The organism is Azospirillum brasilense, assembly GCF_022023855.1.
GTDB classification, from domain to species: Bacteria; Pseudomonadota; Alphaproteobacteria; order Azospirillales; family Azospirillaceae; genus Azospirillum; species Azospirillum brasilense_F.
The window spans coordinates 462,765-577,277 of record NZ_CP059452.1; the positions used below are offsets into that span (position 1 = coordinate 462,765).

General features: G+C 68.2%; 95 protein-coding genes and 2 pseudogenes (1 of these 97 cut by a window edge). 48 read left to right on the forward strand and 49 right to left on the reverse strand.

The features are described from left to right. Positions 1-154 precede the first annotated feature (154 nt). From H1Q64_RS28560 to H1Q64_RS28570, 3 genes are read left to right on the forward strand one after another with little or no spacing between them, the layout of a single operon-like run. Positions 155-1,930 carry an N-acetylglutaminylglutamine amidotransferase gene (locus tag H1Q64_RS28560; RefSeq protein ID WP_237907264.1) on the forward strand — a complete coding sequence of 592 codons (1,776 nt, stop codon included), beginning with the start codon at positions 155-157 and terminating at the stop codon, positions 1,928-1,930. 7 nt (positions 1,931-1,937) lie between these two features. Beyond that, the gene (gene ngg / locus H1Q64_RS28565; protein ID WP_237907265.1) at positions 1,938-3,704 is read left to right on the forward strand and encodes an N-acetylglutaminylglutamine synthetase; all 1,767 of its coding nucleotides are present in this window, start codon (positions 1,938-1,940) and stop codon (positions 3,702-3,704) included. A gap of 16 nt (positions 3,705-3,720) precedes the next feature. Beyond that, positions 3,721-4,881 carry an osmoprotectant NAGGN system M42 family peptidase gene (locus H1Q64_RS28570; protein ID WP_237907266.1) on the forward strand — a complete coding sequence of 387 codons (1,161 nt, stop codon included), beginning with the start codon at positions 3,721-3,723 and terminating at the stop codon, positions 4,879-4,881. Positions 4,882-4,888: 7 nt separating this feature from the next. Here H1Q64_RS28570 and H1Q64_RS28575 read toward each other — a convergent pair whose 3' ends face one another. From H1Q64_RS28575 to H1Q64_RS34040, 6 genes are all read right to left on the reverse strand, one after another. Then, positions 4,889-6,142 (reverse strand): MFS transporter, encoded by a 1,254-nt coding sequence (locus H1Q64_RS28575; RefSeq protein ID WP_237907267.1) that lies wholly within the window; start codon positions 6,140-6,142, stop codon positions 4,889-4,891. 229 nt (positions 6,143-6,371) lie between these two features. Then, entirely contained in the window at positions 6,372-8,183 is a 1,812-nt protein-coding gene (locus H1Q64_RS28580) for a carbon starvation protein A (RefSeq protein ID WP_237907268.1), read from the reverse strand. Between the two features lie 388 nt (positions 8,184-8,571). Beyond that, positions 8,572-9,291 carry a two-component system response regulator BtsR gene (gene btsR / locus H1Q64_RS28585; RefSeq protein ID WP_237907269.1) on the reverse strand — a complete coding sequence of 240 codons (720 nt, stop codon included), beginning with the start codon at positions 9,289-9,291 and terminating at the stop codon, positions 8,572-8,574. Further along, positions 9,288-10,997: a sensor histidine kinase gene (locus H1Q64_RS28590; protein ID WP_237907270.1), complete on the reverse strand. Its 1,710-nt coding sequence runs from the start codon at positions 10,995-10,997 to the stop codon at positions 9,288-9,290. The genes btsR and H1Q64_RS28590 overlap by 4 nt, the downstream gene beginning before the upstream one ends. 122 nt (positions 10,998-11,119) lie before the next feature. Then, positions 11,120-11,530, reverse strand: a complete 411-nt coding sequence (locus H1Q64_RS28595; protein ID WP_237907271.1) for a hypothetical protein — start codon at positions 11,528-11,530, stop codon at positions 11,120-11,122. Positions 11,531-11,667: 137 nt separating this feature from the next. Then, positions 11,668-12,171, reverse strand: coding sequence for a septal ring lytic transglycosylase RlpA family protein (locus tag H1Q64_RS34040; protein ID WP_330874628.1), 504 nt, complete (start codon positions 12,169-12,171; stop codon positions 11,668-11,670). A 683-nt stretch (positions 12,172-12,854) separates the two neighbouring features. On the opposite strand from H1Q64_RS34040, the gene H1Q64_RS34045 reads away from it, so the two are divergent. From H1Q64_RS34045 to H1Q64_RS28620, 3 genes are all read left to right on the forward strand, one after another. Next, positions 12,855-14,513: a reprolysin-like metallopeptidase gene (locus tag H1Q64_RS34045; RefSeq protein ID WP_330874630.1), complete on the forward strand. Its 1,659-nt coding sequence runs from the start codon at positions 12,855-12,857 to the stop codon at positions 14,511-14,513. A gap of 109 nt (positions 14,514-14,622) precedes the next feature. Beyond that, positions 14,623-14,979 carry a Lin0512 family protein gene (locus H1Q64_RS28615; protein ID WP_237907272.1) on the forward strand — a complete coding sequence of 119 codons (357 nt, stop codon included), beginning with the start codon at positions 14,623-14,625 and terminating at the stop codon, positions 14,977-14,979. A gap of 75 nt (positions 14,980-15,054) precedes the next feature. Continuing rightward, positions 15,055-15,876 (forward strand): hypothetical protein, encoded by an 822-nt coding sequence (locus H1Q64_RS28620; protein ID WP_237907273.1) that lies wholly within the window; start codon positions 15,055-15,057, stop codon positions 15,874-15,876. A 50-nt stretch (positions 15,877-15,926) separates the two neighbouring features. Here the strand turns inward: H1Q64_RS28620 and H1Q64_RS28625 are convergent, their stop codons facing one another. Next, positions 15,927-16,187 carry a hypothetical protein gene (locus H1Q64_RS28625; RefSeq protein ID WP_237907274.1) on the reverse strand — a complete coding sequence of 87 codons (261 nt, stop codon included), beginning with the start codon at positions 16,185-16,187 and terminating at the stop codon, positions 15,927-15,929. Between the two features lie 154 nt (positions 16,188-16,341). Between H1Q64_RS28625 and exbB the strand changes: the two genes are divergently transcribed. Genes exbB through H1Q64_RS28640 form a run of 3 tightly spaced genes read left to right on the forward strand, consistent with a single transcriptional unit; the run spans position 16,342 to position 18,558 of the window. Next, positions 16,342-17,295, forward strand: coding sequence for a tonB-system energizer ExbB (gene exbB / locus H1Q64_RS28630; protein ID WP_237907275.1), 954 nt, complete (start codon positions 16,342-16,344; stop codon positions 17,293-17,295). Between the two features lie 4 nt (positions 17,296-17,299). Beyond that, a complete protein-coding gene (exbD, locus tag H1Q64_RS28635) occupies positions 17,300-17,722 on the forward strand; it encodes a TonB system transport protein ExbD (protein WP_237907276.1) in 423 nt (140 codons plus the stop codon). Next, the gene (locus tag H1Q64_RS28640) at positions 17,719-18,558 is read left to right on the forward strand and encodes an energy transducer TonB (protein WP_237907277.1); all 840 of its coding nucleotides are present in this window, start codon (positions 17,719-17,721) and stop codon (positions 18,556-18,558) included. The genes exbD and H1Q64_RS28640 overlap by 4 nt, the downstream gene beginning before the upstream one ends. Positions 18,559-18,605: 47 nt before the next feature. Here H1Q64_RS28640 and H1Q64_RS28645 read toward each other — a convergent pair whose 3' ends face one another. The 3 genes from H1Q64_RS28645 to H1Q64_RS28655 all read right to left on the reverse strand — a co-directional run bounded on the left by H1Q64_RS28645 (position 18,606) and on the right by H1Q64_RS28655 (position 22,266). Then, positions 18,606-19,232 carry a response regulator transcription factor gene (locus H1Q64_RS28645; RefSeq protein ID WP_237907278.1) on the reverse strand — a complete coding sequence of 209 codons (627 nt, stop codon included), beginning with the start codon at positions 19,230-19,232 and terminating at the stop codon, positions 18,606-18,608. Beyond that, positions 19,216-20,874 (reverse strand): ATP-binding protein, encoded by a 1,659-nt coding sequence (locus H1Q64_RS28650; RefSeq protein ID WP_237907279.1) that lies wholly within the window; start codon positions 20,872-20,874, stop codon positions 19,216-19,218. Before H1Q64_RS28650 ends, H1Q64_RS28645 begins: the two co-directional genes overlap by 17 nt. Positions 20,875-21,006: 132 nt before the next feature. Beyond that, positions 21,007-22,266: a Glu/Leu/Phe/Val family dehydrogenase gene (locus H1Q64_RS28655; protein ID WP_237907280.1), complete on the reverse strand. Its 1,260-nt coding sequence runs from the start codon at positions 22,264-22,266 to the stop codon at positions 21,007-21,009. Between the two features lie 295 nt (positions 22,267-22,561). Between H1Q64_RS28655 and H1Q64_RS28660 the strand changes: the two genes are divergently transcribed. Both H1Q64_RS28660 and H1Q64_RS28665 read left to right on the forward strand, forming a co-directional pair. Further along, on the forward strand, positions 22,562-22,954 hold the full coding sequence (locus H1Q64_RS28660; RefSeq protein ID WP_237907281.1) for a GreA/GreB family elongation factor: 393 nt from the start codon (positions 22,562-22,564) through the stop codon (positions 22,952-22,954). Between the two features lie 228 nt (positions 22,955-23,182). Continuing rightward, a complete protein-coding gene (locus H1Q64_RS28665; protein ID WP_237907282.1) occupies positions 23,183-24,280 on the forward strand; it encodes a DUF2325 domain-containing protein in 1,098 nt (365 codons plus the stop codon). Between the two features lie 102 nt (positions 24,281-24,382). On the opposite strand, the gene H1Q64_RS28670 is transcribed toward H1Q64_RS28665, so the two are convergent. Beyond that, on the reverse strand, positions 24,383-25,009 hold the full coding sequence (locus H1Q64_RS28670) for a hypothetical protein (RefSeq protein ID WP_237907283.1): 627 nt from the start codon (positions 25,007-25,009) through the stop codon (positions 24,383-24,385). A gap of 152 nt (positions 25,010-25,161) precedes the next feature. Then, positions 25,162-27,183: a methyl-accepting chemotaxis protein gene (locus H1Q64_RS28675; protein ID WP_237907284.1), complete on the reverse strand. Its 2,022-nt coding sequence runs from the start codon at positions 27,181-27,183 to the stop codon at positions 25,162-25,164. A 325-nt stretch (positions 27,184-27,508) separates the two neighbouring features. On the opposite strand from H1Q64_RS28675, the gene H1Q64_RS28680 reads away from it, so the two are divergent. After that, on the forward strand, positions 27,509-28,594 hold the full coding sequence (locus H1Q64_RS28680) for a hypothetical protein (protein WP_237907285.1): 1,086 nt from the start codon (positions 27,509-27,511) through the stop codon (positions 28,592-28,594). Between the two features lie 13 nt (positions 28,595-28,607). Here the strand turns inward: H1Q64_RS28680 and H1Q64_RS28685 are convergent, their stop codons facing one another. Then, positions 28,608-29,009 (reverse strand): DUF1398 family protein, encoded by a 402-nt coding sequence (locus H1Q64_RS28685; protein WP_237907286.1) that lies wholly within the window; start codon positions 29,007-29,009, stop codon positions 28,608-28,610. Positions 29,010-29,041: 32 nt separating this feature from the next. Continuing rightward, positions 29,042-29,503 carry a MarR family winged helix-turn-helix transcriptional regulator gene (locus H1Q64_RS28690; RefSeq protein ID WP_237907287.1) on the reverse strand — a complete coding sequence of 154 codons (462 nt, stop codon included), beginning with the start codon at positions 29,501-29,503 and terminating at the stop codon, positions 29,042-29,044. Positions 29,504-29,756: 253 nt separating this feature from the next. Here H1Q64_RS28690 and H1Q64_RS28695 point away from each other — a divergent pair, with 253 nt between their 5' ends. The 5 genes and pseudogenes from H1Q64_RS28695 to H1Q64_RS28715 form a co-directional block, all read left to right on the forward strand. Further along, positions 29,757-30,176 carry a PAS domain-containing protein gene (locus H1Q64_RS28695; protein WP_237907723.1) on the forward strand — a complete coding sequence of 140 codons (420 nt, stop codon included), beginning with the start codon at positions 29,757-29,759 and terminating at the stop codon, positions 30,174-30,176. A 144-nt stretch (positions 30,177-30,320) separates the two neighbouring features. Continuing rightward, positions 30,321-31,043 (forward strand): substrate-binding periplasmic protein, encoded by a 723-nt coding sequence (locus H1Q64_RS28700; protein ID WP_237907288.1) that lies wholly within the window; start codon positions 30,321-30,323, stop codon positions 31,041-31,043. A gap of 7 nt (positions 31,044-31,050) precedes the next feature. After that, positions 31,051-31,872: a substrate-binding periplasmic protein gene (locus H1Q64_RS28705; protein WP_237907289.1), complete on the forward strand. Its 822-nt coding sequence runs from the start codon at positions 31,051-31,053 to the stop codon at positions 31,870-31,872. Between the two features lie 13 nt (positions 31,873-31,885). Further along, the gene (locus H1Q64_RS28710) at positions 31,886-34,921 is read left to right on the forward strand and encodes a response regulator (protein WP_237907290.1); all 3,036 of its coding nucleotides are present in this window, start codon (positions 31,886-31,888) and stop codon (positions 34,919-34,921) included. Between the two features lie 40 nt (positions 34,922-34,961). Next, a pseudogene (locus H1Q64_RS28715) lies at positions 34,962-35,345 on the forward strand (response regulator); the annotation flags it as partial. A 64-nt stretch (positions 35,346-35,409) separates the two neighbouring features. Here the strand turns inward: H1Q64_RS28715 and H1Q64_RS28720 are convergent. Continuing rightward, complete coding sequence (locus tag H1Q64_RS28720) at positions 35,410-36,639, reverse strand: sensor histidine kinase (protein WP_237907291.1); 1,230 nt, start codon at positions 36,637-36,639, stop codon at positions 35,410-35,412. A gap of 403 nt (positions 36,640-37,042) precedes the next feature. Between H1Q64_RS28720 and H1Q64_RS28725 the strand changes: the two genes are divergently transcribed. Both H1Q64_RS28725 and H1Q64_RS28730 read left to right on the forward strand, forming a co-directional pair. Further along, positions 37,043-37,300, forward strand: a complete 258-nt coding sequence (locus tag H1Q64_RS28725) for a hypothetical protein (RefSeq protein ID WP_237907292.1) — start codon at positions 37,043-37,045, stop codon at positions 37,298-37,300. Beyond that, entirely contained in the window at positions 37,297-37,734 is a 438-nt protein-coding gene (locus tag H1Q64_RS28730) for a hypothetical protein (protein ID WP_109469006.1), read from the forward strand. Before H1Q64_RS28725 ends, H1Q64_RS28730 begins: the two co-directional genes overlap by 4 nt. A 30-nt stretch (positions 37,735-37,764) precedes the next feature. Here the strand turns inward: H1Q64_RS28730 and H1Q64_RS28735 are convergent, their stop codons facing one another. From H1Q64_RS28735 to H1Q64_RS28770, 8 genes are all read right to left on the reverse strand, one after another. Continuing rightward, on the reverse strand, positions 37,765-38,541 hold the full coding sequence (locus H1Q64_RS28735; RefSeq protein WP_237907293.1) for an SDR family NAD(P)-dependent oxidoreductase: 777 nt from the start codon (positions 38,539-38,541) through the stop codon (positions 37,765-37,767). 38 nt (positions 38,542-38,579) lie between these two features. Continuing rightward, positions 38,580-39,506 (reverse strand): SMP-30/gluconolactonase/LRE family protein, encoded by a 927-nt coding sequence (locus H1Q64_RS28740; RefSeq protein ID WP_237907294.1) that lies wholly within the window; start codon positions 39,504-39,506, stop codon positions 38,580-38,582. Continuing rightward, a complete protein-coding gene (locus H1Q64_RS28745; RefSeq protein ID WP_237907295.1) occupies positions 39,503-41,047 on the reverse strand; it encodes a tripartite tricarboxylate transporter permease in 1,545 nt (514 codons plus the stop codon). Before H1Q64_RS28745 ends, H1Q64_RS28740 begins: the two co-directional genes overlap by 4 nt. A gap of 48 nt (positions 41,048-41,095) precedes the next feature. Next, positions 41,096-41,608, reverse strand: coding sequence for a tripartite tricarboxylate transporter TctB family protein (locus tag H1Q64_RS28750; RefSeq protein ID WP_237907296.1), 513 nt, complete (start codon positions 41,606-41,608; stop codon positions 41,096-41,098). 81 nt (positions 41,609-41,689) lie between these two features. Then, positions 41,690-42,655, reverse strand: a complete 966-nt coding sequence (locus H1Q64_RS28755; protein WP_419468870.1) for a Bug family tripartite tricarboxylate transporter substrate binding protein — start codon at positions 42,653-42,655, stop codon at positions 41,690-41,692. Between the two features lie 101 nt (positions 42,656-42,756). Beyond that, positions 42,757-43,407: a 2-dehydro-3-deoxy-6-phosphogalactonate aldolase gene (locus H1Q64_RS28760; RefSeq protein ID WP_237907297.1), complete on the reverse strand. Its 651-nt coding sequence runs from the start codon at positions 43,405-43,407 to the stop codon at positions 42,757-42,759. 5 nt (positions 43,408-43,412) lie between these two features. Further along, positions 43,413-44,405 carry a 2-dehydro-3-deoxygalactonokinase gene (locus H1Q64_RS28765; RefSeq protein WP_237907298.1) on the reverse strand — a complete coding sequence of 331 codons (993 nt, stop codon included), beginning with the start codon at positions 44,403-44,405 and terminating at the stop codon, positions 43,413-43,415. Continuing rightward, positions 44,369-45,208 carry an IclR family transcriptional regulator gene (locus tag H1Q64_RS28770; RefSeq protein ID WP_035679536.1) on the reverse strand — a complete coding sequence of 280 codons (840 nt, stop codon included), beginning with the start codon at positions 45,206-45,208 and terminating at the stop codon, positions 44,369-44,371. Before H1Q64_RS28770 ends, H1Q64_RS28765 begins: the two co-directional genes overlap by 37 nt. Positions 45,209-45,488: 280 nt before the next feature. Between H1Q64_RS28770 and clpB the strand changes: the two genes are divergently transcribed. Next, positions 45,489-48,155, forward strand: coding sequence for an ATP-dependent chaperone ClpB (gene clpB, locus H1Q64_RS28775; RefSeq protein ID WP_237907299.1), 2,667 nt, complete (start codon positions 45,489-45,491; stop codon positions 48,153-48,155). Between the two features lie 51 nt (positions 48,156-48,206). On the opposite strand, the gene H1Q64_RS28780 is transcribed toward clpB, so the two are convergent. The 7 genes and pseudogenes from H1Q64_RS28780 to H1Q64_RS28810 form a co-directional block, all read right to left on the reverse strand. Next, positions 48,207-49,619, reverse strand: coding sequence for an amidase (locus H1Q64_RS28780; protein ID WP_237907300.1), 1,413 nt, complete (start codon positions 49,617-49,619; stop codon positions 48,207-48,209). A 46-nt stretch (positions 49,620-49,665) separates the two neighbouring features. Beyond that, positions 49,666-51,103 (reverse strand): annotated as a pseudogene (hydA, locus tag H1Q64_RS28785) (dihydropyrimidinase). A gap of 124 nt (positions 51,104-51,227) precedes the next feature. Next, positions 51,228-51,959: an aspartate/glutamate racemase family protein gene (locus H1Q64_RS28790; RefSeq protein ID WP_237907301.1), complete on the reverse strand. Its 732-nt coding sequence runs from the start codon at positions 51,957-51,959 to the stop codon at positions 51,228-51,230. A 17-nt stretch (positions 51,960-51,976) separates the two neighbouring features. Next, positions 51,977-53,308: an amidohydrolase family protein gene (locus H1Q64_RS28795; RefSeq protein WP_237907302.1), complete on the reverse strand. Its 1,332-nt coding sequence runs from the start codon at positions 53,306-53,308 to the stop codon at positions 51,977-51,979. After that, a complete protein-coding gene (locus tag H1Q64_RS28800; protein WP_237907303.1) occupies positions 53,305-54,087 on the reverse strand; it encodes an ABC transporter ATP-binding protein in 783 nt (260 codons plus the stop codon). Before H1Q64_RS28800 ends, H1Q64_RS28795 begins: the two co-directional genes overlap by 4 nt. Before the next feature lie 3 nt (positions 54,088-54,090). Further along, positions 54,091-54,897: an ABC transporter permease gene (locus H1Q64_RS28805; RefSeq protein WP_040136228.1), complete on the reverse strand. Its 807-nt coding sequence runs from the start codon at positions 54,895-54,897 to the stop codon at positions 54,091-54,093. A 100-nt stretch (positions 54,898-54,997) separates the two neighbouring features. Beyond that, on the reverse strand, positions 54,998-56,011 hold the full coding sequence (locus H1Q64_RS28810; protein ID WP_237907304.1) for an ABC transporter substrate-binding protein: 1,014 nt from the start codon (positions 56,009-56,011) through the stop codon (positions 54,998-55,000). A gap of 224 nt (positions 56,012-56,235) precedes the next feature. Between H1Q64_RS28810 and H1Q64_RS28815 the strand changes: the two genes are divergently transcribed. From H1Q64_RS28815 to H1Q64_RS28845, 7 genes are all read left to right on the forward strand, one after another. After that, complete coding sequence (locus tag H1Q64_RS28815; protein ID WP_237907305.1) at positions 56,236-56,970, forward strand: GntR family transcriptional regulator; 735 nt, start codon at positions 56,236-56,238, stop codon at positions 56,968-56,970. A 580-nt stretch (positions 56,971-57,550) separates the two neighbouring features. After that, positions 57,551-57,721 (forward strand): hypothetical protein, encoded by a 171-nt coding sequence (locus tag H1Q64_RS28820; RefSeq protein ID WP_237907306.1) that lies wholly within the window; start codon positions 57,551-57,553, stop codon positions 57,719-57,721. A 150-nt stretch (positions 57,722-57,871) separates the two neighbouring features. Continuing rightward, entirely contained in the window at positions 57,872-58,606 is a 735-nt protein-coding gene (locus H1Q64_RS28825) for a proteasome-type protease (RefSeq protein WP_035679665.1), read from the forward strand. A gap of 285 nt (positions 58,607-58,891) precedes the next feature. Next, a complete protein-coding gene (locus H1Q64_RS28830) occupies positions 58,892-60,055 on the forward strand; it encodes an ABC transporter ATP-binding protein (RefSeq protein ID WP_237907307.1) in 1,164 nt (387 codons plus the stop codon). Positions 60,056-60,101: 46 nt separating this feature from the next. Further along, positions 60,102-61,148 carry an ABC transporter substrate-binding protein gene (locus H1Q64_RS28835; protein WP_237907308.1) on the forward strand — a complete coding sequence of 349 codons (1,047 nt, stop codon included), beginning with the start codon at positions 60,102-60,104 and terminating at the stop codon, positions 61,146-61,148. 138 nt (positions 61,149-61,286) lie between these two features. Further along, positions 61,287-62,177, forward strand: coding sequence for an ABC transporter permease (locus H1Q64_RS28840; RefSeq protein ID WP_237907309.1), 891 nt, complete (start codon positions 61,287-61,289; stop codon positions 62,175-62,177). Then, positions 62,170-62,985 (forward strand): ABC transporter permease, encoded by an 816-nt coding sequence (locus tag H1Q64_RS28845; protein WP_237907310.1) that lies wholly within the window; start codon positions 62,170-62,172, stop codon positions 62,983-62,985. Before H1Q64_RS28840 ends, H1Q64_RS28845 begins: the two co-directional genes overlap by 8 nt. A gap of 1 nt (position 62,986) precedes the next feature. Here H1Q64_RS28845 and H1Q64_RS28850 read toward each other — a convergent pair whose 3' ends face one another. Next, entirely contained in the window at positions 62,987-63,343 is a 357-nt protein-coding gene (locus H1Q64_RS28850) for a hydroxyisourate hydrolase (protein WP_237907311.1), read from the reverse strand. Positions 63,344-63,372: 29 nt separating this feature from the next. On the opposite strand from H1Q64_RS28850, the gene H1Q64_RS28855 reads away from it, so the two are divergent. The 5 genes from H1Q64_RS28855 to H1Q64_RS28875 all read left to right on the forward strand — a co-directional run bounded on the left by H1Q64_RS28855 (position 63,373) and on the right by H1Q64_RS28875 (position 70,732). Further along, positions 63,373-64,602, forward strand: a complete 1,230-nt coding sequence (locus H1Q64_RS28855) for an MFS transporter (RefSeq protein WP_237907312.1) — start codon at positions 63,373-63,375, stop codon at positions 64,600-64,602. Next, positions 64,593-65,993 (forward strand): amidase, encoded by a 1,401-nt coding sequence (locus H1Q64_RS28860; protein WP_237907313.1) that lies wholly within the window; start codon positions 64,593-64,595, stop codon positions 65,991-65,993. The genes H1Q64_RS28855 and H1Q64_RS28860 overlap by 10 nt, the downstream gene beginning before the upstream one ends. A 180-nt stretch (positions 65,994-66,173) precedes the next feature. Continuing rightward, on the forward strand, positions 66,174-69,323 hold the full coding sequence (locus tag H1Q64_RS28865; RefSeq protein ID WP_237907314.1) for a PAS domain-containing protein: 3,150 nt from the start codon (positions 66,174-66,176) through the stop codon (positions 69,321-69,323). Positions 69,324-69,469: 146 nt separating this feature from the next. Then, positions 69,470-69,658, forward strand: a complete 189-nt coding sequence (locus H1Q64_RS28870; protein ID WP_237907315.1) for a hypothetical protein — start codon at positions 69,470-69,472, stop codon at positions 69,656-69,658. Between the two features lie 108 nt (positions 69,659-69,766). After that, a complete protein-coding gene (locus H1Q64_RS28875; protein ID WP_237907316.1) occupies positions 69,767-70,732 on the forward strand; it encodes a hypothetical protein in 966 nt (321 codons plus the stop codon). A 26-nt stretch (positions 70,733-70,758) separates the two neighbouring features. Here H1Q64_RS28875 and H1Q64_RS28880 read toward each other — a convergent pair whose 3' ends face one another. Next, complete coding sequence (locus tag H1Q64_RS28880) at positions 70,759-71,373, reverse strand: class I SAM-dependent methyltransferase (protein ID WP_237907317.1); 615 nt, start codon at positions 71,371-71,373, stop codon at positions 70,759-70,761. Between the two features lie 159 nt (positions 71,374-71,532). On the opposite strand from H1Q64_RS28880, the gene H1Q64_RS28885 reads away from it, so the two are divergent. After that, a complete protein-coding gene (locus tag H1Q64_RS28885; protein ID WP_149167250.1) occupies positions 71,533-71,862 on the forward strand; it encodes a hypothetical protein in 330 nt (109 codons plus the stop codon). 27 nt (positions 71,863-71,889) lie between these two features. Here the strand turns inward: H1Q64_RS28885 and H1Q64_RS28890 are convergent, their stop codons facing one another. Both H1Q64_RS28890 and H1Q64_RS28895 read right to left on the reverse strand, forming a co-directional pair. Then, complete coding sequence (locus H1Q64_RS28890; protein WP_237907318.1) at positions 71,890-72,219, reverse strand: hypothetical protein; 330 nt, start codon at positions 72,217-72,219, stop codon at positions 71,890-71,892. Positions 72,220-72,345: 126 nt separating this feature from the next. Further along, positions 72,346-73,956, reverse strand: coding sequence for a ribonuclease J (locus tag H1Q64_RS28895; protein ID WP_237907319.1), 1,611 nt, complete (start codon positions 73,954-73,956; stop codon positions 72,346-72,348). Between the two features lie 545 nt (positions 73,957-74,501). Between H1Q64_RS28895 and H1Q64_RS28900 the strand changes: the two genes are divergently transcribed. Continuing rightward, on the forward strand, positions 74,502-75,779 hold the full coding sequence (locus H1Q64_RS28900; protein WP_237907320.1) for a BON domain-containing protein: 1,278 nt from the start codon (positions 74,502-74,504) through the stop codon (positions 75,777-75,779). Positions 75,780-75,837: 58 nt separating this feature from the next. Here H1Q64_RS28900 and H1Q64_RS28905 read toward each other — a convergent pair whose 3' ends face one another. After that, entirely contained in the window at positions 75,838-77,634 is a 1,797-nt protein-coding gene (locus tag H1Q64_RS28905; RefSeq protein ID WP_237907321.1) for a glycoside hydrolase family 15 protein, read from the reverse strand. A gap of 438 nt (positions 77,635-78,072) precedes the next feature. Between H1Q64_RS28905 and H1Q64_RS28910 the strand changes: the two genes are divergently transcribed. Together H1Q64_RS28910 and H1Q64_RS28915 are read left to right on the forward strand one after the other, a co-directional pair. After that, entirely contained in the window at positions 78,073-79,314 is a 1,242-nt protein-coding gene (locus H1Q64_RS28910; RefSeq protein ID WP_237907322.1) for a right-handed parallel beta-helix repeat-containing protein, read from the forward strand. A 355-nt stretch (positions 79,315-79,669) separates the two neighbouring features. Continuing rightward, on the forward strand, positions 79,670-80,542 hold the full coding sequence (locus H1Q64_RS28915; RefSeq protein WP_237907323.1) for a response regulator transcription factor: 873 nt from the start codon (positions 79,670-79,672) through the stop codon (positions 80,540-80,542). A gap of 60 nt (positions 80,543-80,602) precedes the next feature. Here the strand turns inward: H1Q64_RS28915 and H1Q64_RS28920 are convergent, their stop codons facing one another. Further along, positions 80,603-81,361, reverse strand: a complete 759-nt coding sequence (locus H1Q64_RS28920; protein WP_237907324.1) for a response regulator transcription factor — start codon at positions 81,359-81,361, stop codon at positions 80,603-80,605. A gap of 815 nt (positions 81,362-82,176) precedes the next feature. On the opposite strand from H1Q64_RS28920, the gene H1Q64_RS28925 reads away from it, so the two are divergent. Beyond that, positions 82,177-82,842, forward strand: coding sequence for a response regulator transcription factor (locus tag H1Q64_RS28925; RefSeq protein WP_237907325.1), 666 nt, complete (start codon positions 82,177-82,179; stop codon positions 82,840-82,842). Here H1Q64_RS28925 and H1Q64_RS28930 read toward each other — a convergent pair. The 9 genes from H1Q64_RS28930 to H1Q64_RS28970 all read right to left on the reverse strand — a co-directional run bounded on the left by H1Q64_RS28930 (position 82,811) and on the right by H1Q64_RS28970 (position 93,114). Further along, on the reverse strand, positions 82,811-83,341 hold the full coding sequence (locus tag H1Q64_RS28930) for a DNA-binding response regulator (protein ID WP_237907326.1): 531 nt from the start codon (positions 83,339-83,341) through the stop codon (positions 82,811-82,813). The genes H1Q64_RS28925 and H1Q64_RS28930 overlap by 32 nt on opposite strands. A gap of 123 nt (positions 83,342-83,464) precedes the next feature. Continuing rightward, a complete protein-coding gene (locus H1Q64_RS28935) occupies positions 83,465-84,901 on the reverse strand; it encodes a UDP-glucose dehydrogenase family protein (RefSeq protein WP_237907327.1) in 1,437 nt (478 codons plus the stop codon). Positions 84,902-84,965: 64 nt separating this feature from the next. Next, complete coding sequence (locus H1Q64_RS28940) at positions 84,966-85,949, reverse strand: NAD-dependent epimerase/dehydratase family protein (protein WP_237907328.1); 984 nt, start codon at positions 85,947-85,949, stop codon at positions 84,966-84,968. Between the two features lie 27 nt (positions 85,950-85,976). Then, positions 85,977-87,056, reverse strand: a complete 1,080-nt coding sequence (locus H1Q64_RS28945; RefSeq protein ID WP_237907329.1) for a GDP-mannose 4,6-dehydratase — start codon at positions 87,054-87,056, stop codon at positions 85,977-85,979. A 59-nt stretch (positions 87,057-87,115) separates the two neighbouring features. Continuing rightward, the gene (locus H1Q64_RS28950; protein WP_237907330.1) at positions 87,116-88,360 is read right to left on the reverse strand and encodes a glycosyltransferase family 4 protein; all 1,245 of its coding nucleotides are present in this window, start codon (positions 88,358-88,360) and stop codon (positions 87,116-87,118) included. A 199-nt stretch (positions 88,361-88,559) separates the two neighbouring features. After that, on the reverse strand, positions 88,560-89,366 hold the full coding sequence (locus H1Q64_RS28955) for a WecB/TagA/CpsF family glycosyltransferase (protein ID WP_237907331.1): 807 nt from the start codon (positions 89,364-89,366) through the stop codon (positions 88,560-88,562). Continuing rightward, positions 89,363-90,442 carry an NAD-dependent epimerase/dehydratase family protein gene (locus H1Q64_RS28960; protein ID WP_237907332.1) on the reverse strand — a complete coding sequence of 360 codons (1,080 nt, stop codon included), beginning with the start codon at positions 90,440-90,442 and terminating at the stop codon, positions 89,363-89,365. Before H1Q64_RS28960 ends, H1Q64_RS28955 begins: the two co-directional genes overlap by 4 nt. A gap of 49 nt (positions 90,443-90,491) precedes the next feature. Beyond that, positions 90,492-92,090 (reverse strand): undecaprenyl-phosphate glucose phosphotransferase, encoded by a 1,599-nt coding sequence (locus tag H1Q64_RS28965; protein WP_237907333.1) that lies wholly within the window; start codon positions 92,088-92,090, stop codon positions 90,492-90,494. 76 nt (positions 92,091-92,166) lie between these two features. Next, positions 92,167-93,114 carry a UDP-glucuronic acid decarboxylase family protein gene (locus H1Q64_RS28970; protein WP_237907334.1) on the reverse strand — a complete coding sequence of 316 codons (948 nt, stop codon included), beginning with the start codon at positions 93,112-93,114 and terminating at the stop codon, positions 92,167-92,169. Positions 93,115-93,677: 563 nt separating this feature from the next. Between H1Q64_RS28970 and H1Q64_RS28975 the strand changes: the two genes are divergently transcribed. From H1Q64_RS28975 to H1Q64_RS29000, 6 genes are read left to right on the forward strand one after another with little or no spacing between them, the layout of a single operon-like run. Further along, positions 93,678-96,026 (forward strand): GumC family protein, encoded by a 2,349-nt coding sequence (locus H1Q64_RS28975; RefSeq protein ID WP_237907335.1) that lies wholly within the window; start codon positions 93,678-93,680, stop codon positions 96,024-96,026. A gap of 52 nt (positions 96,027-96,078) precedes the next feature. Next, positions 96,079-98,328, forward strand: coding sequence for an NAD-dependent epimerase/dehydratase family protein (locus H1Q64_RS28980; protein ID WP_237907336.1), 2,250 nt, complete (start codon positions 96,079-96,081; stop codon positions 98,326-98,328). Next, a complete protein-coding gene (locus H1Q64_RS28985; protein WP_237907337.1) occupies positions 98,325-99,590 on the forward strand; it encodes a lipopolysaccharide biosynthesis protein in 1,266 nt (421 codons plus the stop codon). The genes H1Q64_RS28980 and H1Q64_RS28985 overlap by 4 nt, the downstream gene beginning before the upstream one ends. After that, entirely contained in the window at positions 99,577-100,803 is a 1,227-nt protein-coding gene (locus H1Q64_RS28990; RefSeq protein WP_237907338.1) for a glycosyltransferase family 4 protein, read from the forward strand. The genes H1Q64_RS28985 and H1Q64_RS28990 overlap by 14 nt, the downstream gene beginning before the upstream one ends. Then, on the forward strand, positions 100,800-102,137 hold the full coding sequence (locus H1Q64_RS28995) for an O-antigen ligase family protein (RefSeq protein ID WP_237907339.1): 1,338 nt from the start codon (positions 100,800-100,802) through the stop codon (positions 102,135-102,137). Before H1Q64_RS28990 ends, H1Q64_RS28995 begins: the two co-directional genes overlap by 4 nt. Positions 102,138-102,150: 13 nt before the next feature. Continuing rightward, a complete protein-coding gene (locus tag H1Q64_RS29000; RefSeq protein ID WP_237907340.1) occupies positions 102,151-103,416 on the forward strand; it encodes a glycosyltransferase family 4 protein in 1,266 nt (421 codons plus the stop codon). A 16-nt stretch (positions 103,417-103,432) separates the two neighbouring features. Here H1Q64_RS29000 and H1Q64_RS29005 read toward each other — a convergent pair whose 3' ends face one another. The 4 genes from H1Q64_RS29005 to H1Q64_RS29020 all read right to left on the reverse strand — a co-directional run bounded on the left by H1Q64_RS29005 (position 103,433) and on the right by H1Q64_RS29020 (position 108,385). Continuing rightward, positions 103,433-103,816: a type II toxin-antitoxin system RelE/ParE family toxin gene (locus H1Q64_RS29005; RefSeq protein ID WP_237907341.1), complete on the reverse strand. Its 384-nt coding sequence runs from the start codon at positions 103,814-103,816 to the stop codon at positions 103,433-103,435. A gap of 2 nt (positions 103,817-103,818) precedes the next feature. After that, positions 103,819-104,115, reverse strand: coding sequence for a type II toxin-antitoxin system ParD family antitoxin (locus H1Q64_RS29010; RefSeq protein ID WP_237907342.1), 297 nt, complete (start codon positions 104,113-104,115; stop codon positions 103,819-103,821). A gap of 136 nt (positions 104,116-104,251) precedes the next feature. Further along, positions 104,252-107,065, reverse strand: coding sequence for a carbohydrate-binding domain-containing protein (locus tag H1Q64_RS29015; protein WP_237907343.1), 2,814 nt, complete (start codon positions 107,063-107,065; stop codon positions 104,252-104,254). 306 nt (positions 107,066-107,371) lie between these two features. Further along, positions 107,372-108,385: a LysR family transcriptional regulator gene (locus H1Q64_RS29020; protein ID WP_419468871.1), complete on the reverse strand. Its 1,014-nt coding sequence runs from the start codon at positions 108,383-108,385 to the stop codon at positions 107,372-107,374. A 221-nt stretch (positions 108,386-108,606) separates the two neighbouring features. On the opposite strand from H1Q64_RS29020, the gene H1Q64_RS29025 reads away from it, so the two are divergent. From H1Q64_RS29025 to H1Q64_RS29045, 5 genes are all read left to right on the forward strand, one after another. Next, complete coding sequence (locus tag H1Q64_RS29025) at positions 108,607-109,920, forward strand: M20 family metallopeptidase (protein WP_237907344.1); 1,314 nt, start codon at positions 108,607-108,609, stop codon at positions 109,918-109,920. Positions 109,921-109,960: 40 nt separating this feature from the next. Continuing rightward, positions 109,961-111,571, forward strand: a complete 1,611-nt coding sequence (locus tag H1Q64_RS29030; protein ID WP_237907345.1) for an ABC transporter substrate-binding protein — start codon at positions 109,961-109,963, stop codon at positions 111,569-111,571. A 126-nt stretch (positions 111,572-111,697) separates the two neighbouring features. Further along, a complete protein-coding gene (locus tag H1Q64_RS29035; protein ID WP_237907346.1) occupies positions 111,698-112,678 on the forward strand; it encodes an ABC transporter permease in 981 nt (326 codons plus the stop codon). Then, positions 112,675-113,547 (forward strand): ABC transporter permease, encoded by an 873-nt coding sequence (locus tag H1Q64_RS29040; RefSeq protein WP_237907347.1) that lies wholly within the window; start codon positions 112,675-112,677, stop codon positions 113,545-113,547. Before H1Q64_RS29035 ends, H1Q64_RS29040 begins: the two co-directional genes overlap by 4 nt. Beyond that, positions 113,547-114,513 carry the 5' portion of an ABC transporter ATP-binding protein gene (locus H1Q64_RS29045; protein ID WP_237907348.1) on the forward strand. Its footprint extends 698 nt past the window's final position, so the window shows 967 of its 1,665 coding nt (coding positions 1-967); the start codon lies at positions 113,547-113,549; its stop codon lies beyond the right edge, outside the window. Before H1Q64_RS29040 ends, H1Q64_RS29045 begins: the two co-directional genes overlap by 1 nt.

Genomic DNA, 114,513 nt, shown 5'->3' on the forward strand with positions numbered 1-114,513 from the left:
CGGCGCTCCCTACCCCCGATACCCTGTGCAAGGCATGCCCCAACCTTGCGACGATCAAGCTGCACGCCTGTTGAGGGGTGGCGCCGGTCCTTCGCCGTTTCCAGGCGTTTTTTGCCGGCGTCCAGTCCATTCGAATACGGAGATATTTCTTACAATGTGCGGCATCAGCGGGGAAATCCGCTTCGATTCTCGCCCGGCCTCCGCGTCCGCGGTCGGCTCGATGACCGAAGCCCTGGCGTTGCGCGGCCCCGATGGGCAAGGCGTCTTCGCCCATGGCCGGATGGCCTTCGGCCACCGGCGGCTGAGCATCATCGACCTGTCCGAGGCGGCGCAGCAGCCGATGACCGACCCCGAGTTGGGCCTCGGCATCGTCTTCAACGGCTGCATCTACAATTATCCGGAGCTGCGGACGGAGCTGGAGGCCAAGGGCTACCGCTTCTTCTCGCACGGCGACACCGAAGTCCTGCTGAAAGCCTATCACGCCTGGGGCCGCCGCTTCGTCGAGCGGCTCTACGGCATGTTCGCCTTCGCCATCTGGGAGCGCGACAGCGGGCGCGTCACGCTGGGCCGCGACCGGCTGGGCATCAAGCCGCTCTACCTGTCCGAGACGGCCGGACGGCTGCGCTTCGCCTCCACCCTGCCCGCCCTGCTGGCCGGCGGCGACATCGACACCGCGATCGACCCGGTGGGGCTCTACCAATACATGAGCTTCCACGCCGTCGTCCCGGCGCCGGGGACCATCCTGAAGGGCGTGCGCAAGCTGCCGCCGGCCACCCTGCTGACGCTGGAGCCGGACGGGCGCCGCATTGAGGAAACCTATTGGGAGCCGGTCTTCGGCCCGCGGCCCGGCGACGAGCGGATGTCGGAAGGTGACTGGCAGGACGCCGTGCTGTCCACGCTGCGCAAGGCGGTGGAACGGCGTCTGGTCGCCGACGTGCCGGTCGGCGTGCTGCTCTCGGGCGGGCTGGACAGCTCGGTCATCGTCGCCCTGCTGGCGGAGGCCGGGCAGACCGGCCTGCAGACCTTCTCCATCGGGTTCGAGACGGTGGGACAGGAGAAGGGCGACGAGTTCCAGTACTCCGACCTGATCGCCCAGCGCTTCCAGACCGACCACCACAAGCTGTTCATCGACAGCAGCCGCGCCCTGCCCGCCTTGCAGGACTGCGTGCGGGCGATGTCGGAGCCGATGGTCAGCCACGACGCCATCGGCTTCTTCCTGCTGTCGCAGGAGGTGTCCAAGCATGTGAAGGTGGTGCAGAGCGGCCAGGGCGCCGACGAGATCTTCGCGGGCTACCACTGGTACCCGCCGATGATGGAGGCGACCGACCCGCTGTCCACCTATGCCAAGGTCTTCTTCGACCGCAACCGCGCGGAGATGGCCGAGGCACTGAACCCGCAATACCTTGCCGACGAGGACGTGGCGAGCGCCTTCGTCGCCGCCCATTTCGCCCGGCCCGGCGCCGACCGCCCGGTGGACAAGGCGCTGCGCCTCGACACCACGGTCATGCTGGTCGACGACCCGGTGAAGCGGGTTGACAACATGACCATGGCCTGGGGGCTGGAGGGGCGCGTGCCCTTCCTCGACCACGATCTGGTCGAGCTGGCCGCCCGCGTCCCGCCGGAGCTGAAGCTGCGCGACGGCGGCAAATACGTGCTGAAGGAGGCGGCGCGCAAGGTCGTCCCCTCCGAGGTCATCGACCGGCCCAAGGGCTACTTCCCCGTTCCGGCGCTGAAGTACCTGCGCGGCCCCTATCTGGAGCTGGTGCGCGACGTGCTGAACCAGCCCGCCGCGCGGCAGCGCGCGCTGTTCCAGCCGGCCTATCTCGACCGTCTGTTCAGCGATCCGGAAACCCACATCACGCCGCTTCGCGGTTCGAAGCTCTGGCAGGCTGCCCTGCTGGAGTTCTGGCTGCAAACCCACGGGATCTGAACACCGCATGATGACGATGCAGAATCGCACCCAGACGCCTTTCCGGATCGAACGCGCCCTGGTCTCCGCCCTGATGGACGAGGACTCGCCGCGCCCGAACCGCCGGACGGGGGCCGGGCTTGGGCCGACGCCGCGCGCGGTGGTGAATTGCGGCTGGGGCCGCCTGCTGTTCGCCAACACCTTTCCCGACGTCGGCGAGCTGATCGCGGCGATGCGGCAGGAGGGGCCGGGGCGGCGCGACATCGCGCTGTACTTGGAGGATCCCCATGTGGCGCTGTCCCAGGCGCCGACCGAGCTGTTCCTCGACCCCTCCCACACCTACCGCCTGCGGCTGGCCGGCTTTCGGCCCGGCGGCGAGACGCGCGGCTTCACCATCGAAACGCTGCGCGGCCGCCAAGACGTCGATGCCGTGAACCGCATCTACGGCGCCCGCGGCATGGTCACCATGGACCCGGAATTCTGCTGGTTGGAGCGCGACAGCCGCGTGTTGACCCATCTGATCGCGACCGATCCGGTCAGCGGGGCGGTCATCGGCTCGGTCACCGGGGTGGATCATGTCCGCGCCTTCAAGGACCCGCAGAACGGTTCCTCCCTGTGGTGTCTGGCGGTCGATCCGCAGGCGGCCTATCCCGGCATCGGCGAGGCGCTGGTCCGTGCGCTGGCGGAGCATTTCAAGGAACGTGGGCGCAGCTTCATGGACCTGTCGGTCCTGCACGACAACGCGAACGCCATCGCGCTGTATGAGAAGCTGGGGTTCCGGCGGGTGCCGGTCTTCGCGCTGAAGACCAAGAACCCGATCAACGAGAAGCTGTTCGCCGGCCCGGCCGTGGAGGCCAGCCTCAACCCCTACGCCATGATCATCATCAACGAGGCCCGGCGCCGCGGCATCGGGGTGGAGGTGGTGGACGCGGAGTCCAACCTGTTCCGCCTCAGCTTCGGCGGGCGCAGCATCCTGTGCCGCGAAAGCCTCAGCGAGCTGACCTCGGCGGTGGCCCTGTTCCGCTGCGACGACAAGGCGGTGACCCGGCGCACGCTGCTGCGGACCGGTCTGTCGGTGCCCGACCAGATGACCGCCGCCGGCATGGACGACAACGCCGCCTTCCTGGAGCGCCACGGCAGCGTCGTGGTCAAGCCCGCCCGCGGCGAGCAGGGCCAGGGCATCACCGTGGACGTGCGCGACGCGGAGACGCTGGCCTGGGCGGTCGGCAAGGCGAAGAAGATCTGCGACACGGTCCTGCTGGAGCAGTTCGTGCAGGGCCAGGACGTGCGCATCCTGGTCATCGACTACCGCGTCGTCGCCGCTGCGGTGCGCCGCCCGGCGGAAATCGTCGGCACCGGCGACCGCACGATCTCACAGCTGATCGAGGCGCAGAGCCGCCGCCGCGCCGCCGCCACCGGCGGCGAAAGCCGCATTCCGATGGACGAGGAGACGGAACGTTGCGTGCGCGACGCCGGTTTCTCCATGGACTCGGTCCTTCCGGAGGGGCAGACGCTGGCCGTGCGCAAGACGGCCAACCTGCACACGGGCGGCACGCTGCACGACATCACCGACCGCCTGCACCACCGCGTGGTGGAGGCGGCGGTGGAGGCGGCGCGCGCGCTCGACATTCCGGTGGTCGGCCTGGATCTGCTGATCCCCGACCTGCTGGGGTCCGACTACGCGATCATCGAGGCGAACGAGCGGCCCGGTCTTGCCAACCACGAACCGCAGCCGACCGCCGAACGCTTCCTCGATCTTCTCTTCCCCTACTCCGCGGTCGATCCGCGGGCGTGACCGTTCAGGAGGTGGTATGGAGCAGGCAGCCTTGACGCGGACCGGAATCGTCCGGCCCGTCATCGACATGGACTATCTGACGGGCCTTCTCCGCCGCCTGCTGGAGATCCCGAGCCCGACCGGATACACCGACCAGATCGTGCATTTCTGCGGCGACGAGCTGCACCGTCTGGGCATCCCCTTCGAGCTGACCCGGCGCGGCGCCATCCGCGCCGATCTGGCCGGGCGGCAGTACAGCCCCGACCGCGCCGTGGTCGCCCATCTCGACACGCTGGGCGCCCAGGTGAAGATGCTGAAAGCCAACGGCCGGCTGGAGGTCGTGCCCATCGGCACCTGGTCGGCGCGCTTCGCCGAAGGGGCGCGCTGCACCGTCTTCACCGACAAGGGCAGCTACCGCGGCACCATCCTGCCGCTGAAGGCGTCCGGCCACACCTTCAACGAAGAGATCGACACCCAGCCGGTGGCCTGGACCAATCTGGAGATCCGGGTGGACGCCCGCTGCGAAACCCTGGCGGAATTGCAGTTCCACGGCTTCAACGTCGGCGACTTCGTGGCCATCGACCCGCAGGCGGAATTCGACGCCAGCGGCTTCATCAACTCCCGCCATCTCGACGACAAGGCCGGGGTGGCGGTGATCTTCGCCGCCGCCAAGGCGGTCCTGGACGCCAAGCTGCCGCTGCCGGTGGACTGCCACCTGCTGCTGACCATCTCCGAGGAGGTCGGCTCCGGCGCCTCGTCGGTCCTGCACAAGGACGTGGCGGAGATGGTGACCATCGACAACGGCACCACCGCCATGGGGCAGAACAGCCGCGAATTCGGCGTCACCGTCGCCATGGCCGACAGCACCGGTCCCTTCGACTATCACCTGACGCACAAGCTGCTGTCGCTGTGCCAGCAGCACGAGATCGAACACCAGCGCGACGTCTTCCGCTATTACCGCTGCGACAGCGCCGCCGCCATCGAGGCCGGCAACGACATCCGCACGGCGCTGGTCTGCTTCGGCATCGACAGCTCCCACGGCTACGAGCGCATCCACGCCGACTCCCTGCGCTCTCTGGCCGAGCTGATCGCGCTCTACATGCAGAGCGACGTGGCCATCCCGCGCGACCGCGTCGGCATGGGCCCGATGGGCGCGTTCCCCTGGCAGCCCACCGCACCGGCGAAAGTCGAGGAGTAAAGCCGCCTCAATCCCCAGCCGCCAATTCCGGCCGCGGCGGCCCCACCGGGTCGAGCGGGGTGACGGTCGGCGTGGTCTGGGGCAGCGGACGGAAGCTGGCCTGCGCCTCGGCGGGCGGCGGCGGACGCATCCGCGTGCGCCACAGGCCGTAGAGCGTCGCCGAGCCCGCCCCCGCCGCGATGAAGCCGAACAGCGCCTCCGGCCCGGCGAAGCCCATGGCCGCCGAGGCCAGCGGCGGCCCGATGATCGCCCCCACCGAATTGGCGAGGATCAGGCCGCCGCTGACCGACACCACATTGTCCGGCCCGGCGTGGTCGTTGGTGTGGGCGGCGCAGACCGGGTAGAGCGTGAAGGCCAGCCCGCCGAACAGCGGCGCCACCAGCAGCAGCGTCTCCTGCCGCCCGCTGCCCTCCGCCAGGATCATGCCGACGCTGACCAGCGCCAGCGCCGCCGACAGGCCGATGATGACGGCGCGCCGGTCGAAGCGGTCGGACAGCCGCCCGAGCGGCCACTGCAGCGCCACCCCGCCCAAAATCAAGGTGCTCATGAACAGCGCCGTCCCCGACACCCCGAAGCCCGAGGCCGCGCCAAACACCGGGGCGAGGCCGTAGATGGAGCCGGTGACCGTTCCGCTGATGAAGACGCCGACGACGCCCAGCGGCGACGCCTCGTACAGCCGCCGCAGGCCGTAGGATTCGACGTTGGGCAGGGTCGGCGGCGTGGTCCGGGTCAGCGCCACCGGCACCAGGGCGAGCGTCAGCAGGATGGCGATCAGCATGAAGATGCGCACGCCCGCCGCGTCGTCCAACTGCAACAGCTGTTGGCCCACCGCCGAGGCGGCGTAGAGCGTGACCATGTAGAGCGACAGGATCTGCCCGCGCGTCTCGTTGTTGGCGGTGCCGTTCAGCCAGCTTTCGATGCAGATGTAGAGGCCGGCCATGCAGAAGCCCTCGGCCAGCCGCAGCACCGTCCACAGCGGCACCGCGGCGAACAGGGCGTGCGACAGCGCCGCCGCCGACAGGACGGAGGCGAAGGCGGCGAAGGCGCGGATGTGGCCGACCCGCGTGATGACGCGGTGGGCGAACAGCGAGCCGCCGGTCAGCCCGGTGTAGAAGGCCGCGGTGATCAGGCCGACCGCGACCGCGCCGGACTCCGTGCCGGCCAGCCGCAGGCCGATGAGCGTGCTGAGCGCGCCGTTGCCCAGCATCAGGAATGCGACCCCGAGCAGGAGCGAGAGTACCGACCGTGCAACCTGCGGCATGTGTCCGACCACCTGTTCCTTTCACGGAAAAACCGGCGCCGCAGCCCGGAGGCCACGGCGCCGGCCCTTGGATGGCACCCGCCGGATGGCGAATCAACCCTTGTAATTCGCGGATTCGGTGGCGTCCCAGCCATTCCACAGAAATGCAGAAGAGGTACCGCTGGGGGAGCAGCGATACCTCTTCCGGTTGAGCGCTTGATCGTCTCCGGGCGGCTTGCCCGGTGTCCGGCTATTCCGCCGGGGTGGCGATCAGCGTCTCAGGCAGGGTGTCCTTGCGGATGCGCAGGAGTTCCTTCCACTTCTTGAGGGCGGCGATCAGGATCACGAAGCCCAGCGACAGCATGATGATCGAGATGCTGGCGTTGAAGACGTTGTAGCCCTTGGCCAGCGGGTTCAGATAGACGTTGGTGATCATCCAGTAACCGGCGTAGTTCACCGTCACGAACAGGTAGGCCAGCGGGACGAGGCAGGTCAGCATGTAGACCCGTTTCTGGCCCAGGCGCAGGATGATCGTGGCGCCGATGATCAGGCCGACCGAGGCCATGAGCTGGTTCGACACCCCGAACAGCGCCCACACCGAGTTGATGTCGCCCGACGTCAGCAGGTAGCCCCAGGCCACGCAGGCCAGCACGCTCGCGGCGATCGAACCGGGGACCCAGTCAAGACGCTTCAGCGGGGCATAGAGGTCGCCGCCCAGGTCTTGGATCAGGTAGCGGGCCACGCGGGTGCCGCTGTCCACGGCGGTCAGGATGAAGACCGCCTCGAACATCACGACGAACTGGAAGAAGTAGGAAGCCAGCGTGCCGAACCACGGGATGCGGGTGAAGATTTCCGTCATGCCGACGGCCAGGGTCACAGCACCGCCGGTGCGGCCGTAGAGGTCGAGGCCGATTTCCTGGCTGAGCCGCGGCAGATCGACGACCTGCATGTTCAGGGCCTGGAAGGCGGCGGGCGAGGAGTTGATGGCGAAATAGTCGGCCGGGTGCAGGGAGGTGGCGGCGATCAGCGCCATGACGCCGACCACGCATTCGGCCAGCATGCCGCCGAAGGCCACGGTGCGGATATCGCTCCATTTGTCGATCAGCTTCGGCGTGGTGCCCGAGCCGATGAAGGCGTGGAAGCCGGAGATGGCGCCGCAGGCGATGGTGATCGAGATGAACGGCCACACCGGGCCGGCCAGCACCGGGCCGCCGCCATGGATGAAATCGGTGAGCGCGGGGAAGCGGATTTCCGGGTTGATGAAGACGACGCCGACGACGAGCGCGCCGAACACGCCGATCTTCATGAAGCTCGACAGGTAGCCGCGCGGGGTCAGCAGCATCCACACCGGCAGCGCCGTGGCGAAGAAGGCGTAGATCGGCAGGATCAGCGCGACCGTCTCGGCGTGCAGCGTCAGCCAGTTGCCCAGCACCGTGCCCTGGATGTAGGGGCCGGCGAAGACGGAGGCGGCGATGGCGGCGATGCCGACCTGGGTGGCGCCCTTGGACGAGCCGGTGATCTTCTCGTAGAGGCCGAGCGCCACGGCGATCGGGATCGTCATGAAGACCGCGAAGGCGCCCCAGGCGTTGCGCTCCAGCGCATGGACGACGACCATCGACAGGCCGGCCATGGTGATGGTGATGATGAACAGCATCGCCAGACCGGTGCACCAGCCGGCGACCGGGCCGAGTTCGGCCTTCGCGACCTCCGACAGGGACTGGCCCTTGTGCTTCATCGAGGCGAACAGCACGACCGTGTCGTGCACCGCGCCGCCGATGACGCAGCCGATCAGCAGCCACAGGAAGCTCGGCAGATAGCCGAACTGCGCGGCCAGCACGGGGCCGACCAGCGGGCCGGCGGCGGCGATCGCCGCGAAATGCTGGCCGGCGTTCACCCACTTCTTGGTGGGAACATAGTTTCGCCCGTCGGCCAGGATGTGGGACGGCGTCACCTCGGAATCATCGGCACGGAGCACCTTGCGCACAAAGAACACGCCGTAGAAGCGGTAGCAGAGGGCGAGGATGCAGAGTGTCGCGATCACAAATGTTAGGGCGTGATCCATGACAGCTCTCCTTGGAAGGAACTGCCGTCACGGTAGGCCGGGTTTCATCCTCCGTGTGGTGCTCTCCCCGGAGCGGCGCCATGGCGTGGCGAGCGGTCGGAAAGCGGGGGTGAGCGGTGGGAGGATTTTATAAACCCTCTCTCCTCCGCTCACGCGCAAACGAAGTTTGCGCTGACGCGACAGGCGGACCTTCGGTCCGCCGATAGCGGGGAGAGGGTGGCCCGCAGGGCCTCTCGCGCTGGCCAAAGGCCAGCGCTGACGGCGGCAGGCGGATGCCTCTGGCATCCGCTGAGAGCCGGTGAGAGGGTTGCGCTTTTGCCGGACGCACCGCCACGCGCACCCCCCTCACCCTAACCCTCTCCCCAGAGGGGAGAGGGAACAAGGACATTCATCCGATGCCCAGCCGCTCCTTCAGCGGGCCGAGGAAGCGGCGGCTGACCGGGATGCTCTGGCCACCCAGCGTCTGGATTTCCGCCAGCCCGTTGTCGATCAGGCGGATTTCCCGGATGCGGTCGGGGTTGACCAGATATTGACGGTGGCAGCGCACCAGCGGGGTGCGCTCCTGCAAAGTCAGCAGGGTCAGCTCGGTGAAGCGCTCCTCGCCGTCGGCGTCGACGACGAAGACGCCGCTCGCCTTGGAGGCCACGCATTCCACCTCGTCGAGCTTCAACAGGGAGATGCGGTTGTGGCCGGTGCAGGGGATCAGCCGCAGCGGGGCGGCGTCCTTCAGTACGGCGAGATCCTGCGGCGCCCGCTCGCGGCGCAGCCGTTGCAGCGTCTTGGCCAGCCGGGCCGGGTCCGCCGGCTTCAGCAGATAGTCGAAGGCGTGCTCCTCGAAGGCCTGGACGGCGTATTCGTCGTGGGCGGTCAGGAAAACGATGCGGGGCATCCGCTCCGGGTCGAGCATGCTCAGCATCTCCAGCCCGCTGACGCGCGGCATCTGGATGTCGAGGAAGACCACGTCGGGCGGCTGGCGGTTGATCGCGCCGATGGCCTCGATGGCGTTGGCGCATTCCCCGGCGACCTGGAGGTCGGGGAACTCCTCCAGAAGGCGCCGCAATTCCTCGCGGGCCAGCGGCTCGTCGTCCACGATCAGGACGGTCATCATGGCGCGGTCTCCGCAACGGCAGGGATGTCCAGGGGAAGGCGCAGGGTGATGCGGGTGAAGACGTCGGCCTCGCAGACGACATCCACCCCGTAGCCATTGCCGAAGCGGTTGCGGACGCGGCGGTCCACGATGGACATGCCGAGCCCGTCGCCGCCCGGCTTTTCCTCGTAGAGTCCGGCGTTGTCCTCCACCGCGAGCAGCAGGTCGCCGCCCTCCCGCCGCGCCGCGATGCGGACATGGCCGGGGCCGAGAAGCTGCGAGGTGCCGTGCTTGATGGCGTTCTCGACGAGCGGCTGGAGCAGGAAGGCCGGCAGCCGGGCGTGGCGCAGCGCGTCGGGCACGTCGATCTCCACCGACAGGCGCCCGGTGAAGCGCGCCAGCTCGATCTGGAGATAGGCGCTGACATGCTCCACCTCGTCGGCGACCGTGGCCTCCTGGCTGGGGCGCTTCAGGTTCTTGCGGAAGAAGACCGACAGGCTCTGCACGAGCTGGCGCGCCCGCTCCGGGTCGTTGCGGATGACCGCGGAGATGGTGTTGAGCGCGTTGAACAGGAAATGCGGGTTCACCTGCGCGTGCAGCAGCTTGATCTCCGATTGGGCGAGCAGCGCCTTCTGCTGTTCGTAGCGCCCGGCGAGGATCTGGCTGGACAGCAGCCGGGCGATGCCCTCCCCCAGCGTGCGGTTGATGGTGGAGAACAGCTTGGTCTTCGGCTCGTACAGCTTCACGGTGCCGATCACTCGGTCATCCTCCCCGACCAACGGGATCACCAGCGAGGCGCCCAGCCGGCAGTTCGGGTGGATCGAGCATTTGTAGGAGACCAGATTGCCGTCGGCGTAGAGCACCTGGTTGTTGGCGATCGCCTGATAGGTCTGGGGCGAGGTGATCGGCGTGCCCGGCAGATGGTGGTCGTCGCCGACGCCGATGAAGGCCAGCAGCTTCTCGCGGTCGGTGATGGCGACGGCGCCGACGCCCGTCTCCTCGTAGATGATGCGGGCGACCCGCATGCTGTTCTCTTCGTTGAAGCCCTGGCGCAGCACGCCGTCGGCCCGCGCGGCGATCTTCAGCGCCTTGGCGGAGAAGGCGCTCGACTGCTTGTCGATCAGGGCGCGGCGGTCCATCAGGATGCGCATGAACAGCCCCGCCCCCAGCGTGTTGGCGACGATCATCGGTAGCGCCACCACCTCGACCAGATGGACCGCCGCCGGGAAGGGCTTGGCCACCAGCAGGATGATCAGCATCTGCGCGACCTCCGCCACCAGGGTGACGGCGCCGACCCGCAGCGGGTCGAACAGCGGCTCGATCCGGCCCTGGCGGACGAAGTGGCGGTGCACCAGACCGCCGATCAGCCCCTCCGTCACCGTGGAAATGGCGCAGGCCACCGCCGACATACCGCCCAGCGAGTAGCGGTGCAGCCCGCCCGTGAAGCCGACCGCCAGCCCCACCGACGGCCCGCCCAGGATGCCGCTCAGCACGGCCCCGATGGCGCGGGTGTTGGCGATGGAATCGTCGATCTGCAACCCGAAATAGGTCCCCATGACGCAGAACATGGAGAAGATGACGTAGCAGGCCAGCTTATGCGGCCAGCGCACGGTGAGGTGCATCACCGGCAGGAACAGCGGCGTCCGGCTCAGCATGTACGCGATGACCAGATACACGCACATCTGCTGGAGCAGCAGGAAGACGAGGCTGAGATGCTCGACGGTCATGGGGGCGGACGGCGGGTGGCGGGCGGCGGGATTGCCGGCCCGCAGGCTACCCCCACCCGCCCTGCCGCGGTATGATTCCAATCAATGGATGCGGCCGGAGCCCCCGGGCCGCTTCGATGGCCTCAGGCAGCCAGCGCGGGGGCCTGCTGCACCGTTGCCGGCACGGTGCCGGTGTTGGCGGGCGGCAGGCGCAGGCGGCTCGCCAGCCCCTCCAGGGAATCGTGCAGGCGCCGGCAGGGGGTGCCGTCCTCCCCCGGCTCGTAGATGCCGACGAAGGGCGCGCCCGGCTGGTTGGGGTCGAGGTGGAGCTCGACGATGTGGGTGCGCGACGTGCAGCCGCGGATCAGCGGATCGGCGGGAATCACCGTCCAGCCGCGCCGCAGGCAACGTTCGGCCAGCCCTTCCAGATAAAGCGAGGCGGACGGAACGCGCTTCAGCGCCTTCAACTCGGCGATGAGCTGGCGGACGTTGTCCACCTGCTCCAGGAACAGGCCGGCGGCGTGATGCGTGTCGCGGATCACGAGTTTCAGCATGGGTTGGAACCTCCTCTGCGCGCACGGCTCCGTCACCCGCGGGGACGCATCGGCGGCCCTCGTGGCGCCACGCCCGTTGGGCGGAAGCCTGCGCGTTGTACGTTTGGGTGGGAAGCGTCGGACGGGACGCGGTTCCGCTATTCGGCCGTGCCCAGGTCCGTGCCGGTCAAATCCGGTTCGGGCCGTTCGGCCACCGTCACAGGCGGTTCGGACGCCGGTTTGCGGTCGGGGTAAAGCGCGGCCACCATCTGCTCCAATCGGTGCCGCAGCGAGCGGTTCGGCTGGTCGGAGGGCCGGGCTTCAACGCGCACGTTCACCACGCCGTCCTCGATCATGCCCAGTTCGCTGGCCGCCTTCCGCGACAGATCGATCACCCGTCCCTTCACGTAGGGGCCGCGGTCGTTGATCACGACCTCGACGCTGCGTCCGTTATCGGCGTTGGTCACCGTCACCCGGCTGCCCAGGGGAAGCCGGCGGGACGCGGCGGTCAGCCGGTTCTGGCTGAATCGTTCCCCCGACGCCGTGGTCCGGCCATGGAAGAAATCGGCGTAGTAGGACGCCTTCCCCTTGTGAACATAAACCGGTTCGATATCCGAAACGACCGGCGCCGCGTTTTCCTCAAACTCGACGTCCTGCAGCATTGAGTCCTGCGGCACTGGCGGGACGGAGGCAATCTGTGCACCAGTCGAACATGCCCCAACAGAAACAGCACAGATAGCGAGCGCAACACAGCCATACCGCACTCTTTTTCTCCCCTGTTGTTGTTCTGCGGCAACGGTTGCGGAATCTCTCCATCCTGTCAATCCGCGAATCCACACCTATGCTGTGACAGGATTGCGCCTTAATATTCTTTAACGATTTTACTTTGACCTTATCATGACGGGCGCGAGCCGGTTTGTGTGTTTCATTTGCGGCGATTGAATTTTTGTCCATCCTGGAAATCCCACCAGTCATCCTCAGCGTATAACCCGGCGTGACCGCAGGCCCGCGAGTGCGTGGAAGGAATTTCCCGGAACCCCCACAAGATACTGAAAATCCGTTGGAAATTTTCCATCGCCCAATGCTGATGATGCCGTCTGTTCCATTGAACACGGACAAACGTCTTGTCATAAATACTGACTGATTGAAAGACGACTCCGATCGTTTTCGCCAAACATCATCGAAATTCCGAACGAATTTAGCGAAACACCGGTCCACCCAAACGGAGTGCGCGGACATGAGTGAGTTTCGGATTCCCGGCCCTGGCGAAATTGGGGACGGGCTCGGCGATGATCGATCAACCCTCAATGACGTTTCGGGCTTCGATGACGTTTCAGGCCCGGCGATGGAAACGGCCGGCCGGACGACGGGCGGCGTCGGCGACCCGCTGTTCGTCCGAGCGTTCGACAGCGGGCGCCGCTGGGGCGTACCGCCGGACATTGCCGCGACGGCGCCCTACAGCTTGACCTACGGCTGGGTTGTGGATGCCGGCATCCGCTACGTGCCCGGCTTCCGTCCCCTCAACGACAGCCAGAAGGCCATGGCGTTGCAGGCGATGGGGGAGTGGAGCGCCGTCGCCAACCTCGCCTTCGTGGAAACGGCGGCGCCGATGACCGCCAACCTGCAATTCCACATGAGCCAGCTCGACGCCTTCGGCGCCTCCGGCATGGCCTACTACCCCAACCCGGCGGGCTCCTACATCTACCTCGACCCCGAATCGGCCGGCTACCGCACCTATGTGCACGAGATCGGCCATGCTTTGGGCCTGAAGCATCCCGGCGACTACAACGGCACGGGCAGCGGCACCCCGCCCTTCCTGCCTCCGTCCGAGGACAACCGGACCAACACGATCATGTCCTATTACGGCGTCTGGCCCGGCGGGCTGGGCGTCTATGACGTCGCCGCGATCCAGCGCCTCTACGGTCCCAACCCCGCCGTGCGCTCGGGCGACGACCTGTATCTCCTGACACCGGGGGCGTCGGGACGCTACCTCTGGGACGGCGGGGGCAACGACACCCTGTCCGCTGCGGGTGCGGACGTTCCTGTCACTGTCGACCTGACGGGCGGCTGGGGATGGTTCTCGGCGCAGGCCTCCTCGATTCTCGCCCAGAACCAGTTTTTCGTCGGCTACGGAACCCGCATCGAGACCGTCATCGGGGGATCGGCTGGCGACCGCTTGACCGGCTCGGCCTTTGCCGACACGCTGATGGGTGCCGCGGGGGACGACACGCTGGCCGGTGGAGGCGGCGACGATCTTCTCGACGGCGGAACCGGCACCAACACGGCCTTCTACAACTTCCCCTCCGCCAACGCGTTCGTGACCAGCGATCCGTTGGGGAGCGGAGCGGAGCTGACGGTCACCGGGGCCGGCGGCACCGACCGGCTGCGCGACATCGAACGGCTGGTCTTTGCCGACCGCACGGTCACCCGGCAGGAGGCTGCGGCCGCCCTGCCCCGCGCCGCGTCGGACCAGCGCGCCATCGTTCAGGATGGCGCCATGAGCTACGAGGTGCGGATGGCCGCCTATTCCGGCCCGGTCGCCGGCCTGAAAAACCAGTTCCTGGGAACGGCCGCCGCGGAAGCGGTGGTCGGCAGCGACCAGGGCGATTTCATGAATCTGCTCGGCGGGAACGACGCCGCGCAGGGCGGAGGCGGAAACGACGTGCTGGACGGCGGCACGGGCTCCAACTTCCTGACCGGCGGAGCCGGCACGGACACCTTCAACGTCGATGGGCGGGGCGAAGGCGTCACGTGGTCCACCATCACCGACCTGCAATCGGCGGAATGGGTCGTCGCCTGGGGCTGGACGGACACCCTCTCCAAACTGACTTGGGAGGATCTGGCGGGCGCCACCGGCTATCAGGGGGTCACCGCGCGAATCGACCTGGACGGCAATGGCGGCACCGACCTCAGCCTGACCTTCAACGGACAGACCCCCGGCGGGTTGCTCTCCATGCCCGGACAGGTGGGGACCGACAGCTATCTTGCCTTCCGGATCGGCTGACCGCATTCCGCCGTTCGAAAAAACGGCCGGATCGACTGCCGCGCCGCGCCGATCCTGGCGCATCCTCAGCGCAATCGCCGAAACATCGAATGAGGAGGGACCCACGACCATGAAGCAGGTGATGTTCGTCGAACTCGGCATGGGCGCCGATCTGCACGGTCAGGACGTGACCAAGGCCGCGGTGCGCGCGGTGCGCAACGCCATCGAGCGCAACTCCATGCCCGGCATGCGCGCGCTGGTCGATGGCGACACCAGCCGGATGCAGGTCCGCGTCCATCTCGCCGTTCCGGCGGACGCCGACCGGCTGGACCTGGAGGCCGTCCGGGCCGTCTTCCCCTATGGACAAGTCTCCTTCAACGTGGTGTCCGGCGGCATGCTGGCGCCCAGCGGCATCTTCCTCGCCGACAAGAACGACCGCAACGAGTTGATCTACATCGTCAACGCCGCGGTGGAGGTCGGTATTTGAAGTCTGGGGACTGAGGTTTGGCGCTTGAGTGCGGAGCGGTTGCCCCCGCCCCCCGTTTCGTGCCAGCGTCGGGGCATGAAGCGCGCGCTCCGAACCGCCCTGATCGCCGTCGGCATCCTCGCCGGCGGCCTCGTCACCCTGACCGTGGGGGTGGTGGCCGCCCTGCCGGTGATCGCCGACCACATCCCGCTGGAACTGTCCCGAGTCGTGATGAGCGACGGGCGACGGCAGGTGGAGATGCAGGGCATGGTCCATGTCGCCAAGCCGGAGTTCTACGGCGCGATCGCCCGCCACATCGCGCAGCGGCGCCAGGAAGGCTGGCTGGTCTTCTACGAGGAGGTCCGTCCCGACGGTTCCTCCAACCCCGCCGGGGTGGCCGACGTGCTGCGCCGCCTGGGGGCGGACTGGAACCCGGACAGCAAGCAGCATCCCTACGAGATGATGGCGAGCCTGCTCGGCGACGGGCTGGTGCTTCAGGACAACCGCGCCCTGATCGGCCCGCCGGGACCGGACGCCCGCAACGTCGACGTCACCCTGTCGCAATTGCTGGCCGCCCTGCCCCCCGACGATCCGGACGAGGCCGATCCGGAAACCATCGATCTGGCGCAGCTCCGGGACGAGTACGACACGCTGCCGGGCTGGGTGCAGCGGCGCGTCCAGGCCGCCATCCGCATCATGCTGGCCGCCACGGCGTCGGGCTCCATGGTGCGCGAGGCCCTGTCGCCCGCGCTGACCACCCTTCGCGAGGACAAGGTGGTGGCGGCGATCAAGGCAGAACCGGACCGCAACATCCTGATCCTCTACGGTCAGGTCCACATCGGCCACATCCAGACCATGCTGGAGGACGCCGACGCGCGGTGGCGGACGGTCTCCTCAAAGGCGATCCAGGCGTTCTGAACCGCACTGGTCAACCGCACTGGTCACCCGCACTGGTCACCCGATGCGGATCACCAGATTTTGCGGGCCAGTTCCTCGCCGCGGGCGGTGAGCTCCTCGAAGCGGCGGCGAGCCTCATCCTCGGCGTTCCAGTCGCCGGGGGCGACGACGGCTTCGGCGGCGTCCGGATGGTCCGGCGCGCTGGGGCGGTCCCCCGCCTCCCCGTGGAGACCGTAGATCTGGCCGTCACGCGCCTCGATCACGGCGTAGCGGCCGTCCCGCTCGACGAGCCGGAAGCTGCCATGTTCCGATACGGTCCGGACCTTGGGCATCGCAATCTTCCCTTGCGGTTCACATGTCACGCCGTGAACAACCGGCGTGCTGCCCATTTGTCGCATAGCAGCAATATAGCACTTTATGGGTGCAAATGAGAGTCGTTCGCACTATACAGGAAGGAAGTCAGCCGCAAAGAAGTTCGAACCGCCAATGTTCACAGCGCTTCACACCCGTTCCATCGCTGCGATGGCCGCCGCCGGCACCTTCCTGTCGAGCGGAGTTGGCTGGGCGCAAGGCACCCCCGCAACCAACGGCGGCGCTCCCGCGGCACCGGCTTCCACGGCAGCGCCCATGACGGCGCCTGTAACGGCGCCCGCCGCCGACGCGCTGGCCGCCCCGCTGGCGGCGCCGGACGCTGCGGCGGGAGCGGCCGCCGGACTGGAGCATGTGACCGCCGCGACGGCGACGCTGCCGCACGACCTGTCCCCCTGGGGCATGTTCATGGCGGCGAGCCCGGTGGTGCAGGCGGTGATGATCGGGCTGGCGTTGGCCTCGGTGGCCACCTGGACCATCTTCCTCGCCAAGTCGGTGGAGCTGTCGAAGGCCAAGCGCAAGGCGCGGGCCTCTCTGGCGGCGCTGGAGCAGGCGCGTTCGCTGACCCAGGCGGCCGAGAGCATCGGCTTCGAGAAGACTCCGGCCACCGCCTTCCTGCGCGCCGTGATCGCCGAGGCCCACCAGTCCGCCGACGCCCCCTCGCAGGAGGGTCTGAAGGAGCGCGCGGCCTCCCGCCTGGAGCGGATCGAGGCGGCGGAGGGGCGGCGCATGATGCGCGGCACCGGCATCCTCGCCAGCATCGGTTCCACGGCCCCCTTCGTCGGGCTGTTCGGCACGGTGTGGGGCATCATGGTCAGCTTCATCGGCATCGCCAAGTCGCAGACAACCAACCTCGCCGTGGTGGCGCCGGGCATCGCCGAAGCGCTGCTGGCGACGGCCATCGGCCTCGTTGCGGCCATCCCGGCGGTGGTGATCTACAACGGCTTCGCCCGCTCCATCGGCGGCTATCGTGCCCAACTCGGCGACTCGTCGGCAGCGGTGCTGCGGCTGCTGAGCCGCGACATGGACCGCCGCGCCCTGCCGCGCACCGTGTCCAAGGCGGCGGAGTAAGACCATGGCGGCGCGTCTGGACGACGGCGACGATCTCACCGAGTCGCACGACATCAACGTCACGCCCTTCATCGACGTGATGCTCGTTCTGCTCATCATCTTCATGGTGGCGGCCCCGCTGGCGACGGTGGACGTGCCGGTGGACCTGCCGGCCTCGACCGCCCAGCCGCAGCCGCGGCCTGACAAGCCTCTGTTCCTGACCATCCAGGCTGACAAAAGCCTGTCGGTGGGCGACACGCCGGTGGCGCGGGAGTCCCTGGCGGCGGCGCTGGACGGGGTGACGAGCGGCGACAAGGGCGCCCGCGTCTTTCTGCGCGCCGACCGCAGCGTGGATTACGGCGCGCTGACCGAGGTGATGAACGCGCTGCGCGCCGCCGGCTATCTGAAGATCGCCCTGGTCGGGCTGGAAGGCGCGGCCGCGAAATGAGCGTGGCGACGTTCGATCCCAACGATCTGCCGGACGGCGAGGAGCGCACGGCACCCGCCCTGGCGCGCTGGGGCGGCAGTCTAGTGGTCGTGCTGGGCGCCCACGCCCTTCTGGCACTCGCCGCTCTGTCCTGGCACGTCGCGATGGAAGAGGCGCCGGCTGCGCCGCCCGCGGTGATGCTCGACCTGCCGCCGATGCCGGAAACACCGGCCGCGGAGCCGCCGCCGACGCTGGAATCGATGCTCCCCGAACCGGAGCTGCCGCCCGAGCCGGTGATCGAGCCCGAACCGGAACCCGAGCCCATCCCCGAGATCGCCCCGGAGCCGCCCCCGCCCGTGCCGGCGGAAGTCGCCCTGCCGGAGCCGCCGCCGAAGCCCAAGCCCAAGCCCAAGGAAGAGCCCAAGCCGAAGCCCAAGGCCGAACCGCCGAAGCCGCGCCCGCAGACTCCCCCGAAGCCGGTGACGGAAGCCCCGGCCAACGCCGCCCCCGCCGCCGCCCCGCCCGCGGGCGCGCCGGCCCAGGCGGCGCCAGTAATGCGCAACAGCAACGCGCTGCCGACGTGGCATGGCGCCGTCCTCGGCCATCTGGAGCGCTACAAGCGCTACCCCCGCATCGCCCAGATGCGGCGCCAGCAGGGCGTTCCGCAGGTCCACATTACGCTCGACCGGCAAGGGCGGGTGCTGGCGGTGCGGCTGCACAAGGGTTCCGGCTTCGAGGCGCTGGACGAGGAGACGATCGCTCTGGTCGAACGCGCCTCCCCGCTCCCGGCCCCACCGCCGGACGTGGCGCAGGACCGCATGGAACTGGTGGTGCCGGTGCAGTATTTCCTGCGCTGAGCCGGTGCACGCTTCAACCGCTCAAGCGTGCATAACCTGGATGCGCATCACGGTATGTGCATCCACAGGCGCATGAGTTCCGGAACCGTGCGGATGTCGAGTTTGCTGAGAATGTTCGCCCGGTGGGTTTCCACCGTGCGGACGCCGATCCCGAGGCGGATCGCGATGGCCTTGTTGGCGCAGCCCTCCACCATCAGCGCCGCGACATCCCGTTCGCGGGGGCTGAGAAGGGCCAGCTTCGCCAAGGCGGACTCCGCGGCGGAGCGGTCCCGGCGCTGGTGGGCGTCGCGCTGCAAGGCCTCGTGGATGCGGCGCAGGAAGACGCCGTCGTCGAACGGCTTTTCCAGAAAATCGACGGCTCCGGACCGGAAGGCGGTGACGGCGGAACTCACCTCGCCATGGGCGGTGATGATGATGACCGGCAGGCCGCAGCCGCGCCGGGACAGTTCCTCCTGAAGCTCCAGCCCGTCCATGAAGGGCATGCGGAGGTCGGCCACCACGCAGCCCGGCTGCTCCGGGCTGTAGCGGTGCAGGAATTCCAGCGCGTTGACGAAGGTGCGCACGGACAGGCCGGCCACCTCGACAAGGACGGAGAGCGCGTCGCGGACCGCCTCGTCGTCGTCGATGATGAAGACGGTCGGTTCGCCGGTGAGGGGATTACTGGTCTGGGTCATGGGACGGCCGGGTGTCGGAACGGGCTGCGGGCAGAAAGACCTGGAAAACGGAGCCGGTCGGACCGGTGCGGCCGAGCCACAGCCTGCCTCCGTGGCTTTCGACGATCGAGCGGCAGATGGGCAAGCCGAGCCCCATACCCGCCGGTTTCGTGGTGGCGAACGGCGAGTACAGATGGTCGACCATACCCGCCGACACGCCGGGACCGCTGTCCTCGACCTCGAAGGTCAGGCCGTCCGGCGGCGTGGCCCTGACACGCAGGATGACCTCGCGCACCGGGCTGTCGGCCGCGGCGATGGCCTCGATGCTGTTGTGCACGAGGTTGAGAAGAACCTGCTCGATCTGGATGCGGTCGCACAGCACGAGGGGAAGCGGCTCCACCATGTCCACCCGAAGCTGGACCCGGTTGTAGGCCGCGTCCCCCCGCACCAGCGTCAGCGTCTCTCGCAGGATCTCGCTGGCCGATTCCGGCGCCAGTTGAAGCGACCCCTTGCTCAGGAAGGTGCGCAGCCCGCGAATGACCTCGCCCGCGCGTTCCGCCTGGATCACCGCCTTGTCGATGAGTTCGTGGGCGCGCGGCGGCGTGTCGTCGCCTTCCAGCAGGCGCTGGGCGGCGCGCGCGTAGCTGATGGCGGCCAGCAGCGGCTGATTCAGTTCGTGGGCCAGGGCGGAAGCCATCTCCCCGGTCACCGTGAGGCGGGAGAGATGGGCCAACTCGGTCTGGTGTTCGCGCAGCCGGACCTCGACCTCGCGCCGCTCGCTGACCAGAGCGCCGAGGAACAGGGCCGTGATGGCCAGGGCCAGCATCAGCGTCTGATGATAGATCACCGCCCCCAGGGGAAGACCGATCGCCTGCAGCCCGGCGATCAGGCCGCTTTGGATGGCCAGGGCCGCCAGCACCGCGCCCGGCAGGCCGTGCGACACCGCCACCCAGACGAGGGGCAGGAACAAGACGTAGAACAGGTTGAACTGACCGTCGCCGATGGGCAGGAAGACCAGCAGGAGAGCTGCGGCGATGGCGGCCGTCTGGGCGGCGGTGGGCGTCTTCGGCACGCTCCAGGCGGGCGTCTGGTCCGGTCGGTGCAGGAGGAGGACGAAGGGCGTGACCACGGCGATGCCGATGGCGTCGCCCAACCAGTATTGGAACGCCAGCGTCGGCAGGTCGGCCGCGGGCAAGGCCCCGTCCAGGACGAACACGCCGACGAAGACGGGGGCAACAACGGCGGCGCTCAGGAAGGTGACGCCGACCAGCCAGCCGACATCGCGCACCCGGTTCAACGCCAGACCGATCGCCACCCGGTGGCGCAGCACATGGGCGGCCGCCCCGTACCCGGCAACGATGGCGAGGTTCGAGAGCAGCAGCGAGGAGACCGAGGCCGGATGCCCCCGCACCACCAGATCGGCCAGGATCAGCGTGGCGTAGACCATCGGCAGGCCGCGCGCGCCGGTCCACAGCAGAAGGGCCATGTAGAGCCCCGCCGGCGGGTTCCACGGCGTGATGTTGAGGCTCGGGCGGGGGTGGATGAAGGTCAGCCAGTCGATGGGCAGATAGGCCGCCAGGAAGGCGAGCGACAGCACGACCATGTCCCGGCCGGTCAGGATGGCTGGCGCTCCCGTCGCACGGCTGGCGGGCGGAAATGGCATCTCAAAGCGGTCTTTCAGGCTGCACGGGCGGAACGGAACGGGTGGACGAGGCACGGACTATACGTCCACCCGGCGTGTTCGCCTATGCGATGGGTGGGAGCCCGGCGGGCTCCCGTCCCCGCGACGCACGGATCAGCCGACGAAGAACGGCTGCGTTCCATGCGCGGCGATGGCCTTCGACAGCCGTTCCAGCGCGTGGGCGTAGGCCGCCGTGCGCATCGGAATGTCCTTGGTCGTGCCCATGTTCCAAACCCGGCGACCCTCGGTCTCCATGATCACGCGAAGGCGCTCGTGAATCTCGTCGAGGCCCCAATAGTAGCCCTGGCGGTTCTGCACCCACTCGAAGTAGGACACCGTCACGCCGCCGGCGTTCGCCAGAATGTCGGGGAGGACGATGACACCGGACTCGTTCAGGATGCGGTCGGCGTCCGGCGTGACCGGGCCGTTGGCGAGTTCCAGGACGACCCGCGCCTTGATGAGCCCGGCGTTGCCCCTGTGGATCTGATCCTCCAGCGCCGCGGGGACCAGGATCTCGCACGCGGTGCCCAGCAGTTCGTCGCCGGTCACCGCGCGGGCGCCGTTCTCGGTATAGGCGGTCACCGAACCGCCGCGCTCCTTGGCCGTCTGCACGGCCTGCGGGTCCAGCCCCTCCTCGCAGACGATGGCGCCACGGGAGTCGGACAGGCCGACGATGCGGTAGCCGTCCGCGTGCAGCAGACGGGCGATGTGGAAGCCGGCGTTGCCGTAGCCCTGGATCACCACCCGGCGGGCCGATCCGGACAGGCGCAGATCCTCTTCCAGATGCTTGATCAGGTAATAGCCGCCGCGCGCGGTCGCGTCGTCGCGCCCGAGCGAACCGCCGAGCGGCAGCGGCTTGCCGGTGATGACCGCCGGGCTCGGCTGGCGGACGATGGAGCTGTACTCGTCGGCCATCCACCCCATGATCATGGAGTTGGTGTAGACGTCCGGCGCCGGGATGTCGCGGTCGGGTCCGATCATGCCGGCGAAGGCCTGGACATAGGCCCGCGACAGGCGCTCCAGCTCCGACTTGGACAGGCTGTGCGGATCGACCTTCACCGCGCCCTTGCCCCCGCCGTAGGGCAGGTTCATCACCGCGCACTTGAAGGTCATCCAGAAGGCCAGCGTGGTCACTTCCTCCACGTTGGAACTCGGGTGGAAGCGGATGCCGCCCTTGGTCGGGCCGCGCGTGTCGTCGTAGCGGCACCGCCACGCCGGGAAGGAGCGCCGCGAACCGTCGTCCATGCGCACGGACAGGCGGACGCTCAACGTCTCCTTGGCGTATTTCAGTTTCTCGAGAACCTCGGAATCCACCTCGACGTGCTTGGCGGCTTCATCCAGGCGGCTCAGCGCCCCCGAAAGCAGATCGTCCATTCCTTTTCCCCATGGTTTCGGTCAGGAGCACCGAAGGTTGGCCGCATCTCCTTCCTGGAAGGTTCTGCTCACTTCCCCTAAGGCATATGACGGCTTTTCTACTGGGGAATAACCCGGATCAAAATATCCGTATTACTACGGAAATAGCGTAACATACTGCGAAACAACGATAAATTTTTTACAGGCCGATCTGCGCCTTGCGCTCCGTAATCATACGGATGGCCGCGGACAATGCCCGTGGGCGAGAGTTCATCCGGGCTTGCATTACCGCCGCCGCGCAGTCGAGGACGCATCGATGACCGAGGGAACCGACCGGCCGCTGATCTGGATCGGACGCATGGATTACGGCCGCCTGCTGCGGGCCATGGACCGGCTGGCCGTGCAGGCCCCGGAGGTCTCGGCGTTCCTGTCGCGGGAGTTGGAGCGGGCGATCGTACGCCCGGAAGGCGACCTCCCCCGGACGATCGTGCGCATGGGCAGCCGGGTGCTGTTCCGCCGCGACAACGGCATGCCGCCCGAATGGGGTGAGTTGGTCTACCCGGACCAATCGCCCAAGGACGACCAGATCACCGTCGCCTCGCCGCTGGGGGTGGCCCTGCTCGGTCTCAGGGAGGGAGCTCACATGCCGTACAGTGACGCGGACGGCGTCACGCGCCGGCTGATGATCGAGCGTATTCTCCCTGCCTGAACCGCCCCCACGGGAGCGAACCCGCTTCGCTCTTCATTTGCAAATGCGAATGAATCTCATTATTAGTGGAGCATGTTCCGCTCCACGGCCCCGCTTGGCTCCGGACGGAACCGGAGACCCAACAGCCGAAACCAATCGGGGGCGGAGACGATGTGTGAGCGTTGTCGGAAGACCGTGCCATCCTGCGTACTGGGACAGGCCAAGCGCCGGAAGCTGTGGACGATTCCCATGGAGTATCATTGCTCGATCGTGGGCACCTGCCTGTCGTCGGAAGACGTGGCGTGGCTGTGCCGGCGGCTGAAGCTGGTCCCCACGGCGGACGCCCGCCCCTACGACATCCACCGCTATTTCGTGGAGAAGGCCGCGGAGGACGGGCCGGAAGCCCGGCTGATGCACAAGCGGCTGGACGAGACCTTCGCCGTCGCGGTGAAGCGCTTCGCCCGCGAGACGACCGAAGAGGGCTGGATGGCGCTGTGGACCGCCGCGGTGGCCTCGGGCGACGTCGCCGCCGCCTACTGGGGCGTGCTGAGCCACGGCGCCATGCCCGACGCGGTGCGGGTGCGCGCCTTCGCCGACGTGCACATGCTCTCCCACATCATGGGTGGCGAGAACCGACGCCAATTGCGGGAGAACCGAGACTTGGCCCGGCGCTGCGAGGAGCTGACCGCCCGGCTGGCGAAGCAGGAACGCGCCGCCGCCGAACGCGTCGCCGAGAAGGACGCCCGCATCCGGGAGCTGGAGGCGCAGCTCGCCACCCAGCGGGCCGCGCCCGCGGTTCCGGAAACGCCCAACGTCCCGAAAGCCCCATCGGTCCGGGCGCCGGGCCAGGCGCGTCTGCTGCGCACCATGGACGCCCTGCACCGCCGCGTCGCCAGCGAGCGCATGCGCGCCCGCCACGCCGAGGCGGAATTGGAACGGCTGCGCCGCCTGCTCGACCCGCCGGCCGCGCAGCTCCGCCGCACCGCCGCCGCCGAGACGAACGCCCCGACCGACCTCGGCGGGCGGGCCATCCTCTATGTGGGCGGGCGGACCAAGAGCCTGCCCCATCTGCGGGCGGCGGTGGAGACGCGCAACGGCTGCCTGCTGCACCATGACGGCGGGTTCGAGCAGACGACCCGCTGCCTGGAAGGGCTGGTGGAGCGTGCCGACGTGGTGGTCTGTCCGGTCGATTGCGTCAGCCACGACGCCTGCCTGCGGGTGAAGGGCCTGTGCCGCCGCATGGGCAAGCCCTTCGTTCCCATGCGCAGTGCAGGCGCGACCAGCTTCGCCCGCATCCTGCACAGCTTCGGCCAGGACGGCTCCGGGGAGGACGCAGCCCATCATTGAAAGCCCGCGTCGGAATTGCGAATTGCCGCATGGCGGTGGAGAGCGAATCCGCCCGGGCCGTTGGACTGCACCGTTGCACCCCAGCGGCTCGCCGCCCGCGCGTCACGCCACCAAGCGCCAACGGGCCATGCGGGCGGCGTTGGCGGCGATGATCTGCTGGGGTAGGGCCTCAGGAGCCCCGGCGTAGGGCAGCGTGCCCTGGACGGCGTTGGGATTGGCGAACGCCTGGAGAAAGGTGTTCTGCCGCTGATTCAGTTCATTGATCCGGTCTTGGTCATTCCCCGCGTTCTGCAGCAGCTGCTGGAAGTACGCGTTCGCCGTCGCCAGCACGGGAAACCCGACGGCATCGTAAAAGCCCGCTGCCGTCGGCGCCATCGTGCCCACCTGGATGGTGGCCGCGGTGAGCAGGACGTTCGCGGCGAAGATGTACACCACCAGAGCGCCCAACCCGGGGACGCGGCCATCGATGTTGTCCGTCTGCAGATGTTCCAGCGACGCAAGAATGAGGTTCTGCTGATTGCCCTGCAGCAGACGACCGGTGGCGACGCCTCGGTAGAGCGTACCCGCGGGGTTGCGCACGTCGATGGCGACCGTGTTCGCCGGCGTGTTCCGAACGGTGATCTCGAACGTACGCCCTTCGTCGACGTGGGTGAGCCGGTACACTCCGGCCGGATAGTTCTGCCCGACGGGGTGAAATTGCGTGAGTTCGATCCCCTGAATGCCTGCCATGTCGCTTCTCCATCGTTGCCGGGCGGGTGGCGCCGACCCCGGTGCTGTCCACCGCGGCAAGTCGCTTCTGAGATCCAGACGCTGCAGGCCGCGAAGTGTGAACGGTTGTCCGACGGCTTCCGGTGATGGTCCGATGCTCCTCCCCGGCGCGGTCAGGTGCTGCGGATGCCGTCGAGGAAGTCGTCGACCTCGCCGGTCAGCCGTTCCGCCTGCTGCGACAACTCCTGCGCCGCGCTCAGCACATGGGTCGCCGCCGCCCCGGTGTCGTTGGCCGCCTGCCGCACACCGGCGATGTTGGACGCGACCTCCTGCGTGCCGATGGCCGCCTGTTGGACGTTGCGCGTGATTTCCTGGGTGGCCGCACCCTGCTCCTCCACAGCGGCAGCGATGGCCGTGGCGATCTCGTTCACCTCGCCGATCACGGCGCCGATGGCCTCGATCGCCGAGACGGCATCGCTCGTGACGGTCTGCACCCGGGCGATCTGGACCGCGATGTCGTCGGTCGCCTGGGCCGTCTGGCTCGCCAGCATTTTCACCTCGTGCGCCACGACGGCGAATCCCTTGCCAGCGTCGCCGGCGCGGGCGGCCTCGATGGTGGCGTTGAGCGCCAGCAGGTTGGTCTGGCTGGAGATCGCCTGGATCAGCCCGACCACTTCGCCGATGCGCTGGGCGCAGCCGGCCATCAACCGCACCGTCTCGTCCGTCCGCCGGGCGTCCGCGACGGCGCGCGTGGTGATCGCCTGCGACTGGGCAGCGCGGTTGCCGATCTCCCGAATGGACGCGGTGAGCTGTTCGGTCGCCGCCGCCACGGTCTGCACGTTCGTGGAGGCCTGTTCCGACGCGGCTGCCACGGCGAAGGATTGCTGGTTGGTCTGCTGGGCCGCCGTGGACATGGAGCCGGCGGTCGCTTCCATCTCCGTCGCGGCGGACGACAGGGTGCCGACCAGCCCGCTCACCTTGGCTTCGAAGCCGCGGGTCAACCGGTCCAGCGCAGCCGCCCGCCGCTCGCGCAAATCCTGCTCACGCGCCCGTTCCGCCTCCAGCCGCTCACGCGCAACGGCGTGCTCCTGGAAAACCTCCACGGCTTGCGCCATGGCGCCGATCTCGTCGCGACGTCCGGTGCCGGGAATGGCGACCGCCAGATCGCCATCGGCCAGTTGCCGCATGGCCCCGGTCATCGCCGTGAGCGGGCGGACGATCCGGCGCATCACGAGCAGCGATCCCCCGACCCCCAGAATCAGGCTGAGCGAGAAGACGGCGAGGCCGACGAGCAGATCGAAGCGAGCCTCCTCTGCGGCCTCTGCAACCGCTGCGTCGATGGCGGTGCCCGTCGTGCCGGCCAATGTGAGGATGGAATCGATGCCCGCGGTCGCCCGGCTCATCCATTCGTCGGAGGTCAAGGGGTACCGTCCATCCGCACCACCCTTCAGCACCGCCTGCCGGGTCTCGGCGAAGCCTTGGAAGTACGCGGCCTCGACCCCATCGATGGCTCGCGCCAGATCGGGCGTGATGTCCGGCCGGTTGCGCAGCGCGCCGATGCCCTCCCACGCCTGCTCCAGCCGTCCGCGGGATTTCGCCAGGGCGTCGGCCTGTCCGGGAGCGAGCGGCCGGCGGCCGGCGACGAGAGCGCTGAACAGCGCGCGCTCGCGGCCAGCGTGTTCGGCCATATCCGCCGCGTAGCCGCGCAACTGGACGAGCTGGAACGTCGCCGTGCTCGGCGGTGGAGCCACCGCTTCCAACAGCCGGCGCAGAGAACCGATTCGCTCGATGTGCACCGTGATCGTGCCGGCGAAGCCCGACACCACGTCTGGCGACCTTTCGCCGGCGCTGCGGGCCAGAGCCTCGTCCACCCCGCGCCGGACGTCCTGGAAGGCGGTCGACGATGCCGCGACCTCACCGAGCCGTGGAGCGTGCGGAACCATTGCGGGCATGGCGCGCAAATCCACCAGCGCAGCGCGCAGCGCAGCGTCGGCGGCACCGCGGCGCTTCTGCAACCGGACGAGCCTTTCGCCGGAAAGCGGGTCCGCGCCGTTTAGAGCACCGTTGGTGGCACCTCGCTCAAGGGCGAACTCGCCGGCGGCGGCGACCAGACCGCCAGCCACCTGATTGACTTTCCGATAGTCCGAAGCCGTTTCGACGCCGCGAAGCGCCACGAACGCGGCGTCACCCGCCATGAAGATTCCCAGAAGGGCAAGCCCACCGACAATCACCGGTAGAATGACTTTGATGGACAATAATCGCATGGAATTATCCTCGAAAGCGCACAGCATTCATCGACTCAAACCCGCTGTGCGATGCCTTTCCTTGATTTTGGTCAAAGGACCTCCGAGGACCGGCGGGAGGACATGATCTGATAAAAATTCAGCGTTCCACTCTATCTATTACACGTTTTCTTTCAGAAAATTTCCAATCGGCTTTTCAGAATGAACGGTGGGCAGGCGGCTAAAGTTGCGAAGCACCGCTCCGCCATGTGATACAACATCGCTGGAAGGAGCCGCCATGCCGTCTGAACACCCGTCACCCGAAGCCTCGCCGGTCAGCCAGGAGAGCCCCGGCCCCCTGTTGAAACTGGGGGATACGCCACGCCCGGCCGCTATGCCCGATGGTCTCGCCACTGAGGTCGCCGGCTGGCGCTTCGTTCTGCGCAGCCCGGTGGCTCCCAGCTTCTACTCCAAACCCGGAACGCCGTGGCAGTCGCCGCCGGAAGGTTGCCTGCGGGCCAGCGACCGTTGGAATCTGGACGGCGCCTTCCCCACCGACCAACCCGTCGAGAACGGCGCGCAATGGGCTGTCGCGCGGTTCGAGGGCGGGGTGTGGCGTGTGGAACGCTGCGTTCCGGCCGCCGCCCGCCCGGCGGTGCGCGACCTTCTGCGCCTGCGGGTGGAGCGGCTGACCGCCGCCCGCCGTTGGACGCACGGCGACCTGGAGCTTCTGCAGAGCCTGCTCGACGGCGGGATGCTGGCGGAATCCGTTCTGCTGGCCGGTGACGAGGGGCGGGCGCGGTCGCTGCGGTCGTTGAAGGCGCTGGGCCTTGCCGGAATGGCGACCGCGGACGACCCGGAGCTTCCCGACGAGGCGAAGGCGGTGCTCGCGGAGGGGGCGGAGAGCGTTGTCTGGCTCGACACCGATGCGCGCGAGATCGCGGACGGCATTCTGTCCTGGCATGCCAAGAAGCAGGCCCGCGCCGTCGCGCGGCTGAGCCGGGGCGCCGAAGCGAAGCAGCGCGGCGACGACATGAAAGACGCGCTGACCAAGGCGGTGCAGCGGGCCTTTCCCCGAATGCCCAAGGAGGCTGCCGCCGCCGCCGCCGCCCGGCTGGCGCCCGGCGTGAAGAAGCTGGGCCGCATGCCGGCGCTCCAATCCATCGTTGACGCGGTCGCGGAGGTGCGGCTGGAGCGCTGGCGCCAAGCCGTGGCGTCGGAGCCGGAAGTGGCCAAGCGGCTGGCCGCCATGGAAGCGCGCGGCGATGCCAACCGCGCGCTCAAGCGCTACCGCGACCAGCGCGCGGTCGAGCGGACGGAGGCCGAATTGAAGGAATGGCGCGGCGACCTCGGCCCCGTGCTGTCCCGACGCTTGGGCTGGTGACGGCGGGAAGGCGTCAGCGGGCGCCGGGGAACCACTCAGTGTGGCTGTCGCCGCTGCGGCCGTAATAGACGACCCGCCGACCCAGGATGCTGACCGTCCAGCCGGCGCAGCCCGCCCGCAGCACCCGCTCGCAGAAACCGCCGTAGCGGATCGTTCCGGCCTGGATGGCGCGGACGGCGGACTCCACGCCCTCCGCCGAAAAGTCCACGGACGGCGGCAGAGGAGAAGGCCGGGCCTCCACCCGCTCCGTCGTCCCGTCCGGGAAGTAATAGGTCGTCTCCGCGCGCACGAGATCGGTGTGGTAGCGTTCCACCCCCGCGACGGCCAGCGCCGCGACGACCTCGGGGAAGGTGATCCGCTCCTCCTGCGAAGCCCGGCTGCACTCCCGCAGGATGGCTGTGATTTTGGCGTCCATGAGCAATTCTCCGTGCAGTGCGCGCTTCGCGGTCAGTCGATGGGAATGGAGCGCAGCCCCATCCGGCGGACGATGCCCTTCAGTGCCTCTTCGATCCGCTCCCGCTCGGCGGGGTCCAGGTGCCCGAAGAATTCGAGATCGTTGCGGTCCGCCAAGGCGGACAGTTCCGGCACCAGCGCCCGGCCTTCCGGGGTGAGCGCCAGCGCTTGGTAACGCCGATCGTCCGGGTCGGCGGTCTGGGTGAGCATCCCTTTGGCGGCGAGCCGGTCGGCCAGTTTCGAGATCGTTCCCCGCGTCATGCCGAGCCGGTCGGCCAGCAGGCTGGGCGCTACGCCGTCGCGGCCATGAAGATCGCGCAGCACGACCCACTCGGCGACGGTCACCCCCCGCCCCGCCAGCTTTGCGGCGAAGGCATGGGACACATGATTCGACACGAAGCGCAGCCAGTAGCCGAGATGCTGCGCGTCGAGCGGGCTGATGTTCGATTTGGCCAACACGCCTCCTTGAGTTTCCTAGGAAACTAATTGAAAACAGTTTCCTTGTCAACCATTTGGTCAAGACGGGGCGGGATTCGCGAGTCCAGGCGGTCGTCACCCCGATTCGGGACCATAGCGGGCGGATCGTGACGATCGTCACCTATGCCATGGACATCACGGTGGACAAGCGCCGGTCCGCTGACCAGGAGGGACAGATCGCAGGGGTCAACAAATACAGGCGGTCATCGAAGTCGACATCAACGGGAACGTCCTGACGGCGAACGCCAACTTCCTCACCACCATGGGCTACCGGTTGGATGAGATCGCCGGCCGGCACCACGCCATATTCATGGCGCCGGAGGAACGCAACGGCGACTGTTACCGTCGCTTTTGGGACGCGCTCCGTCGCGGCGAGCACCGGACGGCGGAGTTCCGGCGCCTGCGCAAGGATGGCGGCGACGTTTGGATTCAGGCCAGCTACAAACCCCGTCTTCGACGCGCAAGGCCGCTTGGTCAAGGTCGTCAAATCGGCAACGCCGGACAGCCCGGAGAAGTGGAAGAATTTGAACCATACTCCACAGGTTCACGCACATTTCCCCGCCATTTGACAACCCTAAGATTTATTAGTTGTGTTGACCGTGCTGAATATAATGGTATTATCTTGGCCGTGCTGGAAATCAATCCGGCGTGAGCGCTGAAGAACAACCGGAATGCGGCATCGTCCAGGGCGCCGCAGCGCCGGATGACCGTTGCGCTCCATTCTTCCGCTTTGCCGAGGCAGCCCGTGATCCGCCTGACGCCGTTTCGTCCTTTCGCGACCGTGTGGCTTGCCCTTTTGCTCAGCATCTCGGCCCTGCCCGCCCGTGCGGACGAGGTCTACCGCGTGCTGACCTGGAAGATGGCTCCATACGCGATGGTCGACGAACAGGGCAGGCTGACCGGCTTCGAGGTGGAGATCGCCCGCGCGCTTTGCGACACCATGGGCGTCCGCTGCGAAATCACCGCCCTGCAGTTTCCGGAAGTCCTCGACCTGCTCGACCGCAACGCCGCCGACTTCGCCGTCGCCAGCATCCTGAAGACGCCGGAGCGGATGAGGAAATACCTCTTCACCGACCGCCACAAGCGGTCCAGCTCCAGCTACATCGGACGGGCCGGCGATTGGTCCCCGGGCGTGGCGCCCGATCTGACGGGGAAGCGCATCTCCGTCACCCGCGGGTCGAAGCAGTACGACTATCTGACCGCGAAGAACATCGGCGGGACGGTCGTGATCTACGACGATCAGGCTGAGGCGTTGCGCGCCGTTCTGGACGGGCGGGTCGATCTGGCGCTGGCCCCGACCGCCGTCACCGTCCATCTGCTGACCAGCGCGGAGGGGGAGGCACTGGAGGTCGTGGGCGACCCGCTGACCGAAAGCGGGCTGGGCGGCGAGTCCGCCATCGCCCTGCCGCTGGGGCGCGAGGAATTGCGCGACCGCGTCAACATGGCCCTGCGAGCGATCCTCGCGGATGGGCGGTACGACGCCATCAGTTCCCGCTTCCTGCCCTTCCGGATGTACTGAGGCAGCGATGGGTTTCCAGATGCGCTCCGTCACCGCACACGCCCTGTTGGCCGTCATGGCCCTGCTGGCCGGTCTCGCACTGCCGCAGCCGGTCCGGGCGGACGCGCCGCCCCCGACCGACCGGCCGTTCCTGCGCATTGTGGTCATCGACCACTCCCCGCCTTTCAGCGATCGCGACGCCGCCGGCGTCCTGTTCGGCTTCAACATCGATTTCGGCCGCGAACTGTGCCGCTCGTTGGGTGCGGTGTGCAGCTTCGATGCGGCCCCCTTCAAGCAGATCATCGACGACGTCGCCGCGGGCCGCTACGACATCGGTTTCGGCAACGTGCTGCGCACGCCGGACCGGGAGCAGCGGCTTCTGTTCTCGATTCCCTATTGGCGGTCCAGCACCAGTCTGGTCGGGCGCCGGGGGACGCCGGAACTGGGTCTGGAGGAGGCCATCCGCAGCCGGCGCATCGCCGCCATCCGCGGCTCGCGGCAGCACGCGGCCCTGGTCCGTCTGGCCGACGCCGCCCCGACGCTGCACGCCAACCTGGTGCCCGTCTCCACGCTCGACGACCTGTGGGACGCCATGCGCAGCGGCCAAAGCGACGTGGCCATCGGACCGACGCTGAACGTGGTGCATTTCCTGCTGTCCGACGACGGGGACGGATTCGAGACCATCGGCACCCCGATGTCCGACGACGGGTTGGGCGGGACCGTGCACATCGTCTTCCCGCCCGGCCAGCATGCGTTGAAGGCGGCGGTGGACCGGGCGCTGACGGCGTTGCGCAACGACGGCACCTACCAGCGGATCAACCGTCAATACTTCCCCTTCGACATCTACTGAACCGGAACCAGCCATGGCGTCCGCCCGTGACCGCAGGCATCCCCGCGTACGGCTGCAGCCGGCGATTCTCACCGGCGGCGCGATCCTGCTGGCGCTGATCGGCCTGCTCTTCCTCGGCATCGTCGCGGAGCAGGGCAAGATGGAACGGCTGGCCGCCGACAGCCAGGACCGCATGGTGCCTCTGATCCTGGAGCGCCAGCGCGCCGTCGTGAATCTGGAGCGGCTGAAGCAGTCGGGGGCGATCGTCCTCTCCGCCGACGACCCCCGCCGCCGCCGCGAGGCCCTGCTGGCCGCCCAGGCGCTGGCCTTCCACCCGACCTTCCAGTTCGATCCCGTGCTGAAACGGCAGGTGACCGACGCCTATTCGGTCATCCGGCAGGTCTCTTCGGCTAAGGCGCGGCGGTTGGAGAGCGCCCCGGCCGGCGACGCGGCCGCGCCCGCCGAGGAGGAGCACCTCGCCGAGAAATGGGCGCAGACGCTCGTTGAACTGAACACGGTCGGCGACCGGCTTCTGGTCGACGTGACCGAACTGACGGCCGGCCGTCTCGGCCAGATCCAGGAGCGCACCCGCCTGGTGTCGCAGGTCATCCAGTTCGCTTTCGTCGCGGTGCTGGCCATCTTCATCGCCGCCGGGCTGCTGATCCGCCGCCATGTGGTGCGGCCGCTGCTCTTCGCCGCCGACGGCCTGCGCCGCATCGGCGAGGGCGAGCGCGACATCCGGCTTCCCGGTGCCCGCACGGAGGAGCTGGACAGCATCCTGGACGCCGTCGTCCGGCTGGGCACCCAGGCCGAGGAACTGCGCCTGACCCGTGACCGGGCGGAGGCGGCATCCCAGGCGAAGGCCAGCTTCCTCGCCAACATGAGCCACGAGATCCGCACCCCGATGAACGCGGTGATCGGCCTGTCGCATCTGGCGCTGAAGACCGACCTGACGCCGCGCCAGCGGGACTACGTCCTCAAGATCAGCCAGTCCGGCCAGCATCTGCTGGGCATCATCAACGATATCCTTGACTTCTCCAAGATCGAGGCCGGGAAGCTGAGCGTCGAGCGCACCGGCTTCCACCTCGACAAGGTGCTGGGCACGCTCGCCGACCTGATCGCCGAGAAGGCCGCCGCCAAGGGGCTGGAGCTGATCTTCGACGTCGCACAGAACGTGCCGAGCGACCTGATCGGCGATCCGTTGCGCATCGGGCAGATCCTGGTCAACTACGCCAACAACGCGGTCAAATTCACCGAGCGTGGCGAGATCGCCATCATCGTCCGGCTGGAAGAAGAGGCCGGGAGCGACCTGCTGATCCGCTTCGAGGTGCGCGACACCGGCATCGGCTTGAATGATGACCAGAAAAATCAGCTTTTCCAGAGCTTCCAGCAGGCCGACGCGTCGACCACCCGCAAGTATGGCGGAACCGGCCTTGGTTTGGCGATCTCCAAGCGGCTGGCCGAGCTGATGGGCGGCGCGGTCGGGGTGGACAGCGCACCGGGCCGCGGCTCCAGCTTCTGGTTCACCGCCCGGCTGGGCCGCGACAGGCCGCGCCGCGTTCTGCTGCCGCGGCCCGACCTGCGCGGCCTGCGCTGTCTGGTGGTGGACGACAACGAGAACGCCCGCGTGGTGCTGACCGACATGCTGTCGGCCATGTCCTTCACCGCCGAAGCCGTGGAGTCCGGCCCCGCGGCCATCCAGGCGGCGCGGTTCGCGGCGCGCGAAGGGCGGCCGTTCCGCGTCGTTCTTCTGGATTGGCAGATGCCGGGAATGGACGGGCTGGAGACTTCCGCCGGACTCGCCGCGCTGGAGCTGGATCAGGCGCCCCACCACATCATGGTCACCTCCTACGGCCGGGAAGAGGTGCTGAAAGGCGCCGAGAACACGGCCATCGAAGAGGTGCTGTTCAAGCCCGTCAACCCGTCGGCGCTGTTCGACGGCATCATGCGGGTTCTGGGCGCCGATGAGCAGACCACGGACGCCCCTCCGGCGACAACCGCCGCCGCCGACCTGTCGCGTCTGCGTGGCGCCCGCATCCTGCTGGCCGAAGACAACGATCTGAACCAGCAGGTGGCCTGCGAACTGCTGGGCGATGCTGGGCTGGCGGTGGAGGTTGCGGAGAACGGCGCCATCGCCGTCGACATGGTGCAGGCGGCCCGCTACGACCTCGTGCTGATGGACATGCAGATGCCGGTCATGGACGGCGTCGCCGCGACCTTGGAGATCCGCCGGCTGGGATTCGCCGATTTGCCCATCGTCGCGATGACCGCAAATGCCATGCAGGCCGACCGCGAGCGTTGCCTGGACGCTGGCATGAACGATTATCTGGCCAAGCCCATCGACCCGGATGCGCTGTGGGCCACCCTGCTCACCTGGATCGCGCCCCGCCCGGGCCTCGGCGCCGAGGCACCCGTTTCCCCGCCGGCTCCGGCCGTGGAGGATGTGGGCGATCTGCCCGCCAGTGTTCCAGGGTTGGACACCGTCACCGGGCTGTCGCGGGTGCTGGGCAAGAAACGTCTCTACCTCGACCTTCTGCGCAAGTTCGCCGCCGGTCAGCGCGCGGTGGTGACCGCCATCCGCGACGCGTTGGACTCCGGCGACCTCGCCGCAGCGGAGCGTTACGCCCACACCCTGAAGGGAACCGCCGGCAACATCGGCGCCCACCCCGTCCAGGATGCCGCCACCGATCTGGAGGCGGTCATCCGCGACGCCCGGCCACGCCCGGAGATCGACGCGCGGCTGGCCGCGTTGGAACCGCCGCTGGGCGCCTTGCTCGCCCATCTTGAGGCGGCGCTGACACCGACGGGCGCCGCCGCGCCGTCCGCTGCCCCGCCTAGCGTGGTGGATGCGGACGCGCTTCTCGCCGTGTGCGGGCAACTCCGCCAGCTTCTGCACGACAGCGACCCCGACGCCGAGGAGGTGCTGGCCGCGAACGCCGACCTTCTGCGCGCCGCCTTCCCCGACCGGTTCGAGGCCATCGCTGGCCAGATCCGCAATTTCGACTTCGACGAGGCCGCCGCGGCCCTGGACGCGGCCCTGACCGACCGCGGCATGACCGCCAAAGCCTGAACCGACGCCGGCCCTGCCGCCCCCCAATCGGACTGATTTCATGGACATCGCATCGCCCGCACCGGCTCCCGCTGCGCCGAAGCCCACGATCCTCATAGTGGACGACACGCCGGACAACCTGAAGCTGCTGAGTGGTCTGCTGAAGGAAAGCTACAAGGTGAAGGTCGCCAACAATGGGCGCAAGGCGTTGGAGATCGCCGCAGCGATCCCGACGCCCGACCTGATCCTGCTGGACGTGGTGATGCCGGAAATGGATGGCTATGAGGTCTGCGCCACCTTGAAGGAAGCACCGGGGACCCGGAACATCCCGGTGATCTTCCTGACGGGCCGGGCCGACGAGGCCGACCGGGAGCGCGGCCTCGCCATGGGGGCGGTGGATTACATCGCCAAGCCGGTCGATCCTCCGGCGGTGCTGCAACGGGTTGCCGCGCTCATTCCGGTGTCCTGACCACGGTCATCCGTGCGGGCCACGCCCTGGCGAGCCGGCCTCACGCCGACGCTTCGGCCAGGGCGGACACGCGCCGCGGCATGCGGACGACGAAGCTGGCGCCGCCGCCCGACAGGCTTTCCACCTCGATGGTCCCCTGAAGAACCTGATGGACGAGGTTGAAGGCGATGTAGAGCCCCAGCCCCGGAAACTCGATGCCCCGGCGGGTGGTGAAGAAGGGATCGAACAGTTTGGGCAGATGCTCCGGATCGATCCCCCTGCCATCGTCGGACAGGCGGAGTTCCACCCAATCCTCCTCCCGCAGCATGACCGACAGGATCACGCGCCCACTCTGCCCCGGCCGGAAGGCGTGGGCTACGGCGTTGCGGATCAGGATGGACAGCACCTCCGACAGCGGGCCGGGATGGCTGTCGATGGTCAATCCGGCGGGGCAGGACACGGTAAGGCTGTGCCCGGCCTCGCGTAAATGCGGGTCCAGCCCGAACAGGGCATCGGAGAGATAGTCCTTGAGATCGAACACCCGCCGTTCCGATCCGGCGCGGTCCACCACCACCTGCTTGAAGCTCTGGATCAGATTGGCGGTGCGAACGATGTTGGTGGTGACCAGCAGCGTCCCTTCCCGTGCGTTTTCCAGGAAGCGGGCAAGGTCGGATTTGCGGATCGCCCCATTCTGGAATTGCGAGGCCAGCGATTCGACCAGCCCGGAAAGATGGGAGACCGCGGTCAGGGCCACGCCGATCGGCGTGTTGATCTCGTGTGCGACGCCGGACACCAGCAGGCCCAGGGCCGCCATCTTCTCCGTCTGGATCAGGTGCTGCTGCGTCTCCTCCAGCCGGCTGTGGGCGGCGCGCACCTCCTCGACGGTCGCCCGCAGCGAGTCGGCGGTGGCCTTCAAGGACAGGTGGTTCTTCACCCGCGCCAGCACGATGGGGGGGCTGATCGGCTTGCTGATGTAATCGACGGCGCCCAGGTCCAGCCCGAACTTCTCGTCCTCGACCGACGTGCGGGCGGTGAGGAAGATCACCGGAACGTCGCGGGTCCGCGGATCAGCCTTCAGGCGGCGGCACACCTCGTATCCGTCCATGCTCGGCATCATGACGTCGAGCAGGATCAGATCCGGCGGCTGGTCGGAAAAGGCGATGCGCAGCGCGGCATCGCCGTTGTTCACGGTCTTGACCGTGTAAATGGATTTCAGGTGGCTGCTCAGCAGCGACAGGTTGTCGGCGGTGTCATCCACGATGAGAATCGTCGCCTTCGTCGGTGCTCCCATATCCGCCCCTTCCTCTTGCGGCGGAAAGGGACGATCCGGCACTGCCCCCGATCAGGGCGCTGGCCACAACCAGTGCATCACCGGTCCGCAGAAACACCCTCGTCCGCCAAAGGGACATTACAACGCGATTTTTTATCGTCAAAGACAATTTATCGGTGCCATTCACTCCGACAACGACCGTTTCAAATTATGTTCTGCCGGAAAAACAACTGCATTTTAAGCATCGCCCGAAACTACCAAACGCCACGTCCTGTCATGGGAACCGGCCGGTGCTCGATGGCGTTTCCGTGTCCGCGAGTGGCGGCCGGGACGCGAAAAAGTGGTAGCCCGCCCCCACCCGTCAAACTGTCACAGACCACCCGTATAGTCCGTCCAACTTTGGAAATGCTTCGTGAATCCAGCCATGCCGACGCCGACACACGCCCGTACGACACCACCTCATCCCACGCCCAAGCTGCATTGCGCCTGCTGCGGGCGTCCGTTCACCCGCGCATCCGGCCGCGGCCCCGCCCCGCTCTACTGCTCGGCCGACTGCCGGACGCAGATCCGCATCCGCCAGCGGGTGTGGTCGAGCCGGCCCGGCTACGCCGCGAGCGGCCCGACAAACCACCGGACGGTCAACCACCGGGACGCCCGGTTCGAGACGGCCTGCGCATCATGATGAAGCTGGTGATCCACGACCGCCATTCCGCCGCCGGGCTGATCCTGCCGGAGGTCGGCCATATGCGCGACGTCGTGCGCGCCCTGCGCGGGCTGGAGACGGTGGACAGCGCGTCGGTGCTTCTGGAGGCCTTCGCCCGGCGCTGTCTGGAGGCCGGCGTGGCCTTCGATTCGACGGACCCGCTGACCGCCTGCTCCTTCTGCACCCATCTGGTGGAGGTGGAGGTCCATGCGGAGGACGGGGCGGCGCCCGTCCAGTTCGTCCGACTCTACGACCGCGACGCCGACGGCATCCTCTGCCGCCGCCATCACGGTACCCTGCACGCGGTGGCCCGACAACTGCGGTGCGAGGACGGTGTGCCCTTTCCCACCCTGCCGGCCATCGCCGCCAAAACGGCGGCTTTCACCGCCGCGATCCCGCCGCGCCCGCTCTGACCGGGCGGACGCGGACGGAACCACCAATCGTTACGGCATGTATTGGCCGCCGTTGACGTCGAGAACCTGCCCGGTGATGTAGCCGCTGCAGGCGTGCGACGCGAAGAACAGGAAGGTCGGCGCGCATTCCTCGGGACGGCCGAAGCGGCCCATCGGGAAGCCGGAGCCGATGCGGGCCTTGGTGTCCTCGTCCTTGTCAGCGTGGAAGGCTGTGTCGAAGGTGCCCGGCGACACCATGTTGAAGCGGATGCCGTCCTTCGTGTGGAAGGCCACCCAGTTCTTCTGGATGTTGTGCAGCCACGCCTTGGCCGCGCCGTACAGGCCGGCGCCCGGACCGCCGCCGGTGTAGCCGGCGACCGAACCGACCGAGATCACCGAAGAGGTGGTGCCGTTCTGCGCCGCCGCAGCCTTCAGGTGCGGCAGCGCGTGCTTGGTCACCATCAGTGCGGAGCGGGAATTCAGGTCGGTCACCGCGTCGAAGAACGCGTCGTCGATCTCCGGCAGAGGCTTGCGCGCGACCAGACCGCCCGCGTTGTTGATGAGCACGTCGATGCCGCCGAAGCGCTCGACGAAGGCCTCGACGAGCGTCCCGCACGCCGCGCTGTCCGACACGTCGGCCGGGAGGAAGACGACCTCGCCGCCCAGCCCGTTCAGACGGGCCAGCGTGGCCTCCAGGTCCGCCGGGGTGCGGCGGCCGTTCATGGCGACCTTGGCGCCGGCGCGGGCGAACGCCTCCACCGCCGCCAGGCCGATGCCCTGCGTGGAGCCGGTGATCAGAACGCGCTTGCCCTTCAGATCGTCAAACATTCCTTGCCTCTCGTGTCTTGGTGTCGTTTTGGCTTGGCTCAATCGGCCAAGCGGGGTTCCGGCAGGCCCTGGGCGCCGGGATCGAACATCAGGACGCGCCCGCCATGCGGGTCCTCGGCGAGGTCCGCCGGCCCGCGGCTGAGCGAGGTGACCAGCATCGTCCGCAGGTCCGGCCCGCCGAATGCGCACATGGTCGGCTTGCGCATCGGCACGTCGATGCGGCGGTCGAGTTCACCATTCGGGGTGAAGCGCTTGATGCAGCCCTCGTCCAGGCAGCAGATCCAGTAGCAACCGTCGACGTCCACCGCGGCGCCGTCGGGGCGCCCGATCATCGCCCGCATGTCGACGAAGGGGCGGCGGTTGCCGGCGGTGCCGGTGTCCGTGTCGTAGTCCCAGGCCCAGACCATCCGCACGTCGCGGTGGCTGTCGGACACGTAGAGGGTGCGCCCGTCCGGGCTGAAGGCCGAACCGTTGGGGATGATGTAGCCGCCGGTTCCGGTTTCCGTCAGACCGTCGGCCCGCGTGAAGCGGTGCCACAGGCCGGAGGTGTCGCCCTTGCTGATGTCCATGACCATGCTGGACAGCCAGAACCTCCCCTGCCGGTCGCAGCGCCCGTCGTTGAAGCGCATGCCCTCCTTGGGGAAGCGGTGGGTGGCGAGGGTAGTGACCACCGCCTCCCCCCCTTCCCCCGGCAGATCCACATCGAACACGCCGGTTTCGCAGGCGCAGACCACGCCGCCGTCCGGACGCAGGACGAGGCTGCCGATCATTTCCGGCAGGGTCCAGAGGCGGTGGGCGCCGCTGGAGGGGTCGAGCCGGTGGATGGTCCGCGCCGGAATGTCGATCCAGGTCCACGAGCCCCGCTCGGCGTCCCAGACCGGGTTCTCGCCGGTGCCGTTGCGCAGATCGGGATCGAAGACGGCCTCAAGGCCAACACTGGTGACGGCAACTCCTTGGGCGGTCATTCCGGGGTCCCCATGCGGCTGCTCCCGGCGGCCGGGTTGATCGTCGACGGGCCGCCGGCCGACCGTTGCGCCCACAGGCGGCGCAGCAGCGGAAGCATCAGCGTCAGGATCGCGATGGTCAGTAGGACCGCGGTGATCGGACGGGTGTAGAGGAAGTCGTAGCTGCCGTTGGACAGCGACAGCGCGCGGCGGAAGTTCGCCTCCGCCATCGGCCCCATGATGAGGGCGAGCACGACGGGCGAGGCCGGGAAGTCCCACTTCTGCATGAAGTAGCCGACGACGCCGGCGGCCAGCATGATCCAGATGTCGAACATGCTGTTGTTGATGGCGTAGGTGCCGACGATGCACAGCGCCAGGATGCACGGCGTCAGCACCGACTTCGGCATCTGCAGGATGCGTCCCATGAAGCGCAGCGAGCCGAGGCCGACCACCAGCATGAAGACGTAGCAGACCAGCATGCCGGCAAACAGCGTGAAGACCAGATCGGCGTGGTCCTTGAACAGCAGCGGACCGGGCTGCAGCCCCTGGAGCGTCAGGGCGCCCAGCATCACCGCGGTCACCGCGTCGCCGGGAATGCCCAGAGTCAGCATGGTCAGCAGCGCGCCGCCGGTGCAGCCGTTGGCGCCGGATTCGCAGGCGGCGACAGCGCCCAGCTCGCCCTTGCCGTAATTCTCCGGCGTCTTGCTGAACCGCTTGGCCTCGTTGTAGGCGACGAAGGCGGCGATGTCGGCGCCGGCGCCGGGAATCATGCCGATGACGATGCCGAGTCCTGATGAGCGCGCGATGTTGCCCAACTGGCGGCGGAACATGTGCCAGGGCGGGATGATGCGGTCCAGCGCCGCGGCCATGCCGGCGCGGACCTGTGGGTCCTCCAGCGACTTGAAGGCCTCGGCGGCGGCGAACAGACCGATCATCACCGGGATGAAGGGCACGTTGAACAGTTCGGTGTAGCCGCCGGTGTAGCGCGGGAAGCCGCCCATCGGGTCGAGCCCGACGGTTGCCAGCAGCAGGCCCAGAAAGCCGGAGATCAGGCCCTTGATGACCGACACGCCGGAAATGCTGGCGATGATCGACAGGCCGAAGACGGCGAGCGCGAAGGACTCCGACGCGCTGAACTCCAGGGCGAAACGGGCCAGCACCGGTGCCAGGAAGATCAGCACGAAGACGCTGGCCGTTCCGCCCAGGAAGGACGAGAAGGTGGCGGTGCCGAGCGCGATGCCGGCCTGCCCCTTCTTGGTCAACTCGTACCCGTCGATGGCGGTGGCGGCGGCGGCCGGGGTGCCGGGGATCTTCAGCAGGATGGCCGTGACCGACCCGCCGTAGATGCCGCCGAAGAAGACGCCGGAAATCATCAACAGGCCCGACAGCGGGTCCATGCCGAAGGTGAAGGGCAGCAGGATGGCCACGCCCATCGTCGCCGTCAGGCCGGGCAGCGCGCCGATGATGATGCCCAGCGTGACGCCGAACAGGGCGAGCAACAGCGCCATGGGCTGGTTGAGCAGCGCCTGCGCGCCGTGAAGAAGCATATCGAGTTCGTACATCTCACCCCTCCGTCAGCGGAGCGTTGCGGCCGGTCGGATCGGTTCGGGTCATTCGAAAAGACTCCCGACCGGAAGCGGCACGCTGAGCGCGATGGCGAAAGCGGCGTAGATGAGCGCGGTCAGCACGGCGGCGATGGCGGCGTTCGCGAGCAGGTTGCGCCGTCCCATCAGCCACATCAGGCCGAACAGGTAGATCGGAGTCGCGATGGCGTAGCCGACGAACTCCATGGCGTACAGGCAGACGGCGGTCGCGACGATGCCGATGGCCACGGTGCCGTAGCTGGCCTTGGGTTCGGCCTCCGCTGGATCGTCCGGGGGAGCGGCGGGCGCACGCAGCGTGTTGAAGACCAGGATCGCGCACAGCACCAGCAGGGCTACGGCGAAGATGATCGGGAAACGGGCGGGGCCGACGTCGGTTTCCAGCATGGTCGGCGGGAAGTCACCCGCGACGATGATGGCGGCGACAGCGACGGCCATGACCAGGACGGCGATGACCAGCGTGGCAAGGCGGTCCTGCGGGCGCAGGCCAGCCTTGCCGCCCGGAGCGGGAGCGTTGCTCATGAGTGAATCTCCTTCGGACGCCCGGCGGCCCGAAGGCCGCCGGGGACACGCCGGGGATGCGGCTTGCGTGAACGGCAAACCTTACTTGGACAGGCCGATCTGCTTCATCAGCGCCTTGAACATCTCGGCGTCCTTCTCCATGGCCACCTTGTACTCCGGGCCGTCGAGATAGGCGTAGCTGAGGTTCATCTTGGTGAGCTGGTCGCGGAAGCCCTGCTCCTCGACCGCCTTCTTGGAGGCGGCGCGCAGCGTCTCGACGACGTTCGCCGGGGTCTTCTTCGGAACGACGATGCCGCGCCAGGTGGCGACCGTCACGTCGATGCCCTTCTCCTTCAGCGTCGGGGCGTCCGGGAACGCCTTGGAGCGCTGGTCGTCCATCACGGCCAGGATGCGCAGCGTGCCGGCGGCGACGTGGCTGGACACCTCGGCCGGGCTGACGCTGACCGCCTCGATGTGGTTGCCGAGAAGTGCCGTGACCGCCGGGTTGGCGCCGTCATAGGGGATGTGGCTGAACTTCAGGCCGGACTTGGTCGCCAGGGCCTCGGCGGCGAGGTGCCAGATGGCGCCGGTGCCGGAGTTGCCGATGCGGACCTTGCCCGGGTTCTCCTTGGCGTAGGCCAGGAACTCCTCGATAGTCTTCCACGGCGCGTTGGCGTTGACCGTGATGGCGCTCGGCTCCGCGTTCAGGCGGGCGATCGGCGTGAAGTCATCGGCCGTGAAGCGGGCGACGCCGAGGTTCGGCAGGGTGGTGATCTCCACGGTGCCCATGCCGATGCGGTAGCCGTCCGGACGGGCGGCCATGATCTCCGACAGGCCGACGGCGCCGCCGCCGCCGGTCTTGTTCACCACGCCGACCGACTGCGGCAGGTGGCGGTTCACGGCGTCCGCGTAGGCGCGGGCCACCAGATCGGTGCCGCCGCCGGCCGCGTAGGGAACGATCAGCTCGATCGCCTTGGTCGGGTACTCGGCGGCCTGCACGGCGACCATCATCGTGGCGGAGGTCAGCGCGCCGACGACGGCGCCGGTGACGAAACGATAGCCCTTCATGAACGTTCTCCCTGGAAAATTGCTTGTGATGGTGAGGGGGAGGAAAGCCCGCGGCGCGTTCTGCGACCGGCCGCGGGTGGTGTACTGTTGTCCTGATTCGGTCAGCGCGGGTTGAGGCGCCGCCACGCGGCGACGAAGGCGTCCGCCCGCTCCCCGACCTCGGCGGCGGACAGGCCCGGCGCGTAGAGTGCGGAACCCAGCCCGAAGCCGGCCACGCCGGCCTCCAGGAACGGCGCCATGGTGTCCGGGGCGATGCCGCCCACGGGCAGCAGGCGGGTGCCGGCGGGCAGGATGGCGCGCATCGCCTTGATGACACGCGGGCCGACCAGCTCCGCCGGGAAGATCTTCAGGGCGTCGGCCCCGGCTGACAGCGCTGCGAAAGCTTCCGTCGGCGTGGCGATTCCGGGCAGGCTGACCAATCCCGCGGCCTTGGCGGCGCGGATCACCGCGGTGTCGGCGTGCGGCATGACGACCAGATCGGCGCCGATCTCCTTCAGCCGGGCCACCTGCTCCACCGCCAGGACCGTGCCGGCGCCGACCAGCGCGTCGCGCGGCAGCAGCCGGCGGACGGCGGCGATGCTGTCGAACGGATCGGGCGAGTTCAGCGGCACCTCGATCATGCGGAAGCCGCTGTCGTAGAGCGTCTGCGCGACGCCCTCCGCCTCCGCGGGGGTCAGGCCGCGCAGGATGGCGACCAGCGGCAGGGCGGAAAAGGCGGCGTCGAAGCGGGCCTTCAGGGAATCATCCGACATGATCGTCACTCCCCCGCCGGCGCGATCAGGCCGGCGGCAACGGCAAACTGGAAAAGCCCACGCGGGGCGGTGTTCTCAAGCCGGTCGGTGGGCTCGACGCCCAGCAGCTCCAGGCCGCGCACGTAGCGGCGGCAGAGCGCGCCCTCGCCGATCAGCAGCAGCGGACGGCCCTCGTGCAGCTCGTTGCGCATGTGGCCGAGACCGGAGACCAGCTCGTGCCCGATCAGCAGGCCGGACAGATAGTCCTTGAGCAGTTCCGCCGACATGCGACGGGTGATGCCGAGCGTGCGCGCGGCAAAGATCTGGTGCGTGAAGTCGCCCGGCCCGCTGGCCTGCGCCGCCTGCACGCCCTCGGCGAAGGCGGCGTCGGACTCGGCCTCTGCCGGTGCGGCGTCCGCCGGCATCAGCCGGCCGAGGATCGAGTGCTTGCACAGCACGGCGAAGGTCTCGCCGGTCATGTAGGTGGAGAAGCGGATCATGCGCCCGCCGACGATCTCCACCCATTTGGAATGGGTGCCGGGCAGGACCATGCAGGCGTCGCGGCCCCAGTCGGAACGGTCGGCCAGCACGCCGGCAATCTGGATCTCCTCGCCGCGCAGGATGTCCGGCGGGCCGCTCGGCGGGTCGTAGAGGACACCCGGCGCGATCAGGATGCGGGACCCCGACGCGCTTTCCACCGGGATGGCCTGCGAGGCCAGCGTCGTCGTGTCGGCGGGGCAGCGGACATAGGGAGCCTCGCGCCAGCCCTGGGCGCTGCCGACCATACCGCCGGCCACGACCGGCAAGCCCGGATATGCTGCCAGCCAATCGCCGCACAGGTCGGTGAAGGCCTGCTCGAAACCGGTGATGCCCGGCATCGGCAGGTTCTGGATGCCGTGCGCATTGGCGCGCTGGTCCAGCACCCGCCCGTCGCGGCCCATCAGGAAGCCGCGCAGGCTCGACGTTCCCCAGTCGAGGGCGATCAGCGATGCCCCGACGCCCGTTCGTCCCGTTTCCATCCCAAATCCTTTGAAATCGCGTCGGCGACCGCCCGGACCACGGGTCCAAGCTCCTCCATCCGTTCGTCCGGCATGTACGGCACGGCGCTCGCCACGCTGATGGCGGCGACGACCTGGTTGCGGACGTCACGGATCGGCGCGCCGACGCAGCGGATGCCGATTTCGTTTTCTTCAAGGTCGAAGGACCAGCCGCGATCCACATAGGCAGCCAGCCGGGATTCGAACTCCGGCCAGGGCGCCAGCGGGGGCCGTTCCGGCGCCGCCGCGGTCAGGCGGAGCGCTTGATCGTAAAGCGCCGGCCAGCGCTCGCGCGGCAGGCCGAGGAGAAGCGCCTTGCCCAGCCCCGTGGAGGCCAGCGGCATGCGCAGGCCGATGCGGGATCGCATCTCCAGCCCGCGCGTGTTCGGAATCTTGTCGAGGTAGAAGACCTCCGCCCCTTCGACGACGCCAAGATGGACGGTGTCGCCGGTCTGGCGGGCCAGCTCCTCGATGTGCGGGCGGGCGATGGCGACCAGCGGGCGCTGCTCCAGCGCGCGCATGCCGAGCGCGATCAGCTTCGGCCCCAGCAGATAGCCCTTGTAGGGCACATGATGCAGATAGCCGTCCTGGGTCAGGCTGTTGAGCATCCGGTGCGTGGTGCTGCGCGGCGTGCCCAGCCGGGCGGCGATGCCCTTCACGTCACCGATGCCCGCCGCCACGCATTCCAGGAGGGCGAGGCCGCGCATCAGCGTCTGGGTTCCGGAGGCCTGCGGCTTCTCCGGCGACGCTTGTGCATCGAGCGGATTTGCTCCGATGCCGGCCATATCCTCCCTCCCGCGTTGTTGTCCGATATCTGGCATATCAGTTTCCACCACTTTATGAAGGCGTACGGAGTGTGTCAAATAAATAAATTGCTGTCCATATAGTGAGATATTGTTGGTGCAGAACAGCCTTGCCCCACCGTCTGGGCGGCCGCCTTGATCGGGGCGACGCCTCTGCCCATCTGTTCCCTTGAGGCGACCGGGGCCGCGCATGGTGCGGGCCACACAGGCCGTCTTCCCGCGCCTTCGCAAAGGGCGGGAACCATAACGAACGGAGTGCCTGATGGACTTCGGTCTGTTCACCGACCGTGCGCGCGGCGTCATCCAGGCTGCGCAACTGGCGGCTCTCGCCGGACGCCACCAACAGCTCGTCCCCGAACATCTCGTGAAGGCCCTGGTCGAGGACGCCGACGGCGTGCCCGCCAAGCTGATCCGCGATGCCGGCGGCGACCCCGAGCTTTTGAAGACCGCCGCCGAGGAAACCCTCAACCGCCAGACCCGCGTGGAAGGCGAAGGGCCGCACCCGATCTTCATGTCCCCGGCGCTCGCCGGCGTGCTCCAGAACGCCGTCGAAACGGCGCGGGGTGCCGGCGACAAGTTCGTCTCCCCCGAACGGCTTCTCGAATCGCTGGCCGCGCAGGGCGGCAGCACCCGCGCGCTGTTCCACCGCGCCGGTGTCGATCCCGCAGTGCTGGTCGAGGGCGTCGAGTCGCTGAGCAGGAACCGCCCCGCCGACCGGCAGGAGGATGCCCAGATGGGCGAGGCGCTCGCCAAGTACGCCCGCGATCTGACGGAAGAGGCGCGGCAGGGCCGTCTCGACCCGGTGATCGGCCGCGACGACGAGATCCGGCGGACCATCCAGGTCCTGGCCCGGCGCACCAAGAACAACCCCGTCCTGATCGGCGAGCCCGGCGTGGGCAAGACCGCCGTCGTGGAAGGGCTGGCCCAGCGGCTGGCCTCCGGCGACGTACCGGAGGGGCTGAAGGACCGGCGTGTGCTCGCGCTCGACCTCACCGCCCTGCTGGCCGGCGCCAAGTTTCGCGGCGACTTCGAGGAGCGGCTGAAGGCCGTCCTGTCGGAGGTGCAGCAGGCGGCGGGACGCATCATCCTGTTCATCGACGAGCTGCACTCACTGATCGGCGCCGGCCGCACGGACGGCGCGATGGACGCCGCCAACATGCTGAAGCCCGCGCTGGCGCGCGGCGAGTTGCGCTGCGTCGGCGCCACCACGCCGGACGAGTACCGCAAATACATCGAGAAGGATGCCGCACTCGCCCGCCGCTTCCAGCCGGTGAACGTCGACGAGCCGTCCGATGAGGACGCCGTATCGATCCTGCGCGGCATCAAGGGCAAATACGAGGTGCACCATGGCGTGCGCATCGCCGACGCGGCGGTGGTCGCGGCGGTGCAGCTCTCCGCCCGCTACATCGCCGACCGCCGCCTGCCCGACAAGGCCATCGACCTCGTGGACGAAGCGGCCAGCCGCCTGCGCATGGCCATCGACAGCAAGCCGGAGGCTCTGGACGCCGTCGGCCGCCGCGTCGCCCAGCTGAAGATCGAGCGCGAGGCCCTGAAGTCCGAGCCGGACGCCGCCTCCCAGGAACGGCTGCACAAGCTGGAGTCCGAACTCGCGGTGGACGAGGCGAAGCTGACCGCCATGGAAGAGGAATGGCGCGTCGGCCAGTCCCGCCGCACCGAGGGACGCCGCCTGAAGGAGGAGCTGGACCAGGCCCGGACCAAGCTGGAGCACGCGCAACGCGACGGCGACTGGGCGAAGGCCGGCGAGCTGGCCTACGGCGTCGTTCCCGATCTGGAGAAGCGTCTGGCCGAGGCCGAGTCCCGTGCCAACGCGGAGCGGGAGGAGGTCACGGCGAAGGACATCGCCGCCGTGGTCACCCGCTGGACCGGCATCCCGGTGGACCGCATGCTGGACAGCGAGCGGCAGCGGCTGAAGGGCATGGAGGACCGGCTGGCCGAGCGCGTCGTCGGTCAGGCGGAGGCGGTGCGCGCCGTGTCCAAGGCGGTGCGCCGGGCGCGGGCCGGGTTGAAAGACCCGAACCGCCCGACCGGCTCCTTCCTGTTCCTCGGCCCGACCGGCGTCGGCAAGACGGAGCTGGCCAAGGCGCTGGCCGCCTTCCTGTTCGACGACGAGACCGCGGTCACCCGTGTCGACATGTCGGAGTACATGGAGAAGCACTCCGTCGCCCGCATGATCGGTTCGCCCCCGGGCTATGTCGGCTATGACGACGGCGGCACGCTGGCCGAGAAGATCCGGCGCCGGCCCTATCAGGTCGTCCTGCTGGACGAGGTGGAGAAGGCCCATCCGGACGTGCTGAACGTGCTGCTCCAGGCGCTCGACGATGGGCGGCTGACCGATGGCCAGGGCCGCACGGCGGACTTCCGCCACGCGATCCTGATCATGACGTCGAACCTGGGGGCGGACGCCCTGACCGCGCTCGGCGAGGACGACAGCCTGGAGGGCGCGCGGGTCGAGGTGATGGACGCGGTGCGCCGCGCCTTCCGGCCGGAGTTCCTGAACCGGCTGGACGATGTGCTGATCTTCCGCCGGCTGGGGCGCGAGCAGATGGCCCACATCGTGGACATCCAGCTTGCCCGCGTCGCCGACCGTCTGGCGGAGCGCGGCCTGTCCCTGACCGCCGACGACGCGGCCCGCGCCCGGCTGGCCGACCTCGGCTGGGACCCGGCCTTCGGCGCCCGTCCGCTGAAGCGGGCGGTGCAGAATCTGGTGGAGGACCCCATCGCCGAGCGGCTGCTCGACGGCGAGGTGGACGAGCGCTCGACCCTGCACCTGTCGGCCCGGGACGGCCGCCTGACCCTGGACGGCGTTCCCGTCGAGGAGGACCGCGCCACCGGCTTCAAGGCTCCGGAACGTCCGCCGCTGGGCTTCGCCCTGACGGGCAGCGGCGGACGCAGCGCCGCGGTCCACTGACCGGCAACGCCGGTCCCCTTCCCGGCCCTCCCCCGCGAACGCAGGGGAGGGTTAGGGAGAGGGCCAGCGGTGGCGGAATTCCAACTCCCGCTCCAGGAAGCGGGCACAGCGCAGCAGCCGGTCCTCCTCATAGGGGCGGGCGATCAGTTGCAGACCGATGGGCAGCCCGTCGGCCGCCCACCCGCAGGGGATCGACAGGCAGGGGAAACCGATCAGCGACACCGTGTAGGTGATCGCCAGATAGTCGATGATGGTGGACAGGCGGAAACCGTTGATCTCCGTCACGTCGCCCTGGGCGTTGGGAAAGGGCGGCACACTGGCGCTCAGCGTCATCAGGATGTCGTGGTCGCGGAAGAAGGCGGCGAAGCGGCGGTAGAGCGCGCTGCGCTGAGCCTCCGCCCGCAGATAGTCGGCGGCGCTCAGCCCCTTGCCCCGCGCGATGTTCCAGGCGACCGACGGGCTCAGCCGGTCGCCGTCCTGCTCCAGCGTCCGGCCGTAGGTGTGGAAGATGTGCGCGGCGCGCAGCGTGCCGAAGGCGGCGCTGGCCTCCCGGCAGTCGGGCGTGGCCTCCACGAAGTCCCCGAAGCGGCCCTCCAGCCCGCGCATCACCGCCTCGAACCGCTCGGCCAGCCCAAGATCGATCAGGGCGGAGCCGAGGTCCGTGCTCCAGGCCACCCGCAGCGACATCGGGTCGAGGGCGTCGAGGTCCGGCACTGTCCATTCCGGCACGGAAAGGGAGGTCGGGTCGCGCGGGTCCGGCCCGCTGACCGCGGCCAGCGCCAGCGCGGCGTCGGCCACGTCGCGGGCGAGGAAGCCCTGCGTCGCCAGCCCGTCCCAGGCCAGCGCGCGGCCCGGACTGGGGATGCGTCCCGGCGTCGGGCGCAACCCCACCACCCCGCAGAAGCTGGCCGGGGTGCGCACCGAGCCGCCGAAGTCCGTCCCCTGGGCCAGCGGCACCAGCCCGGCGGCCACCGCGGCAGCACTCCCGCCGCTCGACCCGCCGCTGGTCTTGTCGAGATCGTAGGGGTTGGCGGTCGGCCCGCACAACTCGTTGCCGGTGATGGCGCCGAAGCCGAACTCCGGCGTGTTGGTCTTGCCCACGATGATGGCGCCCGCCGCCTTCAGCCGGGCGACGCTGAGGTCGTCGGTGTCGGGGATCAGGTCGGCGTAGAGGGCGGAGCCGTAGGTTGTGCGCAACCCCGCCGTCAGCGTCAGGTCCTTGACGCCCACCGGCACGCCGTGCAGCGGGCCGAGCGGCGCCCCCGCCTCGACCCGCCGGTCGGCCTCCTCCGCGGCGGCGAGCGCGGCGTCGGGGGCCACGGTGATGAAGGACTTCAGCCCGCCGTCCAGCGCCGCGATGCGCTCCAGGCTCGCCGCCACGAGGTCGCGCGCCCGGAAGCGGCGGTTGCGCACGCCCTCCGCCATCGCGGCGGCGCTGAGGCGGAACAGGTCGAGTGTGCTCACGGGCAGGGTCTCCGGTTGCGGCGGGCGGAGTTTAGAACAGCAGGGTTTAGAACGGCAGGACCGGTGCGGGCGAGCCCTTGGGGCGCGCCGGGGCGGGCAGGCCGCAGGGCAGGAATTCGCCGCGCCCCGGCTCGGCCAGCAATTCGCCATCGCGGCAGATCACCTCGCCACGGGACAGCGTGACGACCGGCCAGCCGGTGACCTCGATCCCCTCATAGGGCGTATAGTCCACATTGTGGTGCAGGATGCCGTTGGTGATGGTCACCGTGCGCGACGGGTCCCACAGGGCGATGTCGGCGTCCGCCCCCACGGCGATGGTGCCCTTGCGCGGGTGCAGGCCGTACATGCGGGCGGGGTTGGCGGCGGTCAGCTCGACGAACTTGGTCAGCTCCATCCGGCCCTTCATCACGCCCTCGGAGAACAGCAGCGGCAGGCGTGTCTCGACGCCGGGGATTCCGTTGGGGACGCAGCGGAAGGGCGCCTGTTCGCCACGCACTTTCTTGCCGCCCGGCCCGTCGAAGCGGAAGGGCGCGTGGTCGGAGGAGAAGACCTGGAAGGCGCCGCCGGTCAGCCCGTCCCAGATCACCTTCTGGTTCGCGGCGTCGCGCGGTGGCGGCGAGCAGATGCACTTGGCGCCCTCGAACCCCTCACCACCGAGGTCGTCAGCGGTCAGGAACAGGTACTGCGGGCAGGTCTCGGCATAGATGCGCAGGCCGCGTCCCTGCGCCCAGCGGATCTGCTCGACCGCGTCGGCGCCGGAGACGTGGACGATCAGGATCGGCACGTCCACCAGCTCCGCCAGGGAGATCGCCCGGTGGGTAGCCTCGCGCTCCGCCACGCGGGGGCGGGAGACGCCGTGGAAATAGGGGGCGGTCTGGCCCGCGCGCTCCAGCTTCTCGGTCAGCCAGGCGATGCAGTCGGCGTTCTCCGCGTGCATCATGACCATGGCGCCCTCGGCGCGGGCGATGTCCAGCACCTCCAGGATCTGGCGGTCGTTCAGCTTCAGCGCGTCGTAGGTCATGTAGATCTTGAAGGACGTGTAGCCCTCGCGGATCAGCGCCGGAAGCTCCTGGCCGAGCACCTGCTCGGTGGGGTCGGTGACGATGAGATGGAAAGCATAGTCAATCAGCGGCTTCCCGGCGGGCGCGGCGGTGATAGTCGTCCACCGCGGCGCGCAGCGTCTTGCCCTTCTCCTGGCAGGCGAAGGGCAGCACCGTCGTGGTGCCGCCGAAGGCCGCGGAGCGGGTGCCGGTCAGGAAATCGTCGGCCATAACGGATTCGTCGCCGGTCGGCTGGTCGAAATGGACATGGCCGTCCACCCCGCCCGGCAGGACGAGCAGGCCGGCGGCGTCGATCTCCTCCCGCCCGGCAGCCAGCCCCTCGCCGAGCGCGGCGATCCGCCCGCCGCGCACGCCGACGTCGGCCTTGAACACGTCCGACGCGGTGGCGACCGTGCCGTTGCGGATGACCAGATCGAAGTTCATCGTCGTTTCTCCCATCGTGACGTTCTTGCCCCCACCCCGGCCCTCCCCCGCTTCGCAGGGGAGGGAGAACAGTTCCCTCCCCTGCGTTAGCGGGGGAGGGTTAGGGTGGGGGCAACACTCCCCCTCAGCCATGCAACTCGCGGAACAGGCTGCCCCAGCTCTCGACGCGGCGGGTGTCCACGCCGGTCATGCGCAGCGCCTTCCACACCACCGTGGACACCGTGTCGTAGACGGGGATGCCCAGCGCCTTCTCCATGCGCTCCGCCACCGGGGCGCCGCGCATGTTGGTGCAGATGATGGCGATGGCCTCCGGCTTGGACTCCGCAGCCTCCATGCACATCCGCTCAATGGTTTCTTCGGTCACTTCGGAGAAGGAAAAGTTGCCGCGGTCATTCAGGTGCCGCTCCGCTACCACCTCGAAGCCGGCGGCGTTGTAGTTGGCGACCATCTTCTCCTGGATCTCGTCCAGATAGGGGCTGACGATGGCGAAGCGCTTGCGCCCGGTCGTTTCCAGGATCTCATTCAGCGCGAGCATGGAGGTGCAGGCGGGAATGCCCGTCTCCGCTTCGATGGAGGCGCACAGCTTCTCGTCGGCCGCGAAGCCCAGCCAGCCGGCCGAGGTGCCGTTCCAGCCGATCACGTTCAGCCGGGCGTCGGCCAGCAGCCGGGCGGCGTCCAGGAACGGCGCGTTGGTGAACTGGTCCAGCGCCGCGGCGCGCAGCGAGATCTCCTTCACCGTGAAGCGCCCGAAATGGGCGGTCACCTCCGGCAGGCCGCTCAGCATCGCGGAGGTGATGGGCTCCAGCACCGTGTTGGAGGAGGGGGTCAGCATGCCCAGAAGGACGCGGTTGCTCATGGTCGTGATTCTTTCGGTCAGGCGCGCGCCCACAGCGCGCGGGCGGCCTTGTCGGCCTCGGTGCAGATCTCGTTCAGGTCGGCGCGGACGGGGCGCCCGTCCTCGACCAGCGTTTCGCCGTCCACCAGCACCATCTCCACGTCGCGCCCCTGCGCGGTGTGGACGAGCGTGCCGAGCGGGTTCATCAGCGGGCGCAGATGCGGGCGTCGGGCGTCGAAGACCACGAGGTCGGCCAGCTTCCCCACGGCCAGCGTGCCGATCTCCTCGGCCATGCCCACCGCCTGCGCGCCGCCCAGCGTCGCCATGCGGAACACGTCGGCGGGCTGCCAGGCGGCGGTGACCCCGCCCTGCTGGATGCGCGCGGTGGCGAGCGCCCAGCGCATCGCCTCCACCATGTCGCCGTGCTGCGTGTCGGTGCACAGCGCAAGGTTCACGCCGGCCTCCTTCAGCTTCGGCGTCGGCGCGAGCCGGCCCGAGGCGGCGTTGCATTTCGGCACATGCACCGCATGCGCTCCGGCTCGGGCGAGGCGGGCGATGTCGGCGTCCTCCACATAGAGGCAGTGGGTGGCGAGCAGCCGGTCGTTCATCAGCCCGCACTCGTCCAGCAGTTCCGCCGGGGTCAGGCCGGTGGAGGCCTTCACCCGCTCCACCTCCACCCGGCTCTGCGCCAGATGGGTGTTGACGCGCATGGAGCGCGCCGCAGCCTCTTCCGCCAAGGTGCGCAGGAAGGCGGGGGAGCAGGTGTCCGGCGCGTGGGCGGCCATCTGCACGCGGATGCGCCCGCCGTTGGCGCCGTTCCAGCGGGCGTGCAGATCCAGCGTGCGCAACAGCAGATCGCTGCCGATGGCCAGGTCGAAGCGCCATTCGCCCTGGGCCACGCCGGCAAAGTCCACGTCATGGACGCGCCAGCTCGCATGGACGCGCAGCCCGAGGTCGGCAATGGCGTCCAGCGTCGCGTCGGCGTGGACGAAATGGTCGCAGATCAGCGTCGAGCCGGCGAGCAGGGCCTCCACCGCGCCCAGCCGGGCCAACGCGCGGGCCTCCTCCGGCGTGGCGTCGGTGCCCTTGGGCACGCCCGGCGTGTAGGAGGGGGCGAAGCCGAGATCGGCGGCGACGCCGCGCACCATCACCAGGACGGCGTGCAGGTGCGCGTTGACGAACCCCGGCGTGACCACCCGTCCTGGCAGATGCCGGATCTCGGCGGCGGCGGGAAGCCCCTGCGATGCCGGAGCGAGATGGACAATGCGCCCGTCGCGGATGCCGATGGCGGCGTCGTCCACGACGCTGCCGACGGCCTCCCCGGTCAGGGCGGTGACGCCGGTCAGCAGCAGATCGAGCCGGCCGGTCACGCGACGGCGGCCTGCCGTTGCTGCATGCCCTCCTCACGGATCAGGTTGAGGATGTGACGCTTGTGGTCGTTGAAGCGCGGGCCGGTGGTGTCGCGCGGGCGCGGCAGGTCGAGCGCGATCAGCTCGCGGATGCGGCCCGGACGGCTGGTCATCACAGCCACGCGGGTGCCCAACACCAGCGCCTCGTCCACGCTGTGGGTGACGAAGACGACGGTGCAGCGCTGCTTCTGCCAGATGGCGACCAGTTCCTCCTGCATGTCCATCTTGGTCTGGGCGTCGAGCGCTGCGAAGGGCTCGTCCATCAGGATGACCTGCGGGTTCAGCAGCAGGGCGCGGGCGATACCGACGCGCTGGCTCATGCCGCCGGACAGCTCCGCCGGGAAATGGTTCTCGAAGCCGCGCAGGCCGACCATGTCGATGTATTCCTGGGCGGCGTCGCGCCGGTCGGCCTTGCGCCAGCCCTTCAGGCGCAGGTGGAAGGCGACGTTCTCCCACACCGGCAGCCAGGGCATCAGGTTGGCCTGCTGGAAGACCATGCCGCGGTCGGCGCCGGGGCCGTCCACCGGCTTGCCACCCACCGTCACGGTGCCCCCGGTCGGCTTCTCGAAGCCGGCGATCATGTTCAGCAGCGTGGACTTGCCGCAGCCCGACGAGCCGAGCAGGCAAAGGAACTCGTTCTTCTCCACCGACAGGCTGACATCGTCGATGGCCAGCAGGTCGCGCTTGCGCTTGGCGTCGCGGAAGATCTTGGTGATGTTCTGAAGGTCGATGGAAGCCATCGCTCAGCCCTCCCGGCTCTGAAGCGTGGAGCCGTGCTGCCAGTGCAGTGCGGCGGACATCAGGACTTTGATGAGCGCGTCGGTCGCGTAGCCGAGCAGGCCGATGCTGGCCATGGCCGCGAGCACGAGGTCGTAGCGCAGGAAGTAGTAGCTGTCCCACAGCACGTAGCCGAGGCCGCTCTTCACCGCGACCATCTCGGCCGTGACGGTGAGCATCCAGGCGGCACCGATGCCGATGCGCAGGCCGGCGAAGATGCTGGGCAGGGCTGCGGGGAACACGACGTGGCGCAGAAGCTGCTGTTCCGTAGCGCCCATCATCGAGGCGGCGCGGATCAGGTTGCGGTCGGCGGTCTTCACCCCGTGGATGGTGTTCATCAGGATCGGGAAGAAGGCGCCGAGGAAGACCAGGAAGATGGCCGGCTTGTTGGCGATGCCGAACCAGATGATCGCCAGCGGGATCCACGACACCGGCGGCACCGGACGGAGCATCTGGATGGTCGGCTCCACCGTCCGCTCGACCCAGCGCCACCAGCCGATGGCGATGCCCAGCAGCACGCCGCTGACCACCGCGATGCCATAGCCGGCGGCGACGCGCGTGGCGCTGGACAGGGCGTCGGCGAACCAGCGGCCGGTGTTGCCCTGCGAGGTCTCGTCGAAGCCGAAGATCCAGTCGCCCCAGGTGTGCAGAACCACCGACGGTGCCGGCAGCAGCGCCGCCGGCAGGAAGCCGGACCGGGAGAACACCTCCCAGGCGGCAAGGATGAAAAGGGGAACGACGGCGCGCTCCCAGGATTTCGACAATGCCGTCATGGCCCGGTTTTCCCTATCCCGTCGAAAAGCAGTGGTAGGTCTCGCCCTTCCCCTCTCCCCAGAGGGGAGAGGGGAAGGGCGGTGACGTGGCGAAGTGCTCTTAGAAGCCCAGTTCACTCTTCGGCTTCTTGGTGACGGCTTCGAGGAACGTGTAATCCAGGTTCTTCTCCGCGGCGGCGGTGACGTCGTTGGAGATGTATTTCAGCTCGCGCATCATCGTAGCGATGGCCAGCGTGCTGTCCTTGTGGATGGCGTAATCGGGGGAGGCGTTCTTGAGCGCCTCGGTGGCGACGGCCTTGTCCATGCCGGTGTATTTGTTGATGACGTCGACCCACACGGTCTGGTCGGACTTCAGCTTGTCGACCAGGGCGACGACCGAGCCGACGGTGGCCTCGACCGCCTTCGGGTGGTCCTTGATGACGTCGGAGCGGGTGACGATCAGGTTGGTCAGATTGCCGGCAGCCTGATCATAGGGCAGCGCGAAATGCGTGCCGACGCCGGTCTGGCGGATCTGGGAGGCGAAGGGTTCCACCGTGCAAATCACATCCACCTCGCCGCGCTGGAGGGCGGCGGCGTGGTCGGACGGGTTCGGGATGTTGATGAACTGCACGTCCTTGTTGACGTTGATGCCGTGCTTCTGGAGGGCGCCGCGCATGTGGATGTCCTGCGCGTTGCCGCGCGACGCCGCGACGCGCAGCGGCTCGCCCTTCTCCTTGCGCTCGGCGATCAGCTTTTTCAGCCCGTCCCAATCATCGGCCTTCAGGGCGATGCCCTTGCCAACGACGATCTCCGACCCACCGTTCACCTGACCGGACACGGCCACCACATCGAAGCCCTTATCGAGCGCCGTGATGTAGTGCAGGTAGGTGACCTGGGCCATGTCGATGCTCTTCGACACCAGCGCGGTCAGCACGTCGTTGCCGGAGTTGAAGTTGATCGCCTCGATCTCCACACCCTTGGCGAGTTCCGGGGTCAGCGCCATCGGCAGGCAATGGGCGCATTTGGCGAAGCCCAGCTTCAGCGTCTCCGCGTCGGCGGCCGGGGCGGTGGCAGCGGCGGAGAGGGCGAGGAAGGCGGCGGTGACGGTCGTCAGGGTGAGGGACCGGAACGTCATGAAAGGAGTGCTCCCGATGCGGTTGCGTCCCTCATCCTTTCGCAAGGCCCGTGCCAAATTGTATACAATATTATATTCGCCAATTTATTGGCTGTTTTCAGCCGTTTAGAGCATAGTGGGGGAGGCTGGCCACGCGCAAGCGCGCTTGCCTAAATTTTGTGCATAGCGCATCATTTCGGCATGCATGCCCAAGTATGCAGCACTTTCGGGGGTGGTGGGTCAGGATGGACAGGATCAAGACCATGAAGGCGCCGGCCCGGCCGATCCGCCGCGCGACGCTGCATCATTCCGCGGTGGAGGAGCTGCGGGCGATGATCCTGGACGGAGAGCTGCCGCCGGGCGTCCGCGTGCCGGAGGTGCAACTGTGCGAGCAGTTGGGAATCTCCCGCACGCCGCTGCGCGAGGCCTTGCGGGTCCTGTCGTCGGAAGGGCTGGTGGAGCTTCGCCCGCACCGCGGCGCCATCGTCGCCCCGGTGGACCCCGGCGAGATCGGGGCGATCTTCGAGGTGATGGACGCGCTGGAACGGCTGGCCGGGACGCTCGCCTGCCGCAACGGCTCCGACGCGGAGTTCGCGAAGCTCGACCGGATGCACGACCAGCTCGTCACCCAGCACGAGGCGGGGGAACGTGCGGCCTATTTCCTGACCAACCGCCAGATCCACACCCAGATCGTCGCCATGGCCCGCAACCCGGCGCTGGAGGCGACCTACGCCGGCTTCGCCGCCAAGATCCTGCGCGCCCGCTCGCTCGCCAACTACGACACGGGCCGCTGGCAGGAGTCGGTGGACGAGCATGAGGGGTTCATGAAGGCGTTCCGCCGCCGCGACGCCGAAGAGGCCGGCGCCCTGCTGGCCGATCACAGCCGCCGCACCGCGGTGGCAGTCATCCAAGCTCTGCGCCCTGCGGCGGTTCAGGGGGAAAAGGCAGCGGCCGGAGCCGAGCCGATGGACGCGGGATGATTCGTTCGATTAAGGCTTGAATTATGCTGCGGTGCGGAATATATTAGTTTCACTGACGCCTTTTTGGGCGTTTCCTCCCTAGACTCAGGCCGCCGGAGCAATCCTGGCGGCCTTTTTCTTTGCTCGGCGTATCTATGGTTTTGTGCGTCGCAGCAAGAAAAAGCCGCAATGTCTGGTGGAAAGCGAACCCCCGAAAGTGAAACACGCTGCTGCCGTCAAAGCCCTGCGGGGGTGCGAGGGCTTGAGGCATGCAGCGTGTCGCATTGTGTGCGCGCCTTTGTTTTTGTGCGGCGCGCCCTTGCTTTCACGGACTACCGAGTCCTCCCTAGACTCCGGCCTGACGCTGTTCGCAGCGCTACGAAAGATAGACCATACGTACCCGCATGATGTCAATGGGCACGGCGGCCGGAGGAGTATGTTTTTTCGCCTATGACCTTGCGCCGCCCCCCGTAAGTTCCAAGCGAATCGGAACATCACCGCCTGCCATCGTAGGGACCGGCCGATCGCCGCGCGTACCATCGCCGTCTTGGTTCACGTCATGCCCGCCGGGCATCGGAACCGACATAGCGGAGGAAACACTATGGCCGACGAACGGAACCCGAACCAGATGGGCAGCCAGAACGAGCGGAAGCAGGGGCAGCAGACCCAGGACAATCCGAAGAACCGGCAGCAGGGGCAGGACCAGGCGAACCGGCAGCAGCAGCAGGACATGGACCGCGACCAGGACGAGAAGGGCGGGCAGCAGCGCTGACCGCGCATCGCGGGAGGCGGGACATGATGTCCCGCCTCCCGCGATGGGTTTGCGGCGTGCTGGTTTTTTCGGCATACACTGGGGCGGCCGGCCGGCCGTCCCTTTTCACGTGGGCGGTCCGGATTCCGCTGGGAGGAGAGAGGACGGACCATGACCTACTGCGTCGCCCTGTATCTGGAGGACGGCTTGGTGATGCTGTCGGACACGCGCACCAACGCGGGGGTCGACCACATCTCCATCTTCAGCAAGATGCATGTCTTCGAGGAACCGGGCGACCGCATGATCGCCCTGATGACCGCCGGCAACCTTTCGCTCACCCAGTCGGTGATCGCGCTGATCCAGGAAGGGGTGGAACTGGACGGCGAGATCCGCACCATCGGCAGCGTGAACGGCATGTTCCAGGCCGCCCAGCTCGTCGGCGCCGCCGTCCGTCAGGTGTGGAAGCGGGACGGCCATGCGTTGAAGGAGCAGCGGGTGGATTTCGACCTGTCCATCATCCTGGGAGGCCAGATCCGCGGGGATCGGGTGCGGCTGTTCCACGTCTACGCCGCCGGCAATTTCATCGAGGCGACCGCCGACAACGCCTTCTTCCAGATCGGCGAGCACAAGTATGGCAAACCGATCCTTGACCGGGCGCTGAATCACAACACGCCGATCGAGGAAGGGATGAAGCTGGTGCTGATTTCCATGGACAGCACGCTGCGCTCCAACCTGACGGTCGGGCTGCCGCTCGACCTGATCGCCTACCGCCGCGATTCCCTGAAGCTGGAGACGAAGCGGCGGATCGGCGAGGACGATCCCTGCTTTAAGGAGATCAGCGACGGCTGGTCCCAGGCGCTCCGCGAGGCGTTCCGCTCCCTGCCGCCGCCGCGCTGGGCCGACTGAGGGAAGCCGGCCCGACATCGGGTGAGTGATGCACGGGCCACTGCCCACCCATCGGGCAGCATGGTCAAGGCCAAGGCGGAGATTAATTTTTAGGCATATTCAGCGGGCAATCTGCCCAGCTTCGCGCCGCGCCCGAACGATGACCATGGGGTGAACACCAGAGTATGCGGGGGTTCGGGGCTGGGGCGCCCTTGAACCCATGGGAGTGGCACGCAGGTTGCTCTCCCTCTGTCCTGCGACGCGCCACCGGGGGTTTCCACCGGTGCGCCCTACCAGGATAGCCCCATGGCCGCACTCCAATCCGCCCGTTCGCACCATCACCCGACCCTGCCGCCCGTCGCGAAGGACTCCGCCGCGCCGGCGGGCGTCGCGGTGACGCTGGACGGCATCACCCACCGCTTCGGCGCCTCGACCGCCGTGGACAACGTGACGCTGGAGATCAAGGCGGGCGAGCTGGTGGCCCTGCTGGGGCCGTCCGGCTGCGGCAAGACCACGCTGCTGCGCATCCTTGCCGGTTTCCAGGCGCAGACGTTGGGCCGCGTCGTCATCGGCGACCGGGTGGTCGACAGCCTGCCGCCCGCCGGGCGTGGCGTCGGCATCGTGTTCCAGAACTACGCGCTGTTCCCGCACATGACCGTGGCGCAGAACGTCGCCTACGGGCTGGAGGCGCGAGGTGCCGCCCGCGACGCCGTGCGGGCGCGGGTGGAGGCGATGCTGGGTCTGGTGAAGCTGGACGCCATGCGCGACCGCTTCCCCAAGCAGTTGTCCGGCGGACAGCAGCAGCGCGTGGCGCTGGCCCGCGCCCTGGCGATCCAGCCGAGCATCCTGCTGCTCGACGAGCCCTTCGCGGCGCTCGACAAGAATCTGCGGCTGGACATGCAGATCGAGATCAAGCAACTCCAGCGCCGTTTCGGCATCACCACCATCATGGTTACCCACGACCAGGAGGAGGCGCTGAGCATGGCAGACCGCATCGCCGTGCTGAGCCGGGGCAAGCTGGAGCAGTTCGGCACGCCGGAAGACGTCTACGACCGTCCCGGAACGCTGTTCGTCAACGGCTTCGTCGGCAGCGCCAACCAGTTGCGGGGCCGCGTCGTCCGCGCCTCCGGCAGCGTCGCCGAGGTGGCGCTGGAGGCCGGCACCGTTCTAACCGCCGTCACGCCCGACGCCGCGCTGGCCGCCGGAGACCCGGCCATCCTCTGCGTGCGCCCGGAGAATCTGCGACTCGCCACCGAGGCGGCGCCCCAGCAGATCGCCGGCACCGTGGACCTCGCCCTGCCGCTCGGCCCGGTGGTCGTCTACGAGGTGCGCACCGCCGACGGCGGGCAGGTGAAGGTGACCGAGCCGCGCGTGGCCGGCGCCGCGCTGCGCGCGCCCGGCACGCCGGTCCGGCTGCAACCCGTCTCCCCCCAGACCTGCCGCGCCTTCGCCGTTCCCGCGGGCGCCTGATCCACTCCCTCCCCCTTCTCTCCTCCTCCCCCTGGAGTGCCTGCCGATGACCCTCGACCGCCGCCAGATCCTCGCCGCCGGCCTCACGCTCGGCGCCATGTCCCTGTTCCCCGGCATGAGCTGGGCGCAGGCGCGCAAGCTGGTGTTCGCCACCTTCACCGGAAGCTGGGAGGAAGCCCACCGCGACGTGATCGTCCCGCATTTCCGCAAGGCCACGGGCAACGCCGACATCGCGCTGGACCCGATGCTGTCGGTGGACATGATCGCCAAGGTCTCCGCCGCCAAGGCGAACCCGCCGATCGACGTGATGCTGATGGACCCCGGCCCGCGCCTGTCGGTGATCGGCCAGGATCTGGCCGCGCCCTTCCCTGTCGCGGACAGCAAGAACTACCAGGACCTGCTGCCGGTGGCCCAGCTTCCCGAAGGGCCGGGCATCTTCTTCCAGGCGGTCGGCATCACCTACAACCCGGAGAAGGTCAAGACCCCGCCGACGAGCTGGGACGACCTGTGGAAGCCGGAATACAAGGGCCGCGTCGGCATCACCAACATGAACTCGACGCTCGGCACCGCCTTCATGGTCGAGCTGGCGAAGACCCGCGGCGGCGGCGAGAACGACATCGAGCCGGCCTTCGCCGCTCTCAAGGAGCTTCAGCCGAATCTCGGCGCCGTAGCGCCCAACCCCGGTGCGCTCGCCACCCTGTTCCAGCAGGGCCAGATCGACATCTCGCCGGGCAACTTCAACGCCATCCAGATCCTGCGCGCCCGCGGCGTGCCGGTGGAGTTCGCCAAGCCGAAGACCGGCACCATCGCCTTCCTGACCACCGCCCACATCACCAAGAATTCGCCCAACGCCAAGCTGGCGGCGGCGCTGATCGAATCCGCCATGGCGCCGGAGGTCCAGACCAAGCTGATGCAGGCGCCCTTCTACGTCATCCCGACGAATTCCAAGGTGCGGATGGACGGCGACATCGCCCGCATGATCGCCAAGGACCAGGAGGAGCTGAAGGCGTCCTTCGTGTTCCACGACTGGTCGGTGATCAACCAGAACCGCGCCGGCTGGATCGAGCGGTTCAACAAGGAGATCAAGGTGTAAGGCGTCGAAACGAGCCCCCACCCAACCCTCCCCCGCTGACGCAGGGGAGGGCTAAATCCCCTCCCCCTGCGAAGCGGGGGCAGGCTGGGAGGGGGGCCCGGCGCGGCCACTCCCTACTCCCCCACAGGACCCCACCCCATGACCGCCATCACCGCCCCCGGCCTCGCCGGACCCGCGACCGCCGCACGGCCCCGCATCGGGCGGGAATGGACGCTGGCGCTGCCGCTGGCCGCCTTCTTCGCGGTGTTCTTCGTGACGCCGCTGCTCCTTCTGGTCGCCGTGAGCCTCTACGCCGACGCGGAGATGACGCGGTTCGGGCTGGACCAGTACATCCGCTTCTTCGGCGACACCTTCAATCTGGCCGTGCTCGGCAGCACGCTGCTGCTGGGGGTGAAGGTCACGGCGCTGACGCTGCTGTTCGGCTATCCGCTGGCCTGGCTCTACACCCGCAGCGGGCCGCGGATGCAATCGGCGCTGATCCTGGTCATCATCCTGCCGCTGCTGACCTCGGTCGTGGTGCGCACCTTCGCCTGGATCGTCATCCTGGGGCGCGACGGCATCGTCAACAACCTGCTGCTGTCGCTGGGTCTGGCGGAGACGCCGCTGCGTCTGCTCTACACCGAGGGTGGCCTGGTCGCCGCCCTGGTGCAGGTGCAGATGCCACTGATGGTGCTGCCGCTGATCACCACCCTGTCGCGCCTCGACCCGAACCTGCTCGACGCCTCGGCGGCGCTGGGCGCCGGGCCGTGGCGGGGCTTCCTCAAGGTGACGCTGCCGCTGAGCCTGCCGGGGATCGTCGCGGGATGCCTGCTGACCTACGCCGCCTCGGTCACCGCCTTCATCACCCAGTCGCTGGTCGGCGGCGGACAGATGCTGTTCATGCCGCAATACATCTATCAACAGACCATCACGCTCCACAACTGGCCCTTCGCCGCCGCCATCTCGATCGTCTTCATGGTGTCGGTGATGGGTGTCGTGATGCTGTTCAATCTGCTGGGCCGCGCCAGCAAGGGGTACGTCCATGCCTGACATGCAGCGCCCGACCCTGGGAAGCGCCTCCTTCGGCCTCGTCATGGGCACGCTCGCCGGTGCGGCGCTGCTGCTGCTGGCGGCGCCGACGCTGGTGGTGCTCGTCACCTCCTTCACCGACGGCTATTCGCTGAAGTTCCCGCCGCCGTCCTACAGCCTGCGCTGGTACGCCTCGCTGATCGACGCATGGCAGCTCCAGGACGCCGCGCTGGTCAGCCTGAAGCTGGGCGCCGTGGTCACCGCCGTGTCGGTGGTGCTGGGCACCACCGCAGCACTGGCCATCGGACGCAGCCAACGCGCCTGGGCGCGCGGGCTGGACGCCCTGTTCATGTCGCCTCTGGTCCTGCCGGCTTTGGCCTTCGGCCTTGCCTCGTTGGTGTTCTTCAGCACGGCGGGGGTGGAGCTGTCCTTCCTGACGCTGGCCATCGGCCACATCGTCGTCAGCGTGCCCTACGTCCTGCGCACCACGCTGGCAAGCCTCGCCCAGCTCGACCCCGCGCTGTTGGAAAGCTCCGAGAGCCTGGGCGCCGGGCGCCTCTACACCTTCCGCCGGGTGACGCTGCCGACCATCCGCAACGGCATCGGCGCCGGGGCCTTCATCGCCTTCATGTCGAGCTTCGACAACATTCCGGTGTCGCTGTTCATGGCCGACGCCCGCAACGAGGTGCTGCCGATCCGCATGTGGCAGATCCTGGAGAACAGCCTGGACGTCCGCGCCGCGGCGGTGTCCGGCGTGCTGATCGCCGTCACCGTCCTGGCGATGGTGGTGATGGAGCGGGTCGCCGGCCTGTCGCGCCAGCTCCGCTAACTTATGCCCCGCGGAACAGGGAATAGCCCCAGGGGGTGAACTTCAGCGGCAGATGGTAGTGTTGCGCCACGTCGGTGACGGTGAAGCGGAACGGCGCCTCCTCCAGGAAGGCCGGTTCCGCCGTCCCTGCGCCTTGCGCGCGCAGCCAGGGGCCGATGTGGAACACCGCCTCGTAGACGCCCGCCGTCACGCCCGCGCCGCCGACCACCGGATGGTCGAGCGCGCCATTGGCACACAAACGGCTTTCCGCTAGCCTGTCCCGCTGTCCGTCCCGCAAAGCATAGAGTTCCACCCGCATCCCCTCGGCGGGCACCCCGCGCGCCACATCCACCGCATGCAACGAAATCCCGCCGGCCATCGGCCCGTCCCTTTCCCTGTGGAGTCCCCATGAACGTCTGGTTGCTGCCTCTGATCGCCATGGCGGCGGTTCAGGCGTTCGTCGGGCTGTGTCTCTTCGCCATTCCGGTGATCGCGCCGCAGGCGGCGCCCGACCTGGGGGTCGATCCGGGGCTTCTCGGCCTTTATACCGCGGTCGTCTTCACCGCCGCCATCCCCGCGTCGCTGGGGGCGGGCGGGCTGATCGCGCGTTGGGGGGCGATCCGCACCTGCCAGGCCTGCCTGCTCGCCGCCGCAGGAGCCGCGCTGCTGTCGGCCAGCGCCCTTCCCATCGCCTTCCTGCTGGGGGCGCTGGCGCTGGGCTTCGCCTTCGGGCCGGAAACGCCGGCCAGCACGCAGCTGCTGTCTCGGCTGACCCCGCCGGAGAAGCGCCCGCTGGTCTTCTCGCTGCGCCAGACCGGCAACCAGTTCGGCGGCATGGCCGCGGGATTTGCCGTGCCGCTGCTGGTCCTGTCCGTCGGCTGGCAGGCCAGCCTGCTGGTCGTGGCGGGCGCCACCGCCGTCCTGGCGCTCGTCCTGGAGCCGCTGGCCCGCCGTCACGACGGCGACGACCGCGCCGCCCCCCGCCCCGCCGGGCGCGGCACGTTGAAGCGCGCGCTCGATCTGGTCGCCGGGGAACCGGCGCTGCGCCGGCTGGCCATGGCGGTCTGCGCCTTCTCGGCCATGCAGCTTTGCCTAAACGGCTTCCTGGTCAGCTTCGCGGTGACCGGCCTGGGCTGGAGCCTGCCGCTGGCAGGCACGGCGCTGGCGGTGGCGCAGGGCGCCGGGCTGGTGGGGCGCGTCGGCTGGGGCCTCGTGGCGACGCGCTGGGCGCCGCCCCGCGTCATCCTTGCCGGGCTGGGCGTCGCCATGAGCGTGGCCGCCGCCCTCGTCGCCATCGCCTCCCCCGGCTGGCCGGTGCCCGCCTTCCTGGGCGTCTGCGCCGCCTTCGGCCTGTCGGCGAGCGGCTGGAACGGCCTGTTCGTTTCGGAAGTCGCCCGTCTCGCCCCGACGGGCCGGGCGGGCGAGGCGACGGGCGGCATGCTCGCCATCGCCTACGCCGGGCTGGTCATCGGGCCGGCGCTGTTCAGCCTGCTGGTCGCCGGGGGCTTCGGCTATTCCGCCGGCTATCTGGCCGCCGCCGCCGCCGCGCTGGCCGGCGCCGCGGCGCTGGTCATTCCCCTGCCGCCGGCCCCCACCCCGGACCTTTCAACCGCTGCCAAGGACACCCCATGCGCATGATAAGCGCCCGCCGGATCGCCGAACAGGTCGCCGCCCGCGCGGTCAGCGCCGTCGCCCTCTACGACAATTTGCTGGAGCGGATCGCGACTGAGAATCCGCGGCTGAACGCCATCGTCCATCTCGACCCGGAGGCCGGGCGGGCGGAGGCGCGGGCCGCCGACGAACGTGCCACGCGGGGCGAGGCGCTGCCCCTGCTCGGCGTGCCCTTCACGGTGAAGGACAACATCTGGGTGCGCGGACAGCCGGTCCGCCAGGGATCGCGGCTGTTCGAGGACTTCGTAGCGCCGGAGGACGCGGTAGCGGTGGCCCGGCTGCGCGCCGCGGGCGCCGTCTTCGCGGGAATCACCAACTGCTCGGAATTCGCCTGCAAGGGGGTCACGACCAATCGCCTGCACGGCCCGACCCGGAATCCCTGGGACGTGGCGCTGACGCCCGGCGGCTCCTCCGGCGGGGCGGCCAGCGCGGTTGCGGCGGGCTTGGCGCCGCTGGCGCTCTGCACGGACGGTGGCGGCTCCACCCGCCGGCCGGCGGCTCATGTCGGGGTGGTCGGCATGAAGCCGTCGGCCGGAGTAGTCCCCCACCCGGTCGGCTTTGCCGAGCCGGTGTTCGGCAACTCGGTGATCGGCCAGATGGCCCGCTCGGTCGCCGACGTGGCGCTGATGCTCGACACGCTGACCGGGCCGGACCCGCGCGACCCACAATCGGTGGCGGTGTCCGGCTCCTTCGCCCGCGCCGCCGCCAACCCCGAGCCGGCGGGCCTGCGCATCGCCTACAGCCGGCGGCTGGGGCTGGACGCCCCGGTCGATCCGGAGGTCGCCGCCTGCGTGGAGCGCGCCGTCCACCGCCTCGCCGACGCCGGGGCCATCGTGGAGGAGGCCGACCCGGTCTGGCCCGAGGGAGCCGGGGAAAGCGGCCTGATGCCCCTCCAGTTCGCCGGCCTCGCCGCGCTCTACGGCGAACGCTTCCGCGCCGCACCGGCGCTGTTCGACCCTGACATCGGACAGCAGATCGACGCCGGGCTGCGCACCAGCGGCGCGGAGGTCGCCCGCGCCCTGCATCTGCGGGAGGAGGCCTACCGCGCACTGGCCGCCCTCTTCACACGATACGACCTGCTGGTCTGCCCGACGACTCCGGTCACCGCATGGCCGTTCGACCGGCTCGGCCCCGCCACCATCGACGGGCGTCCGGTGACGCCGCGCGGCCACGCGGTCTTCACGCCTCTGTTCAATCACTGCTACGCGCCGGCCTGCTCGGTCCCCTGCGGGCTGACGGAGAGCGGCGGGCTTCCGGTTGGGCTGCAGATCGCCGGCCCGCGCCTGTCCGACGCGGCGGTGCTGCGGCTGGCCGCCGTGGTGGAAGCCACCTGCGGTTACACTGGCCTTGTAGCGTGACAGCCTTTTGAAGAAAAAGAGAATTGGCGATGGGGATAGAACGGACAGCCTGTATCAATCACCATCGTATTCTGGCAATCTTCACCCGAAGAGGGGTGGAGTAGGGAGATACGGGTGAAGACCAGCGAGCCGGACCAGCGGCCTGGATGGTCGGCGCGTCGGTTGTCGATTCTTTTCCTTATGGTTGCATTACCGCTGATCGCCTTTGAAGTGCACAACATCCTGGAATTGCGCAAGTCCAGGGAAACGGAAATCCGCCTGGAGTCGATGCAGCTTCTGGATCAGGTCGAATCCGAACAGCAGCGCATCGCCGACGATATCGAACACGTTTTGGTTGCCCTTACGGAGATGGGCATAGGGCAATTGTCCCCAGCGGCCTGTCAGGACACACTTCTTCGGATCAAGGCGAAGTTTCCTCCCTATCTGGCGGTGAGCATCAGCAACCGGTCTGGGACCATCTGGTGTTCCACCCAACCGCAGGCGCGCGGTCTCTCGGTCGCCGATCGCAGCTATTGGCAGGAGGCGTTGACCAGCGGGGAGCAAACCAACGGGGCTACCCTGACCTCCCGCACCACGGGCCGCCCCTCCATCCCCTTCGCCCTGGCCTACAAGGACGGGAACGGCGTTCCGGCAGGCGTGGTGACCGTGCTCCTCGACACCACGTGGCTGAACCTGTTCCTTCGCGAGAAGAGTCTGCCGGACGACGCGGAGGTGGTGATCGCCGACCGCTCCGGCATCGTCCTGGCGCACCAGCCCGAAACGCCGGACACCGTCGGCAGGCCGCTGCACGCGCCCTATCAGGCTCTGCTGGACCGGGGCGAGCGGCGTGTGGTCGAAGCGCCCGGTCCGGATGGCCGGATGCGGATCACCGCGGTGTCGCCGCTGGCCGCCGGCGTTCCCAACCTCTACGTCCATGTCAGCCTGGACAAGGACGAATCCATGCGGCCGGTCAACGCGGCCGCCCGGCGCACGCTCATCATTTTCATCGGGCTTTTCCTGTTCGCCGGGATCACCGCGGGCTGGAGCCTGTGGCGCTTCCTGCGCGCGCATGAGCTGGCGCGCAGCAACGCGCTCCGCATGGCGGCGGTGCTCGGCAGCACGGTGGACGGCGTGATCGAATTGGATCGCGATTGGCGCTTCACCTATCTGAACGACAAGGCGGTCGCTCTGGTCGCCCAGGGCCGCGACCTGCGCGGGCGGTCGCTGTGGGACGCCTTTCCGGAACTGGTCGACACGCCGCTGTGGCGCAAGGCCCATCAGGCGATGGCCGGGCAGACGCCGATCGACGATGAATTCCAAGGGATGCGCACCGGACGCTGGTTCTGGATGCGGGCCTTTCCCAACGCGAACGGGATGTCGGTCTATCTCCTCGACATCACCCGGCGGCGACAGGCCGAGGACGATCTGCGCAAGAGCAAGGACCGGCTGAGCCTTGCCCTTGAATCCGCCTTGGCCGGCACCTTCGACTGGGATCTCACCTCCGGCCAGGGGCACTGGTCGGAAGAAACCCACCGCATCTTCGGTCTCGACCCAGCCGTGCACGAGGCGACCAGCGCCATGTGGCGGTCGGTGGTACATCCCGACGATTTCGACATCGCGACGCTGAAGGCCCAGACGGAAATGCTCGTCGAGCGGCGTTCCTACGTCCGGCTGGAGTACCGCATCGTCCAGCCCGGCGGCGCCGTCCGCTGGGTCTCGTCGATCGGGCGGGTCAGTTACGGCCCCGACGGAACGCCGCTGCATTTCAGCGGCCTGAACCTCGACATCACCGAACGCAAGGCCCTGGAGGAGGCACTGCGCCGCAGCGAGGAGCGGTTGACCATTGCGCTGGCCGTGGCGGAGGCCGGCATTTGGGATTTCGACCTGCGGGACCGCACGCTGGCCTGGTCGGACGGCATGTACCGCCTGTATGGCGTCAGCCCGGACACCTTCACCCCCAGGGAGGAGAGCTTCTACAACCTGATCCACCCGATGGACCGGGAGGCGGTGCGCCGCTTCACCGAGGATGTGCTGGAGGCCCGGCGCTCCGACTACCGTGGCGAGTTCCGCATCCTGCATCCGCGCGACGGCGAGCGCTGGATCATGGTCATCGGGCGGCCGATCTACGACAACGGACGTCCGGTCCGGCTGAGCGGACTGAACATCGACATCACCGGGCGCAAGATGATGGAGCAGGCCCTGCGCGACGCCAAGGCCAAGGCCGACGAGGCCAACGTCTCCAAGTCGAAGTTCCTGGCCGCGGCCAGCCACGACCTGCGCCAGCCGCTGCAATCCGCCCTGCTGTTCGCCGGGGTCCTGCACCACCACGTCGATCCCGTCAAGGGGCGCGGCTCGCTGGCCTCGCTGGAGCGTGCACTGGAAACGCTGAAGAATCTTCTCGACAGCCTGCTGGACGTGTCGCGCCTGGACGCCGGTGTCATCAACCCGCAAATCGACACGGTGCCCCTGCGCCCGATGCTGGACGAGATCGAGGCGGCCTATGTCCCGATCGCCTCCAGCAAGGGGCTGGAGTTCACCGTCGTCCAGCCCGCGCCGGATCTGGCGGTGCGCAGCGACCGGCTGCTGCTCGGCCGGATGCTCCGCAATCTGGTGGAGAACGCCATCCGTTACACCGAGGCGGGCTATGTCCGCGTGTCCTGCGAGGCGGCGAACGGCACCGTCCGCATCATGGTGCAGGACAGCGGCATCGGCATCTCGGCGGAGCAGCAGACCAAGGTCTTCGAGGAGTTCCATCAGGTCGCCAATCCGGAACGCGACCGCAGCCAGGGGCTCGGCCTGGGGCTTGCCATCGTGAAGCGGCTGTCCCGGCTGCTGAACCATCCGGTGTCGGTGCGCTCCGAACCGGCCCATGGGTCGGTCTTCTCCATCGAAGCGCCGCGCGCCACCCCGGCCGTCCCCCTCCCCGCCCCCGAAGCGGAGGCTACCCCGTCCGGCGACGGGCGGTTGGCCGTTCTGGTCGAGGACGACGTGATCGTCCTGATGGGGCTGCGGACCATCTTCCAGGAATGGGGGTACGAGGTGGCCGTCGCCGGTTCCGCCGAGCAGGCGCTGGAGCGGCTGCGCGGACTGAACCGCCGCCCAGACCTGATCATCGCCGACTATCGGCTGCGCAACGGCCGGATCGGAACGGAAGCCATCGTGCAAATCCGCGGGCTGGTCGGGTCACCGGTTCCGGCGATCATCCTGACCGGCGAGATCGGCACCGAGTGCGACCGCGACGCGGCGGCGCTCGGGCTGGCCGTGGTGCGCAAACCGGTCACCCCGCGGCAGCTTCAAAGCGCCATCCAAGATCTTCTGAACCACAATCCGGTGAGACAGACCGGCGATTGATCGTCCTCCCCGACCGGAGAGCGGTGGACAAAAAGCGGACCAGCCTTGACGGGGCAGCGCCACTGCCCCATATTGTGCACTGCAACATAACGATAAGCCCTTTCCCGAGGGGGAGACGCCTTCTCAATCCTTTGAGGAGGTCCCTTATGAACACGCCTTCGACTTTCGCCTCGGCCCGTCCCTCCGAACGCGACCTGCAGCTCATCCGCCGCAAGGCCGTCCGGATGCGCGCCGACCATCTCCGGTCCCTGCTGGGCCGGCTGGCCGCGTTTCTGAAAGGACGGCCGGCCGACCTGAACCCCCACCGCCTGAATGGCGGCCGGGCCGCCGGTTGACCACGGACAGCCCTCATTTTTCCCTGATACAGCGACAGTAGCGCCCCGCAGGCGGTCCGCGACAGCGGCGCCTCGCGGGACGGTTGGTCTTTGGTTGGAGTTTTTCACATGCAGAAACGAGCGGTCGCCCTGGGCGGCTTCGGTGGGTTCAACCTGCACGGCGCGGGCGTGCTGACGGCGCTCGACCGCCTGGAGCGGATGCCCGACCTGTTCACGGTGACCTCCGGGCAGATCGTCGTGCTGGCCGCCTGGCTGCGCGGCGAGGACGTGCGCCGCCTGCTTCTTGAACACAGGGGGGCGTCCGGCGGGCTGCTCCAGGCCTGGCAGACCGCCCTGTTCGGGCACAAGGGCGTGTTCCGCCCGGTGCTGGGCGAGAACGCGCGACGCTGGCTGGATGTCCCGCTGTCGCCCTCGGCGGTGCTGGAGCGGCTGATGCCGGCCCGCCAATACGCCCCGGTGCGCGACCGCGACACCGTGGCCGAGATCGCCCGCACCCTGAACGAGGCCGAGGTCGGCGTCGTCTTCAACACCTACGACTTCCGCTCCGGAAACGGGCTGCTGCACGGCAACGCCGCCGCCCGCCGCCTGATGGCCGGGGAGGTCGGGCTTGAAGACATCACCGCGGACGCGGTGGAAAGCGCCCTCTGGCTCTATCTCTACGGCTTCGAGGAGGCCCCCGGCGGGCTGATCGACGGCGCCTATCACCGCAGCATCATCCTGTCGGAACTGCACGGCTTCGACGAGGTGACGGTGGCCGCGCCCTTCCCCGTCTCCTGGATCGGGCCGGTGCCGCGCAACCAACTGGAGGTGGAGAACTGGAAGATCCGCCAGTGGTTCGCCAACTCCTACAAGGCGGAGGTCGCGCGGCTGCGCCGGGTGATCGAACTGATGGAGCGCGGCACGCTCAACGACCCGGCCTACCGCATCCGCTCGCTGACCGAGTTGCCGCTGCGCCGCCATTACGGCTACTTCGACTATTTCACGGAGAAGGCGGAGGTGTTCGACGACGCGCTCGCCCAGGCGCTCGGCCATTTCGGCGGCGGCCCGGCCCACGAGCAGCGGCGCGCCGGCTGACCGGCTGACACGGAGGGCCCGGCGGCTCAGGCCGCGCGGGCCTCCACCAGCTTCACGCAATCGCCCATTACGAAGCGGCTGTCCACCGCTCCCATGCCGGCCTGCGGCAGATGCCCCTCGTAGCCGGCGGTGTAGCGGGCACCGAAGGCGAAGCTCAGCCAGGGCGACACCACGCGCATCCACAACCGGGCCGCCGAGCGCTCCGACTGGGTGTAGTCGAGGATGCGCAGCGTCCCCTCCGGCTTCAGGATACGTCGCATCTCGCGCAGCACCGGCACCTGAAGATCCTCCGGCAGGACGCAGAAGACGAAGGTCGCCACCACATGGTCGAAATGGCCGTCGGGGAATCCGGTGGCGGCCAGATCCATCACCTGGAACTCCACCGCCCGCCTCAGCCTGTCCGCCCGCTTGGCGGCGCGGGCCAGCATGGCCGGGCTGGCGTCCACCGCGGTTATCCGGGCGCCCTCGGGATAGAAGGGGATGTTGCAGCCGGTGCCAGCCCCAGCGTCCAGGATGCGGCCGGACAGGCCGCGGAACGTGCCCCGGCGCAGGCGCCGCTTCCACATCACCTCGTAACCGAGGTCCAGCGCGTCGTAGAGCGGGGCGATGCGTTCGTAGGTGCGCACATAACCGGTCTGCATGGTTCGAGACTCCCCCGAAGCGGCCCGTTCACACCGTGAGCGTCAAGGGCCGGAAGCGCGTTTTGCCTGTTCTTCCTTTCATAGCAGGCGAATGTGACGGATCATCGCGCCTGGGGTTCGAAGCCCGACAAACGGCCCGACAAACGGAATGGAGATGGCATGGATGCGCTGAACCCGGCGGCGGAGGCCCGCCGTCAGGCCGGACTGGAAATCCAGGCGCTGGCCGAGGATTTCGAACAGAGCGACGAGGCCGCTTTCCTGCGGATGCGCATCATCGGCGGGGTGGTCGCGGGGGTGGTGACGCTGGTCCTGCTGGTCCTGCTGACCGCGGGGGCGGACTGGCGCTATCTGTTCGGCTTCTGGGTGGTGATCGTCGGCTTCATCGGGATCGGCTACGCCGTGTCCGTCTACCGCCAGCGGCAGCAGACCGCGCGGCTGCGCGCCCTGGCGACCCGCTGGCTGAGCGGCGGAACCGTCCCGCCAGTCTGAGGGGGCCGGTCTGAGGAAAGGGCCGGGTCAGGAGGCGCGCGAACCGCGGTGCTTGCGGCGGCGCTGGAAATTCTGGATGCGCTCGATCACCTCGCCCATGTCCGCCGCCTCCTCCACCTCGCCGAGATGCAGGAGGACGCGGATGTAGGTGTCGATCAGGCCGAGAACGGCCTCCTCGTCGGTCACGCCGTAGGCCGCCTGGCCCAGGGCATCGACGATCAGGGTCCCGCTGTCGGCCAGCGCCTCGGCCACCTCGTTGATGGCGCGATCGAGGGCGGTGTCGTCCCCGTCCGGCGCTTCCAGCACCGGGTCGAGGATGTCGGGAAAGGAAAGCCGGTCGGCGGGATAGCCAGCCATTGGCAACTCTCCAAGAAAAAAACAGGGCCGTGAACCGGCCCCTGGTGCGCGCGAACGGAGGGCGGGTGTCCCCCTTCTGGTGATTCGTGGCCCTATGAAACGTGACGGTGAAGGAGGATGGCCGCGTCAGGCGGCCATCGATTCCATAGCTTCGGCCAGGGCGTCCGCGTCCTCCGCGACGGGCAGACCCGTCCAGGGGATCAACTCGCGCCCGGTGTTGGCGAGGCGCTTGGCCTCCATATGGCCGATCACCGCGGTGCCTTCCCGTGCGATCCGCAGGATGTCGCCGTCCTCCGGAACCAGCGCCCGTTCCACGCCGCAGGCGCGGGCAAGGCGGGCGTGGGCCTCCAGATGCTCGATGGTGCCGTGCACCGGCACGGAGAAGCGCGGGCGGATCAGGTCGTACATGCGGATCAGGTCGTCCCGCTTCGGGTGGCCCGACACATGCACCGGCGCATCGGCGGGGGTCACCACCGTCACGCCCTTGGCCTTCAGATGGTCCTGCACGTCGGCCAGCACCACCTCGTTGCCGGGAATGGCGCGGGCGGAGAAGATCACCGTGTCGCCGCTTTCCAGCCATAGCTCACGGTGGCCATCGCGGGCCAGCCGGCTGAGCGCCGCCCGCTCCTCGCCCTGGCTGCCGGTGCACAGGAACACGAGGTTCCGGCGCGGAGTCCAGGAGGCTTCCATGATGGAGATAAACTCCGGAGCCTTCTCCAGATAGCCGCTGGCGCGGGCCGCCTTCTCCATGCGCAGCATCGACCGGCCAACCAGCACCACCTTGCGGTCGTGGGCCGCCGCGGCCTCCGCCACCGCCTGCATGCGGGCGACGTTGGACGCGAAGCCGGTCACCGCGATGGCGCCCTTGCGCCCGGCGAAGGCCTCGATCAGGCCGGCGCGGGCGTCCGCCTCCGACCCCGTGGTGCCGTCGACGTTGGCGTTGGTGCTGTCGCACATCATCGCCAGCACGCCGCGGTCGCCCAGACGCTTCAGCGCGTCCAGGTCCATGGTCGGGCCGACCAGCGGGTGCGGGTCGAACTTCCAGTCGCCGGTGTGCAGGACCGTGCCGGCCTTGGTGTGGATCGCCACCGACACCGGCTCGGGGATCGAGTGGGTGACGGTGATGGTCTCGATGCCGAAGGGGCCGATCTCGAAGGCCGCACCCGGTTCGAACACCCGGATGCGGGCGTGGCGCAGGCCGCCGGACTCCTTCAGCCGTTCACGGATCACGTGGGCGGCGAAGGGGGTCGCGTAGATCGGGCATTCCAGCCCCGGCCACAAATGGTGGATGGCACCGATGTGATCTTCGTGGGCGTGGGTGACGACCAGCCCGACCACCTCGTCCATCCGCTCCTCAATAAAGGAGGGATCGGCCATCAGGCTGTCGACGCCCGGCGCCTCGTCGCCCATGAAGGCGACGCCGGCGTCCACGATCAGCCACTTCCCGGCATGGCCGTAGAGCGCCATGTTCATACCGATGCGCGAGCAGCCGCCGAGCGGGATGAACAGGATCTCGTCGTTGCCCGGAACCGGGCCGGGAACCGGCGCGCCCGGCGGGCGGGTCGCCTTGGGGCGCTCGTAGGGCTTGGGGTTCTGGTTCTTCTGGAAACGCGGGCCGCCGGACTTGCCGCTGCGCACATCGCCAACAATCGTGTTCGGGCGGTTGCCGCCAAAATTCGAGTTCGGGCGGTTGCCGCCCTTGGGCGCCGCGCGGCGGCGCTTGTTATCAAACGTCATACGTCCTTCTTGCTTCACGACATCTCAGCCGGCATTCAACGCTGCCGGACGGGCGTGCATCGCGTGTCGATGCGGATCTCGGGGGGTCTCCCCGGCCATCGGCGGCGCCAGGACCGTGGGGATGGGTCAAGGCAGCCGGCCGCACCGGCCAGGGAGAGCGGTGTTCGAGCCAGTAATCCAGATGACGACGCCGGTCAACCGCTGAATCACGACCCGGAAAAGGGTTCGCCGGTCGGTCACCCGAAGGTTACGGCCATCCGCCGGCGATGTTGCACATATGTTTCCTTCGCCGCGGCGTTCAAGGGGGCGCCATCGCCTGATTTTTTGCGGCCTTCGCGCGTCGCGCCGGCGGGGGGCGCGGATGGTGGAATTGCGGGCGTTCGCGGGCTCCCGAGGGCGCCTCGGTTGGCTGGCCTGTGTGGAGCGCATGGCAAAGACACCACCAAAGACATGGCAAAGCCACCGCCGGTCCGCGATCCTTCGCCGCCTCTCCTGTTGTTTGCGGACGCCCGGCGAACGGGCACTGTCCAAATGGGGAGCATCCCATGTCCGACTATGAATCCAGGTGGAGGAACGACCCGGGCACCCGCCGCGACGACGATCGGTGGGAGCGCGACCGCCAACGCGGCGAAAGCCGCGAGTGGAGCGCCGGTTCGTATCAGAACCGTGGCCGTGACGAGTTCGGTCAATCGAATTGGGGCCAGTCCGGATCGGGCCAGTCCGGCCGTTCCGGCATGATGGGTGGCGGTGGCCGCCAGCCCGGCTACGGCTACGAGGGCCAGGGTCGCGAAGGATTCGACTACGGCCGCGACTATTGGCGCCAGCAGGAAGGCCGGGGCGATTACGGTCAAGGCTCCTATGGTCAAAGCTACGGCCAGGGCACCTATGGTCAAGGCTCCGGCAATCGCGACTACGGCCGCGATTATGGGTCCCGGGGTTCCTTCGGCCAGGGCCAGCGCGACTGGCGCTCCCGCGAGGATCGTCAGAGCTACGAGGACCGTGGCGACTACGGCCAGGACTTCGGCTACCGTGGCGGCTTCGGACGTTCCGATTACGGCAGCGGAGCCTATGGCGGCCGTGATTACGGCAGCCGCGACTATGGCGGCATGGATTACGGGTCGCGCGGCACCGGAAACCGCGACTACAGCAGCCGTGACTACGGGAACCGCGACTATGGCCGGATGGGCTACGGTGGCGGCAGCGGCTACGGCCGCAACGAGGAGCGCGGTTTCTTCGAACGGGCGGGCGACGAGATGGCCTCCTGGTTCGGCGACGAAGACGCGGAACGCCGCCGCCGCATGGATGCCCGCAACGACGATCCCGGCGCCCAGCACCACCGAGGCCGCGGGCCGCGCGGCTACACCCGCTCCGACGATCGCATCCGCGAGGATGTGAACGATCGCCTGACCGACGACCCCTACATCGACGCGTCGGAAATCGACGTGACCGTCAGCAATTGCGAGGTCACGCTGAGCGGCACGGTGGGCGACCGCCGGACCAAGCGCCGCGCCGAGGACATGGCCGAGACCATTTCCGGCGTCCGCCATGTGCAGAACAATCTGCGCGTCCGCGAGCGGACCTTCGGCGGCACCGGCACCACCGCCGGGGCGTCGGCGATGGCCGGGCTCGGCGGCACCGGGTCTTCCGGCACCGGCATGAGTGGCTCGGGGATGGGCAGCACCGGCATGAGCGGGTCCACAACGGGCACGTCCGGAACCTCCAGCACCTCCGGGACCGGCATGAGTGGTACCGGTATGGGCGGGACTTCCGGAACCACGGACAGCACCAGCCGCTCCAGCACCTCCGGCAGCACCAACCGCTGACCGTGCCCAACGCGCCCCTCCCGCCGTTACCGGTGGGAGGGGCTTTTCCTGTCCGCCGTCAATCTCCATCCTTCCGCTGCTCCGCCGGCTTCTCCGCGCGGGTCAGGTTGAAGGCGGTGTTGATCAGCGCGATGTGCGAGAAGGCCTGCGGGAAGTTGCCGACCAGCCGCTTCGCCGTCGTGTCGTACTCCTCCGACAGCAGACCCAGATCGTTGCGCAGGGCGAGCAACCTGTTGAACAGCGCCTCGGCCTCGGCCTGACGCCCCTGGAGCACATAGACGTCGGCCAGCCAGAAGGAGCAGGCGAGAAACACCCCCTCCCCGTCGGGAAGCCCGTCGTCGGTTCTCTCCATCCGGTAGCGCATGACAAGGCCGTCCTGAAGCAGTTCCCGCTCGATGGCGGCGACGGTGCCCTGGATGCGGGGATCGTCCACCGGCAGGAAGCCGAGCATCGGCAGCATCAGCAGCGCCGCGTCGACGTGGCTGGCGCCGTAATGCTGGATGAAGCTGTTCCGCTCCTTCGAATAGCCTTTGGCACAGACATCGTCGAAAATGGCTTGGCGCAACGCTTTCCAGCGGTCCAAAGGCGCGTCCAGGCCGAACCTCTCCGCACTCTTCACCATACGGTCCACGGCGACCCAGGCCATCACCTTGGAATGGGTGAAATGCCGTGCGCCGCCGCGCACCTCCCAGATGCCTTCGTCGGGCTGGTCCCACACCGATTCCATATGGTCGAGCAAGGCGCACTGGACCTGCCAGGCTTCCGGCCTGATCTCGATGCCGCGCATCCGCGCCTGATGCGCCGCGTCCATCATCTCGCCATAGACGTCGAGCTGGAGCTGGGGGGCCGCGGCGTTGCCGACGCGGACCGGGCTTGCCCCCTCGTAGCCCGGCAGCCAGGGCACCTCCCATTCCAGCAGGCGCCGTTCGCCGGCGATGCCGTACATGATCTGGATCTGCTGGGGGCTGCCGGCGATGGTGCGCAGGCCCCAGTCGCGCCAGTCCAGCGCCTCCTGGAGATAGCCGGCGTTCATCAGCGCCAGCAGGGTCAGGGTGGCGTCGCGCAGCCAGCAATAGCGGTAGTCCCAGTTCCGCACCCCGCCGAGCTGTTCGGGAAGGGACGTGGTCGGCGCCGCGACGATGCCGCCGGTCGGGCGGTAGGTCAGCGCCTTCAGCGTGACCAGCGAGCGCACCACCGCGTCCCGCCAGAGGCCGCTGTAGGCGCAACGCCCGCTCCACTCCGCCCAGAAGCGCTCGGTCTCCATCAGCGCCTGCTCGGCATCGACCGGCTCCGGCAGCGGCAAGTGCGAGGGGGAATAGATCATCACGAAGCTGATGCTCTCGCCCTCCGCCACGGTGAAATCCGCAACGGTGCTCATGTCCTCGCCGTGGATCGGGGCGCTGGTGTGGAGGACGACCATGTCCGGTCCGGCGATGGCGCGCAGGGTGTGCGGGCCGATCCGCGTCACCCATGGCACGACGTGCCCGTAGCCGAAGCGGAGCGTCAGGTCCATCCGCATGGCGACGCACCCGCGCTTCCCACGCAGAATACGCACCACGTCCGACGCCTCGCCGCGCGGCGGCATGAAGTCGATCATGGTGACGGCACCCTCCGCCGTCTCGAACTCCGTCTCCAGTATCAGGCTGTCGCCGCGGTAGCGCCGGCTCGTGCGGGCGTCGGGATCGCTCGGGCGCAGCAGCCAGCGCCCGTTCTCCGGCGTGCCCAGCAGTGCTGCGAAGCAGGCGTCGGAATCGAAGCGGGGCCAGCACAGCCAGTCGATGGAACCTTCGGCGGACAACAGGGCTGCGGTCTCGCAGTCTCCCAAAAGGGCGTAATCCTCAATGCGGGAGGCCATGGCACGCTCTCGAACGATTGGGGGTGCCTTTGGGCAACGGCCTGTGACCGCTCCGGTTCCCTCCGAACGAGAACCGGAAGCGACGAAGGTCGATCGTCCGGTTTGACGATTCTGGCTGCCGGACCCGCGTGTTAGCGTTTTCGCCCATCGTTGCAGGACGACGCATCGAGGCCACCATGGATACCGGACGCGCCCCGCCCCGGCGGCATGCCCGCCACCCTGCCCGCCTTGCGGCGGCATTCCTGCTCGCCGGTCTCCCGATGATGGCGACGGGAGCGGAGCCCCCCACCGTCTCGCTGCGGCCCGGCGCCGACATCCAGACGGCGGTGGACCGCCATCCCCCCGGCACGCGCTTCCGGCTGGAGGCCGGCATCCATCGTTTGCAGTCCATCGTTCCCCAAGAACGGCAACCGGTTCGAGGGCGCCCCTGGCGCGGTGTTGAGCGGAGCGCGCCGGCTCACCGCCTTCGTCCACCGCGGCTCCATCTGGGTCGCTCGCGGGCAGACGCAGGAGGGCCGGGTCAACGCGGCGGAGTTCTGTCGCTCCGGCTTTCCCCGCTGCGCCCGCCCGGAGGACCTGTTCATCGACGACACGCCGATGCTGCATGTCGACAGCCGGTCCGCCGTCGGGCCGGGGCGCTGGTTCTTCGACTACGACGCCGACGAGATCGTGATCGGCGACGATCCCACCGGGCGGCGGGTGGAAACCAGCGTCACCGCCCGCGCCTTCGGCGGAACCGCGTCGGGCGTCGTCATCCAGAATCTGACCATCGAGAAATACGCCGCCCCCATCCAGGCCGCCGCCGTGGACGCGGAGTTCGGCCCCGGCTGGACCGTCCGCAGCAGCGTCCTGCGCCTGAACCACGGCGTCGGAGTCAACGCCGGCAACGGCAGCCGTATCCTCGACAACCGCATCCTCGACAATGGCCACGCCGGCTTTTCCGGATCGGGAACGGACTTTCTGATCGCCGGCAACGAGATCGCCCGCAACGGCTATGCCGGCGTCGATTTCCATTGGGAGGGCGGCGGCGGCAAGATCACCGAATCCGGCGGCGGCGGACTCATCCGCGGCAATTGCGTCCACGACAATGTGGGTGCCGGAATCTGGGCCGACATCGATGTGCACCGGTTGGTGATCGAGGACAATCTGGTCTTCGGCAACGCCGACAACGGCATCACCTACGAGATCAGCTACGACGGGGTGATCCGCAACAACCGGGTCGCCGACAACGGGCAGCGCGGCCAGGGCTGGTTCTGGGGCGCCCAGATCCTGATCTCCAGCGCGCGGGGCGTGAGGGTCTACGGCAACGACATCGACGTGCCGAACGGCTACGGCAATGCGGTGACGGTGGTGTCCCAGGACCGCGCCCCCTACACCCCCGCCGTCGGCAACGAGATCTTCGACAACCGCATCGTCATCCGCAACGCCGACGCGCGGGTCGGCGCCGTCACCGACGTGGACGCCGACAACGCCGTGGTCGCCGCCGGGAACCGGCTTTACGGCAACCGCTACCATCTGGCGGACCTGAAGGAGCGAATCTGGTTCTGGAACGACGCGGAGGCCGACTGGAACGCCATCCGCGCCCAAGGTCAGGAAGTGGGCGGTGTCGTCAACGCCGGCATTCCACAGAAGACGCCGCTGGGCTGCCCTTCCATGGCCCCAACGGACAATGTTCGATGATCTTTCCTTCCCCCAACTCTTCCATAAAGAGAAAGAGCCAACCAAGTCATCACGCGGAGGTTCCTCTGCCACTGTTACAGTTTTGAAAAAGTTACTAATTTGGGGGTACTTTGCGGATATCCGCGCACAGTATTATGATCTTGTTTGCGATTGACGGTCAAAAGCGGCTGCGATGTTATTGGATCGAAGCGGTCGTCCAGACCTCTTGCAGCATCGCCTCCGCGCTCGATCCGTTTCCATTGATCGAATAGGGCCAAAGTCTTCGCGCCGGTGATGTCGGCGGCGACGTTGGCGACGATCCTGGGCGGTTCCCTGCGGCGGCGTGTCCATGGCGTGTGGCTGAGGGAGATTTTGTATGTTGCCGTGCAAAGACGGAACGCGCCTGCCCAACGCCTTCCGCCGCGCCCCATCGGTCACGTCCTTCGCATCCAACCACATCCTGGCCGCCACGCGCCTGACCGCCGCCCCGATGAACGACTCCGGCTCGTTCGGGTCCTATTACCGAATGTCCGGGGGAGCGCGGCCGCTGGGGGAGGAGCAGAGCGTCACCGCCATCCTGCACGACGAAACGCCGCTGACGCGGGAAAGCCTGTCCACCAGCCTCAACCTGTGCGGACGGGGAGTGCGGGTGCTGACGGCGGCATCCCTTGCCGACCTGGAAAGCGTGGTGCGGCGGGACGGAGCGCCGGATGTGGCTCTGGCCAATTTCAGCGGGCGGCTCGCTTCCGATCCGGATTTCCGGCCGAGGCTGGCCGAACTGCTCGCCGTCCTGGACGGCATCCCGCTCATCATGCTGTCGGATTCCGACGAGACCTCGACGGCGCTGGAGGCTATCCGCCAGGGTGCGCACGGCTACATTTCCACCACCGTCGGCCTGACCATGGCGTTGGAGGCGATCCGTCTGGTCGCGGCGGGTGGCATCTTCGTTCCGGCACCCATCCTGCACCGGTTGATCATCGACCAAGCCGGGTTGACGGACCCGATGCTTCACGCCGCCTTATCCGTCCCGGAGCCCACAGCCAACGGCAAGCCTCATCTGACGCAACTGACACCGCGTCAACTCTCCGTCCTGGAATGCCTTCAGGAGGGCAAGCCGAACAAGGTCATCGCCCACGAATTGGGAATGCGGGAAAGCACCGTGAAAGTGCATGTCCGGAACATCCTGCGGCGGCTCGGCGCCACCAACCGGACGGAAGCGGTCTGCCGCGTCATGCGCGAAGACAACTGAGCGCAACACAAAAGAACGGCGCGGCGGGATCCCGCACCGTTCCATCACGGGACCGACCGATCAGGGCTGGTTCGATTCCAGGACCGTGCCGCGGGACAGATGGGCGTGCGCCATGAAGGCGGCCTCCGTCCGGTTGGTGGCGCCCAGCTTCTTCAGCACGTTGCGCACATGGGCCTTGGCGGTGTTCTCGCACATGCCCAGCATGTAGGCGATCAGCTTGTTCGACTTGCCCTCCCGCATGCAGGTCAGCACGGCCATTTCCCGCGGCGTCAGCCCGCCGATCCGGTCCGTCGCCGGCAGGGAAGCGCCCGGCGGCGGGGTCTGCGGAACGGCGATGCCGCCCGGCACCGGCGCGATCAGCGATTGCAGGGAGGTGGCCGGCACGAAGGTTCCCCCCGCGGCGACCAGCCGGATCGCCTCCAGCATGACTCCCAGCCCGAGGTTGGGCACGATGTAGCCGCGTACGCCGAGGCGCAGGCTTTCCAGGATCATCCCGCCGTCGTCGCGGTCCGAAATGAGCACCAGCGGCACCGGCAGGCAGGCCGACACCGCGTCACGGATAGCCGCGCACAGACCGTCGTTCAGGCCCATCTGCGCACCGATGTTGCACAACACGACCTCCGTCCGTCCGTCCCGCGCCAGGACTCCCGCGGCGTCCCTCAGCGAGGCCACCGATCGCACGGTCATGTCCTGGCACAGCGTGCCGAGGCCGAGCGAAAAGCAATCCCGAGTGAGGCTGTTCGGGTCCGCCAGGACCACCGAAATCCCTGGGGCGATCCCTGGAGCGATCCCCGATTGCTGCTTGATGTCCGTCGTCATCCGCTCCCCCTTTTGGTTAAACGCCATTTTTCGCACCCTTCAAACCGGGGCAGCAGGCCTCAGCCCACCCTCGTCGGCAAAAGGGCTTCAATTTTCGGGTGAGCGCGTCCGCTCGCGGATACTCGGAAAGATTTTACTTTCTTCATTTTCAGCGCCTTTCCCTGCCGACCAGATGGATTGTTTGTGTTGGAAGATCATCAGGAATGCTTGCGCGGTTTGCATTTGATGCTTTCAACGTTACCAGAACATCCGGTCCGGTAAATACGCACTTCGATGAAGGGTTGTGACCGGTCGACGTTTTATTCCGTACCTATTCCGGCGCCCATGGCGCCTCTCCTCGCAGGGCGCGTACGCCTTTGTGAGGATGGGAGCGGCGTGGCGTGCTTATGCGACCCTATCCCGCAGCCGGGACGAGGCAAGCCACCATCCACCTCCTTCTGCTTTGCGACCAAAAGAACAGGCCCGAATGGCACAAGTCGGGGAACAGCGCCCTCTGACCAATGGAAAGGCCACAAGGACCAGACGGTGCGCTTCCGGATGGTGATCATCGAAACCTCTCCTGAAGACACAGGATTCAAACGAAAATACTTCAAATAGGAGGTAAAGGCGAAGTCCGACGTAGTTATTCCTGCGCGGGATTGACGTTGACGATTGCTTGGGTGCAGCGCAGCATAAGGCCAGGAAAACGGGGTCGGGAGATAGGCTTCATGGGATCGAGCGGGAAGGCGGTTTCATCGCCCCGCGCCGCCGCGCGCGGCCCGGGTCCGATGAACGGACGCCGGGCCATAGCGGCCCTTCTTCTGGACGAAACGCCGTTGACCCGTGAAAGCCTGTCCACTGGCCTCAGCCTGCGTGACCCGAGCCTGCAAATGCGGACCGCGGCATCGCTGGGTGAGGCGAAGGCGATGCTCGCCGCCGGAACGCCACCCGCCGTCGTGCTGTGCAACGTCGTCAGCCTGACTCCGCCGAACGGCAGCGTCCTGGCGACGTTGCGCAACGTTGCCGGCGCCTTCGGCGGCACGCCGCTGGTCGTTCTGTCCGACGGGGAAGAAGCGGACCTGCCGTTGGAAGCCAGCCGACTGGGCGTGCGGGGGTGTCTGCCGACCAGCGTCGGCCTCGCCGTCGCACAGGAGGCTCTGCGTCTGGTCGCGGGCGGCGGCACCTTCTTCCCCTCCCCCTTCCTCCACCGCCTGATGCAGCATTGCGAGGCGGCGGCGGACGAACCGCCCGCGCCGCCCGGCGGAGCGGCGCTGACCGCGCGTCAGCGTGGCGTTCTGCAACGGCTGCGCGAGGGGAAATCGAACCGCGTCATCGCGCAGGAGTTGGGGATCAGCGAGAACACGGCGAAGGTTCATGTGCGCGGAATCCTGCGGGCGCTGGGCGCCTCCAACCGCGCCGAGGCCGTGCGCAAGGCGTGGCAACCCGCCGAGCCTGCTGTTCCGCAACCGCTCAGCCAGGATCGGCGCCGGGATCGGGACTGACCGTACCGCCGCCGTGGATCAGCCGCAGGGCGGCGATCACCTCGGCCAGCGGCATCCGTCCGCTCAGCACCCCACGCAGACCGAGGCGCGCCGCCGCCGCTGTCACCGCCGCGCCGGGCCGGTCGGCCAGAACAGCCACGGGGGGATGGGGCCCGCCTCCCGACAGCGCATCCAGAAGTTGGCCGACGCCGCCCTTGGCCGGATCGGCGCGCCCGATGCTCACCAGAACCACGTCGGCGCCGCGCAGGACGGCGGGAAGGTCGGCCAGCGCCGCGGTGCTGCGCCGGTGGCTGACCGCCACGTCCGGCGCGAAGGCGTTGATGGCGGCGGCGAGGCTTTCACCGAATAGAGAGCGGTCGTCGATCAGCAACACGGCAATCGGTGTCCGCCCGCCGGTCCGCCCGTCCGGTTGCGGAGGAACGGCGCCGCCCCGCGCGCCGGAGGGCGCACGGGGCATGAACTCTTGACGGATGCCGGCCAGCGCGTCCAAGCCAATCATGGCTGTGTCTTTCGGAATCGGGAGATCCCAGCCGGCCCCCGCGCGGGGCCGCCGCCGCCGGGGCGGGGACGGCCCGTTCAAGGCGCCGGTGCGTGACCGGAGTCGGCGGGCGTCGCGCCCGCGTCAATCAGCCAGGTCGGAGGCGGCTGCAGCAAGCTGCCCGGAGAAGGGAAGGACACAGGAGTCCGCCGCGAAGCCATTGCTGAGGAGCATGGCCTCCGCCGCCTTGCGCCGCTTCGCCGCGTCGGGCCGCGCGTCGCGCCGCCCAACGGAGCAATAGTGGAAACCCGCCGCCGCCATGGCCGCCGGGGCATAGACGTTGCGCAGATCGACCATCACCGGGCGGCGCATCAGGCTGCGGACGCGGCCCAGATCCAGCGCGCGGAACTCGTTCCATTCCGTCAGAATGGCGACGCAGTCGGCCTCGGCGAGCGGGGCGTAGGCGTCGTCATGCCAGACCACGCCGGGCAGCAGATGGCGCCCCTCCTCCATGCCGGCGGGGTCGTAGACGTGAACCGTGGCGCCTGCCTCCTGAAGCAGCGGGATGATCTCCAGGCTCGCCGCCTCGCGCATGTCGTTGGTGTCGGGCTTGAAGGTGATGCCCAGCACGGCGATCCGCTTGCCCGCCGCGTCCGGCCCGCAGGCCTGGAGGATCCGCCCGGCCATCAACCGCTTGCGCGCCCGGTTCACGTCCACCACCGTTTCGATCAGCCGCACCGGCGCACCGTGCTGCCGCCCGGTGCGCACCAGCGCCTCGGTGTCCTTGGGGAAGCAGGACCCGCCGAAGCCCGGCCCGGCGTTCAGGAAGGGCCGCCCGATGCGCGCGTCCATCCCCATGCCCGCCGCCACGTCCTGCACGTCGGCCCCCACCCGCTCGCACAGGTCGGCCACCTCGTTGATGAAGGTGATCTTGAAGGCGAGGAAGGCGTTGGCCGAGTATTTCGTCAGTTCCGCCGTCTCGATGCCGGTGCGCACGAAGGGCGTCCCGGCCCGGATCAGCGGCTGGTAGAGGGCGTCCATCACCGCCCGCGCCCGGTCGGAGTCCGCGCCGATCACCACCCGGTCGGGCTGCATGAAGTCGCCGATGGCCGAGCCTTCGCGCAGGAATTCCGGGTTGGACACCACGTCGAACTCGGCGCGCGGGTTGATGTCCCTCACGATGGCGGCGACTTGGCGCCCGGTGCCGACCGGCACGGTCGATTTGGTGACGATGACGGTGTAGCGGGACATGGTCCGCGCGATCTCCGCCGCCGCGGCGTGGACGTAGGTCAGGTCGGCCCCGCCGTCGCCGGGGCGGGAGGGCGTGCCGACCGCGATCAGCACCACGTCCGCCCCCTCCATGGCGACCGCGAGGTCGGAGGTGAAGGACAGACGGTCCGCCGCCATGTTGCGCGCCACGAGGACGTCGAGACCGGGCTCGTAGATGGGAATCTCGCCGCCCCTCAGGCGCCGGATTTTCGTTTCGTCCTTGTCCACACAGCACACGTCGATGCCGAATTCGGCAAAGCAGGCGCCGGACACGAGACCGACATAGCCGGTCCCCACAACAGCGATCCGCATCATTCCACTCCTGTTGCTTGATGGCGTTGCCGAAGCCATCCCTGGCCGGCTCGAAAGTTGGCCGTCAGGCCACGGCGCGCTCCGCCATGCCGTTCGCTTGCCCGCTCTCGCGCAGCGCCCAGCGCACGGTTTCCGCCAGCCCCTGCTCCAGCCGCGTGCGCGGCGTCCAGCCGAGCACCGACCCGGCGTAGGTCACGTCCGCCTGCACGCTGCGCTGCTCGCCCGGACGTTCGGGGTGGTAGAGCACGGGATGGTCCGCCCGCGTCCGGCCGAGCGCTCCCAGCGCGAGGTCGGCCAGTTCGCTGATGCTGGTCTGCCGCCCGCTGCCGAGGTTGAAGATCTTCCCATGGCTGGTCGGGTTGTCGAGCGCGCCGACCCAGGCGTCCACCACGTCGTCGATGAAGACGAAATCGCGGGTCTGTTTGCCGTCGCCGTAGATGCGGATCGGCTCGCCGCGGATGATGTTGCCCAGGAAGATGCCCAGCACCCCCTGGTAGGGGTTGTCCACCGCCTGCCGCGGCCCGTAGACGTTGTACATGCGGAAGGAGGTGACGGCCAGACCGCCCGGCAGGTCGGGCCGGGCCGCGGTCAGATGCACGTAGCGTTCGCCCGCGTATTTCGTCACCCCGTAATAGGACACCGGGGAGCAGGGCGTATCCTCCGGCGTCGGCACCACATCGGCGTTGCCGTAGGCGCTCATCGAACTGGCGTAGAGAAGGCGCTTCACCCCGCGCTCCACGCACTGCTGGAGAACGTTCACCGTCCCCTCCACGTTGGTGCGCAGGTCGCCGACCGGGTTGCTGAAGGCGCGGATGATCGACACCTGCCCGGCGATGTGGATCACCGCGTCGGGCACCGCCTCGAACGCCTTGTCGAGGTCAGCGGGGTTGGTGACGTCGCCGCGGATGTAGCGCACCTCCGGCGGCACGTTGGAGCGCAGCCCGGTGGACTCGTTGTCGATCACCGTCACCCGGTGGCCGAGCGACACGAGGCGGTGCGTGATGTGGGAGCCGATGAATCCGGCCCCGCCCGTTACAAGCACGTTCATTGGTTCCTCCACCGCACAGGGATCGGGTTACGCGCTGAGGGCGATGCGGCCCGGTTCCAACTGGGTCTGGTCCGTCGGCAGGCCGTTCTGAGCGAGATAGCGTTCCGCCCAGTCCCACAGGCGGCGGATGCCGGTGTCGCGGTCCACCTGCGGGCGCCAGCCGAGGACCTGCTCGGCCTTGCGGATGTCGCTGACGTAGCAGGGCTGGTCGCCGGGCCGCCAGTCGGAGAAGTCGGCCTCCACCGGCGCGCCGCGCAGGGTGGACAGCATCTCCCCGAACTCGCGCCAGACCGAGATGGTGTTCTCCGGCCCACCGCCGATGTTGAAGACCTGCCCGCGGCTGACCTCGATCTTCTCGGTGGCGAGGCGGAAGGCGCGCACGAGGTCCTCGACGAACAGCACGTCGCGCACCTGCATGCCGTCGCCGTAGATGTGGATGGGCCGCCCGCTCAGCGCCGAGATGATGAAATGCGCGACCCAGCCCTGGTCCTCGTTGCCGAACTGGCGTGGGCCGTAGATGCAGCTCATCCGGAAGACGACGGTCGGCAGGTCGTAGATGCGGGCGTAGTCGCGCACATACTGGTCCGCCGCTCCCTTGGAGCAGCCGTAGGGTGAATGGAAGTCCAGCGGCTCCGCCTCCGAGACGCCGAGCGGGCGGTCGACGAAGCGGTAGCGGCTGCCGGTCTGCTCCACCGCCACATGCTCCAGCCCGCCATAGACCTTGTTGGTCGAGGTGAAGACCACCTTCGGCGGAGTCTTCATGCGGCGGGCCGCCTCCAGCACGTTGAAGGTGCCGAGTGCGTTGATGTCGAAGTCGGTGCGCGGGTCGTCCAGCGACGAGGTCACCGCGACCTGCCCGGCGAGGTGGTAGACCTCCTCCGCCCCGGCCATGCAGGATTTGACGGCGGCGAAGTCGCGCACGTCGGCCTTCATGAAGGTCAGGCGGGAGCCGGCGTTGAGGGTTTGCAGCCACGCCGCGTTCCGCTCGCTGCCCGGCCGCAGCAGGGCGTCCAGGACGACGACGTCGCGCCCGTCATCCAGCAGGTTCTTGACCAGATTGCAGCCGACGAAGCCGGCCCCGCCGGTCACGAGCGTCTTGCCTTCCATAGGTGTCTTCTCCATTGCTGCGGCTTTTACCGGTTGGGCAGGGGATGTTGGGCAGGGGTTCAGGCGGCCTTGAGGACGGCGGCGCCCGCCGGGCGGCGGACCACCGCCTCGTAGAGCCGGTGGGTGTCGGCGGCGGCGGCGGCCCAGTCGAAGCGCTGGGTGGCGCGCAGGCGGCCGTGGCGGCCCATCCGCGCCCGCCGCTCGGGGTCAACGGCCAGCTGCTCGACGGCAGCGCGCAGGGCCAGCGGGTCGCCCGGCTCCACGATCACCGCGCAGCCGTCGTCGACCTGATGCGGGATGCCGCCGACCCGGGTCGTCACAACCGGAACACCGAAGGCCATCGCCTCCAGGATCACGTTGGGGAAGGTGTCGGCCAGGGTCGGGAAGACGAACAGGTCGGAGCGGCGGAACATGGCGGCGACCTCCGTCTCGGCCAGATTGCCGGTGAGGTGGATGGTCTGGCCCGGCCCGCAGCGGCGCTGGTAGGCTTCGTAATCGACGAAGTCCCGCTTCTCGCCGCCGACGATCAGGCGGAACGGCATCGACAGCCCTACGAAGGCGTCGAGCAGCACGCCCAGCCCCTTGTTGGCCGTGTGGTTGGCCAGGAAGAAGGCGGTGACGGGGCCGCCATCCTCCTCCCGCTCCGGGATGCCGAACCTCTGGTGGATGTCCTGGTCAGCCGGGGTCGGGGCGCCCCAGTCGTTCGGGCGATCGACGCCGTAGGGAATGACGGCGATGTCGTCCCCCGTGAAGCCGAAGCCGCGGACGATCGGCAGGTCGACCGGCGAGATCGCGCAGATCGCCGCGGCGTTGCGGACGACGTAGCGGACGGGGCGGTCGATCAGCAGGTCCCAGGCCAGCCGCCGCGCCGCGTCCATGCGCCGGAAAGCCGCCGGGTTGCCGATCTCCACGAAGCCGTGGGTGGACACCACGTAGGGCACGCCCTTCGCCACGCAGGCGCGGGCCACCCGCATCATCTCCAGCGCCGGGATCGGGTTGTGGATGTGCACCAGATCGTAGGAGCCGTGGCGGATCAGCGCCGGGATGCTCGACTGGTAGAACAGGGTCTTCGCGCGGTTGGGCAGGACGGAGTCGAGCCCGGCGAAGGGGCTGGAGGTCCGCACCGCGATCCGTTCGCCCGGCTTGGTGAGGTCCATCGGGACCCGGCTCGCCATGCCCATGTTCGCGATGTCGATGCGGTCATGCGCCTGCAGCGCAACGCTCAGCTTCTCCGCCGCCTTGCTGGCGCCGCTGACCGCCAGATGCGGCGGCACGACGATCGCCGACAGGATCTTCAGGCTCATCGCAGGAATCCTCGACTGTCATGGAAGCGCGGACCGCATCGGTCGCGGTTCATGGCGCTGTCCCCAGGTCGCTCAAGAAAATCTGCCGATGCATGGCCGTTTCATTTTAAAACCGGCGCTACACAATCACAGCATCGGAAGACGTTTCATTTTTAATAACGGCTCTTTTATTTGGCAACCGCCAAACAACCATCACCGTCTAACCAAATCGAAGCTCTCCTTTCGGACGCCGTGCCTGGCCGCTGCGGACCAGCGGCATCTGCACCGCCTGACAGGCCAGAAGGAACAGGAAAGCCGGGTTCAGCATGACGTAGCGCCGCCACAGCCGCCGCGGTTCGGTGGACAGCCGGAACAGCCATTCCAGGCCGGAATTCTGCATCCACATCGGCGCCTGAGGCTGTTTCCCGGCGATGAAGTCGAAGGCCGCGCCCACCGCGATCAGCGGCATCGACAGCGCGGCCTTGTGCTCGTAGACCCAGGTTTCCTGGCGCGGGCAGCCCAGCCCGACGAAGACGATGCGGGCGCCGGACTCGATGATCTCGCGGTCGACCGCCGCGCGCTCCTCGGCGCTCAGCGTGCGGAAGGCGGAGGGGCGGGCGCCGGCGATGATCAGGCCGGGGAAGCGCTCCATCAGCGCCGTGGTCAGCGTGTCGAGCAGCCCCGCCGTGGCGCCGTAGAGGTAGATGGGAAGCCCCCGCGCCGCGGCCGCCGCACAGGTGCGCAGCATCAGGTTCGGGCCGTAGACGCGGTCCGGCAGGGCGGCGCCGTGCAGCCGGTTCAGCGCCCAGCGCACCGGCTGGCCGTCCGGAGTCACGAGGTCGATGGCGTTCAGGCGGTAGCGGTGCTCGGGGTCGAGCGCGCCCGTCATTACCCCGTGAACGGCGAGCGCGCTGACCGCGAAGGGCTTTTGCTGTTCCGCCGCGTCGATGATGGCGCGCACGCCGGCCTCGTAATCGACGGCGTTGACGTAGACGCCGAGCACTTCCTTTTTCCCATGGTCGATCATGCCACGGCCTCCACGCGCCAGCGGCGCCGATTGCTGTCGTGAATGTCGGTGAGGATGTTGCGCACATCGTGCCGGATGTCCCAGGACGGGTAGTGGGAGCGGAACCGGTCGAGCGAGCTGACCCACCAGATGTGGTCGCCGATGCGGTTGGCTTCCTTGAAGGCTAGATCCATCGGGCGCCCGGTGATCTCCTCGCACAGCGCCACCGCCTCCAGGATGGAGCAGTTGCTCGCCCGTCCGCCGCCGATGTTGTAGACCTCGGCGCTGCGCGGCGCGTCGTAGAACGCCTGGAAGGCGGCGATCAGGTCGTTGCTGTGGATGTTGTCGCGGACCTGCTTGCCCTTGTAGCCGATCACGTCGTAGCGGGCGCCGGTGACGGCGCAGCGCATCAGATAGGCCAGGAAGCCGTGAAGCTGCGTCGGCGAATGGTTCGGCCCGGTCAGGCAGCCGCCGCGGAAGCACACCGTCTTCATCCCGAAATAGCGGCCGTACTCCTGGACCAGAACATCGGCGGCCACCTTGGAGGCGCCGAACAGGCTGTGCAGGGTGGCGTCGATCGACATGTCCTCGGCGATGCCGCCGGCGTAGCGGTGGGACGGGTCGATCTCGTAGCGGGTCTCCGTCTCGATCAGCGGCAGGCGGTTCGGCGTGTCGCCGTAGACCTTGTTGGTCGAGGTGAAGATGAACACGGTGTCCGGGCAATGCCGCCGCGCCGCCTCCAGCAGGTTCAGCGTGCCGTTGGCGTTCACCGAGAAATCCATCTGCGGGTCGCGCGCCGCCCAGTCGTGCGAGGGCTGGGCCGCCGTGTGGATGATCAGCGAGATGGCGGACCCATGCCGCTCGAACAGCGCGTCGATGGCCGTGGCGTCGCGGATGTCGACGGCGTGGTGGCGGTAGCGCTGGCGCAGCGTCTGCTCCAGAGTCTGGCGCTGCCACGCGGTCGATGCCTCGTCGCCGAAGAAGGTGCGCCTCATGTCGTTGTCGATGCCGACGACGTCCATTCCCAGCGCACCGAAATGCAGGCAACTCTCCGACCCGATCAATCCGCAGGAACCGGTGACAAGGGCGACGGACATGACGTCTAACTCCTTCGCGGTTTGTTTGTTGGTTCAGCAGGGAGGTTCGTCAGTAGGCGTTGCGGTCCCAGAAAAGGAGGAGGGCGGTGCGCACCATGATCTCGGCGTCCAGCCCCAGGGACCAGTTGTCGACGTAGTAGAGGTCGTGTTCGACGCGGCGGGCGGCGGTGTGGAGGTTGTCGATCTCGCCACGCAGCCCGTTCACCTGCGCCCATCCGGTGATTCCGGGGCGGACGCGGTGGCGGCAGGCGTAGTTCTCCACCGCCTCGTGGTACAGTACGTCCCCGGCCTTCATGGCGACGGGATGGGGCCGCGGCCCGACGATGGACATGTCGCCGCGCAGAACATTGAAGAGCTGCGGAAGCTCGTCGATGCTGGTGCGGCGCAGGAAGCGCCCGACGCGCGTCACCCGCGGATCGTTGCGCACCGTCCGCTGCGCGCCCGTTTGGTCGCCGCGGTCGGTGTGCATCGTGCGGAACTTCCAGATCTCGAATTCCTCGTTGTTGAAGCCGAAGCGCTTCTGGCGGAACAGCACCGGGCCGCGGCTTTCCAGCTTGATCGCCGCCGCGGCCAGCAGCAGGACCGGGGCCAGCGCCGCCAGCGCCGCGCCGCCGATCAGCAGGTCCTCCGACCGCTTCAGCACGCCGCGCCAGCCGGCCAGCGGGTGATGGATGACGCCGAGCAGCGGAACGCCCGCCGTCGCATCGACCGACAGGCCCGCGGTGCGGGCGATCAGCCGGTGCGGCAGCAGGCGGACGTCCACCGCGAGGACGCGCAGCCGTTCCAGAATGTCGGTGATTTCGGCCTCGGCGCTCCAGGGCAGGGCCACCACCACGAGGTCGATGCGGTTCTTGCGCACCTGTTCGACCAGCCCGGTCACGCCTCCCAGCACCGGCACCCCGGCCAGCCGGGCGGTGGCCAGGGGCGGAGCGTTCACGGATGACGGCCGGTCCGCCGCGGTGGACACCGCGCCGACCACCTGATAGCCCGCCCCCTCCGTGCGCTGGAGCCGGTCCAACCATTCGAGAGCCAGATCGTTGGTGCCGACCAGCAGGGTCCGCTGCCGCAAACCGCCGGCCAGATTCCAGTCGCGCGCCAGCCGGAGGAACAGGCTGCGCAGCGCGGTCAGCCCGAACAGGCCGAGCCCGTACCACAGCCACAACGTCCCCGCCGCCGCCGTGTCCAGCCGCCGCAGATCCCCCGTCACGCCGAGCATGAGGACGAGCACCAGGAAGGCCGCCGTCCAGGCCCCGAACAGCGGCCCTGCGTGCGAACCGATGGTCCGCCGCACCGCCTTGGGACGTAGGTTGCGGTAGCAGCCCGCGCTGTAGAAGCACATCAGCGACAGCACGGCCAGCGGGCCGACCGCGGCGTTGAAAACGCCCGCGAAAGCATGAACGGCGTCTGTGAACAGGGCCGGATCGGCGGGAGCGGCCCGCAGCACACGGGCGGCGATGCCCTCCGCCGCTAGTCCCGTCCCGACGACCACCAGCGCGTCCGCGGCCACCAGCCCACACAGCAGGGCGGGGGCGGAGGCCGCCGCGGCGACCGGCGAGACGGAGTCCGGGCGCGGGCCCTGGAAGGCCATCCCCACGCGTGCGCCGTAGTCCGGCTTCGCCGAGCTGTCTCGTGAAGGGAGTTCGAACATCCGCCGTTTCCTGTTGGCCCATTCCCTGCCGCCGCACCCCAGCGATGCGGCGGCGCTGCCGGCTGCGTCGCCGCGCTCAGAAATAGGTCTTGGCGAAATAGGCGATGGTGCGCTCCAGCCCCTCTTCGAGCGGCACGTGCGGCATCCATTTCAGGTAGGCGTGGGCCTTGGTGATGTCCGGCTTGCGCTGCCGCGGATCGTCCTGGGGCAGCGGGTGCCGCTCGACCCGGGAGCGCGATCCAGTCATCCGGATGACGGTCTCCGCCAGCTCCAGAATGGTGAACTCGCCGGGGTTGCCGAGGTTGATCGGGCCGGTCACCGTCCCGTCCGTCTCCATCAGCCGGTGCAGCCCCTCGACCAGATCGTCAACGTAGCAGAAGGACCGCGTCTGCGACCCGTCGCCATAGATCGTGATCGGATCGCCCTTGAGCGCCTGGACGATGAAGTTCGACACCACGCGCCCGTCGTTCGGATTCATGCGCGGCCCGTAGGTGTTGAAGATGCGCGCGACCTTGATCGGGACCTTGTGCTGCCGGTTGTAGTCGAAGAACAGCGTCTCGGCGCAGCGCTTGCCCTCGTCGTAGCAGGCGCGCGGCCCGATGGGATTGACGTTGCCCCAATAGTCCTCGCGCTGCGGGTGGACGAAGGGGTCGCCGTAGACCTCGCTGGTCGAGGCCTGGAGGATCGTCGCCTTCACCCGCTTGGCCAGCCCCAGCATGTTGATGGCGCCGTGCACCGACGTCTTGGTCGTCTGCACCGGATCGAACTGGTAATGCACCGGCGAGGCCGGGCAGGCGAGGTTGTAGATCTTGTCGACCTCGACATAGAGGGGAAAGGTGATGTCGTGGCGCACCGCCTCGAACTTCGGGTTGTCCAGCAGATGCGCAATATTCGAACGCGATCCCGTGAAATAATTGTCGACGCACAGGACCTCTTTCCCGGCGGCCAGAAGACGCTCGCACAGGTGCGATCCGATGAACCCGGCGCCACCTGTCACAAGAACGCGCTCAGTCGTGGACGTCATTGAGCCTCTCCATGGAGTTGACCGGGGGAATTCGACCAGGCAGCGGCCGCACGCGGAGATATCGCGCCAAACCGCTTCCACGATTATTTTAAAATCCGACGACGATTCGCAGCATTTCGCCACACGATACGGAGCAACACTCAGCCCCTTACGTGGGAATGCACGGCCATGTCTGGAATTGAGCGGCGTTTTGAAGCCTGAACCGGCTCCGCTTCACCCGGCAAACTGTGACCGGCGCGGAGTTGACCGTCAAACACGCGGACGGGGTATCGGATATGATTATTTATGACGGTCGTCGTCGTAAGCACAGCGACGGATGGCCCTTCTTTTTTTCAATTGTTGCGTGGCCCTATTCACGATAATCGGAGTCTGTCCGGTAACGGTTGCAGCAGCGGAACATCACTGTCTATTTGGCCCATCCATTCGGACCTGGTCTTTAAAAGGTGTCCGAATTTTTGGTTATCTCCAAGGAAAACAAAAGGCCGCAGTGCGTCCTTTTGCAACCACCCGCCATGCCCATCCCGGGCCGGACCGCCAGCCAGCAAGACGAAAGGGGCGACGACGTGACTTCTTCGATCGGCAAAGGCGGAACGCTTCCAGGCCACGAAGCGCACACCAGCGTCCTTCCGGACAGTCTCCTGCAATCGGGCGCCGGGGAATCCTCCGACGTCCGCAGCCGGCAGGAGGCGACCGTCTTCGCCACGCTGGCCGTGCTGTGGCGGCGCAAGCTGCTGCTGCTCACCGTCATCCTGCTGGGAACGGCGACCATCACCTACGTCATGCAGTCGCTGAAGCCGATGTACCGGGCCACCGCGATGGTGCAGCTCGATTCCCGGCGGGTCGAGTTGGCGGAGTTCAAGTCGGTGGTGTCCAACCTGACACCCGAGGCGCCGGCGGTGCGCAGCGAGGTGTCCATCGTCGGCTCGCGCGCCCTGGCGGAACGGGTGGTGGAAAAGCTGGGCCTGATCAACGATCCCGAATTCAACCCGACGCTCAAGGCGCCGGACGGCGCGGACGATCATTGGCTGAAGCGGGTCACCAAGGCCGGTGTCGGTGCGCTGCCGCCGGAAGGCAACGACGTGCTGCGCCGGATCGTGCAAGAGGCGACCGCGCTGTTCCGCGCCGATGAAAGCCCCATCGCCCGCGACCCGGATCAGGCCCGCCTGCTGACCATCGACACGCTGCTGCGCCGGATCGAGGCGCGCAACGACGACCGTTCCTTCACCATCATCATCGAGGCGTCATCGGTCGATCCCGCCAAGGCCGCCGCCATCGCCAATGCCTTCGGCCAAGCCTATCTGGACTACCGGACGGAAATGAACCGCAGCATGACCGAGCGGGTCAACCAATGGCTCGGCGGGCGGCTCATCGAGGCGCGCGAGGCGGTGCGAGGCGCCGAGGAGGCCATCCGCAGCTTCCGCAAGGAGAACAGCCTGCTGGAGTTGCCGCCGGACGGGCGCAACATGGTCCAGCAGCAGATGAACGAAATCGCCACCCAGCTGACCGCCGCGCAGGCGCAGAAGGCGGCGGCCGAGGCCCGCGTGCGCCAGGCTCGCGACCAGACCGCCACCAACAACGCCGCGGCGATCCCGGAGGTGCTGGCCTCCCCGCTGATCCAAAAGCTGCGCGAGGCGGAAGCGATGCTGGAGCGCCGGCTGGCCGAGCTTCAGCAGGTCTACGGCGACAAGCATCAGGACATCGTGAATCTCCGCCGCGGCATCGGCGAGTTGAAGGCCCGCATCCGCGACGAGGTCGGCAAGATCCAGAAGGGCCTGGACGCCGATCTGGAGGTCGCGCGCATCCGCGAGGCCACCCTGCTGAAGAGCATCGCCGACCTGCAGGAGCAGCAGAAGGGCATCGAGGCGACCGGCATCCAGCTCCGCGATCTGGAACGCGCCGCCGACGCGCACCGCACGCTCTACCGCAGCCTCGCCGAACGCTACGAGCAGACGATGGCGCTGAAGAACACCGGCGCGCTGGACGCGCATCTCAGCGCCCCGGCCCTGCCGCCGATCCGCCCGGCCTTCCCGCAGCTGCGCATGTCGCTGGGCGTCGGGCTGGTCGGGTCAACGGCGCTGGCGGTCGCGCTGGTGCTGCTGCTGGAGCGGCTCAGCTCCGGCCTGCGCACACCGAGCCAGGTGGAGCGGGCGACCGGCGTGCCCTGCCTCGGCATGGTCCCGTCGCTTTCCCGCAACGAGGCGGCCTGGAACCTGCCTCTCCACCCCGATAGCCGCCGCGCTCGCGAGATCGGGGCCTTCCGCGAGGCGATCCAGACGGTGCGCACCATGGCCTGCATGCCGCGCAAGCGGGGGACGCCGCCCAAGGTGCTGCTCGTCACCTCCTCCATCCCCAAGGAGGGAAAGTCGGTGCTGGCGGCCAATCTGGCGCGGTCGCTGGCCGGGCTGGGGCTGAACACGCTGCTGATCGACGCGGATTTCCGCCGCCCCTCCATCGCGAAGCTGCTGGGCTACCAGCCGCAGGGCAGCGTCGCCGACCTGCTGGACGGCCGCGTCGGCATCGACGACCTGATCCATCAGGAAACCACCAACCTCAGCGTCCTGGGCAACACCGTCGGCACCCCCGACGCGCATGACCGCATCAGCTCCCAGGCGATGAGCGACCTGATCGCATGGGCGCGCCACAATTACGATGTGGTGGTGATCGACTCAGCCCCGGTGATGCTGTTCTCCGACGCGCTGGCCCTGTCCTTCCTGGCCGACAGCGTGATCTACGTCGTCCGCTGGCAGCACACCCCGCTGGACACCGTGATGGCCGGCTTCAACAAGCTGAAATCGGTCGACAGCGCGGTCGGCGGCGTCGTGCTGTCCCGCGTCGTCGCGTCCAAGCACGTCAAGTACGGCCACAAGGACGACGCCTACTACTACGCCCTGCACGCGCCCGCGCGGCATTGACGGCGCCGACGGACGGCGCCCCCGCGAAGGCAATCCCAATAGCGAGGATTCCATGACCAACGCCGAGTTTCCGCGGCTCGCCATCATCGGCTGCGGCAGCATTGTGAGCCATCACCTGTTGCCGGCGCTGCTCCGCCTGGGCTGGCGGCCGAGCGTGCTCGTCGATCCCTCGCCGGAGCGGCTGGAGGCGGTGCAGGCCCTGCTGGGCCGCAACCGCGCGCCCGTCGCCGTGGCCGACTGGCGGGAGGCGGCGGACCGGTTCGACGCGGCGCTGGTGGCCGCCCCGCCGATGCTCCACGCGCCGGTCGGCCAGAGCCTGCTGGAGGCCGGGAAGCACGTCTTCATGGAAAAGCCGCTGGCCGTCACGCTGGCCGACGCCGAGCGCATGGTGCAAACCGCGGAGGAGCGCCGGCGCGTGCTCGCGGTCGGGCTGATGCGCCGCTACGTCAACGGCGTCCGCTGGCTGAAGGCGCTGGTGGACTCCGGCCAACTCGGCCGCATCCTGCGCTTCGAGGCGCGGGAGGGCTTCGTCTACAACTGGGGCATCAGTTCCCCGTCGATGCTGCGCCGCGACGGGGCGGGCGGTGGCGTTCTGCTCGACACCGGGTCGCACACGCTGGACCTGCTGCTGTGGTGGTTTGGCGAGGCGGCGGAGGTCGACTACAGCGACGACAGCCACGGTGGGCTGGAATCCGACTGCCGGCTATCCCTGACCATGGCGTCCGGCGCCACCGGATCGCTGGAGCTGAGCCGCACCCGCGCCCTGCGCAACACCATCCGTGTCTACGGCAGCAAGGGCAGCGTCGAGGTCCACCTCTATGAGAACCAGATCGCGTCGGACGTGCCGCAGATCCTCGATTTCGTCCATGACGGCTTCTCGGCCAACCACATCCCACCGCAGATCTTCGGCGACCTGTTCCAGGCGGAGCTGAAGGATTTCGCCGACGCCATCCGCAACGGACGCCCTGCCACCGTCGGCGGGCGCGACGCCCTGCCCTCCACCGCGTTGATCGAGCGCTGCTACGCCAGCCGCCAGCCGCTGGCCCTGCCCTGGGTCGACGGTCCGGCACCCGCCACCGCTCCCCGCACGGACGGCCCGACCGTGGTGGTGACCGGTGCCGCCGGCTTCATCGGAGGGCGGCTGGTCGAGCGGCTGTGCCTGGAGCATGGCGCCAAGGTTCGCTGCATCGTGCGCGACATCGCGCAGGCGGTGCGTCTGGCCCGTTTCCCGGTGGAGATCATCCGCGCCGACCTGCTGGACCGCGAGGCGATCGGCAAGGCGGTGGCGGGGGCCGACTGGGTCTTCCACTGCGCCTACGACGTGCGGTCGCGCCGCCAGAACATCGACGGGATGACCGCGCTGATCGACGCCAGCCTCGCCAACGGGGTGGAAAGCTTCGTCCATCTCAGCACCTTCTCCGTCTACGAACCGCTGCCCGACGGTCCGCTGTCGGAGGAGACGCGCGACGGCGACCGGGCCTGGAGCTACGTCCAGAACAAGCTCGACCTGGAGGCGATGGTGCTCGACGCGGCGCGCAAGCGCGGCCTGCCGGGTGTGGTGCTCCAGCCCTCCATCGTCTACGGCCCCTTCTGCAAGCCCTGGACGAACGCACCCGCCGAGATGCTGCTGAGCGGCACGGTGATGCTGCCACAGGAGAGCGGTTTGTGCAACGCCGTCTACATCGACGATCTGGTGGACGCGATGATCGCGGCGACCCGCAGCCCGCAGGCCATCGGGGAGCGCTTCGTGATCTCCGGCCCCGACGCCCCGCCCTGGGCCGCCGTCTTCGGGTGCTTCCAGGAGGCTCTGGGCGTGGACAGCCTGCGCTTCCAGCCCGCCGAGGCCATCCGCAAGGAGATGAAGAGCCTGCGGCGCGACATCGCCATGGTGCTTCAGGACCCCAAGAAGATCATCCAGATCATCGTGCGCTGGCGCCCAGCCCGCCGGGTCCTCCAGGGCGGGTTCGACAGCCTGCCGCCGCGGCTGCGCCATCTCGTGATGGTGCATTATTTCCTGAAGAAGAAGGCCAGCCGCAATCAGCTCTGGCTGCCCGACGCGCAGAAGCTGGCGCTCTATCAGGCCAAGGCGCTCATCGACCTGACCAAGGCGCGGCGCCTGCTCGGCTACGCGCCGCGCTTCACCTTCGAGGACGGCATGGCGCTGACCGCGGACTATCTGCGCTGGGCCTACCGCGACGTGCCGCGCACCACCCCGGCCACCCCGGCCGCCCCACGGCCCGCCAATGAGGGCCGGCATCCCCTGCCCGCCTCCACCGAGACGACGCGGGTCGGCAGCGCATGACGATGATCCCGGCGTCGCTCGTCCGCAGTTTCTGGACCCTCGCCGACCAGGGCGTGGTCAGCCTGGGCATGTTCGCCATCAACATCCAGCTCGCCCGCAACTTCTCGTCGGAGGAATACGGGACCTTCGTCTTCTTCCTCTCGGTGCTGCTGGCGCTCCAGGTCGTCAACGTCAGCCTGATCCAGTATCCGCTGTCGGTGGAGGGCGCGGTGCTGGAGCCCGCCGAACGCCGGACCCTGGCGGGCCGCGCCGTCCTGATGACCGCCGGATCGATCCTGCCGCTGTCCGGCATCCTGGCGCTGGTCGGGTACGGGCTTGGCATGCCGGAACTGGTCGGCCCCACCGTGCTCTACTTCATCGTCTGGCAGGTGCAGGAGATCGGGCGGCGCGGGCTGATGTCCGGGCTGAAGCATGACAAGGCTTTGTGGGGCGACAGCGTCACCTATCTGGGCCAGATCGCCGTGCTGAACCTGATGGCGCTGGGCGGCCATCTGACGCTGGAACGGGTGTTCGTCGCCATGACCGGTCCGGCGCTGGCCGGGGCGGTCGTCCATTTCGCGATCCTGCGCCCGCGCTTCGGCGGCTTGTCGGACCTGCCCGCAGTCGTCCGCCGCTTCTGGTCGATCGGGCATTGGGCGCTCGCCAACAATCTGTTCCTGATGCTGCGGGTGCAGAGCCTCGTCTGGCTGATGGCGGCAATGGACGGCATGGCGTCGACCGCGGCGTTCCAGGCGGTGGTCAATCTGGTGAACATCGCCAACCCGATCATCATCGGCATGGGCAACCTCGTCCCGCAGATCGCCGCGCGCGGCCGCAGCACCCTGTCCACAAGCACCGGCGGGCTCCATCCGGATGAGCAGGCGTGGCTGGCGATCCGCGGCTACGTCGTCATCGGGGCGGCGCCGCTGCTGGTCTATTACAGCCTCGGCCTGCTAATTCCGCACCAGATGCTGAACGTCGTCTATGGCGCCATGTCGCCCTACGCCGACCAGGACTGGCCGCTGCGCCTGCTCTCCATCGGGGCGCTGGCCGGCTATCTGGCGGAGATGGTCTGCTCCTACTTCTACGGCGTGCAGCGCAGCCAGTTCGCTCTGGTGGTGAACGTCACCGGGACGCTGGCGGTGTTCGCGGTGGTCGGCCCGCTGGCGGCGATGTACGGCGTCGCCGGGGTGTGCATGGCCCTGCTGTTCTCCAGCCTGCTGCGCGTCGGCGCCGCCCACTATTACCTCTCCAAGACGAGGACCCCCCATGTCGCCCGCTGACGGCAGCGCCGCGTTCGCGGTGGAAGAGGCCCCGCTGCGCCCGCTCGACCTCCGGCATGTCGTGATCCAGCCGGCCATCGCCCACCCCTCTTCGGCGAACGGACTGCACAATGTGGTGCGCAGTCTGATCGCCGAGCAGCGCGCCATGGGCGACGACGCGCGGCTGTGTCTGTTCTCCGACGATCCGGACGCCCTGACCGGCATCCCGGCGGACTGCCCGGCACAGCGCTTCCCCCTCGGCGGGCCGCGGCTGTCCGGGCGGTCGCTGACCATCGCGGACGCGACTCTCGACCGCCTGCTCGACGGCGCCGGGACGGACACGGTGGTGCACATCCATGGTGCGGTGAAGCCGCTGTTCGCGGCGCTCGCCCGCGGGCTGCACCGGCGCGGCGTCGCCTATGGCGTGACACTGCACGGCCAGTGCTCCCACGTCTACGACATCGCGGGCCGGGTGCGCCGCCGTCTGCCCGCGGCGTGGCTGCGCGTCTTTGACGGTCCGGCCTTCGCCCGCGCCCGCTTCGTCCACGCCATCACGGAGGAGGAGGCCGCCATCGTCCGCCGGGTGGCCCCCGCCGCCGCCGTGCGCCTGCTGCCCAACACCGCCTGGTCGGCGCGGCGCGGCGGCCTTCCCGCCGCCGTTCCGCGCGCGGCACCGGACGGCGACCGGCTGACCTTCGGCTATTGCGCGCGCTACGAGATCGACCACAAGGGCGTGGACCTGCTGATCGACGGCTTCGCCGCCTACCGCCGCGCCGGCGGGCGCGGGGTGCTGGAGCTGGCCGGGTCCGGCCCCGCCCGCGCCGAGTTGGAACGGCGTGCGAACGCCCACGGCCTTGGCACCCACATCCGCATCCATGGCCCGGTCTTCGGGGCGGAGAAGGCGGCGATGATGGCGGGCTGGCACTATTTCGCCCTGACCTCGCGCTACGACGTGATGCCGACCGGCTGCCTGGAAGCCGCCTTGTCCGGCCTGCCGCTGATCGTGACGCGGGAGACCGGCCTCGTCCCCTATGTGGAGGGCCACAGCGCCGGCTTCGGCGTGTCGGCCCTGACGGCGGAGGCGGTGGCCGACGCGCTGGCGCGCGCCGAGCGGACCGGCCCCGGCGTCTGGCAGGACATGGCGGCCAACGCCCACCGCATGGTGGTGGCGATCGGCGACTGGGGGCGGATCGCCGCCCGGCTGCGCGCCGCCGCCTACGGACGCCCGTCATGAGCGCCGTCCTCGCCACGCCGAAGCGCAGCGGGACCCGCGCCGCGGACCATTACCTGACCTTCCTGATGGTCGTCCTGCTGGGCTATTCCCTGGCCGGGCGCGGCTTCGCCTACATCGGGGCGCCGCCGCTGTTCATCGGGGAGGTGCTGCTGCTCTCCGGCCTGCTGGTCATGCTGCGCACCGGCGGAGTCTTCGCCACGGTGTCCAGCCTGCCGGGAACGCTGCTGGCGATCCTGATCGTCTGGGTGCTGGCGCGCACGCTGCCCTATTTCGGCACCTACAGCTTCGATGCGCTGCGCGACAGCGTGATCGTGATGTACGGCCTGCTCGCCTTCGTCGTCATCGCCCTGCTGTACGACGAGCCGAAACGGCTGCGCCGCCTCGTGCTGGCCTATGGCGGCTTCGCGGTGTTCTTCGTCACGGTCATGCCGGTCGTCTACCCGCTGTTCCAGCTTCTGCACGCGCAGATCCCCACTTGGCCGCGCTACGGAGTCCCCTTCATCAGCCTGCGCCCCGGCGAGGTCGGCGTGCATTTCGCGGGCGTCGCCCTGTTCGTGCTGCTGGGCTTCCGCCGCTTGAACCCGCTGCAACTGGCAATGCTGGTGTTCGGCATGGCCCTGGTCGCCGCCCACAGCCGCGGCGGGATGCTCGCCATCGTCGTGCCGTTGGCCATCGCGCTGGCCCTGGTGCCGCGCAGCCGGCAGCTCGCCCCGCTGCTAGGCATCACCGCGGTCACCGTCATCGTAGCGCTGGTGCTGAACCTGGAGATCGAGGTCTCGTCGCGGAAGCTGTCGGTCGACCAACTCGTCACCAACGTGCTGAGCATCCTGGGGACCACCGACACCGCCACGCTCGACGGCACCAAGCAATGGCGCATCATGTGGTGGGACAAGATCATCGGCTACACCGTGCAGGGCGACCATTTCTGGGACGGAAAGGGCTTCGGCATCAATCTGGCCGACGACGACGGGTTCCAGGTGGTCGATGCCGAGGACGGGCAGGTGCTGCGCAGCCCGCACAACGCCCACATGACGATCCTCGCCCGCGCCGGGGTGCCCGGCTTCGTCCTGTGGGCGGCGCTGTTGGGAAGCTGGTCGGTCTTCATGATGCGCGCCTTCCTGCTGGCCCGCCGCAACGGCGACCGCGCCTGGGCACGGCTGTTCGTCTTCCTCTTCTGCTACTGGCTGTCCATCGTTATCAACGCCTCCTTCGACGTGACCCTGGAGGGGCCGATGCTGGGCATTTGGTTCTGGGTCCTGTTCGGCGTCGGCATCGCCGCCGGCCTGATTTACCGCAACGAACTCGAAAACCGGTCCCCGCTGCCGCATTCATGAGGGAGGATGAACGATGAGCGTGCCGTTCATTGGCGAATCCGCCAATTCCGGAAAGTCGATTCTGCTGGTGGCCTTCGCCTTCGAGCCGGACAGCGGGTCGGAATCCGCCAACGGCTGGAATTGGGGCGAGGGGCTGAAGCGGTCGGGCTGCCAGGTGACGGTGGTCACGCAGGGGCGCCTGCGCCCGAAGATCCTGGGCAAGATCGCGCGCGGCGAAACCGCCTTCGAACCGGACGACTTCGTGTTCATCGACCGCCCCGACACCATGGCGCACCACGACAGCAAGACGCGGTTCCAGCTGTCCTACATCGCGTGGCAATGGCGCTGCCGGGCGGTGGTGAAGGAGCTGGTGCGCCGGCAGCCCTTCGACATCATCCATAACGTAACCATCGGCGGAATCCGTTTTCCCGCCTTCTGCGGCGGATTGGCGCCCCTGTCGGTGATCGGCCCGGTCGGCGGCGGGGAGCGGGCGCCCTGGCCGCTGATCCGCCCGCTGGGCTGGAAGGCCATCGCGACGGAGCTGGTCCGCGACATCGCGATCGCCATGACGCGCATCGACCCCTTCCTCCGCCTGACTTACCGGCGCTACAACCTGATCTATGTGAAGACCCATGAGAGCCGCCACGTCCTGCCCGCCGGGGACCGCCACAAGGCACGCCAGCATTTCGGCTGCTCCCTCCCGCCCGAACGCTTCGTGCCGATGAAAGCCCAAACCGGCGGCGATGCCGGAGCGCCTCTGAAGCTGCGCTTCTCGGGCCGCTTCCTTTACTGGAAGGGTGGCTACTATGCGCTGGCGGCGCTGGCCAGGGCCCTGGAGAAGGGGGCGCGGGCACGCCTTCAGATGATCGGCAGCGGTCCGCAGTCGGAGGAGTGGAAGACTCTCGCCGACCGGCTGGGCATCGCCGACCATGTCGATTTCATCGAGTGGCTGTCCCATCCCGACTATATGGAAGTGCTGCGAAGCTCCGACGCGCTTCTGTTCCCCAGCCTGCACGACTCCGCCGCCAACGTCATCATGGAGGCATTGGCCAACGCGCAGCCGGTGATCTGCCTCGATCTCGGCGGGTCCGGGATCATGATCGATTCCTCCTGCGGCTTCGCCGTTCCCTGCCACGGGCGCGCCGCGGCGGAGGTAATCGACGGGCTGGCCGACGCCATCGTGACCCTCGACCAGGACCGCGCCCGCCTGCGCGCCATGAGCCGCGCCGCCCACGCGCGCGCCCAGGATTTTGCGAGCTGCCGAATCACGCCGGACCTCTACACGCCGGCGCCGGCATAGGAGCATTCGGACAAGGTCAATGCCGAGGCGATTGGCTCCCGCGCACGATGCGGCGCAGCGCCCGGCCGCGCAACATGTGGTCGTGAACGAAGCCCAGTATGTCCAAGACGCCATCCTCGGCGATGCGGAACACGACCGCGTGTCGCGGATCATGGACCCGTTCCGCCGGATCGGGACCATGATCCCGGCTGTGCCAGGCGTGGTACAGGCCGACGGACTGTTTCAAGCTCCGAACCCACTCGACGCCGTCCCGCCGCGGGTCGTCGGCCAATTCCTGCATCGCCTGGACAAGGAGGGCCGCGTAGCGCATGCGGCCGACCGCGTGAAACCGCTCCTCGCTCCAGTCCAGGATCGCGTCGAGGTCGGCTTCCGCCGGTGCGGACAGGCGGAACCCGCCCACGGTCAGCTCTTCCGGGCCGCGGCACGCTCCGACGCCCGGCGGTTCAGGTCGGCGAGCAGCGCGCGCCGATCCTCCTCGCCGTCCACCAGCCGATAGTCTCCGCGCTCGATGGCTGTCGTTCCACGTTCGGCAATGGCCTCGATGGCGGCGAGGCTGGCGCGCTCTGCGTCCAAATCGTCCTGATAGCGACGCAGCGCCTCGCGAACGACCTCGCTGGCATTCTGGTGCCGCCCGTCCTCGACCTGCCGGTCGATGAACGCGCTCAACCGCTCCGTCAGGCTGAAATTCCGACCACTCATGCCGTGTCTCCAGACGTAGTATCAAAGATTGATACCGGCTGGGATGGCCGTCAAGCCCGCAAAGGCCATGCGGTTTCGGCAACCGACAAAGGGCGGTCCAGTGTCGGTTGGACCGCCCTTCGCCGTTCCGGCCGCGTTACGCCGCGTGGCTCAGCAGCGACGGGTCGATGTGGTCGAACAGGGGATCATAGCCGGCATCGACCGGCATGGCCCCGTACACGCTGTTCGCCACCCCCACTGCGTCGGCCACGGCAACCGGAGCAGCCGCCGCCTGCTGGGCCGCGACGTGGCTCCACACGCTGTCCGTCCCGGCGTCGAGCGCCAGCGCCGTGGCCTCGCCGACCGGGGTGGCCGACGGGAAGAAGCTCTTGTCGGCGTCGACGACCAGCGTGCCGTTCCACCACAGGCCGGCTTGGCCCTTGACCACGTCCTTCCCGTCCAAGGCACCCTTGTCGTAGGTGACGATGCCGTCGGTGGGAGTGACGGACTTACCGTTGATCGTGACCTTGTTGACGATCAGCGAGCGGTCCTGCCCGTTCACCACCGCGTCGTTGTCGTACTGGATCTGCACCTTGTGCGCCTGATCGGCGCTCAGGCTGGTGGTAAAGTTGTAGTCCTTGGCCGAGGTGCCGGCCACACCCTCACCGACCTTCTGGCCGTCGACCAGCAGGTTGAAATGGGCGTTTACCCCGCCGGCCGCAGCGCCGGAGGCGTTGACGGTGATCGTCGTCGTGCTGGGACCGCTCTGCGGCAGCGAGCCGCCCGCGGGGAACTCCTTGGCCGGGGCGTCGACCACCAGCGTGCCGCCCCACCACATCGACGACTGGCCCTTGACCACGTCCTTGCCGTCCAAGGCACCCTTGTCGTAGCTGACGATCCCGTCGGTCGGGTTGTGGGCGGTGCCGTTGATGGTGATCTTGTTGACGAACAGATTGCGGTCCTGCCCGTTCACGAAGCCGTCGTTGTCGTACTGTATCTGAACCTTGTGCGGTTGCCCGGCGGTCAGCGTGGTGGTGAAGCTGTAGTCCTTCGCCGCCGTACCGACCGTGGCGTCGCCGATGGCCTTGCCGTCCACCAGCACTTTGAAATGCGCGTTCACCCCGCCCGCGGCGGCGCCGGAGGCGTTGACCTTGATCGTCGTGACGCTGGCCGTCGGCGTGGTCGGGACGGTCGGTGTGGTCGTCGTGGTGTCCACCGCGAAGCCGGCGGAGGCGCCCGCCTTGCCCGTGTTGCCGGCGAGGTCGGTGTAACTGCCGGCCTTCACCGCGAGGTTGGCGTCGGTGATCTTCGTGTTGGTCGAGGGCGTGAAGACGGCGGTGTAGGTGGAGGCGTCCACCGTCTTGAAGCCGCTCAGCGTGCCGCCCTTCACTGTGGTGTCGGCCAGCGCGAAGTCCTTCACCGCCTCGCTGAAGGCGAAGGTGACGAGCGGCGCCTCGCCCTTGGTCACGCTGCTGTCGGCGATGCTCACCTTGACGGTGGGCGGCGTGGTGTCGGTCGGGGTGGGGGCCGGCGGCGCGGTGGGTGTGACCGTCGTCCAGCCGGTGGTCGAGGGGTAGGCCTGGGACAGGGTCGAATGTTCGTCCTGCGTGGTCGCGTTCATGTAGGCGGACCAGCTGTCGCCTTCCGGGAAGTCGCCCCAGCGCCAGCGGTCGCCGTCCGGCATGTAGTAGGTGTTGTTGTCCCACACGTTGCCGCCGTTGAGCATGCCGGCTTCGTTGTGGTCGGCCACGCCGCCCGACTGGCCGTTGCCGTCCTTCGAGACGATGATGTTGTCGTGGATCTTGTTGTTGGTCGTGGTCCAGGTCCCGAACTCCCCGGCACCGCGGTCCTGCTGGATCATCACGATGCTGTTGGCGCCCTTGACCCCGGTGATGTCGATCTTGTTGCCGTAGGCCTCGACGTTCTGCGAATTCTGGATCTGGATCGACCCACCCCACAGCCAGCCCTCGGCCTGCGGCTTAGCGCCGTTGCCGACCATCACGTTGTTGCGGATGATGGCGTCGTAGCTGATCTCGTGGGTGATGCCGCCGCCGCTGTTGTTCAGGAGCACGTTGTTCTCGTACAGCGTCCCGACATTATCGATGTCGGTCCACAGGCCGAAACCGGTGTTGTCGTGGGAGTAGTTGCCGCGGACCACCAGATCGGTGGTGTAGGCGAACTTGGTGCCGCCGCCCTCCCAGAACACGTCGATGCCCGACCAGGCGCCGTTGCGCGCGATCTCGTTGCCTTCGACCAGGATCTTGGTCCCGGCGCCGCCCAGCCCCATCTCGCCGTTGTCGTGGACGTAATTGCCGATGAACTTGCTGCCGTCCTGCGCCGTGGCGCCGACCGCGTAGTTCAGCCGCAGCTCGTTGTCCTGGATGGTCCAGTTGACGTCGCCCTGGATGGCGCCTTCCTGCGCCGGCGGGGTGTATTTCTCGATGACGAGGTTCTTGACCGTCACGCCGTCCGCGGTGCCGCCGAAGGCGCGGGCGGTCGTCCCGGCCTCCACCTTGTGCCCCGCCGGGTTGTCGCCCAGATAGATCTTGTCGGCGTTGTAGTCGAAGTAGAAGGTTCCCGCCTTCAACTTCGACAGCGCGTCAACGGGGGTCAGCGGCTTGTCGTCGACATAGACGGTTTCCGGATAGCCGGCGCGCATCGCGCCGGGCGTCGCCTCGTCCGTCGCGCGGCGCTCGCCCTGTTGGGTCTGCCCGCCGACCGCCCAGCGCCCGGCGCTGTCCTGGGTGAAGCCGGTCAGCAGCTTCGACCCGTTCAGCACGGCGCCCTCGGCCCCGATGAAGGTCTGGTTGTCCTTGGGGGTGATCGACTGGAGACGGTACTCGCCCGGCTGCAACCAGAAGGTCGCGCCAGCGGGAGCGCCATTGACGATGGATTGGATGTTGGCGCCCGGTGCTATGACGATCGCACCGGCGGGGGCCGTCAGCGTCTTCGGTCCGTACAGGTTAGCCATATGTCAATGCTCTCTTGAGGTGTTATCTGCTGATATGAGTTTTTTGGCGGTTTCGCCCTTTGGCATATGCATCTACTACCAATTTGCGGAATGTTCCTGGCGGGGCATTTTTGTGAGATTCCCGGCATCTTTTTGCGAAGACTCCAGGAAGTCTCTGTTTTTCAAAAAGGAATCTTCCGCTTATCAAAGGGCGGAGAAGACAATGAGAATTTTTGCTTGCGGCCGCTTGCAAGCGCACAAGCGCCGCGCCGCGTCATCCGCTGGATGACGGCGCAAGCCCCTGGGGACGTCGAAAACGCAGAGGGATCAGTCGCCGCCGAACTGGCGGTCGATCCACTCGCTCACCGCCGCCGGATCGAAGCGGAGGTCGAGCGGGATGCCGGCGATGGCGGCACGGCAATGCTCGATGAAGGCGCGCTCCGCCCGATTCATCTTGGCGGCGGGGTTCCACAGCAGATGGATGTCCACCGGCGCCACCCCCTCCTCCGGCGGCAGGGGCCACAGCAGGCCGTCGCGCACGTCGCGCTCCGCCACATGGCGGGGCAGCGGCCCGATCCCCAGCCCCACCGAGATCATGCGCCGCACCTCGTCCAGATTGACCGAGGCACCGACGATCCGGCTCTCGATTCCCTCCTGCGCGCGGAAGACGGCCAACGGCGACAGCACCCCGCCGATCTGGTCGGAGGTGAAGGAGACGAACCCCTCGCTGCGCAGGTCGCCCAGCGTCAGGCCGGTGCGGCCGAACAGATGGTGCCGCGGCCCGCAGTAGAGGCGGTAGATCTGGCGGGCGAACAGCGCGTGCTCGACCAGCGGCGGCGGCTCCCGCATCAGGCAGAGGCCGAGCGAGCCGGTCTTCTGCTGGATCGCCATGTGGACGTCGGCGCTCGCCATCACGTCCAGCCGGAAGGTCACCTGCGGATGGGTGGCGTGAAAGCGCTCCAGAATGGCGTCGAACAGCAGCGACTGGATCCGGCTGGCCAGCAGGATTCGGATATGGCCGGAAATCTCCTCGCGGATGTCGCGCATCAGGACGGCGAAGCGGGAGATGTTGCCGTAGATCTCCAGCACCTCGGCGTAGATGATCTCCCCCGCCTCGGTCACCCGGAAGCGGCCCTGCCCGCGCTCGATCAGGCTGCGGCCCATCTGGTCCTCCAGCCGCTTCAGGGCCTGGGAGACCGCCGGCTGGGTCAGCCCGAGACGCTGCGCCGCGCGGGTCAGCCCCTGCTCCTGCACGATCACCATGAAGGTGCGCAGCAAGTTCCAGTCCAGCTGGTGGCCCAGCCGTTCCAGATCGCGCGCCGTCATCGGGGGAAAACCCATCGCCATAAATCCTGCTTATGTCGGCAATGAGGATTATCGATTTGGCGAAGGATGAGAAGCTGAATTGTAATACGCCTGTCGTCAGCGGTCGATCCCCGGCGGCGCCCGACCGGGCAAAACCAGGGTCATAGTCCGAAAGTCGAAATCGCCACAGTTTCTTTCCGGAGATTTGCCGACACACACGGACGACTGCGCGGCGGAGTGGTAAGAACGGAGTCGTCATGCCCGCATCCGACGAGGGTGGGCGGAGCATTGCAGCCGTGGACCGGGATGCGATCCTGGGCGCGGTCGCGACGCTGCGCGAGGATGGAGTGCGCCTGCTGTCCGATCTGGTCCGGAGCCCCAGCCTGCTGGGGCAGGAAGGCCCGGCGCAGGATCTGATGGAACGGATCTTCCGGGACATGGGCCTGGAGGTGGACCGCTTCGCCATCGACGAGGAGGCGCTGAAGGCCCAGCCCGGCTGGTCCCCCTCGCTGATCTCCTACGAAGGCCGCGAGAACGTCGTCGGCGTCCACAAGCCCCGGCGCGCGACCGGCAAGTCGCTGATCTTGAACGGCCACATCGACGTGGTGCCGACCGGGCCGGAGGAGCTGTGGTCCGCCCCGCCCTTCGAGCCGGTGGTCCGCGACGGGCGCCTCTACGGGCGCGGCGCCGGCGACATGAAGGCGGGCATCGCCGCCTACGTCATGGCCTTCAAGGCGCTGCAAAGCCTGGGCGTCCAGCCCGCCGCACCGGTCTATCTCCAGTCGGTGGTCGAGGAGGAATGCACCGGCAACGGCGCGCTCGCCTGCGTCGCCCGCGGCTACAAGGCCGACGCCGCGGTGATCCCGGAGCCCTTCAACCACACGCTCCAGATCGCCCAGGTCGGCGTGATCCGCTGCGAGCTGGAGGTGACGGGCCGACCCGCCCATGTGCTCGACACCGGCGCCGGGCTGAACGCCATCGAGGCGGCTTTCCGTGTGCTCAAGCATCTTAAGGCGCTGGAATCGGCCTGGAACCACCCCGACGGGCGGCATCCCGCCTACGCCCACCATCACCACCCCTACAACCTCAACGTCGGGCACATCGACGGCGGCGAATGGGCGTCCTCCGTGCCCACCCGCTGCCGGATGGAGCTGCGCTTCGGCTTCCCGCCGGGCCGCGCCGCCGCCGAGGTCAGCGCCGAGATCGAGCGCGCGGTGGCCGAAGCCTGCCGCAGCGATTCCGATCTCAAGGGAATCGACGCCCGCGTCGTCTTCCGCGGCTTCCAGGCGGAGGGCTGCACGCTGGACCCCGATCACCCGATGCTGGAGGCGCTGGACGCCGCGCACCGGTCGATCTTCGGGACCCCGGCGCCGAAGCTGGCCCAGACCTGCACCACCGACGTCCGCAACTTCCTGCTCTACGGCGACACGCCGGCCACCTGCTACGGCCCGGAGGCGGAGCGCATCCACGGCATCGACGAGTCCGTCTCGCTCGACAGCATGGCGAAGGTGACCGCCGTGCTCGCTCTGTTCATGGCCGACTGGTGCGGCCTCGAATCCATCGATCCATAACGGTCGCGTGACGAGAATCAACAATAAGGGGGCTTCAGACATGAGCAATCGTTTGCGTCACTTTCGTCAAACCCTGACCGCCGCGGCACTGGCCGCAGCATTGGCGGCGCCGCTGGCGCTGACCGTGCCCGGTGTCGCCGTGGCGCAGGAGCGCGGCGGCACGATGAACATCATCGTCCAGCCGGAACCGCCGATCCTGGTGCTGGGCCTGAACCAGCAGGGTCCGACGCAGACGGTCGCCGGCAAGATCTACCAGGGCCTGCTGACCTTCGGCTTCGACCTGAAGCCGCAGCCGGAACTGGCGGAAAGCTGGGAGGTCTCGCCCGACGGCAAGGTCTACACCTTCAAGCTGGTGAAGAACGCCAAGTGGCACGACGGCAAGCCCTTCACCGCCCACGACGTGGTCTTCTCCACCTCCAAATTCCTGATGGAAACCCACCCGCGCGCCCGCGCCACCTTCTCCAAGTGCGAGAAGATCGAGGCGCTGGACGACCACACCGTCCAGTTCACGCTGAAGGAGCCGTTCGGCCCGTTCCTCCAGGCCTTCGAGGTGTCGTCGGCCCCGATGATGCCGAAGCACATCTATGAAGGGACCGACTTCAAGGCCAATCCGGCCAACGCCACCCCCATCGGCACCGGCCCCTTCAAGTTCAAGGAGTGGAACAAGGGCTCCTACATCCACCTCGTCCGCAACGACGAATACTGGAAGGCCGGCAAGCCGTACCTGGACGACATCTATTTCCGCGTGATCCCCGACGCCGCCTCGCGCGCCGTCGCCGTGGAGCAGGGCACCGTCCAGCAGACCCAGTTCAACGACATCGAGACCTTCGACGTCCCGCGCCTGAAGGGCCTGCCCAACGTCGAAATGACGACCAAGGGCTACGAGTTCTTCGCGCCGCTGTCCTGGATCGAGATCAACACGCGCAACAAGCCGCTGGACGACAAGCGCTTCCGGCAGGCGATGATGCACGCCATCGACCGCAAGTTCATCCGCGACAAGATCTGGTTCGGCCTCGGCCGTCCGGCGACCGGCCCGGTGAACTCGGTCACCCGCTTCCACGAAGCCAACGTCAAGAAGTACGACTTCGACCCGAAGAAGGCCGAGGCGCTGCTCGAGGAGGCCGGCTACAAGAAGGGCGCCGACGGCACGCGCGCCAAGGTCCGCCTGCTCGTCATGCCCTACGGCGAGACCTGGACCCGCCTCGGCGAGTATGTGAAGCAGGCGATGAAGCGCGTCGGCGTCGACGTGACGCTGGAGACCACCGACGCCGCCGGCTGGGTCAACCGGGTGTCCAACTGGGACTACGACCTGAGCTTCAACTTCGTCTACCAGTACGGCGACCCGGCGCTCGGCGTGACGCGCACCTACGTCTCGGAGAACATCCGCAAGGGCGTGATGTTCTCCAACACCATGGGCTACTCCAACCCCGAGGTGGACAAGCTGTTCGCCCAGGCCGCCCAGACCAACAAGGACGATGAGCGCCAGCAGCTCTACTCCGCCGCCCAGAAGATCCTGGTCGAGGACGTGCCCGTCGCTTGGCTGCTGGAGATGGAGTTCCCGACCTTCGTGGACAAGCGCTTCAAGAACGCCGTCACGACCGCCATCGGCGTGAACGAGAGCTACGACAGCGTCTACATGGTCAAGAAGTAAGAAAAGGGAGCGGTTGCCCCCACCCCATCCCTCCCCCGCTTCGCAGGGGAGGGGGCCAAATTCCCTCCCTTGCGATAGCGGGGGAGGGTTAGGGAGGGGGGCAAAACGCATCCCGGGAGTGACAACATGCCCCGCATCGCCCTATTCATCTCACAGAGGCTGGTGAAGGCGGTCTTCGTCGTTCTGGCGATCGCCGTGTTCAACTTCTTCCTGGTCCACGCCGCGCCCGGCGATCCCGCCGCGGTGATGGCGGGCGAGGCCGGGGCCGCCGATGCCAAGTTCGTCGAACAGCTCCGTCAGCAGTTCGGCCTCGACCGCCCCCTGTACGAGCAGCTCGGCACCTACATGTCCAAGGTGGTGCAGGCCGACCTCGGCTATTCCTACCGCCAGCAGCGTCCCGTCTTCGACCTGCTGATGGACCGCCTGCCCGTCACCCTGTCGCTGACGCTGACCGCCTTCGTGCTGGCCCTGCTGGGCGGCATCGCGCTGGGCACGCTGGCGGCGATGCGCGCCGGTACCTGGTCGGACACCGCCATCACCGTGGTCGGGCTGACCGCCTACGCGACGCCGATCTTCTGGATCGGCCTGATGCTGATCCTTCTCTTCTCGGTCAATCTCGGCTGGCTGCCCGCCTTCGGCACGGAAAGCATCGGCGCCGGCTACACCGGCTGGGACGCCTTCGTCGACCGGGCGAAGCACCTCGTGCTGCCGGTGACCACGCTCGGCCTCTTCTACATGGCCGTCTACACCCGGCTGACCCGCGCCTCGATCCTGGAGGTGCGCGACATGGACTTCGTCAAGACGGCGCGGGCCAAGGGCCTGCCGGAATGGCGCATCGTGTCGGTGCACATCCTGCGCAACGCCATCCTGCCCGTCATCACGGTGGCGGGGTTCCAGGCGGGCCACCTGATCGGCGGCTCCATCCTGATCGAGACCGTCTTCGCGCTCCCCGGCATCGGGCGCCTCGCCTTCGAGGCCGTGTTGCAGCGCGACTATCAGGTCCTGCTCGGCATCTTCCTTCTGACCTCGGTGGTGGTGGTGGTGTTCAACCTGCTGACCGACCTGATCTATTCCCTCGTCGATCCGCGCATCGAGGTGGCGCCATGACCGCCGCGGCCATCGCCCCCGCCCGCAAGGGCTCCGGCTTCTGGGGCGCCTTCGCCCGCAACAAGGGCGCGGTGATCGGTCTGGCCTTCCTGACCCTGATCATCCTGATGGCGGCCTTCGCCGACGTGCTCTATCCGGACAGCCCGTGGGACATGACCGCGATGCCCTTCCAGCCGCCGCTGTCGGAGGATGCGCTGCTCGGCTCCGACACGCTGGGCCGCGACATCGCGGCGGGCATCGCCCATGGGGCGCGGGTGTCGCTGCTGATCGGGCTGACCTCGACCGCCGTCGCCGTGCTGATCGGCGTGTTCCTGGGGGCCGTCTCCGGCTTCTACGGCGGGCGCGTCGACGATCTGGTGATGCGCTTCACCGAGCTGTTCCAGACCATCCCGAACTTCGTGCTGGCCGTGGTGCTGGTGGCGATCTTCACGCCGTCGCTGACCTCCATCGTGCTGGCCATCGCCATCGTCTCCTGGCCGCCGCTGGCGCGGCTGGCGCGCGGCGAGTTCATGAGCCTGCGGAGCCGCGAATTCGTGCACGCCGCGGTGACCACCGGCCAGTCGAACATGACGATCATCTGGCGCCAGATCCTGCCCAACAGCCTGTCGCCGATCATCGTGTCGGCCTCGCTGATGGTGGCGACGGCGATCCTGCTGGAAAGTTCCCTCTCCTTCCTCGGGCTCGGCGATCCGAACCTGATGAGCTGGGGCTACATGGTGGGTGCGGCCCGCACCGTGATCCGTCAGGCTTGGTGGATGAGCTTCTTCCCCGGCATCGCGATCCTTCTGACCGTGCTCGCCCTCAACCTCGTGGGTGAGGGGCTGAACGACGCGCTGAATCCCAAGCTGGCGCGAAAGGGCCGTTCCTGATGACCGAGACGCCTCTCCTCGACGTCCGCAACCTGACCATCGACCTGCCGCGCGGCGCCGACCGTCCGCACGCGGTCGAGGACCTGACCTTCACGCTGGAGCCTGGGGAAATCCTCTGCGTGGTCGGCGAGTCCGGGTCGGGCAAGTCGATGACCGCGCACGCCGTGATGGGCCTGCTGCCCAAGGCGGTGACGGTGTCGTCCGGCGAGATCCGCCACCAGGGCACCAATGTGTTCAGCCTGCCGGAGCGCGACCAGCGCGCGCTTCGCGGCGGCCGCATCGCCATGATCTTCCAGGAGCCGATGACGGCGCTGAACCCGCTGATGCGGGTCGGTGACCAGATCGACGAGGTGCTGCGCTACCACACCACGCTCGACCGCGCCGCCCGCCGGGCGCGCGTGGTGGAGCTCCTCGCCTCGGTCGGCCTGCCGGAGCCGGACCATCTGCGCCGCAGCTACCCGTTCCGCCTGTCGGGCGGCCAGCGCCAGCGCGTGATGATTGCCATGGCGCTGGCGGTCGAGCCGGACATCCTGATCGCCGACGAGCCGACGACCGCGCTCGATGTCACCACCCAGAAGCAGATTCTGGAGCTGATCCAGGACATCCAGGCCAAGCGCCGCATGGGCGTGATGTTCATCACCCACGACTTCGGCGTGGTGGCGGAGATCGCCCACCGCGTGGCGGTGATGCAGCGCGGCCAGATCGTCGAGATCGGCACCGCCGAGGAGGTCCTGAACCGTCCGAAGCACCCCTACACCCGCCAGCTCATCGCCGCCGTCCCGCACCTGATCGAGCACCGCGAGGACTTCACCCACGCGCGCCAGCCGGTGCTGACGGCGGAGAAGGTGTGCAAGACCTTCCACCTCGGCGGCGGCTTCTTCACGCCGGGGCGCAAGGTGGTGGCGGGCGACGACCTGTCGCTGACCATCCACCAGGGCGAGACGGTCGGGCTGGTCGGCGAATCCG

Bases quoted from the DNA above. Each gene is read 5' to 3' on its own strand.
- H1Q64_RS28560 (WP_237907264.1), top strand. From the start codon at position 155: ATGTGCGGCATCAGCGGGGAAATCCGCTTCGATTCTCGCCCGGCCTCC.
- ngg (WP_237907265.1), top strand. From the start codon at position 1,938: ATGATGACGATGCAGAATCGCACCCAGACGCCTTTCCGGATCGAACGC.
- H1Q64_RS28570 (WP_237907266.1), top strand. From the start codon at position 3,721: ATGGAGCAGGCAGCCTTGACGCGGACCGGAATCGTCCGGCCCGTCATC.
- H1Q64_RS28575 (WP_237907267.1), bottom strand. From the start codon at position 6,142: ATGCCGCAGGTTGCACGGTCGGTACTCTCGCTCCTGCTCGGGGTCGCA.
- H1Q64_RS28580 (WP_237907268.1), bottom strand. From the start codon at position 8,183: ATGGATCACGCCCTAACATTTGTGATCGCGACACTCTGCATCCTCGCC.
- btsR (WP_237907269.1), bottom strand. From the start codon at position 9,291: ATGATGACCGTCCTGATCGTGGACGACGAGCCGCTGGCCCGCGAGGAA.
- H1Q64_RS28590 (WP_237907270.1), bottom strand. From the start codon at position 10,997: ATGACCGTCGAGCATCTCAGCCTCGTCTTCCTGCTGCTCCAGCAGATG.
- H1Q64_RS28595 (WP_237907271.1), bottom strand. From the start codon at position 11,530: ATGCTGAAACTCGTGATCCGCGACACGCATCACGCCGCCGGCCTGTTC.
- H1Q64_RS34040 (WP_330874628.1), bottom strand. From the start codon at position 12,171: ATGCTGCAGGACGTCGAGTTTGAGGAAAACGCGGCGCCGGTCGTTTCG.
- H1Q64_RS34045 (WP_330874630.1), top strand. From the start codon at position 12,855: ATGGAAACGGCCGGCCGGACGACGGGCGGCGTCGGCGACCCGCTGTTC.
- H1Q64_RS28615 (WP_237907272.1), top strand. From the start codon at position 14,623: ATGAAGCAGGTGATGTTCGTCGAACTCGGCATGGGCGCCGATCTGCAC.
- H1Q64_RS28620 (WP_237907273.1), top strand. From the start codon at position 15,055: ATGAAGCGCGCGCTCCGAACCGCCCTGATCGCCGTCGGCATCCTCGCC.
- H1Q64_RS28625 (WP_237907274.1), bottom strand. From the start codon at position 16,187: ATGCCCAAGGTCCGGACCGTATCGGAACATGGCAGCTTCCGGCTCGTC.
- exbB (WP_237907275.1), top strand. From the start codon at position 16,342: ATGTTCACAGCGCTTCACACCCGTTCCATCGCTGCGATGGCCGCCGCC.
- exbD (WP_237907276.1), top strand. From the start codon at position 17,300: ATGGCGGCGCGTCTGGACGACGGCGACGATCTCACCGAGTCGCACGAC.
- H1Q64_RS28640 (WP_237907277.1), top strand. From the start codon at position 17,719: ATGAGCGTGGCGACGTTCGATCCCAACGATCTGCCGGACGGCGAGGAG.
- H1Q64_RS28645 (WP_237907278.1), bottom strand. From the start codon at position 19,232: ATGACCCAGACCAGTAATCCCCTCACCGGCGAACCGACCGTCTTCATC.
- H1Q64_RS28650 (WP_237907279.1), bottom strand. From the start codon at position 20,874: ATGCCATTTCCGCCCGCCAGCCGTGCGACGGGAGCGCCAGCCATCCTG.
- H1Q64_RS28655 (WP_237907280.1), bottom strand. From the start codon at position 22,266: ATGGACGATCTGCTTTCGGGGGCGCTGAGCCGCCTGGATGAAGCCGCC.
- H1Q64_RS28660 (WP_237907281.1), top strand. From the start codon at position 22,562: ATGACCGAGGGAACCGACCGGCCGCTGATCTGGATCGGACGCATGGAT.
- H1Q64_RS28665 (WP_237907282.1), top strand. From the start codon at position 23,183: ATGGAGTATCATTGCTCGATCGTGGGCACCTGCCTGTCGTCGGAAGAC.
- H1Q64_RS28670 (WP_237907283.1), bottom strand. From the start codon at position 25,009: ATGGCAGGCATTCAGGGGATCGAACTCACGCAATTTCACCCCGTCGGG.
- H1Q64_RS28675 (WP_237907284.1), bottom strand. From the start codon at position 27,183: ATGGCGGGTGACGCCGCGTTCGTGGCGCTTCGCGGCGTCGAAACGGCT.
- H1Q64_RS28680 (WP_237907285.1), top strand. From the start codon at position 27,509: ATGCCGTCTGAACACCCGTCACCCGAAGCCTCGCCGGTCAGCCAGGAG.
- H1Q64_RS28685 (WP_237907286.1), bottom strand. From the start codon at position 29,009: ATGGACGCCAAAATCACAGCCATCCTGCGGGAGTGCAGCCGGGCTTCG.
- H1Q64_RS28705 (WP_237907289.1), top strand. From the start codon at position 31,051: ATGGGTTTCCAGATGCGCTCCGTCACCGCACACGCCCTGTTGGCCGTC.
- H1Q64_RS28710 (WP_237907290.1), top strand. From the start codon at position 31,886: ATGGCGTCCGCCCGTGACCGCAGGCATCCCCGCGTACGGCTGCAGCCG.
- H1Q64_RS28720 (WP_237907291.1), bottom strand. From the start codon at position 36,639: ATGGGAGCACCGACGAAGGCGACGATTCTCATCGTGGATGACACCGCC.
- H1Q64_RS28725 (WP_237907292.1), top strand. From the start codon at position 37,043: ATGCCGACGCCGACACACGCCCGTACGACACCACCTCATCCCACGCCC.
- H1Q64_RS28730 (WP_109469006.1), top strand. From the start codon at position 37,297: ATGATGAAGCTGGTGATCCACGACCGCCATTCCGCCGCCGGGCTGATC.
- H1Q64_RS28735 (WP_237907293.1), bottom strand. From the start codon at position 38,541: ATGTTTGACGATCTGAAGGGCAAGCGCGTTCTGATCACCGGCTCCACG.
- H1Q64_RS28740 (WP_237907294.1), bottom strand. From the start codon at position 39,506: ATGACCGCCCAAGGAGTTGCCGTCACCAGTGTTGGCCTTGAGGCCGTC.
- H1Q64_RS28745 (WP_237907295.1), bottom strand. From the start codon at position 41,047: ATGTACGAACTCGATATGCTTCTTCACGGCGCGCAGGCGCTGCTCAAC.
- H1Q64_RS28750 (WP_237907296.1), bottom strand. From the start codon at position 41,608: ATGAGCAACGCTCCCGCTCCGGGCGGCAAGGCTGGCCTGCGCCCGCAG.
- H1Q64_RS28755 (WP_419468870.1), bottom strand. From the start codon at position 42,655: ATGAAGGGCTATCGTTTCGTCACCGGCGCCGTCGTCGGCGCGCTGACC.
- H1Q64_RS28760 (WP_237907297.1), bottom strand. From the start codon at position 43,407: ATGTCGGATGATTCCCTGAAGGCCCGCTTCGACGCCGCCTTTTCCGCC.
- H1Q64_RS28765 (WP_237907298.1), bottom strand. From the start codon at position 44,405: ATGGAAACGGGACGAACGGGCGTCGGGGCATCGCTGATCGCCCTCGAC.
- H1Q64_RS28770 (WP_035679536.1), bottom strand. From the start codon at position 45,208: ATGGCCGGCATCGGAGCAAATCCGCTCGATGCACAAGCGTCGCCGGAG.
- clpB (WP_237907299.1), top strand. From the start codon at position 45,489: ATGGACTTCGGTCTGTTCACCGACCGTGCGCGCGGCGTCATCCAGGCT.
- H1Q64_RS28790 (WP_237907301.1), bottom strand. From the start codon at position 51,959: ATGAGCAACCGCGTCCTTCTGGGCATGCTGACCCCCTCCTCCAACACG.
- H1Q64_RS28800 (WP_237907303.1), bottom strand. From the start codon at position 54,087: ATGGCTTCCATCGACCTTCAGAACATCACCAAGATCTTCCGCGACGCC.
- H1Q64_RS28805 (WP_040136228.1), bottom strand. From the start codon at position 54,897: ATGACGGCATTGTCGAAATCCTGGGAGCGCGCCGTCGTTCCCCTTTTC.
- H1Q64_RS28810 (WP_237907304.1), bottom strand. From the start codon at position 56,011: ATGACGTTCCGGTCCCTCACCCTGACGACCGTCACCGCCGCCTTCCTC.
- H1Q64_RS28815 (WP_237907305.1), top strand. From the start codon at position 56,236: ATGGACAGGATCAAGACCATGAAGGCGCCGGCCCGGCCGATCCGCCGC.
- H1Q64_RS28820 (WP_237907306.1), top strand. From the start codon at position 57,551: ATGGCCGACGAACGGAACCCGAACCAGATGGGCAGCCAGAACGAGCGG.
- H1Q64_RS28825 (WP_035679665.1), top strand. From the start codon at position 57,872: ATGACCTACTGCGTCGCCCTGTATCTGGAGGACGGCTTGGTGATGCTG.
- H1Q64_RS28830 (WP_237907307.1), top strand. From the start codon at position 58,892: ATGGCCGCACTCCAATCCGCCCGTTCGCACCATCACCCGACCCTGCCG.
- H1Q64_RS28835 (WP_237907308.1), top strand. From the start codon at position 60,102: ATGACCCTCGACCGCCGCCAGATCCTCGCCGCCGGCCTCACGCTCGGC.
- H1Q64_RS28840 (WP_237907309.1), top strand. From the start codon at position 61,287: ATGACCGCCATCACCGCCCCCGGCCTCGCCGGACCCGCGACCGCCGCA.
- H1Q64_RS28845 (WP_237907310.1), top strand. From the start codon at position 62,170: ATGCCTGACATGCAGCGCCCGACCCTGGGAAGCGCCTCCTTCGGCCTC.
- H1Q64_RS28850 (WP_237907311.1), bottom strand. From the start codon at position 63,343: ATGGCCGGCGGGATTTCGTTGCATGCGGTGGATGTGGCGCGCGGGGTG.
- H1Q64_RS28855 (WP_237907312.1), top strand. From the start codon at position 63,373: ATGAACGTCTGGTTGCTGCCTCTGATCGCCATGGCGGCGGTTCAGGCG.
- H1Q64_RS28860 (WP_237907313.1), top strand. From the start codon at position 64,593: ATGCGCATGATAAGCGCCCGCCGGATCGCCGAACAGGTCGCCGCCCGC.
- H1Q64_RS28865 (WP_237907314.1), top strand. From the start codon at position 66,174: ATGGTTGCATTACCGCTGATCGCCTTTGAAGTGCACAACATCCTGGAA.
- H1Q64_RS28870 (WP_237907315.1), top strand. From the start codon at position 69,470: ATGAACACGCCTTCGACTTTCGCCTCGGCCCGTCCCTCCGAACGCGAC.
- H1Q64_RS28875 (WP_237907316.1), top strand. From the start codon at position 69,767: ATGCAGAAACGAGCGGTCGCCCTGGGCGGCTTCGGTGGGTTCAACCTG.
- H1Q64_RS28880 (WP_237907317.1), bottom strand. From the start codon at position 71,373: ATGCAGACCGGTTATGTGCGCACCTACGAACGCATCGCCCCGCTCTAC.
- H1Q64_RS28885 (WP_149167250.1), top strand. From the start codon at position 71,533: ATGGATGCGCTGAACCCGGCGGCGGAGGCCCGCCGTCAGGCCGGACTG.
- H1Q64_RS28890 (WP_237907318.1), bottom strand. From the start codon at position 72,219: ATGGCTGGCTATCCCGCCGACCGGCTTTCCTTTCCCGACATCCTCGAC.
- H1Q64_RS28895 (WP_237907319.1), bottom strand. From the start codon at position 73,956: ATGACGTTTGATAACAAGCGCCGCCGCGCGGCGCCCAAGGGCGGCAAC.
- H1Q64_RS28900 (WP_237907320.1), top strand. From the start codon at position 74,502: ATGTCCGACTATGAATCCAGGTGGAGGAACGACCCGGGCACCCGCCGC.
- H1Q64_RS28905 (WP_237907321.1), bottom strand. From the start codon at position 77,634: ATGGCCTCCCGCATTGAGGATTACGCCCTTTTGGGAGACTGCGAGACC.
- H1Q64_RS28915 (WP_237907323.1), top strand. From the start codon at position 79,670: ATGTTGCCGTGCAAAGACGGAACGCGCCTGCCCAACGCCTTCCGCCGC.
- H1Q64_RS28920 (WP_237907324.1), bottom strand. From the start codon at position 81,361: ATGACGACGGACATCAAGCAGCAATCGGGGATCGCTCCAGGGATCGCC.
- H1Q64_RS28930 (WP_237907326.1), bottom strand. From the start codon at position 83,341: ATGATTGGCTTGGACGCGCTGGCCGGCATCCGTCAAGAGTTCATGCCC.
- H1Q64_RS28935 (WP_237907327.1), bottom strand. From the start codon at position 84,901: ATGCGGATCGCTGTTGTGGGGACCGGCTATGTCGGTCTCGTGTCCGGC.
- H1Q64_RS28940 (WP_237907328.1), bottom strand. From the start codon at position 85,949: ATGAACGTGCTTGTAACGGGCGGGGCCGGATTCATCGGCTCCCACATC.
- H1Q64_RS28945 (WP_237907329.1), bottom strand. From the start codon at position 87,056: ATGGAAGGCAAGACGCTCGTGACCGGCGGGGCCGGCTTCGTCGGCTGC.
- H1Q64_RS28950 (WP_237907330.1), bottom strand. From the start codon at position 88,360: ATGAGCCTGAAGATCCTGTCGGCGATCGTCGTGCCGCCGCATCTGGCG.
- H1Q64_RS28955 (WP_237907331.1), bottom strand. From the start codon at position 89,366: ATGATCGACCATGGGAAAAAGGAAGTGCTCGGCGTCTACGTCAACGCC.
- H1Q64_RS28960 (WP_237907332.1), bottom strand. From the start codon at position 90,442: ATGTCCGTCGCCCTTGTCACCGGTTCCTGCGGATTGATCGGGTCGGAG.
- H1Q64_RS28965 (WP_237907333.1), bottom strand. From the start codon at position 92,090: ATGTTCGAACTCCCTTCACGAGACAGCTCGGCGAAGCCGGACTACGGC.
- H1Q64_RS28970 (WP_237907334.1), bottom strand. From the start codon at position 93,114: ATGACGTCCACGACTGAGCGCGTTCTTGTGACAGGTGGCGCCGGGTTC.
- H1Q64_RS28980 (WP_237907336.1), top strand. From the start codon at position 96,079: ATGACCAACGCCGAGTTTCCGCGGCTCGCCATCATCGGCTGCGGCAGC.
- H1Q64_RS28985 (WP_237907337.1), top strand. From the start codon at position 98,325: ATGACGATGATCCCGGCGTCGCTCGTCCGCAGTTTCTGGACCCTCGCC.
- H1Q64_RS28990 (WP_237907338.1), top strand. From the start codon at position 99,577: ATGTCGCCCGCTGACGGCAGCGCCGCGTTCGCGGTGGAAGAGGCCCCG.
- H1Q64_RS28995 (WP_237907339.1), top strand. From the start codon at position 100,800: ATGAGCGCCGTCCTCGCCACGCCGAAGCGCAGCGGGACCCGCGCCGCG.
- H1Q64_RS29000 (WP_237907340.1), top strand. From the start codon at position 102,151: ATGAGCGTGCCGTTCATTGGCGAATCCGCCAATTCCGGAAAGTCGATT.
- H1Q64_RS29010 (WP_237907342.1), bottom strand. From the start codon at position 104,115: ATGAGTGGTCGGAATTTCAGCCTGACGGAGCGGTTGAGCGCGTTCATC.
- H1Q64_RS29015 (WP_237907343.1), bottom strand. From the start codon at position 107,065: ATGGCTAACCTGTACGGACCGAAGACGCTGACGGCCCCCGCCGGTGCG.
- H1Q64_RS29020 (WP_419468871.1), bottom strand. From the start codon at position 108,385: ATGGGTTTTCCCCCGATGACGGCGCGCGATCTGGAACGGCTGGGCCAC.
- H1Q64_RS29025 (WP_237907344.1), top strand. From the start codon at position 108,607: ATGCCCGCATCCGACGAGGGTGGGCGGAGCATTGCAGCCGTGGACCGG.
- H1Q64_RS29030 (WP_237907345.1), top strand. From the start codon at position 109,961: ATGAGCAATCGTTTGCGTCACTTTCGTCAAACCCTGACCGCCGCGGCA.
- H1Q64_RS29035 (WP_237907346.1), top strand. From the start codon at position 111,698: ATGCCCCGCATCGCCCTATTCATCTCACAGAGGCTGGTGAAGGCGGTC.
- H1Q64_RS29040 (WP_237907347.1), top strand. From the start codon at position 112,675: ATGACCGCCGCGGCCATCGCCCCCGCCCGCAAGGGCTCCGGCTTCTGG.